Source organism: Rhodomicrobium sp. (assembly GCF_047605405.1).
Classification (GTDB): domain Bacteria; phylum Pseudomonadota; class Alphaproteobacteria; order Rhizobiales; family Rhodomicrobiaceae; genus Rhodomicrobium; species Rhodomicrobium lacus.
Genome location: NZ_JASGFR010000009.1, coordinates 1 through 96983, shown reverse-complemented (window position 1 = coordinate 96983; position 96983 = coordinate 1). Strand labels below are relative to the sequence as shown.

Here is a 96983-nt window from a genome sequence, read left to right as displayed (position 1 = left end):
TGGTCGGGTTCGAACTGGCGGGCGGAGCCGAGGCGGGCCGCCGCTTCATCGACGCGCTGCAACTGTTCCTGCACCTCGCCAACATCGGCGACGCGCACAGCCTCGCGATCCATCCGGCCTCTACCACGCACGCGCAACTCGCGCCCGAATCGCAACTCGCATCCGGCGTCACGCCGGGCTATGTGCGCCTTTCGGTCGGCATCGAGAATATCGAAGACATCCTCGCCGATCTCTCGCAGGCACTCGACAAGGCATAGGCAAGCCCAAAGGCATGGCTCTCAATCTCAAAGTACCGCAGGCGGAAACGCGCGAGCAGCGGCTCGGCACCATCATTCAATGGGATGGCGCGGCCTCGCAACTGGCGCGCGATTCCGCCTTCACCCATGGCTGCCAGAAGGGCTGCGATAACGGCGGCAGACGTCTTTGCGAGGCGTCCACGCCCTTCTCGCAAGCCTCGATGTGCGCCGAACAGATCGCGGTGACGAATGCGACCATCATCCAGGAATCGGTCGTTATCCAGCATTCGCCCATCGGCTGCGCGGCGAGCCAGACCTTCACCTGCCGCTATTACCGCGACCTCGCCGAGCGCCGTGGGTGGAAGCTGGAAGATCCGAAAGCCATCTGCACCAACCTCATCGAACAGGATATGGTCTTCGGCGGCATCCGCAAGCTTGAGGAGACCATTCGCGAGGCGTGGGAGCGGCATCATCCGAAGGTGATCTTCATTGCCGCATCCTGCGCGAGCGGCATCATCGGCGACGACATAGAAAGCGCGGCGCGCAGCCTTGAGGCTGAACTTGGCGTGGTGATCGTGCCGCTCTATTGCGAAGGTTTCCGCTCGAAACATTGGTCGAGCGGATGGGACGTGATCGAACATGGCATCCTGCGCCGCCTTGTCAGCCGCGAGGGAAAAAAGCAGCCCGACCTTATCAATGTGATCCATCTCGGTGGGCCGGATGTGTTCAGCCCATTGCTCGCGCCTCTCGGACTCAAGACCAATCTCGTGATGGGCGGTAGTACCCTCGATACGCTCGCGCAGATGTCCGAGGCGCAGGCAACCGTCACCATGTGCTTCGTGCTGTCTTATCTCGCAACGGGGCTGGAGCAAGACTACGGCGTGCCTGAAGTGAAAGCGCCGCTTCCCTACGGGCTCGCCGACACCGACAGGTGGTTGCGCGAAATCGCGAGCGTCACGGGGCGGCAGGGCAATGTCGAGGCCGTCATCGCGGCGGAGCGCGAACGTATCGCGCCCGAGCTGGAACGCATCCGCAAGGCGCTTGCCGGCAAAAAGGGCTTCGTCGCCGCCGGTGCCGCCTTCGCGCACGGCCTGCTGGTCGTTCTGCGCGAACTCGGCGTCGAGGTCGACAGCGCCTTTTCCTACCATCACGACCCGGCGTCCGACAGCGGCGACCCGACCCAGGACACGCTCAGCAATCTCGTCGACGGTTGGGGCGATATTCCCAACTACACCGTCAGCCCCGACCAGCATTTTCAGGCGCATGCGGCCTTGCAACGCTCCAAGCCCGACTTTGTGGTCTGCCGTCACTCCGGCACGTTCGCCTCACTGGCCGCTCGCATGGGCATTCCGGTGCTGCCGATTTTCTACTCGAACGACGGCATCGGCTATCAGGGGCTTATCACCATCGGTCGCGCGATCCTTCGCGTGTTGCCGCGACGGCGCTTCTACGAGGACGTCAGCGCACATTCGCGCTTCCCTTATCAGAAATGGTGGCTCGAAGAGACTGATCCTTTCGCCCCCATCATCGAGCCCGACTGATCGGATCCACCCCGCATGCCCCCTCTGAAAAACACGTCGCTTACCGGGGACTGTCCCCACTCCGGTCCAATCGAGCAGGTCCGCTACGGCTGCACGCTCGGAGCGCTCGCCAGCGTCATCGCCATCCCGGGCGCGGTTCCCATCACACATTGCGGCCCGGGCTGCGCGACGAAGCAGTTTCATGCGTTGTCCGGCATCAATGCCTACCAGGGCGGCGAGTGCCACGTGCCAAGCACGAACATGGGAAACCGCGAAGTCATCTTCGGCGGCGCGGATCGGCTGGACGAGCTGATTGCGGCGACGCTGCGCGTGATGGAAGCCGATCTTTTCGTGGTGCAGACAGGCTGCATCCCCGGCCTCATCGGCGACGATGTGGAAAGCGTAGTGAACCGCTACCGCAGGCGCGGGGCGCCCATCGTGTTTGCTGATACGGCCGGCTATCGCGGCAACAACTTCACTGGCCACGAGACGATTGCGCGCGCCATCATCGACCAGCACGCGGGCGATTACGACGGCCCGAAACACGAGCGACTGGTGAATGTCTGGTCGCTGCTGCCTTATCAGAACCCGTTCTGGCGCGGCGATCTTGCGGAAATCCGCCGCATCCTCGAAGGCATCGGCCTTGAGGTTAACATCCTGTTCGGCCCCGCGTCAGATGGGGTTTCGGAATGGGAAGCCATACCGCGCGCGAAGTTCAATCTCGTGCTGTCGCCGTGGCTCGGGCTTGAAACTGCGCGCCACCTCGAAACGAAATATGGGCAACCGTTCCTGCACGTGCCCGCCATCCCCATCGGGGCGCGGTTGACGGGCCGTTTCCTGCGCGATGTGGCGTCCTTCGCCGGGCTGCCGCCGGAGCCGGTCGAAGCCTTCATTGCCCGCGAGGAGCGAGATTATTACCTTTACCTGCGCGATTTTTCAGCGTTCTACGCGGGCTGCACCAGTCAGTACCGGCTCCCGTCGCAGTTCGTCATCATCGGGGAGAGCGCTTACACGCTGGCTGTCGCTCGCTTTCTCGCCGATCAGCTCGGGCTCTTCCCCGGCGTTCAGATCGCGACCGAAAATCCGCCCGACACGGAGCGCGATTCGATCCGTGCGCAATTCGCTAACCTTGCCGAGGGCGTGACCGCCGAAGTCGCGTTCGTCGAGGATGGACACCTTGCGCACAGGCTGGTGCTCGAAACTGATTTCACGGGCCACTACCCGGTTGTTTTCGGCTCGACGTGGGAAGGTGAACTCGCCAGACGCATTGGCGCACCGCTCATCGAGGTCGCGCATCCGGCGACCGACGAGGTTGTCCTTTCGCGGAGCTATGTCGGTTATCGAGGAGCGCTCCAGCTTCTCGAACGCACCTATACGGCCGTCGTACGCGAAAGCACCTTGGGCTGACAAATATTGATGAGCGGCTGAAACGAGCTGCATGCCGTGCGGATATTGCCGAAAAGCGGATGGCTCTCGGATGGCTGGAACCAAAGAAACAAAAAAGAAACGGCATTTTGTGGGGCACTGCATGCGTAGCAGAGCCGGTTCGAGCGACCTCACATGGCAATTTGAGCCCGTTCGTTTGGCGCGCTGAGTGCTGTTCATCTGGCGCGGACGGGCGGAACGCCTCGCAGCCCAGCGTCAGAGCCCTTCGCTCAAAAGCGCCAATTGCACCGTCCCCGGCTTCATCTTGTAGAAGATATGGCCGCCGATCTGCGTGATCTTGATCAGTTCATGCCGCCAGGACGGGTGCACATAGGTCGCGTGGTAATGCGTGGCGTAGCCCACATCGTCAAGCCACACCTCGCCCGCGATGACCTGCTTCGCGAGCTTCACGGCCGTCGCCCACTCCTCGCGTTCCTTCACCGCGTTGCGCTTGCCGGTGCAGGTGAACGAGAACTGGCAGCCGGTGCGCAGCCGCTCGCCCTGATAGACGACGCCGCAGATGGTTTTCGGATAGAACGGGCTCCTGATACGGTTCATGACCACCTGCGCGACCGCGATCTGTCCCTTCACCGGCTCGTCGCGCGCCTCGAAATAGATCGCGGTGGCCATGCAACGCAGTTCACGCGCGCGGAATTCGTCTTCGGTCAGACCGCCGAACAGCGTTTTCGGCTGCTCGGGCGAGAGGCTCGCATTCTTGAGAAGCCCCGCCCACTGCGTGTCGCGCGATTCGACCGGCGGGGGAGGCGTATCCATCGCGGCTGGCGCTTCGTCGCGAGGGGCGAATGCCGTCATGAACAGCGAGGCGCTTGCGAGGGCGGCGTTTTCTTCGGGATCGGGGCCCGCCTTCGCAAGATCGAGACGCAGCGGATCGGCCTTCATGCGGCGCGCGATCGTGTCGCTGCCGGCGGCCTTCAGTGCATAGGCGAACTTGTCGGCCCGCGGGCCTTTCTGGCTGTCGTAAAAGAGATGCGCGGCCTGCGGCGGAAGCGGTTCGGTCACTTCAGCGGTTTCGACGAGGGTAGGCGCGACCTGCGAAACGCCGGTCGTCGTCAGCATCGTTACGCGGTAATCGATGGCGCGGCGGATGTCCGGATCGCGCCAGGCGTATCCGCCGACGGCGAAAATACCCGCGAGTATCGTATACCCCGCAAGTTTCGCGACAGATCTGCGTGCTTTCAGAGTAAGCGGAACGGCGCGCGGCGCTTCCACAGCGTACACGGGTTTCCGGATGACCTCGAATTTCTGCTGGGGCCGCGAAACGAGCGCCCTGCTTTGCCCCTGATATCCGGTCATCGGACGGCTACTTCTCATCGACACTCCTACGCAACGCAGAACATAACGGCCGAACGGTTAACAGCCCGTTAGGGGACGCCGTACAAATCGAGCGTTCCAGCTATAGCTTCTTTGGTGTCAAAATTACGGAAGTGCTGCGCGGTGGGCTTTTGCGCGCTTCAAGAGGCCGCGCGCGAAACGCGAAACTCGGCGGCGGCGCGCCGGATCGTGGTAAACGGCCGGTTATTCCAGTCGTTAAAAAATTCGCTTTCGGCGAGCGCCAGACCTTTGCGGCCGAATTCGGATGCGATTTCGGTCTCGACCCAGTTGCGCGCTTTAACCGCGCGAAGGCGAGCGAGACGGTCTTCCTGGTGAAGCCATGTCTCGTGCCGTGCGAAAGCGTCGAACAGCGGCGAAAGGCCCGCTCCGCTCGTGACCGATACGGAAAGGCATTCCGGCTCCCATACATCCGCGTCGCGATGGGAGAGCGACAACGCGCCCTTGAGGTCCGAAAGCGCGCGGGTGGCAGCGGCGCCGATGTCGGCCTTCGTCACGACGGCTATATCCGGAATTTCGGCGATGCCCGCCTTCATGAACTGAAGCGAATCGCCGGAAGCGGGCTGAATGCACAGCACCACGGTATCGGAAACGGACGTGATGTCCGTCTCGGACTGGCCCACGCCAACGCTTTCGATGATAACGCGGTCGTAGACGGCGCGGAGCAGGATCGCGGCGGGGTAGGCGATATCGGCGAGGCCGCCGAGGCGATTGCGCGCGGCGACGGACCGGATGAACACACCGTTGTCCTCGGGATCGCTTCGCATGCGCACACGGTCGCCGAGAAGCGCGCCACCGCTCGCGCGCGAGGACGGATCGACAGCAAGCACCGCGACCGTTTGCCCGGCTTTGCGCCAGCCCGCGATCAGCGCGTTGATCATGGTCGATTTGCCAGCGCCGGGCGGACCGGTGATGCCGATGGCGGTGCCCTTCGGCTCCTCATACGCCCTGTCGAGCAGGTCTGCCGCCGGTCCGGGACTGGCTTCGATCGCCGACAGCGCGGCGGCTACCTTTCCCTTGCCGCCTTCGCGGATGGCGTCGAGCGTCGGAAAGAGTATAGGCGCGGTCGCTGTCATGCGCTCATCCGGCAGAAGTGAATTGCGATAAGGGCGCGGCTTCATGCCCCCCGCACGCTGTTAACGCCCGCGCCGCCCCTTCGTCCATTGGCCGAAAGGGCAAGCGCGGGATTTTTTCACTCAGCGGTCTTCGAGCTTCTTGTTCGCGGCTTTCTTGCTTGCGATGGCGGCCTGCGCCGCAGCAAGACGGGCCACCGGCACGCGGAACGGCGAGCACGACACATAGTCGAGGCCGACGGTCTCGCAGAACGCAATGGAGGCCGGATCGCCGCCATGCTCGCCGCAGATGCCGAGCTTGAGCTTCTCGCGTGTGGCGCGGCCTCTCTCCGATGCGAGCTTCACCAGTTCGCCTACGCCCACCGTATCGATGGAGACGAACGGATCGGCCGTATAGATGCCCGCCTTCAGGTAGTCGCCGAGGAAGGCGCCCGAATCGTCGCGGCTGATGCCGTAGGTCGTCTGCGTGAGGTCGTTCGTGCCGAAGGAGAAGAACTCCGCCGATTCCGCGATCTCGCCCGCGCGGAGCGCCGCGCGCGGCAGTTCGATCATGGTGCCGACCTGATAGTCGATCTTCGTGCCCGTCGCGAGTTGCACGTCGTTCGCAACGCGGACGATGATGTCTTTGATGATGTCGAGTTCTTTCTTCGTGGCGATCAGCGGCACCATGATTTCGGGCACCACAGGCTTGCCGGTGCGCTTTGCGGCTTCCACGGCGGCCTCGAAGATGGCGGCCGCCTGCATCTCGGCGATTTCGGGATAGGTGATCGCGAGGCGGCAGCCGCGATGGCCCAGCATCGGGTTCTGCTCGGTCAGCTGGTTGACGCGCGCGCGGAGCGCCGTTGGATCTATGCCGAGCGATTGCGCAAGCTCCACGATTTCCGTGTGGCCGTGCGGCAGGAACTCGTGCAGCGGCGGGTCGAGAAGCCGGATCGTCACGGGCAGGCCCTGCATGATCTCGAACAGGTCGATGAAGTCCTGGCGCTGCATCGGCAGGATCTTGGCGAGCGCGGTGCGACGGCCTTCGGTATCGTTCGCCACGATCATCTCGCGCATCGCCATGATGCGGTCGGTGTCGAAGAACATGTGCTCGGTGCGGCAGAGCCCGATGCCTTCCGCCCCGAACTTGCGCGCCTGCTCGGCGTCGCGCGGGGTGTCGGCGTTGGTGCGGACCTTCATGCGGCGCACGCCGTCCGCCCATTCCATGAGCTTCGCGAAATCGCCCGTGAGTTCCGGCTGACGCATCGCAACCTCGCCCTGGATCACCTGACCCGTCGAGCCGTCGATGGTGATGATGTCGCCTTCCTTCAGCGTGACGCCCGAGGCCGTCACCGTCTTCAGTTCGGCGTTGATGCGAAGCGCCGAAGCGCCCGACACGCAAGGCCGGCCCATGCCGCGAGCAACGACCGCCGCGTGGCTCGTCATGCCGCCGCGCGCGGTGAGAATGCCCGCCGCCGCGTGCATGCCGTGGATGTCTTCGGGGCTCGTCTCGTTGCGGACGAGGATGACGCTCTTGCCGAGCGCCTTCAGCTTTTCGGCGTCGTCCGGCGAGAACACGATTTCGCCCGAGGCTGCGCCCGGCGAGGCGGGCAGGCCGATGGTCAGGATGTTGCGCTTCGCCTTGGGGTCGATGGTCGGGTGCAGGAGCTGATCGAGCTGCGCCGCCTCGATGCGGCCGATGGCATCCTCGCGGCTGATGAGGCCTTCATTCGCCATGTCGACGGCGATCCTGAGCGCGGCGGGTGTCGTGCGCTTGCCGTTACGACATTGCAGCATCCAGAGCTTGCCTTCCTGGATGGTGAATTCGATGTCCTGCATGTCGCGATAGTGATTTTCGAGCGTATGGCAGATCGCCACGAACTCCTTGAACGCTTCGGGCATCACGGTTTCGAGCGAGGGCTTGTCGCTTCCCGCCTCGATACGCGCGACTTCGGTGATGTTCTGCGGCGTGCGGATGCCCGCCACCACGTCCTCGCCCTGTGCGTTGACGAGGAATTCGCCGTAGAGCCGCCCGTCGCCCGTGGACGGGTTGCGCGTGAAGGCGACGCCGGTCGCGCTCGTGTCGCCACGATTGCCGAACACCATCGCCTGCACGTTCACCGCCGTGCCCCAGCTTTCCGGAATATGGTTCAGCTCGCGGTATTTGATGGCGCGCGCGTTGTTCCAGCTGTCGAACACGGCCGAGATGGCGCCCCAGAGCTGTTCCTTGATATCTTGCGGGAACGGCTTGCCGAGCTTTTTCTGTACCACGGCCTTGTATTGCTCGATCAGCGTGCGCCAGTCGTCGGCGGTGATATCGGTGTCGAGGTCATAGCCGTTCTGATGCTTGTAGTGTTCGAGGATCTCCTCGAAGTTCTCGTGCTTCACGTCGAGAACGACGTTCGAATACATCTGTATGAAGCGGCGATAGCTGTCATAGGCGAAGCGGCGGTCGCCGGAGCGGGCGGCGAGCCCTTCCACCGTCTCGTCGTTGAGGCCCAGATTGAGGATCGTATCCATCATGCCGGGCATCGACGCGCGGCTGCCGGAGCGCACCGAAACGAGGAGCGGGTTGGCGGCATCGCCGAGCGTTGCACCGACTGTCTCGCCAATATAGCGCACCGACTCGTCGACCTGGGCCGCGAGACCTTCCGGCATCTTCTTGCCGTTGGCGTAATAGGCGTTGCAGACCTCGGTCGTGATCGTGAAGCCGGGCGGCACCGGCAAGCCGAGATTCGACATCTCGGCGAGATTGGCACCCTTGCCGCCCAGAAGCTCGCGCATCTCGGCCGAACCATCGGCCTTGCCAGCCCCGAAGCGGTAAACGAATTTTTGCGCGCCCGACATTTCATTGCTCCGATTTTCGCAGGCGGCTGCCCCCGAGCCGTCGCCAGATTTTCTTTCGCATGATCCCGCCGCAGCCGCTTCTCCCGGGTGCAGTCGCCCATCCATGATCGTGGCGAAACTTTCTGCGAGGCGCAGGTTGGTTTCAAGGATTTTCACGGTCATGTCTAAGGCGAGCTGGAGGGGGTGAAGGCTGGCCATGGATCAGCTCACGTCGTCTTCATAAACATATGGTGCGGCTCCCGTTCCCGAAAGCCATCTTGCTCGCGCGACCGATGGCCCTGACGGACGCAGCGAGGGCGAGGCAAGGTTGTGTAGCTGGGACAGGACGCATGCTCAAGCGTGGTAACATCCGAAAGCCGCTACCGCAAATGGTTAACCGTGATTTTTCGCGTGACGCAGAAAACGTGAACGCGCCCGACCGCGTCCGTATCGGGCGGGCAATAGATCCTGCTGCTGACGGCCCGAAATTCGCCGCGCTTTTGCCGCCGCATCTTCCTGCAAAAATCGGCGCGGCATGGATTGCGTCTGCCCGACTCCGATGATAGAAACGGCGAACTCGGGGCCCGGCGGTTCCACCGTCCGGGCTTTCGACGTGCGTGGAGACGTGGCCGAGAGGCTGAAGGCACTCGTTTGCTAAATGAGCAGACCCCTAAAAGGGTCTCGAGGGTTCGAATCCCTCCGTCTCCGCCAACTATCCCAAAAAGATACGTGTTATCAAAGACTTGCTTCTCCATTTTTGAAACCATCGCGCCTTGGTTTTCAACTCGCGCGCAATCGCTGTCGGCATCTTCCCCTCCGCGAAAAGGTCTTTACGCGCTCGACATCGAGCGATGGCTTCCGGCCCGTGTACACGCCGGCGGCCTTCGCCTTGGCGATCCCCTCAAGCTGACGCTCGCGGGTTCGTTTCGAAATCCGCGAACACCCCAGCATGTCGAGGAAGGCTTTCCCGTCGACGTGTCGATCGGGGGGCTGTCGCTCGAAGCGACACACCCTTCTCGCGAAGCTCAAGGACAAGATCTTGAAGGTCTTTCACCGAGCGCGCGAGCCGGTCGATCCGGGTGACAACAACAACGTCGCCCTCGCGAACGCATTCGAGTAGAATCTGAAGGCCCTGCGGCCATCGCGCCGCGTCCCGCTCTTCTTCTCAGCGAAGATTTTCAGGCAGCCCGCTCCTTCGAGGGCGGCTTGCTGAATCGTGACATCCTGGTCGGCTGTGCTGACGCGAGACACAAGGGGCTATGAAAAGCATAGCTATGTTTCTTATCGAGCGCGATTCGATGCTGCATTGCAAAATAAGACCCCACAACCTAAGAGCTTCGTTCCGCCGGCTTGTATAGAGTATTTACGGGAGATTTGTCTGGTGACGATCGAGGAAGACCTTGGAGACATCGTCGGAAATGCGTGCACACTCCGAACGCTGCAATCGGGCGAAACTCTTTTCTATCGAGGTAGCCCCACCGAAGGGCTGTTCGAGGTTGTTTCAGGCAGCGTTCGTCTGACACGGGTCGATCCAAACGGGAAAGAAGCCGTTCTTCATGTGGCAAGGGCCGGAGATCCATTGGCCGAAGCGTCGATTTTCATGCCGGTCTATCATTGCGATGCTACCGCGATGACAAAGTCGGTGGTCCGCCTTTATCCCAAGGCGCTGCTGCTGTCCCATTTCGAGGGAAATCCGACTTTCGCAAAAGCGTACACTTTGATGTTAGCGCGACAGCTCATGGATGCGCGAACTCGGGTGCAGTGTCTTTCCATGCATTCCGCACGGGATCGCATCCGACACTTTCTCGTCCTGAACACATGCAAAGACGGGCTTACGGTAGAGTTGCCCGGCACGTTAAAAGACCTGTCCGCCGAACTCGGATTAACGCACGAAGTGCTTTATCGGACGCTCGTGCGAATGGTGGAAGACGGCGAGATCGCTCGTTCGGGACGGACCATAGTGCTTCTATCTCCGGTCATCACGTAAGCCGCAACCGGACCGGATTTTATCGACGATCATGCCATCAATAATGCACTGATATTAAATAATTAATTTAACCCAAGACGCATCGAAACCCCACGCCATCCAACTCGATCCTGTATCGCGAAAGCAACAGCTTTGCGTGAATGACCGCGAAACTCTCCGGCGCGGCGAGCTGTATGATTACGATCATAGGATGTGCGAGAAGGAGCGCTCTATCTTGTCCAGAACGCGAGAGGGGCCACTCGCGTAGAACCGGGTTTGGGGCATTTGGGCAATGACAACACGATCAACCTGCCGACCGCAGGCCGCGAGGCTTATGCGGCGAGAACTACCGACTTTCGTCACCACACTTTTCTGTCGAGGCGCCCATGCGTAGAGATTTGGCGCTTGTTTCGGCATTCCTCATTGTAGCGGGAGACTTCCCCGAGGCCGCGATCGCACAGTCCGCGATGCCAGAGGCCAGAAATACCTCGGAGCTTCCGCCTGTCCGGGTGACGACTCCCGAGAAAAAGAAGAAAAACACGTCGCAGCCGGCAAAAAAATCCGTCACCGAGCGCGACAACAACGGTCCGGCGCCGAGCGCGCTCGCAGACAAAACGCCGAAAGATCCGGCCTCTGAAGGCGTTGCGGATTATGTCGTCACCCAGAGCGTAACGGGCGCGAAAGTTCCGACGAGCATCCTGGATATTCCGCAAAGCGTGGCGGTTGTGCCAAAGAAGATCATCGAGGAGCAGGATCCGCGCAGCGTGACAGCAGCCGCTCAAAATGTGGCGGGTGTGTCCAGCGCCTATCCTTCATATTATCCGCTCGATTACATGAACAGCCTCTATGTTCGCGGCTTTCAGGTCAGCGCCACGCTGCGCGACGGGATGTGGGATCCGACACCGCAAGGCAACTCCTGGCTCGGGAATGTCCAGCGCATCGAAGTGGTCAAGGGCCCTGCGGGACTCTTGAACGGCGTCTATACGGGCGACATTGGCGGCATCATCAATATCGTGACAAAGAAGCCGACGGAAGAACGCGCCTATACATTCGAGGAAACCGTCGATTCCTTCGGGACGCGAACTGTCAAGGTCGACATCAATCAGCCCATTTCACAAAACTGGGCAATGAGGGTCAATCTTGAGGAAGGCGTTTACGAGAATTTCCCGAACCGCTCCGAGTATGAAAAACGGGCCGGAAGCGTTGCCCTCCAGGGCAAGATAACACCTGACGATACGGTGCTTTTGTCCTACGAAAAACGATGGCAGGAGGCTGAACCCTACAGCGGCACGCTCGGTTACGTTTCGGTAGGCAGCGGAGCCAGCGCGACGTTACTCCGGCTTCCGCAGCAGGGATTGAGCTTCAATTTCTACGATCCCCGCTCCTACTGGACGTTTGAAAGCGATACGGTCCGGGCCGAATACACCCACTCATTCAACTCGAACTGGACGTTTCGCTCAGCAGCGCAATACACGACGACCGCTCGGAGCATGGTTTCGATCACAGCCACGCCGATCTATTCAGCTGGAACCGTCAAATATCGAGAAAGCTACAGCGAAATTCATATGGGGCCGGTTGAGGATATTGACACGGATAACCTCATCAACGGCAAATTCGCGTTATTCGGATTTAACAACGACCTGACCGTCGGTGTGCGATACACCAAGGACTGGTTCGATATGAACATGAGCGCGCCGACCACCAGCTTTTCCACCTACACGTTCACCGATATAAACAATCCGGCGTGGTACAAGCCGATTGTCGGGCTTCATCGTTCGATCTGGGGATATTCCGAAATGTCCCAGATCAACGGTTATGTAAATGAACTCCTTTCAATAACATCGAAGCTGAAGCTTTCGGCTGGATTTAATTACACTGATTACAGCTCATGGTCGCAGTCTGGAATGAGCGCAAGTTCTCAATCCGGTAGCGGGGTCGACGGAGACGGAACGGCGAAGCGCATCGGTCTGATTTACGAAATGATCCCCGGTACAGCGCTGTTTGCCGATTACGCGACGACGTTCAAGCCGCAAGGCAACAACGTCACAACGGACGGGACCATCCAGCAGTTTTCGCCGCTTCAGGGCGATCAGTACGAAATCGGCGTCAAGACCGATATCGGAAGGCGCGCCGTTGTGACGGCGGCACTCTACCAGTTGACGCTTGAAAACCAATTGCAGTCGGATCCAGACCCGACAAAAGCAACTCTCGGATATGAGGTGGAAAGCGGCAAGACCAGAAGCCGCGGCGTTGAACTCGATGGCACCTATAATGTGCTTCCGGGCTGGAACCTGCTCACGTCCTACGCCTACACGAACGCCAAGATCATCGACAGCGAAAGCTACCTTGTCGGATCGGTCGTTCCCCATGTGCCGGAGCATTCCTTCAAGCTGTGGACGACTTACGAATTTGACAGCGGCAAGCTCGAAGGTCTGACGGTCGGCGGCGGTATGCGCGCGGTCTCCTCGTCGACAACGAACCTTGTCTCGCAATCGTCGCCCAATCTGGTCGCCACACTTCCGGGCTATGCGGAATTCGATCTCATGGCTTCCTACAAGATCGATCCCAAGTGGAAGATCAGCCTGAACCTGAACAACATCTTCGACCGCCGCTACTATGAAAGCGCGACCAGTTACACGTGGCTGTATCCCGGCGCGCCCTTCAATGCGGTTTTGCGGCTCAAGACGACGTTCTGATAACAAAGGGCGGCCGGCTAAATTCCGGTCGCCCTCTCTCCGACCAATTCAAAGGCGTTCAAGAATGAATCGGCGTTCGGCATGGCCGCTGCGCATTCTGGCTCTGATGGCGTTTGCGTGTTTCGCGACAGCCGCAATGCGCGCGCCCGTCACCCTGCATGAACCGACGGGCGCGACGCGTTTGGTTCATTTGCCAAGACGCGATCTTTCCATTGAGATGCCGTTTCGCGGCACGCTCCTGATGCTGCCACCTTTGGCTGCGGAGTATTTCCTCGCGACAGACGCGCCTGAAACCGCGTCGGGGCTAACGCATCTCAGCAGTGCCAGTCTCGATGGGGGCCTGATATCGAAGCTCTATCCGCGCATCGCCGACCTGTCGCGACAAAGCCGGAGTTTTCCGACGCCACACGCAATCAACCTCGAAGCCGTGATGAAGCTAGATCCGGGCACGATCATGGTCATGAGCTTCCTCGCCGAACCTCTGGAACGCATCGGCCTCCCGGCCTTGCCGGTGATGTTGCCGGGGAACGAACAGGGCGTCGTGATGACGGCCTGCGTTTTTGCCGCCGTCGCGGGGCGCTCGGAGCGTTGCAAGACGTTGCAAGCATCTTGGCAAGCCTCGTTCGACGAAACAACTGCGCTCACGTCAAAATTTTCTAACCGACCACGTGTGCTTGCGATCACGCTGTTGGCTGACGGGTCGGTCCGCGCTCAAGGGCCGTCGACGCTGACCGGACGGCTCATCGAACGCGCGGGCGGAACGAACATCGTCGGCGGCAGCTTCGGCGGGATCGTCAAGCAGCCGATGCTTTCGGCCGAACAGGTGCTCTCTCTCGATCCAGACGTCATTCTGATTTCCGCATCGTCTTCGGTGGCAAGCGCCGCCGCTTTCGTGGAAGACCCGCGCTGGCGCATCTTTCGAGCATCGCGGTTGCGTCGTGTCTATCGCGAGCCGGAAGGGTTGGTTCTCGGGCTTTCGGGCATCGTGGAAACGCCGATCCGGCTGCGCTGGATGGCAGAACTTTTCCATCCGCGTGAACTGGCTCCCAAGCTGCGCGTCATGGCCGCAAAGACTTATGCGTCGGCCGTTAACTTCCATCCTTCAGGAGCCGAACTCGACCGCATCCTCTCTGTCGCCGCCAATGTCGGGATGGCCGATTCCGGGCGGTTTTCGGCGGCATCTCTCACTCATTCCGAGACAACGACACCATGACAACGACGTGCGAGCAAACACAACCCCTCGTCTCGCCTCCCGGTCTTGCAATCGAGTTTCTTCTCGTCCTTGCGCTGATCGCGGCGGTTCTTGCCTCGCTCTGCATCGGTGTTTATCCGGTTCCGTTGGACCGCACTGCTCAGATTCTCTGGTCGTTGATCGTTCCCTGGCAGGTCGATGTGAACTGGACCGATGCCGAGCAGGTCGCCGTTCAGGTTATCCGGTTGCCGAGAGTGCTCCTTGTCACGCTCGCGGGCATGGGGCTTGGGATTTCGGGTGCTGCGTTGCAGGGGATGATGCGCAATCCGCTCGTCGGGCCCGATCTCGTCGGCATCTCTGCCGGTGCCGCGACGGGCGCCGTTCTCGCAATTCTGTTCGGCTTCCCGTCCATTGCTATCGTAGCAACGGCATTCGCGGGAGGCATGCTCGCCCTCTTGTGCGCCTCCACGCTCGCACGCGCGGCAAAGGGAGGCGGCGTGCTGGCTTTTGTTCTCGCGGGCGTGATCGTCAGCGCCTTCTTTCATGCGATACAGGGTATCGTTCAATACACCGCTGACCCGGAAACCAAGCTTCCAAGCATGGTCTACTGGCTGATGGGAAGCTTCGCCTCCGCCGATCAGACGCGGCTTGCGATTCTTGCTGTGCCTGTTCTTGTCGGTGGTGGCTTACTCATGGCGTTGCGATGGCGCATCAATCTGTTGTCGCTCGGGGAAATCGATGCGGCAGCTCTCGGCGTGAATGTCACGCGCCTGCGCTGGGCGATCATCGCTCTCGTCTCTTTCATCGTCGCCGCGCAGGTTTCAGTGAGCGGCATCGTCGGATGGGTCGGCATGGTGGTGCCGCATTTCGCCCGAATGCTGACCGGGCCCAACCACACGAGACTCTTGCCTACCGCCGCTCTTATCGGCGGTCTTTTCCTTTTGCTGATGGACGATCTTGCCCGCTCCGTCACCATGCAGGAACTACCAATCGGCCTGATCACGGCGGCGGTCGGCACCCCTGTTTTCGCCGTGCTGTTCTGGCGGGCGCAAGCGAAGGGATGGAATCATGACTGAACGTGCGATCTGCGCCGCGCCAGCGGCAGGGGCGCGGAATGATCCGGCCTTACGTCTTTCAGAAGTAGGACACGCCTATCAGGGTGAAAGATGGCTTTTCCGAAAGTATAGTTACGATATTCCGCGCGGCAGCGTCTTTTCATTGCTGGGGCCGAACGGCTGCGGAAAAACAACGCTCCTAAAGATTATCTTGGGAGTTCTTCGGCCTACTGAAGGCAATACGCAGACTTTCGATGAGATGGCGTTTGTTCCCCAACTCTTTCAGACAGCTTTCGACTACACAACGCTCGATATGGTTTTGATGGGACGTGCAAAGAAGGTTGGGCTTTTCTCGCAGCCTTCGCGTAAAGACGAGGAAGCAGCACTCGCGGCGCTCGCACGCTTTTCTCTTGAGCATCTTGCGAACCGTCCGTTTCACGAATTGTCGGGCGGACAGCGACAACTCGTCATCTTCGCGCGGGCCCTCGTCGCGGAGGCGCGCATTCTTATTCTGGATGAACCTGCCTCTGCTCTCGACCTGAAAAATCAGGGCATCGTGCTGCAATGGATTCGCCGACTTGCCGCGCAGGAAGGGATTACGGTTATCTTTACAACGCACCATCCCCATCACGCGCTTGCCGTGGCCGATCTCGCCGCCTTGATGCTCGGAGGCGAAGACTATGTTCTGGGACCGGCGGCGACCGTCCTTGCTGAGCCGGAGTTGGAGCGCCTTTATGGTGTGCCGATTAGGCGGCTACCGTTCGTGCATGACGGCAAGCAAGCTGAGACTTTGGTGCCCGTTTTGACACTCTGACGATGAGGCGTTCTGGCGCTTTGATGATGGTGCCCGCAAGCACTTCAGGCGGCAGGCTCAAAAGGTCTTGAGGGTCCGGCAGTATCTGAAAAACGGTTGTCATCGCTTTAAAATCCGAAGCTCTGATTCGACGCTCGGGTGAAGGTGACAACGCCGCCGACTTGCGTAAACCCTCATTATCGCAAGTTCGGAAAGCCGCTTTTCAAGCCGATTTTCGTTCCAAAGAGCCGCCTGGCGCTCGGCCGCAAGTGCGGCGACGAGCGCAAGCGCGGTGACACGCCGCGCCGCTCGCTGCGGATACAGCGGCACCTTGGAAGACCATCTGCGCTATCGATAATGACTACCGGCCAGTTTCATCTCGACTGCGATTCGTCCAAGGCTGCGGATCGCGGCTTCAACATCTGGCGTTAGGCGCCGCCCAACGCTGAGACGAAAGGCATTGTCGAACCCGCCTGACGCCGAAAAGATAGGGCCGGGTGCGATTGAAATGCCTTCGGCAAGCGCGAGTTCGCTGAAGCGCATCACGTCGAATGGTGCGGGAATTTCCACCCAGAAGACAAATCCACCTCCCGGCTCACTTATGAGGGTTCCGATAGGGAAGCTCTCCAGCACGAGCTTACGGATTGCAGATGCCTGCGACCCGAATAATCGGCGCAGTTCGTCGAGGTGCCGACGATAAGCGCGCCCGTCAAGATAAACGGCAAGGGCTTTCTGCGTGAGGGTGGTGACACCTGCGTTGCAGGGGGCACGCACACGTTCGAGATTTTCGCCAAAGCGGCCCGGCACACACCATCCAATGCGGAAACCGGGCGCGAGCGTCTTAGAGAATGAAGAGCAATAAAAAACCCACCCCTCCCGGTCGAAGCTTTTCAGCGGCGACCTGACACGCCCGGAATGATGGAGCTCGCCATAGACGTCGTCTTCAATAACCGGCAGTCGGTGGCGCTCAACAACTGACATGAGACGGCGCATCGCTTCTGGCGGCATGGCAAAGCCGAAAGGGTTATGAAATGTCGGGTTAAGTGCAAGCGCCGCCAATGGCGTGGCTTCTGCGATCCGCTCCAACTCGTCGATGTCTATGCCGCGATGCGGATCGGTTGCGATCTCAACAGCGCGGAGGCCCAGCGTCTCGATCCATTGCAGGATGCCAAAAAAGCATGGGGACTCGACCGCGACCGCAGCGCCGGGAGAGGTCAGCGCCATCAACGCCAGTCCGAGAGCCTCGCTCTCTCCCGTGGTCACAACGATGTCGTCCGGGACGAGCGACACCCCACGCAATCCAAGAATATGGACGATGCGGCGGCGCAGATCAGGATCGCCGTTTCGATGGCCGTAGGCGAGAAGGGATGCACCGCCTTCTCTAACCGCTCTTGCAACGGCGACGGCGAGTTCCTTGTGAGGCAGCAGGGCTTCGTCCAACTCAGCCGCGCCGAGAGGCATGACGGGGCGAGCCGCGCCTGTGCTGATCGTGGCCCTGAAAATCCGCCCGATCAGCTCATTGACCTTGGCCGAAGCGGGTATTGGCGCGGTTCGCGTCGCGGAAGGTGTATTTCCGGCCCGCGTCCTGCTTGTGACATAAAACCCCGAACGGGCGCGCGCTTCAACGAAGCCGTTCTGTTCAAGTTCGATGAGCACACGCGCCGCCGTCGTGGCGCTCACCCCGTGCGTTTTCGCCAGCGCCCTTACAGAGGGAAGCCGCTCGCCTTCGCGATAAAGACCGGCCTCAATCTGGTTTGCGAACTGCTCGGCAATTGCGCGATAGAGGAGTTGGAAGTCACTGCTCATGAAAGCGGCCATCACAAACTGTGCCGCTCACTTTTCACGAAACTGCCCCTGCCGCAAGCCCCGGTCGAACGCTAAACCGGCCTCATCATAAGCGGAGCAAAGTCGCAATGTGGAAGGATTTCTCGTTTTCGGCGACCGTTGCCGGGTTCATAGCGGTTGTCGTCTCGTACGCGGGGCCGTCGCTCATCATCTTTCAGGCGGCGAGCGCGGCCCATCTCAGCCACGCGGAACTATCTTCATGGATATGGGCGATTTCCATGGGCGCGGGCATTTCGGCTATCGCGCTGTCGCTCTTTTTTCGCGCACCGGTCATCACGGCTTGGTCGACGCCGGGCGCAGCGCTGCTTGTCACCTCATTGCCGGCCTATTCCTATCCGGAAGCCATCGGCGCCTTCGTCTTCGCCGCCGCGCTCATCATGGTGATCGGGATTTCGGGACTGTTCGATGCCGTGATGGCGCGCATTCCGAAATCCATCGCGTCCGCCATGCTCGCTGGCATCCTGTTCCGGTTCGGCGCGGAGGTCTTCACGAATTTCCCTGCTTCGCCCGTCCTGGTCGGCACGCTCTTCGCCGCTTACGTCGTGCTGAAACGTCTTCTGCCCCGCTATGCCATCGCGCTGGTGCTGGTTCTGGGCGTCGGGCTATCCGCGATCGGTGGCGAACTTCGTTTCGACGCCTTCCATATTGAACTGGCGCGCCCCGTCTGGACCACACCGGAATTCTCGCTGGCGGCCATCATCGGGCTCGGCGTGCCGCTGGCCCTGGTGACGCTGACAGGGCAGTTCCTGACAGGCGTCGCCGTGTTGCGCGCCTTCGGATACGGCACACCGTCGGGGCCGCTCGTCTGGAGCACATCCGCGCTCTCGGTCGTGATGGCGCCGTTCGGTTCGCATGGCATCAATCTCGCGGCGATCACGGCAGCGATCTGTTCCGGCACGGAGGCCAATCACGATGCCGGCAAGCGTTACATCGCTGGCGTCGCCCTCGGTGTCATTTATATCATCGTCGGCCTGTTCGGAGCGACGCTCGCCTCTCTTTTCGCGTCGTTACCGAAAGAACTGGTGGCGGCCGTGGCAGGCCTCGCTCTGCTTGGCGCGATCATGAACGGCCTTGCCGGAGCGATGAATGTCGAACGGGAGCGCGAACCGGCTCTTCTTACCTTTTTAGTGACGGCCTCCGGCATGTCCTTCCTGGGGATCGGTTCTGCTTTCTGGGGGCTCGCGGTCGGCGTTACGGCAGCGCTTGTTCTCCTGCCGCGTGCGGCTAGCCAAGCCGAACTTTCAGGAAAGGTCGTCGTGACATCGGCCACGCGATGATCCGCAACTTCGATGTTAGCATTTGTCATGAAGAGGCTGCCCCATCGTCGCGCAGGAGCGATGCCGCTATCCGATCGAGCTTGGCCGCGAGTTCCGCGGGAAACCTATTCGCATCGGCGGTCGGATCATACACAGCAACGCGTCCACTGTGATTCACCTGCGTGGGCAACCCGCCCAAATATCAGGCGGCGATTGTTGCGGGCGGACTCGTTTTGTTCGGTTTGCCTGAAGCAGCGGCGCGGCGCACATCGGCGGCAAGCTTGGCAAGAAAGGTCGCCTTGAAAATACCGGGATAAGCCCGGCCTTGAACGACCCTGATGATGAGTGGAATTTGCTTGACCAAATTCGGTATTAAGGTACCATAATGCGTAAATAATGAAACGCGATGGGGGGCAAATGCCGATAGCAGTAGCATACCGATGGGTGATGACGAGTGTCGGGAAACCGTTGATCCGGCAGTCGTTCGAACTTGGCGCACCTGCTGCGGGCGAGGTTACGGTTGAAGTCGCCGGCTGCGGCGTCTGTCATACCGATCTCGGGTACTATTACGATGGCGTCCGCACGAACCAGCCCCTGCCGTTGACGCTTGGCCATGAAATAAGTGGACGCGTCAGCGCAGCCGGAGCCGGCGCCGAACATTGGGTGGGACGGGCCGTCATCATCCCCGCCGTCATTCCTTGTGGCAGCTGCGATGCATGCACGCGCGGCAAGGGCACGATCTGCGCGAAACAGGTCATGCCGGGCAACGATATCGAGGGTGGCTTCGCTTCCCACATCACCGTGCCCGCATTCGGGCTCTGCGCTGTCGACGAGAACCGCCTTGAAGCCGCTGGGCTCAAACTCGCCGATGTTTCCGTTGTCGCGGACGCGGTCACGACACCCTATCAGGCTGTCGTTCAGGCGGGCGTCGGTCCCGGCACGCTCTGCATCGTGATCGGGGTTGGCGGGGTGGGCGGTCACTGCGCGCAGGTTGCGGCAGCGTTCGGGGGCACGGTCGTCGCCATCGACGTCGACGATGCAAAGCTCGCAGCCGTCGCTGCTCACGGCGTCGCCAAGACCTTCAATGCGCGCAGCGTGGATCCGAAGACGCTCAAGAAGGAGATAGCCGGGTTTGCAAAAGGCCACGGCCTTCCGACGCGTGAATGGGTGATCTTCGAGTGCTCGGGGACGGCGGCCGGTCAGTCGACCGCGTGGAGCCTCCTCGTCCATGGCGCAACGCTCGCCGTCGTCGGCTTCACCATGGACAAGGTCGAGGTCCGCCTCTCGAACTTGATGGCGTTTCATGCGCGCGCGCTCGGCAATTGGGGCTGCGCCACGGAGCTTTATCCGGGCGCGCTGGACCTCGTTCTCGACCGCAAGATCGAACTCGCCGCCTTTATCGAAAAGCATCCGCTCGACAGCATCAACGAGATCTTCGCCCTGGCGCATGAGCACAAGCTTACGCGTCGCGCCATTCTCGTTCCCTGAGCATCAAGAAACGAAGAAAGAAGAGACAGAGGAAATGACCCTGAATACAGCGTCGATTGCGAGAGCCACGGCACCCGAAGCCCTGCACGACCACAACCTCGCGGAAATCGTGGTTCCCGGCGTTCGCTATGAGAAGCGGCCAGCACGCACACCGGACGGCGAAATCGTGCCCGGTCTTTTCAATGCGTGGATCACGCTCGATAACCCCGCGCAGTACAATTCCTACACGACCGAGATGGTCAAGGGCGTGATCCTTGCCTTCCGCGCGGCATCGAATGCACGCGACGTGGTGGCGACCGTGTTCACGGGGGCGGGCGACAAGGCCTTCTGCACCGGCGGCAATACCAAGGAATACGCCGAATATTACGCGGGAAATCCGCAGGAATACCGGCAATACATGCGCCTTTTCAATGACATGGTGTCGGCGATCCTCGGATGCGACAAGCCTGTCGTCTGTCGCGTCAACGGCATGCGCATCGGCGGCGGACAGGAAATCGGCATGGCCTGCGACTTCACCATCGCGCAGGATCTCGCGCGCTTCGGTCAGGCGGGGCCAAAGCATGGATCGGCCCCGATTGGCGGCGCGACGGATTTCCTGCCCGTCATGGTCGGCGCGGAAATGGCCATGGTGTCCGGCTCGCTTTGCGAACCGTGGACGGCGCACAAGGCTTATCGGCTCGGGATGATCACGGACATCGTGCCCGCGCTCAAGGTCGACGGGCGTTTCGTCGCGAACCCGCTCGTCATTACCGACCGCTATGTCGATGAATACGGCCGCATCGTCCACGGCGAACCCAAGACCGGCGACGAACTGGCGGCGGGCAAGGACGTGCTGAAGAGGGGCACGGTGGACCTCTCGTTGCTCGACGCCAAGGTCGAGGAGCTTTGCGGCAAGATCCTGCTGACGTTCCCGGATTGCTTCACGAAGACCATCGAGGAACTGCGGAAGCCCAAGATCGACGCCTGGAACGCGAACAAGGAGAACAGCCGCTCCTGGCTCGCCCTCAACATGATGACCGAGGCGCGAGCGGGCTTCCGCGCCTTCAACGAAGGCACCAAGGACGACCGCGAGATCGATTTCATCGCGCTGCGGCAGGCACTCGCGGCGGGCGCCCCGTGGACGCCGGAACTGACAGAATCGCTTCTCCCGGCCGCGCGGGGGACTAAATGACCATCGAGCCCTTGAAAGTATGGCATGACCGCGATGGCAAGCTTCTGCGATTGCGGCTCGCGCGGCCCAAGGCGAATATTGTCGACGCGCAGATGATCGCCGCGCTGACGGCAGCGCTCGACGCACATATGAACGATCCGGCGATCCTTGCCGTGCTTATCGATCACGAGGGGCCGCACTTCAGCTTCGGCGCCAGTGTGCAGGAGCATCTGCCGGACCAATGCGATTCGATGCTGAAATCGTTCAACGCACTCGTCATGCGGCTAGTCGCGGCTCCGGTTCCCGTCCTGGTGGCGGTGCGCGGCCAATGCCTCGGCGGCGGCATGGAAGTCGCCATCGCGGGCAGCCGGATCTTTGCCGCTCCCGATGCGAAATTCGGTCAGCCGGAAATCATCCTCGGCGTGTTCGCGCCACCGGCGTCGTGCATCCTGCCGGAGAAGATCGCGCGTGCGGCGGCAGAGGACATTCTCCTGTCGGGGCGCTCGATTTCCGGCGAGCAGGCATTCGCGCTCGGCCTTGTTTCCGAGATTACGCCTGAACCGGAGGCGGCAGCGCTCTCCTACTTCGACCACGCGCTTGCAGGGCTTAGCCCGTCGTCGCTGCGTATCGCCGTAAAGGCAGCCCGCCTCGACATGGTCGAGCGCGTTCGGACGAAGCTCTGCAACCTCGAACATCTCTATCTGGAAAAGCTGATGTCCACAAAGGACGCATTGGAAGGCTTGACGGCGTTCATCGAGAAGCGCCCGGCCCAATGGGAGGCGCGCTGACCATGACAAGCACGGCCGAAATCGTTTCGCGCTGCGAAGCCATCTTCGAAGATCTGGACTTTACCGCCGCTCGCGCCTGGAAAGACGCGGTCCCCGGTCGTAAAGTGGTCGGCTTCCTGCCGCTCTACGCGCCGCTGGAACTGATCCACGCAGCGGGTTGCCTGCCGCTCGGTCTGTTCGGCGGCGGCGACAAGCTGGAAGTCATCCACGGCGATGCCTTCTACCAGAGCTACATCTGCCGCATCCCGCGCTCGACCGTCGAACTCGGCATGACGAGGCGTCTCGACTTCGTCGACGGCATGATCTTCCCGTTTGTGTGCGACGTGATCCGCAATCTGTCGGGCATGTGGAAGATCATGTTTCCGAACGTCTGGACCAAGTTCTTCGATACGCCGCAGAACTTCGATCCTGAAATCGGCGGTAGCTATTACGTGGCCGAACTTCAGGAGATGCGCGAGGGGCTCGAAGCGCTCACGGGCCGGAAAATCAGCGACGACGATCTCAGGCGTTCCATTGCGCTCTACAACGAGAACCGCCGTCTCGTGCGCCAGCTCTATGCGTTCCGTGCGCGCCAACCGTGGAAAGCGCCGACGTCGGAGGTCTATCTGCTGATGCGGGCCGGGCTGATGATGGACGTCGCTGAGCATAACGCGCTTCTCGTCAGCTACATGGCCGCGGCAGAGAAGGAAGAGCGCCCGAAGCGCGACAATGTCCGTGTCGCGATCTACGGCTCTTTCTGTGAACAGCCGCCGCTAAACCTCATCAAGTCGATCGAGATGGCGGGCTGCTACGTAGTCGAGGACGACTATATCCTCGTCAATCGGTTCCTCACTGAAGACGTAGCGCTCGACATCGATCCGCTTCAGGCGCTCGCCGCCGCCTACATCGGCCATTCGGTCGAGACCTCCTGCAAATACGTCCCGCGCGAAGGCGAAAAGGGCAAGTTCCACGTCGATCAGATCCGCAAAGCGGACGCGGAAGGCGTGATCTACGCGACGCCGAGCTTCTGCGACCCCGCTCTGCTCGACCGCCCGATGATCTGCAAGAAGCTCACCGAGGAGGGCATCCCGCATATCTCGTTCAAATACGCCGAGAACTCCGGCCAGATGCAGCCGGTTCGCGAGCAAGCCGGCACGTTCGCCGATTCCATCAAGCTTTGGAGCTGAGACATGAGCGAAATCGTCAAGGAACCGTCGATGCTCCTCCAGAAGGAGATGATCGCGCGCAACTACGAGGCCATTACCTCGAAGCATGAGACGGGCCGTAAGGTGTCATCCACCTTCGTACCCGGCAACCTCAACGAGTTGCTGCTCTGCTTCGACATCGTGAACAATCTACCCGAGATCAATGCGATCCAGAACGGCATGAGGAAGCTGTCGGGCAACTACATCATGGATGCCGAGAAGGCGGGCCATTCCGAAGACGTCTGCACATACGTGAAGGCGGACATCGGGATGATGGGTGCGGGCAACATCGCACCGAACGGCAAGCCCTTTCCGAAACCGGACGTGCTGCTGCTCTCCTATACGGGCTGCTACACCTTCATGAAGTGGTTCGAGCTTCTGCGTGAGGAATACAAATGCCCCACGCTGATGCTGCATGTGCCGTATGAGGGCGACGGGCATTCGACGAAGAACATGCGCGACTACATCGTCAAGCAGTTGAAGGAAGTCATCATTCCGGGGCTTGAAGAGGTGTCGGGCATCAAGTTCGACATCGACCGCCTGCGCGAAGCGCTGCGCAACTCGGCGAAGGCCGAAGACAATCTCGTCTGGGTGCTCGAATCCGGCAAGCACAAGCCGTCGCCAATAGACGCCTATTTCGGCGGCGTCTACTATATCGGCCCGATCTTCACCGCCTTTCGCGGCACGCGCGACGCCATCGCCTATTACGACGCGCTACGCAAGGAAGTGCAGGCCCGCATCGAGACGCGTCAGGGGCCGATCACACCCGACGGGTCGAACTTCAACGATCAGCGCTATCGGCTCATTGTCGAAGGGCCGCCGAACTGGACCAACTTCCGCGAATTCTGGAAGATGTTTTCGGACGAAGGCGCGGTCGTCGTCGCGTCGAGCTATACCAAGGTCGGCGGCATGTACGACCTGGGCTTCCGCCACGACGCCGATAACCCGCTCGAAACACTCGCGGATTACTGCCTCGGCTGCTACACGAACCGCAATCTCCCGACGCGCGTCGACATCCTCGCGAAGTATATCGAAGAATACGAGGCGGATGGACTGCTCATCAACTCGATCAAGAGCTGCAACAGCTTCTCCGCCGGCCAGCTCATGATCATGAACGAGGTCGAGCGGCGAACCGGCAAACCCGGAGCGTTCATCGAAACCGATCTTGTCGATCCTCGCTATTTCTCGGCGGCGAACGTGAAGAACCGTCTGGAAAGCTACTTCCAGATGATCGAGCAGAAGCGTCTCGGCACGGCCAAGGCAGCGTAAGGAAGGACACCATCATGCGTTGCTTCATCGGCATCGACCTCGGTTCCACGACCACGAAAGCCGTGGTGATGGACGAAAACCAGACTGTGCTCGGTCGCGGCATCACCAACTCGCGCTCCAATTACGACACCGCCGCAGCGGTCTCGAAGCAGGAAGCGCTCGTCGATACGCGGCTCACGTTATTTCGCCGCGCGCTCGAAGCCGTTCCCGGAACGGCGAACGTCGCAGAAGCGGTTCTGGCCGACCTTGAACGGAATTTCCGACACATCCAGTTCGTCGAACAACTTGAAGATCTGGAGCGCACCTGCATCGGCAACGTGAAAGGCCCGCGCTTCGCGGGGCGCGAAAAGCCGGTCATCGAAGCGCTGGCGGAGACGTTCCGGCGGCTTCGCGAGCACTCGGCGACCCAGTTCGCCCCCGGTTTTCGCCGCAAGTCCGACTTTTTCCGCGACCTCGCTGGCGGAGACTTCATGCACAATGGCGAGGCTGTCTGCCGCGAGGCCGGGCTCGCCTTCGACCTCATTCTCAACATCTACGACAAGTCGATCATCGAGGTTGAGAACCGTCCGCCTGCGGGGGACATCGAAGGCAAGTTCATTCGCGCGCTGGAAATGGGATCGCTCGATCAGTCGCTGATCGCCGCGCCGGTGAAAAGCGCTCTCTCTATCCCGCTCGAAGAAACCTACGTCGTCGGCACGGGCTACGGCCGCGTGCGACTTCCCTTCCCGAAGGAGCACATCCGCTCGGAAATCCTTTGCCACGGGCTCGGCGCGCACATCATGTATCCGCGAACCCGCACCGTGCTCGACATCGGCGGACAGGACACCAAGGGTATTCAGGTCGATCCGGCGGGCATCGTCGAGAACTTCCAGATGAACGACCGCTGCGCGGCGGGTTGCGGGCGCTATCTCGGCTACATCGCGGACGAGATGAACATGGGCCTTCAGGAGCTTGGGCCACTCGCCATGCAGTCGACGAAGCAGGTGCGCATCAACTCCACCTGCACCGTGTTCGCGGGCGCCGAACTTCGCGACCGCCTCGCGCTCGGCGAGAAGCGCGAGGACATCCTGGCGGGGCTGCATCGGGCGATCATCCTGCGCGCCATGTCGATCCTGTCGCGCGCCGGTGGCGTGAAGGATCAGTTCACCTTTACCGGCGGCGTTGCGAAGAATGAAGCTGCGGCACGCGAACTGCGGAAGCTCATCAAGGAAAACTACGGCGACGTGCAGATCAACATCAATCCGGACTCCATCTACACTGGAGCGCTTGGCGGCGCGGCCTTTGCCGTGCGCGCGGTCCTGAACTGAGCCTGCGAAAAGGACGAAATCATGAGTGCTATCATTACAGCGGGCGTGGACATCGGTTCTGGCTGCGTCAAGACGGTTCTGTTTGAGATCGATGGTGACAAGACGCGCTGGCTCGGAAAAGAGCTGTCGCGGATCCGCAGTCGCGATCCGTTTCTGCTCGCCGATGAAATCTACGACGCGATGCTCTCCAAGGCTGGCGTTTCCCGAGGCGACGTCGCGTATGTCGCCTCCACAGGCGATGCGGAAAACCTGCGCTTTGCGACGGGTCATTTCTATTCGATGACGACGCATGGGCGCGGCGCCGTGTACCTCAACTCGGAAGCCCGCGCGGTGCTCGACATCGGCGCTCTCAACGGCCGCGCGATCCGCATCGACGGCGGCGGCAAGGTGCTGACCTACAAGATGACGAGCCAGTGCGCGTCGGGGTCGGGCCAGTTTCTGGAAAACATCGCGCGCTATCTCGGCATCGCCCACGACGAGATCGGCATGCTTTCCCAGAAGGCCGACAACCCCGAGCGCGTATCCTCGATTTGCGCGGTGCTTGCGGAAACGGACGTCATCAACATGGTGTCGCGGGGAATTTCAGCGGCGAATATTCTCAAGGGTATCCACCTGTCGATGGCGGTGAGGCTCGCCAAGCTCCTGAAATCCATCGGCGCGACCGACGGCGTGGTGCAGATGACGGGCGGTCTAGCGCTCGACACGGGGCTCGTCGCGGCGCTGAATGAGGCGCTCGTCAAGGAAAAGGTCGCACTCGTTGCGGAGAGCCACCCGGACTCGATCTATGCCGGGGCTGTCGGCGGTGCGCTCTGGGGAGCATTCCGGCATCAGAAGCTGTCGCGCCTCGAAGCGGTCGCGGCCTGATTGCTCATGACGCAGAGAGAAAACGACGCCTTCGCGGAGCGCACAGCCATCGTGACGGGCGGATCGCGCGGCATCGGACGCGCCATTGCCGAAGGGTTGAAGGCGGGCGGCGCGCGTGTCGTCATCTTCGACCGCACCGAAGGCGACGCGACGGGAATGGAGTTCCGCGCGGTCGACATCGCAAACAGCGCTGCGGTTGCGGCGGCGGTCGGCGCGCTCGATCGCCCGCCTGACCTCCTCGTCAACAATGCCGGCATCACCCGCGACCGCTCGCTGATGAAGATGAGCGACGAGGAATGGCAAGGGGTGCTGGACGTGAACCTCACGGGCGCGTTCATGATGCTCCGCGCGGTTGCTCCGGCGATGTGCGCGCAAGGGTTCGGGCGCATCGTGAACGTCGTATCGATCAATGGCCTGCGCGGAAAGTTCGGGCAGGCGAACTATGCTGCATCCAAGGCCGGGCTCGTCGGGCTGACGAAAACCGCCGCCCGCGAGCTTGGGCCAAAGGGCGTGACCGTGAACGCCGTCGCGCCCGGCATGGTGCTGACCGAAATGACGCTTGCTCTCGCCGAAGACGTCCGTCGCAAGGCGCTCGATGAGAGCGCGTTGAAAAAGCTGCCGGGCGTCGGCGACATCGCGGATGCAGTGCTGTTCCTCCTGTCCGATCGTGCCAGCTTCATCACCGGACAGGTGCTGAAGGTCGACGCGGGCCAGTATATCTGAGCGCTATCGGGCGACGCTTCGGCGCTCTGACGGCTTTGGCGCGCTGCTGCGCCGGGCGATCTTGAGCATGGTATCGATGGTGATCGAAGACAGCGTCGCGCGGGCCGTATCCTCGATCTCGTTCATCACAAGGCGCAGGGCTTGCCCCTCGCTCGTGTCGTCGCCCGCCTCGATGCCGCCCGTTGTCGGTCCGATGGGCTCGAAGATAGCGATGATATCGAACAAGGTCAGGCGCTTTGGATTGCCGACAAAGCGATAGCCGCCGCCAACGCCGCGCGCGGCATCGACGATCCCTTCCCGGCCAAGCGTGCGCAAAACCTTGGCCAAATGGTTCGGCGAGATAGAGTATTTCTCCGCGATATCGACTGCCGACATCTGCCGGTCAGGCTGAGAGGCCAGTTCCAGAACCGAAAAAATGGCGTGCCGTGTTGCGACCTGAAGCCTCATTCGTCGAGATCCTTCTCAAGTTCTACAAACGGTCCGGCCATCATTCCCTGGGCGCGGAAGAAAGACATGACGAGTTGCGCATCGCGAGCGACCATGGTGCGAACCTTTGTTATACCGGCGCGGCGAAAGGCGTCGCAGATTGCCTGGAAAAGGTCGGCGCCCATGCCCGACAGCCGGGTATTCGGATCGACCGCGATTGCGAAGACCCAGCCACATGGCGGCGAGCCGAATTCCCACGCACGGATTTCTCCAGCGATGAACCCGACAAGGACATCGCCTTTGACGGCGACGAGCAGGAAATGCTGGTTCCGCCGCGACTGGCAATCCTTGAAGAGCGCCTCCCAGTAGGTCGACTTCGGCATCGACGTAACGGCGGCATCGAGGCGAACGATATGCTCGATATCGGCGGCGCTGGCAGGGCGGATAATGAAGGCCTGTTCTTTCGTCATCGATAGTTCGGTCTCCTCTGGCCACCTTCACCGAATCGCTCAATCCATCATTCTCGTACCGATTTGCGCCTTAAACGAAGCCTTGACAAGAAGTTGATAATGGCGTTACCTAAAACGGTAAAACAGTACCGGTTTACCGCAAACAAAGAAACCGGCAAGAAAAGACCAAGGGACGAAACGCGCAGAGCGCGCCTTAGCAAGAGGTGGGTGGATGGGACTGCTGGTCGAGGCTGGGGCGGAAATTCGTTTCCCGCAGGTTTTTAATGTCGCCTCGGAGTTCATCGACCGCCACCTTCGCGAGGGTAGGGCGGCGAAGGTCGCCGTGCGAACCCGAAAAGGAGACACCACCTACGGCGAGCTTTACGAAGGCGTGAACCGCACGGCCAACTTCCTTGACGCCGCGCCAGTTGGCCGTGGCGAGCGCGTCCTGATGATCGTGAAGGACAGCGTCGAGTTCTTCTTCGTGTTCTGGGGGGCGATCAAGGCGGGCGTCGTTCCCGTGCCGGTCAATACGCTTCTGCGCGCGAAGGATTATGCCTTCATCATCGAAAATTCGGCGTGTGCCGGGCTCATCTATTCGCCGGAGTATGCGGGCGAAGTCGAGGCGGCGCTCGCAAGTATTCGGTACCTGCCGGGGCTCGTCCTGAAGATTGCTGACGATGGCGACACGCTTGCGAGCCGGATCGCGCCGTATTCCGCCGAGTTCACCGCCGTCGAGGCGTCGCCCACCGATGAATGCTTCTGGCTCTACTCGTCAGGCTCGACGGGCAATCCGAAGGGCGCGGTTCATCTTCAGCGCGACATGGTCGTTTCGAGCGAATTCTACGGCGTCCGAACGCTCGGCGCGGTCGAAGACGATGTGTTCTTTTCAGCTGCAAAGCTGTTCTTCGCCTACGGCCTTGGCAACGGGATGACATTTCCGCTCTGGGTCGGCGGCACTGCGGTGCTGCTCGATGAGAAGCCGACGCCGTCGAACACGTTTGCCATGATCGAGACCTACCGCCCGACCCTGTTTTTCGGCGTTCCCACGCTTTATGCAGCTCAGCTGCAGGCGCTTGAAAATGTGACGCCTGATTTGTCGTCGCTACGCATGTGCGTCTCTGCGGGCGAGGCGCTTCCCGCCGATATCTTCCGCCGGTGGCGCGAGCACACGGGCACTCTCATCCTCGACGGGGTCGGCTCGACGGAAGCGCTTCACATCTTCATCTCGAACCGCGTCGGCCAGTTCAAACCCGGATCGAGCGGCCTCGTCGTGGAAGGCTATGACGCCAAGGTCGTCGACGAGGCGGGCCGCACCGTGCCGACCGGCGAAACGGGGCGCCTCTTCATCAAGGGGCTTTCGATGGCCAAATACTATTGGCGAAACCCGGAAAAGACCGCCGAGACGATGCTCGGCGAATGGATCAATACCGGCGACACCTATTATCGCGACGAAGACGGCTATTTCTTCTACTGCGGCCGCTCGGACGACATGCTGAAGGTCGGTGGCATCTGGTGTTCGCCCTTCGAGATCGAATCGACGCTCATCGAACATCCGACCGTTTTCGAGGTGGCCGTGGTCGGTCGCGCGGACACGGAAGGGCTCGTGAAGCCCGAAGCCTGGATCGTGCTGCACGACGAGGCACGACCGACCGAAGCGCTCGAAGACGAATTGCGCACCTTCTGCAAGACGAAACTCGCGCCCTACAAATTTCCCCGCCGTTTCCATTTCGTGGACAGCCTTCCCAAGACCGCGACCGGGAAGATCCAGCGCTACCGTTTGCGTGCGGAGGAATAGCGAATGCGCGAAGCTTGCATCTATGGCGGGTTGCGCACGCCTATAGGCCGACACGCGGGGGCGCTTGCCGCCGTCCGGCCCGACGATATGGCGGCGCACGTCATCCGCGCCGCGCTCGCAGCCTCTCCTTTTGACTCGGCGGATGTGGAAGACGTCATCCTTGGCTGCGCCTGCCAGGCCGGCGAAGATGCCCGCAACGTCGGTCGACATGCGGCGCTTCTCGCGGGGCTACCGCAAGAGGTTGGCGGCGCGACGGTGAACCGGCTCTGCGGCAGCGGCATGAACGCGGTAATCGACGCTGCGCGTGCGGTTACGCTCGCAGATGCGGACCTGATTGTGGCGGGAGGCGTCGAGTCGATGACGCGCGCGCCTTTCGTCATCGCAAAGCCGCAGGCCGCATACGGGCGCGATACCGCGATTTACGACACGACCATCGGTGCGCGGTTCGTCAATCCCCGGCTGGTCGGGGCTTACGGCAATGACACGATGCCCGAGACAGCGGACAACATCGCGCACGACCTCGGCATCTCCCGCACTGAGGCGGACGGCTTCGCGCTCGCCTCCCAGGAGAAGACCGCACGCGCCGTGAAGGAAGGCTTCTACGAAGGCGAGATCGTCGCTGTGGAGATCCCGGGCAGGCGAGGCGAGGCGATCAGGGTCTCAGCTGACGAGCATCCGCGCCCGGAAACCACCCGCGAAACTCTCGCCCGGCTGAAGCCGCTTGCTAAAGGCGGCCTCGTCACGGCGGGAAATTCTTCGGGCATCAATGACGGCGCGGCGGCGGTTATAATCGGAAGCCGCGGCGCGGGCGAAAAGGCGGGCGCGGCACCTCTCGCGGTCCTGCGCGCGGCGGCGGTCGCTGGCGTTGCACCCCGCATCATGGGTGTCGGCCCGGTGCCCGCTTCCGCCAAAGCCCTCGAACGCTCGGGGCTCAAGCTTGGCGATATGGACCTGATCGAAATCAACGAGGCCTTCGCCACACAGGTCATCGGCTGCTGCCGCCTGATGGGGATCGATCCGTCCGACAGTCGCCTCAACCCGAACGGCGGAGCAATCGCGCTTGGCCACCCGCTCGGCGCATCCGGCGCTCGGCTCGTGCTGACGGCGGCCCGGCAGTTGCAGCGTTCCGGCGGTCGCTATGCGCTCGTTACGATGTGCATTGGAGTCGGACAAGGCATCGCCGCCGTCCTTGAACGGGCCTGATGCTCGGCGCTGCGACAGCGAAGCGCGTGACGCGCGCCCGCGTACGCCTCCTTCAGTCGATGAGGCGCAGCGTGCATTCCACGAGTTCCGGATCGTCTCCGGTCACGGCAGCGAAGCCGAATTTGGCGGCAAGCCTCAGCATCGGCTCGTTGCCGGAAATCACCTGCGCTCCGATCTCGTCAGTCTTCCTCGTGCGATGATAGCGAATGATCCTGTCCATCAGGATGCTGCCGAGGCCGGTCCCCTTGAGATCCGACCGTACGAGGATGGCAAGTTCCGCCCGCTTGTTGTCGGGATCGGTAACCGTGCGCACCACGCCAAGCGTGGACGCGTGACCATCCGTTCCCGTGGCGGTGGCGATGAACGCCATTTCCCGGTCGTAGTCGATCTGCGTCATGCGGGCGAGTTGGTGATGCTGCAATTTCTGCGTGGAGCCAAAAAAGCGATAGCGCAGATCTTGCGGGCTCGTTCGGCCGATGAGATCGGCGTGAGCGGGCTCGTCCTCCGGCCGGATTGGTCGCAGAACGATAGGGGAGCCGTCATGAAGCGTTGCTGCTTCTTCCATCCCGGAGGGATATGGCAGGATCGAGAAACGGCGTGAGTCCGTGTCGTCAGAAGCCGCGAGCTGAATGCGAGCGTCGACCGCGACGACACCCTGATGGTTCGCGAACAACGGGTTGATATCGCAGGCCGCTATCTCCGGGTTGTCGACGAGCAAGGCAGAAAGACGCACGAGGGCTTGAGCGATGGCGTCCCGATTCGCTTTCGGTCGCAGGCCGTGCGCTTCAAGCCGCTTTGAAATGCGCGTGCGGTCGATCATCTGGCGTGCAAGCGGAAGGTTCAGCGGCGGCAGCGCAACCGTGTGATCCCGCACGAGCTCTACGGCGCGCCCCCCCTCCCCGAAGACGAGAACCGGTCCGAACAGCGGATCGCAGGAAATGCCCATCATCAACTGGCGCGAATGCGGCCACACCACCATGCGCTGGAGCGCAAAGCCCTCGATCCGGACTTCGGGGGCGATATTCCGGACGCGCCGCATGATGCCGTCGGCGGCGGAGCGCACGGCCTCGGCGTTTTCGAGGTTCAGCGCGACCGCGCCTGCATCCCATTTGCGAGGCAGATCGGGAGAGGAGAGCGTCACGGCCACGGGATAGCCGATGCGCTCGGCGACCACCGCTGCTTCGTCGGCGGTCTCGACGAGAATGCTTTCGAGCGTCGGAATGCCGTAGGAAGCAAGCAGGCGGCGGCTATCTGGCTCGCTCAGCACGCCATCGGGACGCGAAAGCCCGCTCTCCACGATGGATCGCGCCGTCGCACGGTCGGGCGCGAAGTTCGCGAGATCCGCCGGAGGCGTTTCCATCAGCATCGCAAGATTGCGGCGGTGCTGTACGATATGGCCGAAACCGCCAACCGCCGCGCCGATGGAATTATAGCTGCAAAGGCCCGCTTCAGCGAAAAGGGCGAGCGCAGCGCTCGCCGTTTCGCCGCCGAGCCAGCACGCCAGCACGCCGCTTCGGTAGCGTTTCTGCGCCTCGATGACAGCGCGCGCGATTTCGGAACTGTCCGTCATCGCGTTCGGTGCGTGAATGATGAGGATGCCGTCGACCTCAAGCGCCTCGGACAGCACCTTCAGCGCGGCCGCGTAGTCGTCCGCTGACGCGCCTGCGCCAAGATCGACCGGATTTGCGAGGAGACGGCCACGCGGGAGCACCTTCGCCAACTGCGAAAGCGTCTTCTCCGAAAGGTCGGCAATAGAGCCGCGCTCCGCCGTGTTGATCTCGTCGATTGCCATGAGGGCCGCGCCGCCGGCGTTCGACAGGATCGCGAGACGCTCGCCGCGCACCTGCTTCGTCCGCGACAAGGTTTCCACCGCCGCAAACAACTCATCGATGGAGTACACTCTCAGTGCTCCAGCGCGCCTGACGGTCGCATCGAAAGCGCCATCCGGCGAAGCGAGCGTCTCGGACAGAAATTGACCGATGGAATGGCTGGAGGCGCGATTGCCGCCCCTGAGGATAAGAACCGGCTTGTTTCGCGCGGCGGCTCTCGCGGCGGAAACAAACCCACGCCGTTCGCGAATTGTCTCGATATGGAGCAGGATCGCTTTCGTCTCTTCGTCCTTGGACAGATAGTCCATCAAGTCGGCGAAATCGATCTCGACCGCGTCGCCGAGCGACACGACGCAGGAAAAGCCGATACCGCGGGGCTTCGCCCAATCGAGAGCGGCCGCGCACAAAGCGCCAGACTGGGAGACAAAAGCCACACGACCCGGGTGCGCCTGCATGTGGGCGAAGTTCGCGTAGAGGTTAGCTTTCGGCACGCAAACGCCGAGGCTCGCGCCGCCGAGAAGACGCAGGTCGTACCGACGGGCGGCGGCGAGCAGAGCATCGGGGTCGCTCATGTCGGCCGCAACGATGGCGGCGCGAGTTCCCCTTTTGCCGAGATCGTCGATGACGCCGGGGACTGCCGGGCCGGGCGTACAAATCACCGCCAATTCCGGGCAAAGCGGCAGATCGGCAACGCTTTTGTAGGTGAGAACGCCGGCCACCGCCTCTCTTCGCGGATTGACTGGAAGTATCGGCCCAGCGAAACGCCCATCCAGAAGGTTCCGCATGACAATATTGCCGACCGAACGCGGACGCTCGCTCGCACCGATCACCGCTATCGATTTCGGAGCGAAGAAATACTGCAAATTCTGAATGGACATGCAGTCGCCTTTCGGACTCTGCAACCGGGCATCAAATGTCGAATATCTCTGCGGGTTCAGATATAGGATTTCAGGACGATCCGGGAAAGGAAGAACGATCCAAGACGCGGCGATCCCGCGCCCCGCTTGAGAAAGTCTTGCTCAAAGGCCCAACTGGCTCCGCACGAAGCCGTCGTTTGCCGCCAAGGCATGCGTATCGCCTTCGAAAACGACCTGGCCCTTCACGAGAATGACATGGCGGCGGCAAAGCTTCATGATGTCGTCGAGGTTCTTGTCGACCACGACTATGGCAACGCCCCGGTCCGCAATAAGTCTCAACGTGCGCCAGATATCGTCGCGCACGAGCGGCGCAAGCCCTTCCGTCGCTTCATCGACCAGCAGCAGCGAAGGATTGCTCATCAGCGCGCGGCCGATTGTAAGCATCTGCTGTTCGCCGCCGGACAATTGATTGCCCCAGTTTGTTCGACGCTCCGCGAGCCTCGGAAACAACTCGTAGATCGCCTCGCGTGTCCAGTCGCGCTGCCCGTCCGCGCCTGCGCGCTCGGCGAAAAGGAGGTTTTCCTCGACCGTCAGGTTCGGGAAGATGCCGCGCCCCTCCGGCACGAAACCAACTCCGGCGCGTGCGATTGCGCTCGGGCGCCAGCCCCTCACCTCGGTACCGGCGAAACGGATCTCGCCGCTCTTCGGTACGACGAGGCCCATGAGCGACCGCATCAGCGTCGTTTTCCCCATACCGTTGCGGCCGAGCAGACTGACCGTCTCACCGCGCCCGAAACGGAAATCGACGCTGCGAAGCACGTGGCTTGCGCCGTAGTAGGTGTTGAGGCCGCGCGCCTCTAGCAGCGGTGTCTCGCTCATGACTTCGCTCCCTCGGTCTCATGCTCCGGCGCGTGACCGCCGAGATAGGCGGTAATCACTTCTTCGTTGCGTCGAACTTCGTCGGGGGTGCCGTGGGCAATAAGACGTCCCAGCGCCAGAACGGTCAGCGTATCTGCGACAGCGAAGACGGCGTCCATGTCATGCTCGATCAGCACGATGGTGTGGTTCTTCTTGAGGTCGCGCAGCAGGTCGATCACGCGCCGCGTCTCCTCCGGCCCCATTCCGGCGAGCGGTTCGTCGAGAATGAGGATACTCCCGCCGCTTGCGATCAGCATGGCGATTTCGAGCTGGCGCTGCTCGCCGTTGGACATGGCACCGGCAATGGTGTCCGCCTTATCGGCAAGTCCCGCGACGGCGAGCGCATGATCGACTTTAGCCTGTTCGGCCTCGCTCAGGCGCTCGGTCAGACGCAACACCGATGGATGGCGCGCCTGTGCCGCGAGGCGGCAATTTTCCTCGACCGTGAAGGTTGCGAAGATATTCGTCCGCTGGAACGAGCGGCCGACGCCGCGTCGCGCGATCTTGTGTGCCGGCGCCCCAGCCACATTGACGCCGTCGACGGTCACTTCACCCGCCGAAGGCTTCAGCGCGCCGGACAGGAGATTCGTAAAGGTCGTTTTCCCGGCTCCGTTGGGCCCGATTATCGCGTGTACGAGATCGGGCTCGAAGGAGATGGTGACACCGTCGACCGCGCGCAGGCCTCCAAAGGTTCTTGCGAGATCCCTTGTCGCCAGGACCGACGCCCTGCGCGGCTCGGCGGGCGCGTCGCCCGAGGGCCTCAACGCTGCTTTCTTCACGGGGCGAGCGGCGCTCTGCAAGAACCCGGCGAGCCCATCGGGCGACAACAGAACGGCGACGACGAGCACAGCGCCGGTGCCGAGGAGCCAGTGGGACGAAACGACATCGCCTACAAGACTCGCGGTCTTCAATGCCTCTTCGAGCGAGACATAGAAGAGGGCGCCGAGGATCGGCCCGAACAAAGTCCCCGCGCCGCCCAGGACGACCATCATGATCGCAAGACCGGACTGATGCCACGAGAAGAGATCGGGCGTTACGAAGCCGTCGATGCAGGCGAACAGCGCACCCGCGAGACCGGCAAACGCTCCGGAGACGACAAAGGCCGCGAGCTTGAAGCGGTAGACGTCGAAGCCGAGCGCCGACAGCCGCGTTTCGTTCGATTTCAATCCCTGAACGACGCGCCCGAACGGTGTTCTGGCGAGCATGTACAGGGCAACGACCGTGACCGCGAGCAGCCCCAGGCACACATAGAAGAACGCGCGGCGGTCGTCGAAATCGATCAGCGTATGACCCAATATCGTCAGGTCCGGCTTGATGTTGATGTATGCACCATCGGCGCCCTTGGCGATCCCCGTGTCGTGAAACAGCGAGAACATCATCTGGCCCGCCGCCAGTGTGACCATGATGAAATAGAAGCCGCGCGTCAGACAGGCAAAGGTGCCGATGACCAGGGCGCAGACCGCCGCCACCGCGACGCCAGCGCCGAGCGCGACGAAAACATTGGCCGCGCCCTCATCCGATGACACGAAATAGACGGCATAGGCGCCCACGCCGAAAAAAGCCGCGTGTCCGAAGGAGATGAGCCCGGCGAGGCCGAGCGCGAAATCGAGGCTGACGACGAAAATCGACAGGATGACAAGCCGCGTCGCGAACTTGATGCCATACGGCCCGACGAAAAACGGCAGCGCGACGAACAGCAGCGCGAGACAGGCGAGCAGAACCAACGCACGCGCAGACGGTGTTTTCAACATTTTACGCCCTCCCGAACAGGCCAGACGGCCGCACGACCAGGATCAGCGCCATCACCGCATAGATCAGCACGCTGGAAAATTCCGGTACGAACACCTTGCCGAACGCGTCGGCGAGCCCGATCAGCAGCGAGCCGAGAAACGCGCCTCGGATGGAGCCGATGCCGCCGACGACAACGATGACGAAGGAGATGATCAAAACGCGATCGCCTATCCCCGGATAGGCGCTCTCGATTGGCGCGGCGAGGATGCCCGCAGCCGCCGCCAGCGCCACGCCCGCCGCAAAGACCATCCGGTACAGGATGCGCGAATCGTAGCCGAGGGCCTCGACCATTTCAGGATTGGATTCGGCTGCACGGATCAGGCGGCCGACGCGGGTTCGCTGGATGACGAACATCATCGCGAGCGCCAGAGCGACGCAGATCGCCATCAGCGCAAAGCGATAAACCGGATAGCCGAGATCGGGTGTGAGGGAGATGCTCGACGAGAGGTAGGACGGCGTCGGAATGGACAGCGGGTGATTGCCCCACAGGGTCTGCTGCACCTCCCTGAACACGAGAATGAGCGCGAAAGTCAGCAGAACCTGCTGGAGATGATCGCGCTTGTAAAGGTGGCGGATGAAGAGCCATTCGATCGCCGCGCCGAACAGGAAGGCCAGCGGGATGCCGACCGCAAGCGCGACGAAAATGTCACCGAACTGCGCCGTCAGCGTCACCGCCAGATAGGCTCCGAGCATGTAGAACGAGCCGTGAGCGAGATTGATGACGCCGAGAATGCCGAAGACCAACGTCAGGCCGCTGGCCGCGAGGAATAGCAACAGGCCGTATTGCAGCCCGTTCAATATCTGGACGAGGACGAGGCTCATGAACACAATCCGGGGGCTTCGGGAGCGGTCGATATCGACACGCCCCCGCGATGAATGAGAAATTCGAGACCGTCGTTCAGGTCATCTTGCAGCCGGTCGTGTCGCCGGCGAGCTTCTCCGCCGCGATCCCGATCAGCTTGTTTTCGCCGCCGCGCAATTCGCGCAGGTAGAAATTCTGAATGGGGTTGTGCGACGGACCGAGTTTGAAAGGTCCACGCGGGCTGTCGAACGAGGCGTTGCGCATCGCGACCAACATCTCAGGCCGCTTCTTCGTATCGCCGCCGACCGCTTCCAGGCCGATGCGAAGCAACTGCATGGCGTCCCAGCCCTGTACGGCATAGACGTCCGGCGCCACCTTGTACGCCGCCATGAATTCCTCGGAAAACTTCTTGTTTTCCGGATTGTCGAGGCTCTCGACGTAGTGAAGCGCGGTCTTGACGCCGTCGCCCGCAGGTCCGGCCGCCTTCTCGATGCCGTCCGTCAGGAACCCCGGACCCCAGAGCGGGATCTTCTCGTTGAGCCTCGCGCCGGCATAGTCCTTGATGAACTTCAGGGCGCCGCCGCCAGCGAAGAACGAATAGACCGCGTCCGGCTTCAGCGAGCCGACCTCAGCGAGGATCGACTGGAACTCCACGTCCGGGAAGGGCAGGGTGATGTCCTTGATGATTTCCCCGCCGCCAGCGATGAAGGCTTTCTTGAATCCACCCACCATTTCCTCACCTGCCGCATATTTCCAGGTGACGGTGACGGCCCTCTTTATGCCAGCTTTCAGCATAGCTTGCCCGGTCGCATCGCCGATCTGACCGTTACCGAACGAAGTCCGGAAAATGTTTGGAGCGCAGGCGCCTCGCGTCAGCGCATCCACTCCGGCATTCGGAACGAGCGTCGGCAGCCCGTCTTCGCGCGCAATCTTGGCCATTGCCATGGCAACGCCCGAGTGGACGGTGCCCACGAGCACGTCGACTTTCTCGCCGGAAATCAGCTTGGTCGTATTCTCGGTCGCCTTGGCCGGTTCTGACGCGTCGTCAACCTTGACGAAAACGATGTCGCGGCCAGCAAGCTTGCCCCCTTGTTGCTTGGCGTAAAGTTCGACCGCGCGGGTGATCGCTTCGCCAAGCGGAGCATAGGTGCCCGAGGACGGGAGAAGCAGCCCGATCTTCAGCGTATTCGACTGCGCCCAGGATGGCCGAACGAACGGCGCTGCGATGGTGGATGCGCCAGCGGCCCCTGCGAGTATGAGTAGGCGGCGTCTGTTGATCATGTTTCTCTCCCTTTTTGAGCTTTCGCTTCGTTTTTTCGTTCGTCAGGCAGACCTCTGCGGGTCTTTGCGCTAATGCTGCGGCGCTCACCTCTTGTGGTTGGAACCGAAGAAGCCACCGAACAATTTGCCCATAGGGCGCGCCTCTTCGGCGCGATCGTCCCTGCGACAAGGCGCAGGCCAGCTCTTCTCGGTGATCGCTGGATCGCCGAACGGCTTTCGAACTTCATGGCTGAACGGATCAGTTCACCGTATGTGAGCCAGTGATCCGATAAGGATCGCCAACCGAACGAGCCGGTTTGGCTCGTTCGGTACCGCCGTCAGAACTTCAGGCGCATGCCCGTCACGACATAGGTGTCGCTATCCGCGAGGTAGCCGGACACGAGGCCGTCGCTTCCGGCTGTGTAGCCAATGCCCGAATAGACATCGAGATGCTTGTTGATGGCGTAGTCCACCATGAACGACACCTGATCGTAATCGCCGCTACAGTTCGCCCGAACGCTGGTCGAACATTTGGCGCTGTCAACATTCGTGAGCGACCGCGCCACCCACGAGTCCTGGCTGAAGTGATACCAACCGGCGGCGAAACTCCAGCCGGAAGGCATCTCGTATTTCGCGCCGGCGAAGACGAGATTGAGAATGCGGTCGGTCTGGTAAGCCTGATTGTTGATCGTCGCCAGCCGGTAGCCGCCGATGGTCTTGTGATAACCGGTCAACGGATCGTCGGGATTTGAAAGCACCGTGTACTGATATCCGCCATATACCGTCAGCTTGTCGCCGGGAGCATCCTTCAAACCGCCACCGAGATTGAAGGTATACTTGCCCATGATGGAGGCCGACGTATTGTCGGTGATGGTCGCGGCCAGCGCATTCTTCTCGAAGTTTGGAAGTCTGCCTGCATTGACGACGCTGTTCTCCTGCGCAAACACGGCGTCGACGGAAAGCCCCTGCCATTTGCCGCCGATATTGAGGCCGTAGGCATCGGCGTGGATGGCGCTGTCTTCAGCACCGAAGGCGTACATCGCGCCTGCGTGGAAGGGGCCAAAATTGTAGGTATAGCGGATGGAGTTGTCCCAGCGCGCGGCTTCGGTAGACCCCATGCCCGCCGTGATGCCAACCATGCCGATGAAGGAGAACGCGTACGAGGCTCCCATCGGATCGTACGCGATGACGGAGTCGAGATTGAACGCGTTCTGCCGGCCGAAAGTCAGCGTGCCGTAATTCGCGTTGCTGATACCGGCGAAGGCAGAGCCGTTGAGGGCTTGCCCGCAGCGTGAGCCGTCCACGTTCGCGCTTTGCTGGCGCAGCGATTTGCCGGAATTGTTCGAGACGCTCGCGCAGGCATCGGAAAGCTCAAGCGAAAGCGGATTGAAACCGGTGTCGAATTTTCCGACGACAGACCACCCCTCGCCCAGCGGCTCTTCGATCTTGACGCCGACGGAGGATTGGGAAAGCCCGCTTTGGGCAAAACCCCAATAGGCCTTGTGAGCGCCGGGTGCTCCAAGCAGGCCGTAAATGGTGCCGGGATAGAGATCGTCGTCGAATGGCTGGCCCTTGGACTGCCACGTGTAGTTGACGTCGATGACGCCGTACACGGTGATACCTTTCCAACTGAGTTTCTCGGGCAGCGGATCCTTGATCGTATCGATCCAGTAATCCGCGGCACTGGCCGGCGACAGCATCACCAACGCCGTCGCTGCGCACGCAAACAGCCCGCTCGCGCCGCGAAGGCGCGCATTTCTCTTCGTCATTTCCCCACCCCTAAGTGCCCTTTATTTACCGGTTCGACAGCCGATTCGAGCCGGTTTGCATCGTCCCTGATATCATTCAGGGTAATAAATGCAATTATTTCGTTTTATATTTGATATTTTGTTTCCCAATGCTACATTCTATGCATCCCTCTGCGACAAGATAGTTGAGATGCGACAGCGTCTCCGCGACGGCAAAAAGGAGATCGTGGCCGCTAAGCATGCGCGGGAAAAGCTCCTCCATGACATCTGCGCCCGATGACGGATTGCTGCAGCTGTCCAGTGTATGCTTCAGCCGTTCGTCGTGATGCGCCTTCAACGCCTTGCAACGCTGCCGCAACCCGGTGAACGGAAGCCCGTGCGACGGCAAGACCAGCGCGCTGTCCGATAGCGTCATCAGGTGGTCCAGCGAGGCGAAGAATCCCGCGAGCGGATTGGCCTCGGGTTCGTTGCTCCAGACCCCGATCGTCGGGCTGATCTTCGGAAGAACCTGATCGCCGGAAATCAGCACGTCGGCTTCCGGACACCACAGGCAGGCGTGCTCCGGAGAGTGTCCGCTGAAGGTCATTACGTGCCATTCGCGGCCCCCGACCGAAAGGCGGTCGCCGCCCTCGATCCTCAAGAAATCGAGCGGGATCGGATCCACATATCTGCGGTAATTGTTGCCTTCGGCTATCGCCAGACGAAGCGGCTCGTCACGAAGTCCGAAACGGATGTAGTGATCGCTTGCCTGTGAAAGGAAGTCTTCGCCGCTTTCAAGCCAGCCTAGGCGCCCATAGGTCCATTCCCCGACGGTGGCAGTCATCCTCACGCCGAAGCGCGCATGAAGCCAGGTCGAAAGGCCCATGTGGTCGGGGTGGTGATGGGTGCAGATCAGCCGGGTGATGGGCATCCCGCCAAGCTGATCTTTGAAGATCCGCTCCCAAAGGCCTCGCGTTCTCGCATCGGCCATCCCGGTATCGATCAGGGTGAAGCCCTCGCCGTCGCGCAGCAGCCAGACATTCACGTGATCGAGCGTAAAGGGCAGAGGCATCCGTGCCCAGAAAATTCCGTCCGCTACCTCGACGAGCGAACCCTCGGGGGGCTTCTGAAGCTGAGCGCTCGCTGGTGCGCGCGGCGGCTCCTCACCAGTCGTAGCGACGCGCAGACGCGCTTCGAGCGGGGATGTCGAGCATGTCTCCATGGATCAACCGCCGAACGCGTTGAGGCCGGTGATCGCACGCCCGAGGATCAGCGCGTGAACGTCGTGCGTTCCTTCATAGGTATTAACGGCCTCAAGGTTCATCGCATGGCGAATGACGTGAAACTCGTCGGAAATGCCGTTGCCGCCGTGCATATCCCGCGCGACGCGCGCGATGTCGAGCGCCTTGCCGCAATTGTTGCGCTTCAGCATGGAGATCATCTCAGGCGCCATCTTCTGTTCATCGAAGAGGCGTCCGAGCCTGAGACACGCATGAAGCCCGAGCGCAATCTCGGTTTCCATGTTGGCGAGTTTCAGTTGAACGAGCTGGGTGTTGGCCAGCGGCCGCCCGAACTGCTTGCGGTCGAGCGTGTATTGCCGCGACGCGTGGAAGCAGAACTCGGCCGCGCCCAGCACGCCCCAGGCGATGCCGTAGCGCGCACGGTTAAGGCAGCCGAACGGGCCTTTCAGTCCTTCCACATTCGGAAGTCTGTTCTCGTCGGGAACGAAAACGCTCTCCATGACAATTTCGCCGGTGACGGAGGCACGCAGCGAGAACTTGCCTTCGATCTTGGGCGCGGAAAGCCCCTTCATCCCTTTTTCGAGAATGAAGCCTCTGATGATACCGCCGTCATCCTTTGCCCACACGATGAACACATCGGCAACGGGCGAATTGGTGATCCAGATCTTGGAGCCTGAGAGGATCCACCCGCCATCCGTCTTGCGAGCGCGGGTTTTCATGCTGCCGGGGTCCGAGCCAGCATCCGGCTCTGTCAGGCCGAAACACCCGATCCACTCACCACGAGCGAGTTTCGGCAGGTATTTGCGGCGCTGGTCCTCGGAGCCATAGGCGTAGATGGGGTACATCACGAGCGACGACTGCACGCTCATAGCCGAGCGGTAGCCGGAATCCACGCGCTCGACCTCTCGTGCAATGAGACCGTAGCAGACGTAGTTCACGGCTGCGCCGCCGTACGTCTCCGGCAGCGTCGAACCGAGAAAGCCGAGACTGCCCATCTCCGCCATGACCGCGCAATCGAAGACTTCATGCCGGTTCGCCTCGCGGATGCGCGGGAGCAACTGTTCCTGACAGTAGGATCGCGCGGAATCGCGAACCATCGTTTCCTCTTCCGTCAGGGCGTCTTCGAGCAAGAGCGGATCATCCCAGTGGAAAGCGTTCTTGCCGACGGACATGGGCGGATCTCCTATAAATGGTATTATGGTACAAGAATACGATTATATACCCCTTGTCAAGCTTGAGGATGGGCTGCTCCTCTACGCGCCGCTTGCGCTGCGGCTCAGACCTTCTGCCATCGGCCCCGGGGAGTCGGCTGATGGCGGTCTTCGCCATGGCACTTCTGTGCACGGCCGGCTTTGGTGCTGGGATCGCGCGTCTCAACGGGACTGGTGGGCTTCGTCGCCGCCTCGCCGAAAACTGGGCGTGCTGGCCGCCGCACCCGGCTTCACTCGCTCAACTTCGGTCCTGGCGGCAGATTCAGCGCCGACATTGTTCGCTTCGCGCCTTTCGGCGCAGGCAGGGGCACCAGACCAGATTGAGCTGGTCGTCGACCTCGGGCGCTGAAATCAGGGCAAGCAACTCGCCCGCCTTCACCCTTGAGCCGATATCCACGAAACGCTTCTCGATATAGCCGTTCTGTCGCGCGAAAAGCGTCGCGGATTCGAAAGCTTGCGTTGTCGCTGGGAGGCGCACCTCCTTCGGTGTGTCAACCGCCTTCACTTTTTCGATGCGAAGCGAGGGTACTCGACTTCTAAGCGGTTTCCTGCCGAGGCGCCGGGCTCAAGCAATGTTTGCGAGGCTCCGCTTTTCTTGATGCGACCGCATTTGCTGCTTAACAAAGCCTGAACGGCGACAGGAAAAAGGGGGCGGCGATGGTTCAATCGGCGGCGCGGATCGGTATTGGCGCGGACAGAAATATGAACGCAGAGGGGGCGTTGCCGGAGCCTGGCTCGGCTGCCGCAGTGGCGCGTCGCTCGCTCGAATGCGGCCTCGACGGTCTTCTCGCGCTTCGGGCCTCGCTTGCCAACGGCCTGGCCGCCGATTTCGAAAGTGCCGTCGCGCTGATCCACGCCTGCCGGGGACGCGTGATCGTCACTGGGATGGGCAAGAGCGGCCATGTCGGCCAGAAGATTGCAGCGACGCTCGCCTCAACCGGCACGCCCGCCCAGTTCGTTCATCCCGCAGAGGCGAGCCACGGCGATCTCGGCATGATCACGGCGGCCGATATCATCCTCGCGCTGTCGTGGTCGGGCGAAACGGTGGAACTCGCGAGCATCCTCACTTACTCGCGCCGCTTCGGCGTGCCGCTCATCGCGCTGACTTCGCGGCGCGAAAGCGCGCTCGGCAAGGCTGCCGATATCGTGCTACAACTTCCGCCCGTGAAGGAGGCTTGTCCGCACGGTCTCGCGCCGACGACCTCGACGCTGACGCAACTCGCGCTCGGCGACTGCCTCGCCATCGCGCTGCTGGAAGGGCGCGGCTTCACGGCATCCGATTTCAAGGTGTTTCACCCCGGCGGGCAGCTCGGCGCGAACCTCAAGCACGTGGCCGACATCATGCACAAGGGCGAGCGCATGCCGCTTGCCGGTGCCGACGCACCGATGAGCGCCGCGCTCGTCACCATGACCGAGAAGGCGTTCGGCTGCCTCGGCGTGGTGGACGCGGAGGGGAAGCTCGCGGGCATCGTCACCGATGGCGATTTGCGCCGCCACATGGCGGGCGATCTCCTGGGCCGCCGCGCCGCCGACATCATGACGCGCAACCCGAAAACGATCACACCGACGATGCTTGCCAGCGCCGCGCTTCAGATCGTGAACGAGAAGAAGATCACCGCGCTTTTCGTGGTGGAGGACGGCGTGCCGGTCGGCATCGTTCACATCCACGACCTGTTGCGCGTCGGCGTGGCTTGATGGGGCATTTTTCGACGCAGGCAAGGCGGGATAAGCCGCCGAAGCTGTTGCAAAGCGCGCCGCCGATGCTAATCTGTGGGCTGGCCGGATATCGGCCACCGGAGGGCCGAACGCTGCGGTTCCCCGTCGCGGGTATGGTGAAATGGTATCACAGGAGCTTCCCAAGCTTCTAGCGCGGGTTCGATTCCCGCTACCCGCTCCAGCTTTTCCCATTTTCGTCGGTTAAACGGCTGGCAGGCGAGATAAAAGCTCCGCTGCTAAGACCTGCCCTTTCCGCCCTTCTGATGCAGGGCCGCGATTTCGAGAACGTACTGTTTCTTGCGCAGTCGGCTCGCGTCGAGAAGCATCTGTCCGGCCCAGCGATAAACGTTCCGACTGCGGATGAGATCCCGCATAAGCCGCATGCGCTCGCGCTGCTCAGCGCGGGGCATCGTGAGCGCGCGTTCGATGGCCACCGCCATGGAGTGCGGATCGTAGGGATTGACCATGAGCGCTTCTGACAGTTCGCGCGAGGCCCCCGCAAAGGTCGAAAGCGCAAGCACGCCCTGCTCGTCGTCACGCGACGCGACGAATTCCTTGGCGACGAGATTCATGCCGTCATGGAGGCTTGAAACGATGCAGACATCGGCCGCACGGAAAAGCTCGAACACCTCAGTGGGATCGTGGTGGCGAATGACGAGGCGCACCGGGGCGACACCATTGACGCCGTGGCGGTCGTTGATCTCTGCGGCGAGCCGCTGCGCCTCAGCCTGAAGCGCGGCATATGCGGGCAGCTTGCTCCGCGTAGGAGCGGCGGCCTGCACGAAGACGAACCGCCCTTTCCATTCAGGATGGGCCGTCAGAAGGGCGTCGATGGCCAGCATCCGGTCGAGAATGCCTTTCGTGTAATCGAAACGCTCGATGCCAACGGCGAGATGAGTCTCGGCCGGGATGCCGAGCCGTTCCCTGACCGCCGACCGGCATTCCGCCACCGGCTTCTGCCCATCGAGCGCAGCCGGCGGCCACTCGATCGAAATGGGGTACGGTCTGATGAAGGTTTCCCGCCCGGACAACGTAATAGACGCGTGCTCGCGGTCGATGCGGCTTTCGATGAACCGGTCCGCAGTTTCGATGAAATTGTTGCAGTGAAACTGCGTATGGAACCCGACGATGGAACTTCCAAGGAGCCCCTGAACGATTTCTTCCTTCCACGGAAAGATGCTGAAGGTCTCCGAGTTCGGCCACGGGATATGCCAGAAGGTGATGATCGTGGCTTTCGGCAGCCGCTCCCTGACCATCCGGGGAAGGAGCGCAAAATGATAGTCCTGCACGAGCACGATGGGTGAGTCCGTCGTCGCTTCGTCGACAACGGCCTTCGCGAAGCGCTCGTTGATGGCGCGGTAGGTGTCCCAATCGGCCGCGCGGAATGTCGGGCGAACAAAGGCGATATGGCAGAGCGGCCAAAGCCCTTCATTCGCGAGGCTGTAATAATAGCCTTCCTGCTCTTGCTCGCTGATCCAGACGCGCCGAAGCGTGTAACCCGGATTGTCCGGCGGCACGCGGATGCGGCCCTGAGAGTCGGCGGTTTCGTGATCGGCGCTGCCGCTGCCGTGTGCGATCCACGTCCCGCCGCAAGCGCGCGTTACCGGTTCAAGCGCCGAGACGAGGCCCGAAGCGGGGATTTGCAGCTTGATGCCGTCTGCTTCGCGATTATGGATGTAGGGCTCACGGTTCGAAACGACGATGACCTGCGCGTTGGCGAGTTCGCCGTTCATCACCTCGCGGATCGTTTCGGCCGTCCAGTCGGTGCGCTCGGTATCGACCGGTGCGACGCGATTGAGATCCATCTTGCGAAGCGCGAGGCGCAGTTCCTCACCGATCGGCCCCAGCCTGCTTGTCATTTCTTCGAGGTTATGGCCCAGCGCCGCGCTGGAAAGCGACTCTCGCAGGCCGATCATCCAGCGCTTCACAACCGCAAGCGCGGCGAGTGTCGCAAGCAGCGTGGCCACGAGGACGATGCCGACAAGCGCGGCTGTCAGGAAAGTGCGTGCTTCGGCACTGCGCTTCGTTGCGAAGCTCAGGTCGTGCAGGATGACGAGATGGCCTTTTGTGTTTCTCACCGCGATGGGGAAGGTCGCCGCGATCAGATGGGCTCCTTCGTCCGTGAGCGACGAGAAGCTCGCTGTTTCCGATCTTGCAGCCTTTTTGCAGGAGAAGGTCGACGGCAGGAGTTTGGTCTGAAAGCGCAGCACGCCCGGATCCACGCAGAAGCCGAGGCCCAGCACGCGGTCGTCGTTCTCGACGCGAGCGAACAGATCTTCGATACCCGCCTTGTCGTTCGCTGCGAGCAGCTCCGTGAGGCTATGACGGACCGAGTTGAAGATAAGGCGCGAGCGGAGTTCCACATCGTGGCGCGACCATTGCTCGACGAGCGAGCTGGCATAGGGAGCGAGCGCCAGCACGATGAGAACGGTAGCAACCAGCGCCGACCCGGCATACCGCGCGAACATCCGTACCGTCGGATTGCGCCCTTGGGGAAGGCGGGAGAGGGAATTATCCCCGCCGATGAGCGGAAGGTTCCTGGTGAGGAAGGAGGTCGGCCATCGCATGGAGCGGTTTTAGGGGGTCCGAGCAGCCGCTGGCAACCACATTTGTTTTTTATTCAGATTTTAGGCCAGCCTCGACGGCGGCGCACATCCCGCCGCGACCTTTCGCGCGGCGGCATAGATCGGAAGGCGCTCTGGACGACAGAGGCACGCTCGCTGTAACGGTGGAGACCGGACCAGCCGGGAGTCGACGGGCGGCAAGGCCGCTCCAGCGCCCCAATCTCACAGGAGCCCGCCTTTGCGCTCTGCCGTCATCGCCGCGACCGGCCTTTACACGCCCCCCGAGAGCATTACGAACGACGAACTGGTCGAGGCGTTCAATGCCTATGTCGCGTTGTTCAACGCGGACAATGCGGCGGCAATCGCGAGCGGACACATCGCGGCGCTTCAGCCGTCGTCGGCCGAATTCATTGAAAAGGCGTCCGGCATCAAGTCGCGCCATGTGGTGCAGAAGTCGGGCATTCTCGATCCCGCCGTGATGCGTCCCGTCATCCCGGAGCGGTCGAACGAGGAGCTATCGCTGCTGGCCGAGATGGCCGTGAAGGCCGCCGAAGACGCGCTTGCGCGATGGGGCAAGCCGCGCGAACGCATTGGCGCGGTGCTTTGCGCGGCCTCGAACATGCAGCGGTCCTATCCCGCGATGGCGATCGAGGTGCAGGCCGCGCTTGGTCTTCACGGCTTCGCCTTCGACATGAACGTGGCATGCTCGTCGGCAACCTTCGGCATCAAGACGGCGGCGGATTATGTGGCGACCGGCTCCGCCGACGCGGTCTTGATGGTGAACCCCGAGATTTGTTCGGGCCACCTGAATTTCCGCGACCGCGACAGCCACTTCATCTTCGGCGATGTCGCCACCGCCGTCATCGTGGAGCGGGGCGACGAGGCGGCGGGCGGCTGGGACATTCTCGGCGCGCGGCTCAAGACGCAATTCTCAAACAATATCCGCAACAATTCGGGTTTCCTCAACCGCGCCTGGCCCGATGGGCGCGACCTGGCGGACAAGCTTTTCGTGCAGCAGGGCCGCAAGGTGTTCAAGGAGGTGGTGCCGATGGTGTCGGCGCTGATCGCCGAACACGCCGCCGACATCGGCATCGACACGCATCGGCTCAAGCGGCTGTGGCTGCATCAGGCGAACATCAACATGAATCACCTGATCGGCCAGCGCGTGCTCGGTCGCGAGCCGGAGGCGGGCGAGAACGTGATCATCCTCGACGAATACGCGAACACGTCGTCGGCGGGCTCCATCATCGCTTTTCACAAGCATTCCGACGATCTCGCGGCCGACGATACGGGGCTGATTTGCAGCTTCGGCGCGGGCTATTCGGCGGGCACGGTATTCGTGCGCAAGCGGTGAGACGGGCGCGATCGACCGGCGCTTTCGGTCTGCTCGCCGAGAGCGTGGACGTCCCGCGCCGTGCCGCCTCGCGAATATTTTACGGCGCCGCAAGGCTGCGCTAAGGTCGCGCAAGGCTCCCGCCTTTGTGCGAGACGCCTTTCGTTCGAGGCTACGCAACCGGTGCCGCTGCCAGCCGGTTGCCGACACGGGATTTCTGCATGCGCGCGCTCCCCGTTCTCGTTTCGCTCGCTTTCGTGCCGCTCGCCGCGCTGGCGTTGCTTTACGGCGGGCCGTGGTTGCCGGCTTTCGTCCTATACGGCCTCCTCCTCGTTCCGGCAGCGGATCACGTCCTCGGGCTATGCGCGCGCGCCGCGCCCGCGAGCCCGATACAGCGTGTCTTCGCCTTCGTGTGGATGCCGATCCAGGTCGCGCTGGTGCTCGGTCTCCCGGCGTCCGCGGACACGCTCGGCGGCTCGGCGCTTTTCGTCGCCGCCATCGGGATCGGCCTTGCAACCGGCGGCGTCGGCGGCGCATCGGCTCATGCGCTCCTCGGACGCGGCGACCGCTTCAACCGCGCGTGTGCCGAACTCCTTACATGGCCGATCCTCTACGGCTCCTTCGCGCTCCGCCACGGCGGCGAAGACGATGCGCGCGCCGCGACGCCCAAGGACCCCGCCACGCCCCGCATCGGCGAAGGTTTCTACGGCTATTTTCTCCGCTCGACCTTCATCGGCCTGTTCGTGGCCTGGGACGCGGAAGAGGAGCGGCTCCACGCGGAGGGCCGCTCCACGCTGAGCCTCTCGAACGCGTTCCTGCGCGCCTTCATCGCCTATGCCGTGCTGATCGAGGCCGCGTTTCTCCTCGGCGGCGCGCGGGGCGTGATGGCGCTGTTCGTGCAGGCTTTCGCGGCCTGGGTGGTGATCGATGCGGGCGCCTATGTGGCGCGGTTCGGGCTTCTGCGCCGTCCGCTGGGGCAGGGGCATTTCGAGCCGCTCGGGAGCCAGCACGCATGGAGTGCGACAGGCGCGGCCCCGCGCTTGCCCGGCGGCTTCTGCGCGATGGCGCTTCTCGCCACGCTCTGGCCCGAGCGCTTCGTCCGCCTCATGAACCCGCGCGTGCTGGCGTGGCACGCGCGCTTTTGGGAGGCGGCCACGCCGTCCGCCGCTCCGCAAGCGGAAGCCGAAGCCACGCTCAGCGAGGCGCGCGCCTGAATTCGGCGGGCGCTCTACTTCACCTTAAGCATGTTGCGCAGCGCGAGGCCGAAGAGGAAGATCATCAGCGCCGAGAACAGCTTCTGCACGGCGCTTGCGGTCGACACCGCGCTCGGCACCACCGCGACCGGGTTCGACCCGCCGTAAAGCTCCACGCCGTAGAGGCAGCCATAGGTGCGGTGCGCCGCCCGACCCGGCGTGCGTGCGACTTCGATTTCCATGGTTCAAGCTTTCGCTATTCACATATCGATCGAGTCAACTCGACAAGAGTAACGCCTTCTTATCGTCATTATATTCTATCCATTGAATCTGCTTTTCGATTGGCGAACAATCAGAAGATTAGAAAAAATGGCTCAGTTTGTGGTTGGTGCTTTACGAGTACTTAGTTTTCATTTCGGCTGGACGGCGATGGGTGCACGCTAACAAAAATGAGAAAGGTGCTACTATGTCTGCGTCTCATAAAACTCAGTCGGCACTCGTTGGAAGTACAGTTGTTCTTCTAACCGTTATCGGAATTAGCAACGGTCATGCCCAGCAGCTTTCAGGTAGAGCCGTTCTTGCCGGTGAGTGGCGCAGCGATGACAACGACAATTCATATAAATTTTCGAGAGATATGAATGGTAATATTGTATTAGCCTGGGGCGAGACGCAAGCAAAATTGATTCCCTTAAGAAGAGGGGGATGGCGCAACGTATCAGATGTAAATTGGCGTCTGATTTCGGAGGGGATGAATTGCGTTTATAAAATCAAGAAAAATTCAGATGGAATGAAATGGAAGCTTGTTACAAGCGACAGAGACGAAGAATCGGATTGTATTGATCCCGGTAATCTACGCTTCGTTAGCCTAGAATTAGAAGGGCTGGCGGATATAGCGGAACAAAATTTAGATTCGGATAAAAAATCACCTGTCGATGACGAGGATGGTGCGCCGACCGAGGGAATAGATTCTCCTGACGATGCAGTTGAAGGACGCGCATCTATCGTTGAAACAAGATCATATGATACGACGTTCTGGAAAGTAAACGGTTCTGTTGTATCCATCGTGCGTGATGGCAAAAAAATCAAAGCATTCTATGAAGATCCTAGCGAAAATGTGGCGGCTACAAGGGTGCCATTAGGAACAGTTAAATTCAATGGTATGGGTAATGGTAATGGGAAGATATATGGTACTGCGTATGTTTACAACAGTGGATGTTCAGGAAAAGCGTTCGACTATAGAGTGAATGGGGCGGAAAACGCGAGCGGCACATCAATATTACTCAAAGGAAGTGCGCCAATATTAGATCCCTTTAATAAGTGTGAAGTTGCTGGCTATTCTCGTGGTGCGGCAGGAAGCGACCTTCCTTTCAGACGCATCGGACGTTCAGTTTCAGCCCGTAATATCCCGCGCTGATGAGTTAGAACAGAAACGGCGGCGGCGCGCCGTCCGCGAACACCACGCGGTCGCCTTCGAGCCGCGCCGCGCCGGACGCCACGAGCCGCAGCGCCAGCGGATAGACGCGGTGCTCCATCGCGAGGATGCGGGCGGAAAGCGCGTCTTCGTCGTCGGCGGGTAGCACCGGCACCGCGCCCTGCGCGATGATCGGGCCAGCGTCCATCTCCTCGCTCACGAAATGCACGGTCGCCCCCGCGATGCGCGCGCCCGCGTCGATGGCGCGCTGTTGCGGGTGGAGGCCCCGAAAAGACGGCAGGAGCGAGGGGTGAATGTTGAGCTGGCGGCCATGCCAGGCGCGCACGAACACGGACGAGTGCAGCCGCATGAAGCCCGCGTTGCAGACGATCTCGACGCCTGCTTCGCAAAGCGTCGCCACCATCGCCTCGTCGAACGCCTCGCGCGCAAGGCCCTTGTGCGAGATGACGCGCGTCGAAATCCCGGCGTCGGCGGCGCGCTCAAGGCCGCCCGCGTCCGCCTTGTTCGAGAGCACGAGCACGATTTCGGCCGGGAAGTCGGGCGCGCGGGCCGCCTCGATCAGCGAGACGAGGTTCGAGCCGCGCCCGGAGATGAGCACGCCAACGCGTTTTTTAGCGGTCATCGTGCGCCACCGAGCGAGCCGGAGAACAGCACCTGCGGGCCGAGCGAGGAACCTTCGGCCTCCTCATTACGAATGAGGTGCTCGCGCGCCTCGATCTCGCCGAGCGCGAACGCGCTTTCGCCCGCCGCCGTGAACGCATCGATCACCGCGCCCGCGTCCTCGCGCGCGGCCACAGCCACGAAGCCCACGCCGCAGTTGAACGTGCGCAGCATTTCGCTTTGCGCCACGCCGCCCGCCGCCGAAAGCCAGCGGAACACCGGCAGATACGGCACCGCATCGAGGTCGATGCGCGCTGCGAGGGTTTCCGGCAGCACGCGGTTGACGTTGCCGGGCAGCCCGCCGCCGGTGATATGCGCGAAGGCTTTCACGCAGCCGGTCCGATGCGCGGCGAGCGCGGGCTTCACATAGATGCGCGTCGGGTCGAGCAGGGCGCGGCCGAGCGGGCGCGCCGGGTCGAAGGGGGCCGGGTCTGCGAAGGACAGGCCGTGATCGCGGATGATCTTGCGCACGAGCGAGAAGCCGTTCGAGTGCACGCCCGAGGAGGCGAGGCCGATCACCACGTCCCCGGCCGCGATATCGGCGCGTGGCAGCAGCGAGCCGCGCTCCGCCGCGCCGACAGCGAAGCCCGCGAGGTCGTAGTCGCCATCGGCATACATGCCCGGCATTTCCGCCGTCTCGCCGCCGATGAGCGCCGCGCCCGCGCGCTTGCAGCCTTCGGCGATGCCGCCCACGATGGCCGCCGCCGTGTCGACATCGAGGCGACCGCATGCGAAATAGTCGAGGAAGAAGAGCGGCTCCGCGCCCTGCACGACGACGTCGTTCACGCACATGGCGACGAGATCGATGCCGACCGTGTCGTGAAGGCCCGTCTCGATGGCGATCTTCAGTTTGGTACCGACGCCGTCATTGCCCGCCACGAGCACGGGATCGGTGAAGCCCGCCGCCTTCAGGTCGAAAAGGCCGCCGAAGCCGCCGAGCGCCGCGCCCGCTCCCGCTCGCGCCGTAGCCTTCGCCAGCGGCTTGATGCGCTCGACGAGCGCCTCGCCCGCGTCGATGTCGACGCCAGCGCTTTTATAAGAACCGTCCGAATCCGTTGTCATGTTTTCCGCCGCAGGGCCGCCTCGCTGCCCAGGCAAAAGCTTGCCAGGGGCGTGGTCCACCATTTATGAGAGGGCTTGTGGATCGAATTTGACATTTGAGTACCGTCCGCCGCAAGCACTTCGTCAAATGTCAAATCCAGAAGCTCCACTGAATCACACGTGTTCGTGGTCGACATTTGCTCGCGAGGGTGCTGCAAACGGAGGCAAATGCCGAAATCGGACCACTAGCATTTTAGCCGCATGATACACAAGCGCCACAAATGCCTTTCGAGCGGGGAGTTCCTTTCATGGCGATGAAGAGGGCGTTGACGAAGGCGGGTGCGTTGTTCGCGCTCGCGTGCTTTGGACTGGGAATGGCCGCCGCCGGGGCATGCGCACAGACGCGGCCGGCGAGCGTCTTCGCAGTGTCGAACGTGAAGGCCTCGGCCGAGGCGCAGAACGCGGTCGAAGCGAAGAAGATCGCGCAAGGGCAAGCGCAGAGCCGCGCTTTCCGCAAGCTTGTATCGCGCATCGTTGATTACCGCTCGCAGTCGCGTATTCCCGATCTCGCGCTGAACGAGATCGAAGGGCTTGTGTCCGATATGGATGTGCGAGGCGAGGGCGTGAGCGGCACCGGCTATGTCGCAACCTTCGGCGTGAGCTTCTCGGAGCGCGCCGTGCAGGCGCTGCTCGCCCGCTACGGTGTTTCGGCCATCACCGACCGCGGTCCCGAAATCCTGATCGTGCCGGTTTATGTCGAAGGCGGTGCCGCGCGCACCGCCGACCGCAACGCATGGCGCACGGCCCTGACCTCGCTCGATCTCACTCATGCGCTCGTTCCGGCGAAAGTCGCGCCCGCGCGCTCCGACATCACGGCGGCGATCGCGAATGCCTATATCGCAAGTCCCGCCGCGACCCTCGAAACGCTGAAGACGCAATATCAGACGCAGCAGATCATGTTCGCGCTCGCGGAAACCGATGGCGACGGCGAAACCATCTCGCTGAAGCTGATCGGTCTCGATTCAGGCGGCCAGTTCTCGGTGCAGCGAAAGGTCAGGGCGAAGGACGGCGGCGACGGGACCGCGCTCGACGCGGCGGCCGACCTCGCCTTCGACACGGTTCAGGAGCGTTGGAAACTCGCCCGCGATGCATCCGCGCCGGCGGCTCCGGTGGCCGCGTCTGACGGCGATGGCGGCACCATCCCCGGCCCCGGTAACGGGACCTCCGCCGCGGCATATGACGGCAGCATGGAAACGCTGCAGGTGACCGCGCTTTATTCCGGGCTGAAGGAGTGGCAGACGATCCGCCGCCAGCTTCAGGGCCTTCCGGGCGTACAGAACTGGGATTTGCGCTCGGTGAACCCGAGGAGCGCCGCAATCGCGTTCGATTTTCCAGGCGGCGCGGCGCGGCTGACTTCGATGGCTGCGGGGCAGGGACTCGACGTCGAGAACGGCCCTGACGGCCTTGTCGTGAAGGTGCGCTAAGGATCGCACGCCCCGTGTTCCGCACGGGGCGAGCGATTTCCACGAACAACCTGCTACTTCACCTACTTCTGCACGCCCGGGATCGTCGGACCGACGCCGATATTGCGGAAGATTTCCTTCAGCATGCCCTGGTCGCGCGTGTAGACCGGCGTTTCGCGGCGGATGAAGTCGAACACCTTGCCGTCCTTCAGCCCGTAATTCGCGATCTGCTCGACCTTGTCCTTCTTGTCGAAGTAGACGGCGACAACGCGCCGGTCGACCACCTCCGGCTTCATGAAGGCCATCGGCTGCTCGGCGGTCTGCGATATGTAGTAATAGGTGCCGCCCGCGATGGCCGACTGGGTATCCGGTGTGCCAAGCGCCAGCACGACCTCGTCCTTCGACATGCCGACGCGAACCTGATTCAGGTCTTCCTCCTGAAACTGATGGCCTTGCTTGATGACATTGCCCGCGCAGCCGGGAAGCGTCATGCTTGCGACGGCAAGTGCCGACGACACCACGACAGCCCTCGCGACCGCCTTCGCCCAAAGGCGATTTCGTTCGAAATCCTTCGAGGATTGATTTGACATTTCGCCCCCAAATTTGCTGTTTGGCGTCAGCGCCTCGCGTTCTGACCAAACATACCCCGACGTGATTGCACCCTTTTTGGATGCGATTAAGGCTTTATAAGGTACGGTTACCCCAAGAGCGCAAAACTGGAGTCAGGCCGAACGATGTTCCGCTGGTTTGCAGAACGCTCAGCCCGCCGTGAGGCCGCTGAGAAAATATACGATTCGATAGTCGCGCAGTCGCGCAATCCGGTTTTCTATGTGCGATGCGGAGTGCCTGACACGCTGTCGGGTCGCTTCGACATGCTCGTCATTCACATGTTCATCGTCATGCAGAACCTGAAGCTCGGGGCGAACGAGGGCAAGCTGCTTGGCAAGGAAATCATCGAGGCTTTCGTTCGCGAGATGGACAGCATGGTGCGCGATCTCGGGATTGCCGACGCTTACGTGGCGCAGGAAGTCCGCAAGATCGCCGACCTCTTCTATCGCCAGCTTGTGGTCTACACGAACGCCGTCGAGCAGAAGAACAAGGCCGCGCTCGCCGAGGCGATCTGGAAGAGCTTCCAGTCGGGTGACGAGAACGCCGATGTCGCCGCCGACGAACTCGCCGACTATATCTTTCACTCCATAAAGAATGTCGGGGAAATGCCGCTCAACATGCTCCTTCAGGGGCATCTGAACTTCCCGGAAGTCTACGGCTTGAAGCAGGCGGTCTGACGATGCTGAAAACACCGCCGCTTGTCTGGGCTGTCGATACGCATACGCTGACGCGTGCCGTCGAGACGCTCTCGTTTGAAGCCGACGCCGCGGAGCGCGAAGCTTTGGGCGCCTACGCCGACGTGCGCGAGGTCAAGAGCTTTAAGGCGACCGTTCAGGTCATTCCCCTGAATGGCGGTCGCTTTCGGGTCAGCGGACGGCTTGAGGCCGACGTCGTGCAGGCGAGCGTAGTCGACCTTGCCGACGTGCCCGCGCAGCTCGACGAGCGCTTCCAGGTGGAGTTCTGGCCGCCGGAGCTGATCGAGGGTGACAGCGAGGGAGAGCCTTCCTTCGAGGACGAGCCGCCGGAGGCGCTATCGGGCAACAAGATTCCCATCGGCGCTTTTCTCAGCGAACTGTTTTCGGTTTCGCTCGAACCCTATCCGCGCAACGAGGGCGACAGCCTCGACTGGCAGGCGCCGGACGAAAGCCTTGCGCATCCCTTCGCGGAGCTTATCCGCCTTCGGCCCAAGACCGGCAACGGCGTGGATGGATAAGAGGACGCAGACCGGGATCGCGACCATCTTTTTCGTTGTCACAAAACCGTTATACAGTATGGTGCCGCGTCTATTGCAGAGGGTTAAGGCCTGACAGGCCAGTGCGGGGCTTCTGGTTTCAAGCATGGGAACGCCAATCACGATTGCGCTCGACGCGATGGGCGGAGATTTCGGCCCGTCCGTGGTGATACCGGCCGCGGCGCTTTCGCTCATCCGGCATCCCGAGACGCGGTTCATCATTTTCGGTCGCGAAGACGAGATCCGCGCGCATCTGTCGAAGGATTCGCCGCTGGCCGCCGTCTCGAAAATCGTTCACTCGGATGTCGCCATCGCGATGGACGACAAGCCGAGTCAGGCGCTGCGCTACGGCCGCTGGAAGAGCAGCATGTGGATGGCGCTCGAAGCGGTGAAGCAGGGCGAGGCGCAGGCCGCCGTGTCCGCCGGTAACACCGGCGCGCTGATGGCGATGTCGAAATTCTGCCTTCGCATGCTGCCCGGCATCGAGCGGCCCGCGATCGCCGCGCTCTGGCCGACCCTGAAGAGCGAAAGCATCGTGCTCGACGTCGGCGCGAATGTCGGCGCGACCGCCAAGGGGCTCGTCGATAACGCCAATATGGGTGCTGCGCTGGCGCGCGCGCTGTTTCAGGTGGAGAAGCCGACGATCGGGCTTCTCAATATCGGTTCCGAGGAAGTGAAGGGGCTTGAAGAGATCAAGCGCGCGGCGGCGGCGTTGAAGACGCCGGGGCTGCCCATCACATATTATGGCTTCGTTGAAGGCACCGACCTCGGCAAGGGCGTTGTCGACGTGGTCGTTACCGAGGGCTTCGCCGGTAATATCGCTCTCAAGACGGCAGAGGGCACCGCGAAGCAGATCGGCGCCTATCTCAAGGCCGCAATGACGCGCTCTTTGATGTCGAAGCTCGGTGCGGTGTTCGCGCAAGGGGCCTTCAAGGCGCTGCGCGCGAAAATGGACACGCGCACGATGAACGGCGGCATGTTTGTCGGATTGAATGGTGTTGTAATAAAAAGTCATGGCGGTGCGGACGCGGTGGGCTTTGCAAGCGCCATCGACCTGGGCTACGACATGGCAGCCAGTGGCCTGGTGGCTGATATTCAGCGCGGCGTCGAGAGCTTCCACGATTCTCTTCAGGCCAAACCGGAACAAGCCCTGAAAGCGGTTGCCCAGTGAAACAAACGAGATCGGTCGTCCTAGGCTGCGGGTCGTATCTCCCGGAGCGCGTTCTTACCAATCAGGATCTGGCTCGCATCGTCGATACGTCGGACGAGTGGATCAGCGAGCGGACCGGCATCAAGACGCGCCACATCGCCGCCGATGGCGAAAATACCTCAGACCTGGGCATCGCGGCGGCGCGCTCTGCTCTCGATCACGCGGGCATCGACCCGCAGTCTATCGATTTCATCATTCTGGCGACGTCCACGCCTGACAACACCTTCCCATCGACCGCGACGACGATCCAGGCGGCGCTCGGCCTCACCCACGGCTTCGCCTTCGACGTGCAGGCGGTGTGTTCCGGTTTCGCCTACGCACTGGCGACGGCGGACAATTTCATCAGGGCGGGGCAGGGCAAGCGCGGTCTCGTGATCGGCGCGGAAACGTTTTCCCGCATCCTCGACTGGGAAGATCGCGGAACCTGCGTGCTCTTCGGAGACGGCGCAGGCGCGGTCGTTCTTGAAGCGACGCAGGTCGAGGATCCGATGCGCGAGCGCTGCGTCATCGGCTCGATGCTGTTCTCGGACGGGCGCCACAAGGACAAGCTTTATGTGGACGGCGGGCCGTCCTCCACCCGGTCGGTCGGACATCTCCGCATGCAGGGCAAGGAGGTTTTCCGCTTTGCGGTCAACGCGATCTCGGACGTCGTCGAGCGCACGCTCGCTGCTCACAATCTCCGTCCCAGCGATATCGACTGGTTCGTGCCGCATCAGGCCAACAAGCGCATTCTCGACGGGACGGCGAAGAAGGTCGGCATAGCCGAGGAGAAGATCGTCATCACGCTCGACAGGCACGGCAACACGTCGGCGGCCTCGATTCCGCTTGCGCTTTCGACGGCGGTTCACGACGGCCGCATCAAGCGCGGCGACCTCGTTCTGTTCGAGGCAATGGGCGGCGGGTTCACCTGGGGCGCAAATCTCGTTCGGTGGTGATCCCGAACTTTCACAACATAAGGTTAATAATCTGTGTCCCTGCGGCATTTTTGCCCAAAAATATCTGTTTCCAAAGGGATTTTTACAAGATTACTGTTTGCTATGGTCCGGGCCGAGCGTTAACATTGTCTGCGCTTCGTTCTTTGGGGAGGACACGGCGCATATGGCGCTCAACGGGAAAACACTGACCCGAGCCGACTTGGCTGAGGCAGTCTTCGAAAAAGTCGGTCTACCTCGCAACGAGGCAGCTGAACTTGTAGAGTTAGTTCTCAAGCAAATCGTTTACGCGCTTGAGCGTGGCGAGCCAATCAAGCTTTCTTCTTTCGGATCATTTGGCCTTCGCCAGAAATCCGAGCGTGTGGGTCGCAATCCCAAAACCGGCGAGATCGTTCCGATCACGCCGCGCCGGGTCATCGTCTTCAAGGCCAGCAACATCATGAAGGACCGGATCAATGCCGGTCTCGCAAAGGTCGTGTCGCCACCACCCGCTGTGAAGGCTGCAGCGACGAAGAAGGCGCCTGCGAAGGCCGGAGCGAAAGCAGCGGCCGCTTCCAAGGCTGACGACGGCGCGAAGTCTAAGCCTGCGAAGGCGTCGGCGAAGGCCGCTCCTGTCGAGGAAAAGGTCGCGCCGGAACATGCGACGCCGAAGGTCGAAGCGAAGCCAAAAGCCGCGAAGGCGGACCTCGCCAAGCCTGCGACCAAGGCCGTGAAGGAGCCGTCCCCGAAAGCGGCTGCGTCGAGCGAATCTCCCAAGACGAAAGCCGACGATGCCGCGCCGAAACGCGCGCCCAAAACATCGTCTGCGAAAAAGCGCGTCGTCTCGTCCTGATCGGCGCGTCATAATGAAATCGGCCCGTTACAATGCTTGACGGGCGGGCCGATTGCCCGCAAAGTGCGCGGCAACGGAGCGTAGCGCAGCCCGGTTAGCGCACCGGTCTGGGGGACCGGGGGTCGGAGGTTCAAATCCTCTCGCTCCGACCATTCAACACCCCAAAAAATCAGCTTATACTGGAAATGCCAGCTGGCGGCGCGGTTTCCAGCGATCGCGTGAGGGCTCACAGCCCGTTTCGCGTCGTTCTGAGCCTTGACCGCCTGTGGCGGCCGTTGTGCTCACGGCCATTTCACCACGGGCGGCATCGACGACAGGATCGAATCGACATTGCCGCCGGTCTTCAGCCCGAAAACCGTGCCGCGGTCGTAAAGCAAGTTGAACTCGACATACCGGCCCCGCCGGACGAGCTGCTCGTCGCGGTCCGCCTCGCTCCAGGGCGCATTCATGTTGCGCCGGATGAGCTTCGGCACCACAGCGAGGAAGGCGCGCCCCACATCCTGCGTGAAGGCGAAGTCGGCGTCCCAATTGCCGGAGTTATGATAGTCGTAGAAAATCCCGCCCATGCCGCGCGGCTCCCGCCGATGGGGAAGATAGAAATATTCGTCGCACCATTCCTTGTAACGGCCGTAATCGGCGACAGGATGCTTGAGGCAGGCGGACCGGAACGCGGCGTGGAAATCCAGCACATCGGGGTCTTCCGCGCGCCGCCGCTTCGCGAGCATCGGCGTCAGGTCGGAGCCGCCGCCGAACCACCATTTCGATGTCACGATGAAGCGCGTGTTGAGGTGCACGGTCGGCACATTCGGATTGCGCATATGCGCAATCAGGGAAATTCCCGACGCGCGAAACCGGGGATCTGCCTCGGAGCCGGGAATCGCCGCGCGAAATTCGGGTGCGAACTCGCCGTGAACGGTGGAAACATGCACGCCGACCTTCTCGAAAACGCGGCCATGCATCATCGCCATGGTTCCGCCGCCGCCATCCTCGCCGGTGTGGTCGGTGCGCCGCCAGGGCGTCTTCTCGAAGCGCCCCGGCGCCAGGCCGGCATGCGGCCCGCTTTTCAGCTCATCCTCGATCCGCTCGAACTCCGTGCAGATGTCATTGCGCAGCGAGGCGAACCAGACACGCGCCTTCGACATCTCGGAGTGGAACGGATTGGAATTTTCCGGCGGCGAGGATTGCGTTTTTGGCATGTCAGATATGCGAGTTTGGCTGTGTCTCGGCATGGCGCTCCGCCGCTTGGCGTTCCTGGAAGGGATAGAATCGCGACCTTTCTACAGGAAACGCGAAAAACCGCCAGTCTGGCCAAGGGCTTCACCGAGAACCATGGCCATCGACACCGCGACATTCAACGACCGAAGGCTTTCCCGCATGGGGATACGGACCCGCAAATGCGCGCATTCGTGAACTTTCTCCGGCACGCCCGCGCTTTCGCGGCCCGCCAGAATGACGTCGTCTTCGCGAAACAACACATCGTGATAGGGCGTGGCGCCCTTCGTCGTCATAAGGACCAGCCTTCTGCCGCTCATGTTGATATCGTTTAAGAAATCTTCAAAAGAAGCATGGCGTTGCAGCCTCACCTTGTCGTAATAGTCGAGGGCTGCGCGCCGAAGCGCCCGGTCGGACAAATCGAATCCGCAAGGCTCGATGATGTCGACTGCGACGTTTAGACATGCCGCCATCCGTAAGATCGTGCCTGTATTTTGCGGAATGTCTGGTTGATATAAAGCTACACGCATCAGGAGCGGTCCCCGTGGATGGTCGAGCTAAATTGTGCCATGGACACGGAAATCGATTGCATGCATAAGAGCACGATTTTTTCGCTCCCGCAAAACGTCCTACAAGGTTGAACTTCCGATGGCCACAACATACGACGGTGATCAAGGCGACGTGTCGCGCCGTGATTTCATCTATCTCGCAACCACGGCATTCGCGGCTGTCGGAGCGGCCGCCGCGCTCTGGCCGCTGATCGATCAGATGAACCCCGACGCGTCGGCGCTCTCGCTCGCGTCGATCGACGTCGATCTGACGCCGGTCCCGGAGGGCGGTGCGATCACCGTGCTCTGGCGCGGCAAGCCGGTGTTCATCCGTCACCGCACGGCTGAAGAAATCAAGAAGGCCCAGGCCGTCCAGGTTTCGGACCTCAAAGACCCCTACGCGGAGGTGCTCGGAGCGCCGTCCGATTTGCCCGCGACCGATGCAAACCGCACGAAAGCCGGCAAGGAACAGTGGCTCGTGCTGATCGGCATCTGCACCCATCTCGGCTGCGTTCCGAAGGGCCAGGCCCCGGGCGACGACAGGGGCCTGTATGGCGGCTGGTTCTGCCCCTGCCACGGTTCGATGTACGACACCGCCGGGCGAATTCGCCAGGGACCGGCGCCGCGCAATCTCGACGTCCCGCCGTACCAGTTTACGACGGACACAAAGATTCTGATCGGCTAGTTCCCGCCATTCCGAGAAGGTTTTTCTGAAATGTCCCACGCTTCCACATACGAACCGAAGACCTCGGTAACCCGCTGGCTAGACGAGCGGTTGCCGATCATCCGCTTCATAGCGGACTTCATGGCTTTCCCGACGCCTCGCAACCTCAACTACCTCTGGACCTTCGGCGCGATCCTCGCGTTCATGCTCGTCGCCCAGATCGTTACGGGCGTCATCCTCGCGATGCACTTCGCGCCCAACACCGCGCTCGCGTTCGACTCGGTCGAAAAGATCATGCGCGACGTGAACTACGGCTGGCTGCTTCGCTATGCGCACGCGGTCGGCGCGTCGATGTTCTTCCTCGCCGTGTATATCCACATCTTCCGCGGCCTCTATTACGGCTCCTACAAGGCGCCGCGTGAAGTGCTGTGGATGATCGGCGTGGCGATCTTCCTCGTCATGATGGCGACGGCGTTCATGGGTTACTCGCTGATCTGGGGGCAGATGAGCTTCTGGGCCGTGACCGTGATCACCAACCTGTTTTCGTCGCTCGACTCGCTCTATTCGGGCCTCGGCACCACGCTGGTGCAGTGGATCTGGGGCGGTTTCTCCGTCGATAACGCGACGCTTAACCGCCTGTTCAGCTTGCACTACCTGCTTCCCTTCGTGCTCGTCGGTCTTGTCGCGCTGCACGTCTGGGCGTTGCACGTCGTCGGCTCCAACAACCCGACCGGTGTCGAGGTGAAGAACGTCGAGAAGGAAACGCTGCCCTTCTACGCGTACTTCACGACCAAGGATCTCTTCGCCCTCGCGGTGTTCGGCGTCCTCTTCGCGTATTTCATCTTCTTCACGCCGAACTATCTTGGCGACGCTGTGAACTACGTGCCCGCCAATCCGCTGCTGACGCCTCCGCACATCGTGCCGGAATGGTACTTCCTGCCTTTCTACGCGATCCTGCGCGCGGTGCCGTCCAAGCTCGGCGGCGTGATTGCGATGTTCGGCGCGATTGCCGTCCTGTTCTTCATCCCGTGGCTCGACACGTCGCGCGTGCGCTCGCTGAATTACCGGCCGATCTTCCGCTGGTTCTTCTGGGCGTTCCTGTTCTCGTGCCTTGCGCTCGGCTATCTGGGTGCTGTTCCGGTCACCGAGACGTCGACGCTGGCCTCGCAGTTCTTCACGCTTTACTACTTCGCCTTCTTCCTGATCGTCATGCCGGTGGTCGGTATCTATGAGACACCGAAACCGCAGCCGGACTCGATCGCAGACACCTTCACGCATAAATCGGACGACGGGTCTGGCCGTGGCACGCGCCCCGTGGCGGCCGAGTAGGAGACCAGACAATGACGACGATGACATCGAGCCTTGTGCGCCGCTCGCTCGGAGCGTTCGTGATCGGCTCAGTTCTCTCCGTGACGGCGCTCAGCGCGCCGGCGTCGGCCTCCGAGACGGCGGAACATTTCCAGGTTCCGCGTCTGGAATGGACCTTTGGCGGCCTCTCCGGCTATTTCGACAAGCAGCAGCTTCGCCGCGGCTTCAAGGTGTACCAGACGGTTTGCCAGAACTGTCATAATCTGGCCCACCTGTCGTACCGCAACCTGACGCAGCCGGGTGGTCCCGAACTGCCCAAGGAAGAGGTCGAGGCTTACGCCGCCCAGAAGCAGGTTGCCGATGGCTTCAACGATGCTGGCGAAGTGAACATGCGTCCGGCGAAGCTGTCCGATCTGTTCGTAGGCCCGTTCAAGAACGACAAGGAAGCTGCGGCAGCTTTGAACGGCGCGGTTCCGCCGGATCTGTCGCTGATCACGAAGGCCCGCACGGTCGAACGGGAAGTCGAGTGGTACGCTTTTCCGTTCATTATGCTTAAGGACGTCCTGACGCAGTATCAGGAGCAGGGCGCGGACTATGTGCACGCTCTCCTGAACGGATATACGGAGCCGCCGGCAACCTTCAACCTGCTGCCGGGCCTGAGCTACAACCGCGTGTTCCCCGGCCATCAGATCGGCATGCCGCAGCCGCTCACCGACGGTGCGGTGGATTACGACGACGGAACGCCTAACACCCTCGATCAGCAGGCGAAGGACGTGACCGCGTTCCTGGCGTGGGCAGCTGAGCCGACCCTGGCCGATCGCAAGAAGCTCGGCGCATGGGTGCTGGTTTATCTGATCATTCTCGCCGGTCTGCTCTACACTTCGAAGAAGCTGATCTGGCGCAACGTCAAACACTGACGCACGGCGGACAAATCGCCACGAAATCCCGGAGCGGGGGCCTGTCGGTCCCCGCTTTTTTTTTTGCGCTTTTTCCTACCAAGGATGCGCTGCTGGAAGAGAGTTTTGGAGTTGGAAAATAAGTGGATGCCGCCAGCGGCCTGGCATCGCGTTCGCTGAGGTTCAGGACTCAGGATTTTGCCGGAAAGCGTGCCTTGGGGACGCGGCGCCTTTTCAACCTCTCGGCATTCTATGGCGAAAGATGTCGGAGAATGCGGCCAGCAGGCATGAAAGGCCAGTCGAATAGACGTTCGAACGGCGCCACGCCCCACGTTTTTTCTAGGCGCTGCATCATAAGTACAAGGTGTTTTGCTCGCGTCACTTTGAGTATGGGTTGAGTTAGTTCAGTGTCGTGCAAGTTTTATGTGTTTTTATTGCATCGGTACACGATTGTTTGTCTGTCTGCTTGCAAGACGGGCAGTAGTCAACCACTGGCGTTTTCTCTAGTTTGTAATTTGTTGAAAAAATGAGGATTAACCAATGCTCATGCATCAAACCTCGCAGATCGAGATCGACCTTTTCGAGACGCTGCTTCGCACCGGCACCGATCGTGTGGTGGGAGAAGAAGAAGCGGTCGATGCCCTTCGCTCTTCCGTCATCGAGGGGTTCGAGAAGGCCATCGACCACGGCGTGCCGCCTATGCTGGCGCTGGCTCACATTCTCGATTGGGTTTCGGATGAAATGGCACGGGTCAAGACAGCGCCGGTGTCTGTCTCGACCTGAGTTCGCGCCGTCGCATTACTGCCGCGAGGGACGCCGGCCCAGCATGCCGCTCGCTTCGGCATAGGTAATTTGCGCGAAGATATCGAGCAGGTTCCGCTTCTGTGCGACCGTCATCGTCTCGCGATCCGCAACGACGGGGCAAAACGCGGCTGTCAGACCATTCACGATGTCCGCTTCGGACGCATGATGAACTGCGGCCCTGACCTTCGGAAGAATCTCCCGAATTCGCAGCACGAGGTTTCCTCCCTGCGTCGTCCGAAGGAGATCGCCGGCCTCTGCCTTGGCCTTATCCATCACCACGCGCTCCTTCTCGTTCAAGGGCGGCGGGCATTGGGTGCTGCCTTCGCCCCCAGCCAGCATGATGGGAGTCGACTGCCTGATCTCGCGCACGAGGAAGCCGTCGGCGTCGGTCGGAGCGTTGTTGCCCCAGCGCGACCGGACGTAATTCGCCACCGCCGCGATGTCTCCGTCGCTCAGATAGGCCGCGAAGGAGGGCATCGGACCATATTGTTGCGTAGCCGGGAGACCGGCAAGGACCGCCTTGATGATGTCCTGCGGCTGTTCGGCATTCACGGTGCCGTTCTTCGACAACGGCGGAATCCGGTCTCTGAAGCCTTCGCCGTCAAGCCCATGGCACGACGCGCAATTGCTGACATAGACGCCCGCTGCGCCCGCCGGAACAGGCACAACCGAGCCTCCCGCGACGTCCGCGCGCGGGGGCGTCTGCTTCAGATAGGCCGCGATTGCGCGAAGATCCTCGATCTTGAGCTTCGAAAGGCTGTCGTGAACCACGGTCGCCATCGGCCCCTCGGCGATGCTGCGCATCGGTGCCACGCCCGACGCCAGATAGGAGACGAGTTGCTGTTCGCTCCACGAGCCGATACCACGCGTCATGTCGGCGGTGATGTTCGGCGCGAACCAACCCTGCACGGCCGCGCCCTGAAGCGCGTCACCCGGTATGGTCGCGCCCATCAGATTGCGTTGCGTGTGACACTGGCCGCAATGGCCGAGCCCTTCGACCAGATAGGCACCCCAATTGACCTGCTCGCTCTTGGTCGGGTCGGGCTCGAACACGCCGGGTACGAAGAAGAGTCCGCGCCACACCGACAGCGTTTCACGAATATCGAAGGGAAAGGCCAGGCTGTTGGCTTCGCGCGGCGCATGCACCGGCTTCAACGACATCAGATAGGCCCGGATGGCGTTCACGTCATCGCGCCTGACCTTGGTGAACGACGTGAAGGGGAAGACCGGATAGAGATACTGTCCGTGCTTGCCGATCCCCTCGTGCAATGCCCGGTAAAACTCGTCTTCGGTCCATTCGCCGATGCCCGTGCGCTTGTCGGGCGTGATGTTCGGGGTGGTGACGCTTCCGAACGGCGTCTGGATCTGGAGACCGCCCGCGAACGGTTCGCCGCCCTGCCTGGTATGACAGGCGGCGCAGTCGCCGATGGTGGCCAGATACTTGCCTCGTTCGATGAGGCCGTCATCGGGTGCGGCTTGGCTTGCGCCGACGGCCGATAAGAAAAAGAGCGCGGCCGGCAGAGCCGTCTTGAGCGGGGCAAGGGCAATCATGAACGGCTCTCTTTTCAGAAAAAGGCTAGAAAGGCGAAGGTGTAACAGGTCATCTATAACCGTTACGTCTCGAAAGACGGTTTCAGTGCGAACCCAAATTTGCGAAAAACTATGTCTTGCGTGGACTTTGCGTTTGTGGCTCCCTCCTCCCGTTTTCCGCTCGTGCCTCAAGAAATGCCCAGACCATGACAATCACCGTGCATCTGAACGATCTGCCTCCGGATATCGACTTTGGCGCCTCCGTCGCCATCGATACGGAAACGCTGGGCCTCAAGCCGCACCGCGACCGGCTTTGCGTCGTTCAACTCTCGGCTGGCGACGGAAACGCGCATCTCGTGCAGTTCGAGAAGGGTCGCTACGACGCGCCCAATCTGAAGGCGCTGCTCACCAACCCCGCGGTTCTCAAGATCTTCCATTTCGGACGCTTCGACGTCGCGGTGATGCAGCATTATCTCGGCGTGCAGACGAGTCCCGTCTATTGCACCAAGATCGCGGCGAAGCTCGTGCGTACCTTCACCGAGCGTCATGGGCTGAAGGATCTCTGCCGGGAACTTCTCGGCGTGGAGCTGTCGAAGCAGCAGCAGACTTCCGACTGGGGGCAGGCGAAACTCACGCCGGAGCAACTCAGCTATGCGGCATCCGACGTGCTTCACCTGCACGCCCTGAAGGAAAAGCTCGATGCGCTGCTTGTCCGGGAAGGGCGATCCGAGCTGGCGGCGGCCTGTTTCGGCTTCCTGCCTTACCGCGCCGAACTCGACCTGAAAGGCTGGCATGACGACGCGGATGTCTTCAATCACTAGAGCAATTGCGGGAAAAGCGGGAGCCGGTTTTCCGTTCGGAAACGCGACACGGCCTGACATCTGGCTGCAGCGCTTTCTTGCTCGACGCAGCGGGGGGTGAACGATGGCGGTTGCAACCACGTCTCCCCTCGGCCGCAGTCCCGGCATGGCGCGGGGAGCGGGACGCGGTGTCGACCGCGACCGCGAATTCCGGCTCGCGCGGCGACATTCGCAACGCGTGCGGGTCCTGAGGATCGCGCTGCCGCTGATGGCGATGGGCATTCTCAGCCTTTATGCGCTGCCGTCTTTCCTGCGCGTTTCGGTCGACAAGGGACGCGGCACGGCCAGCGTTCGCGCCATCGAGCTTGAAAAGGGCGCTCTCAAGATGATCGAGCCCCACGTGCGCGGCGTGAACGAGAAGAACGAATCCTACGATTTCACAGCCGACACGGCGACGCAGGCGTCGGTGAAGGCGGATGAAATGTATCTCGTGAATGTGCGCGGCCGCATGACGGGGCAGGACGGCAAGGTGACGACGCTCACCGCACCTGACGGCACCCACAACAGCAAGGCCGATCTGATCACGTTCAACAATGGTGTCACGATCCGGCGCGAGCCGGGCCTTGTGGCCGAGTTCCAGACCGCGACTGCCTTCATGAAGGAGCAGAAGGCGATCTCGAATACGCCCGTTGTCGTTCGCCTTCATGAGAGCACGATTCATGCAGATGGTGTGACGCTGTACTGGGGCGAAAGCCGCGCAATCTTCGAAGGCAACGTCCGCACGCATGTCGAGCGGCAGGAACCGGCGGCGGGCGAGGCTCAGCCGAAAACGTCGCCTCAGCCGCAACCCGATGGCGGCGCATGGTCGGCGGCTCCCGCAATCGGTTCGCCAGATGACGCGACGAACGGAATGGCAAGCGAAGGAGAGCTCAATCGATGATCGCGAAGAAGGCGCTCCTTGCGTTCGCAATCCTGATGGCGGCGGCGGTCCTTTCCCCGCCGTCTCACGCCCAGACTCCCGGCTCGGGTTTCCGCGGGATCGGTTCGGGTGACAATGCGAAAAAGCCGATCGACATAGAATCGGACCGCCTTGAGGTGGACGACAAGCGTCACGTTGCGATCTTCATCGGCAATGTTTCGGCGAACCAGGGCGATTACAATCTGAAAGCGCCTCGCCTCGAAGTCACCTATGAACGCCAGGCCGCAGACGCCGCGAGCGGCAAGGCACAGAAAGTGTCCGCCGCGCCGGGCGACTCGCCCGGAAAAGCTCCCAAAACGACGGACGGGGCCGCCGCCGACCCGATTTCCAGCGGCCAGATCCGCTACATTCGCGCGCTCGGCGGCCATGTCGTCGTCACGAACAAGAAGGACGAGCAGGAGGTCACGGGCGACGAGGCGCTCTACGACGTCAAGGGCCAGAAGATCACCATGACCGGCAAGGAAGTGATCCTCACCCAGAAAGCCAACGTCGTGAAGGGCAAGCAACTCAGCATCGACCTTGAAACCGGCCGTGCGACGGTCATTCCGGAAAAGGGCCGCGTTCAGGCCGTTTTCGATCAGGGGGCGGCGAAAAGCGTCCTTCCGGCCGATTCACCGCTCGGCGGCAAGAAGAAAAAGGATGCAGCCCCCGTGGAACCGCAGCCACAGCCGAGATCCGGCTGGCAGCCGCAAAGCCAGTAACGTGACCGCAACCGAAGCCAAGGCGTGAGATTTTCATGGTCGTTCTCGACAAGGATCAGCCATTTCCGAGAATGGGACAGCGTCCGCAGGCGGAGTCCGGCTGGAATGAGGGCCCTCTGGTGCTCCGCGAGCGCCGTCCCATACCGCAGGTTCGCGAGCAACTCGTCGTGAACGGCGTAAAGAAAAGCTTCAAGAAGCGCATGGTGGTGAAGGGCGTCAGCGTCAACCTGAAGCGCGGCGAATCCGTCGGCCTTCTCGGCCCGAATGGCGCGGGCAAGACCACCGTGTTCTACATGATCACGGGGCTGATCAAGCCGGACGAAGGAAACGTGCATATTGACGGTTACGACGTGACCGCGCTTTCCATGTATCGCCGCGCAAGGCTCGGCATCGCCTACCTGCCGCAGGAGGCATCCATCTTCCGTGGGCTGTCGGTCGAAGACAACATCATGGCGGTGCTGGAAGTTTCCGAGCCGAACCGGAAAGAGCGCAAGAGGCGGCTCGACGAACTCCTCGACGAGTTCAAGATCGGCCGTCTGAGAAAGTCGCCGTCCATCGCGCTGTCGGGCGGCGAGCGGCGTCGGTGCGAGATCGCGCGTGCGCTTGCGAGCAATCCGTCCTACGTTCTTCTAGACGAGCCGTTCGCGGGTATCGACCCCATCGCGATCGGCGATATCCGCCAACTCGTGACGCACCTGACCGATCGCGGCATCGGCGTCCTCATCACCGATCACAATGTGCGCGAAACTCTGGACTTAATTGACCGTGCATATATCATCTATGACGGTCGTGTTCTCACGGAGGGCACGCCCGCCGAGGTGGTCGCCAACGAGGATGTCCGACGCGTTTATCTGGGCGACATGTTTTCGCGGTAGCGGCTGAAAGGGTCTCGCTTACGCATTGGTGGTGATGTGCTCCAACTAAGGCTTGAGCAACGGCAAACCCAGAAAATTGTTATAACGCCTCAGCTTCGGCAGGCGATCAAGCTTCTGCAATTCTCAGCCATCGAACTACAATCCTATATCGAAAACGAGATCCGCGATAATCCTCTGCTCGCCGCCGAGGAGCGCGCGGATGGAGAAGCGCCGCCGCCGAACGGTGATGCCGCGTCCGGCTCGGATGCGGATGTTCCGGCCTTCGATGCGCGCGATGCCGCCCCCGCCGTCGAAGCCGTGGCCGAAACCGACTGGGAGCCGGAAACCCCCGGCGATCGCGCCTATGAGGGTGCCCCGTCCGCCGCTTCACCGGAGGCGGAATGGCTTTCGACCAGCGGGAAGACCGGTTCTCCGAGCGAGGATTACGATCCCTTCGCCACGCTCTCCCAGGCGGAGTCGCTCACCGATCATCTGAATGAACAGGCCCAACTCGCATTTCCTGACCCGCAGGATCGGTTCATCGCCCGCTACCTCATCGACCTTGTCGATGCAGACGGCTATATCCGCTCTCCGCTCGAAGACGCGGCCGAGCTTCTGTCGCTGCCGCTCGATGATATCGAGCGGGTGCTGGGTGTGCTGCAAACCTTCGATCCGGTTGGCGTGTGCGCGCGCGATCTCGCGGAGTGCCTCGCCATCCAGCTCCGCGAGAAGGATCGCTGCGATCCCTACATGGAGCGGCTTCTCGCTAATCTCGATCTCATCGCCGCCTGCGACATGCAGAAGCTCAGGCGCGTCTGCGGCGTCGACGCGGACGACCTGCGTGAGATGCTGCAGGAGCTGCGCGCGCTGAATCCCAAGCCCGGCGCGGCTTTCGAGCATGCCGAGATCGAGACCCTGGTGCCGGACGTCATCGTGCGGCGCGGCCCCGATGGCGAATGGCGGGCCGAACTGAACCCGTCGGCGGCGCCGTCGCTCGCCGTCGACCGTGCCTATTATGCAAGCCTCAAGAACCGATGTCGGTCCGATAGCGAGCGCAACTACCTCTCAGACCGTCTCTCTTCCGCGAACTGGCTCGTAAAGAGCCTCGAACAAAGGCTTTCGACCATCCTCAAGGTCGCCACGGCGATGGTCGAGGAGCAGTCTGCATTCTTCGATCACGGCGTGCGGCATCTGAAGCCGCTCAACCTGCGCCAGATCGCGGCGAAGATCGGCATGCACGAATCGACCGTGAGCCGCGTCACATCCAACAAGGCGATCCAGACGCCGCGCGGCATCTTCGAGATGAAGTATTTCTTCACGTCGGCCATCGCCTCGGCGAGCGCGTCGAGCGAGGCTCATTCCTCGGAAGCGGTTCGCGACCGCATCAAGGAACTCATCCTGAACGAGTCGCCCGAGGAGATCCTCTCCGATGACCGGATCGTGACCATGCTCAAGGCCGACGGCATCGACATCGCGCGCCGTACGGTGGCAAAATACCGCGATGCGTTGCGCATTCCTTCGTCCGCTGCGCGCCGGAGGCTGAAGCGCGCGAACGCCGCGTAAGTATCACTGGCTGGCACGCAGAAAAGACAGGCGGGAGCCGTAATTTGACCGCTGAACCCGGCGCCTGGAGCGTCAGCGTCTATGACCGCATTCGCGATATCCCGGCAGCGGCGTGGGACGCATGTGCCAACCCGCAGGGCCTTCCATTCAATCCGTTTATCGCGCACGCCTTTCTGTCGGCGCTCGAAGAAAGCGGCTCGGCCACCGCGGAGAAGGGTTGGGCTCCCCGCCATCTCGCGCTGACGGACGAGAGGGGTGAGTTGGCGGCGGTGATGCCGTGCTACGCAAAATCGCATTCCTATGGTGAATTCGTCTTCGATTACCCCTTTGCGGAGGCTTACGAGCGCGCGGGCGGCCGCTATTATCCGAAGCTTCAGACGGCTGTGCCGTTCACGCCGGTCACGGGACGGCGGCTTCTGGTGCGGCCTGGCGTCGATGCGGAGCAGGCTCGCGCGCTCCTCTCGTCCGCCGCCGTCGAGCTGGTGAAGGCGAGCGATGCGTCGTCCTGGCACGTCACCTTTGCATCGAGGGACGAGTGGGCGTCGCTCGGCGGGCTCGGTCTGTTGCAGCGCACCGACACGCAATATCACTGGCACAATCGCGACTATACGAGCTTCGACGACTTCCTCGCGTCGCTCGCCTCTCGAAAGCGAAAGGCCGTGCGCAAGGAGCGCGAGCAGGCCCGCGCGAGCGGGATCGCGTTTGAATGGCTCACCGGAAGCGCCATCGAGGAGGCGCATTGGGATGCGTTCTTCGCTTTCTACATGGATACCGGCAATCGCAAATGGGGGCGCCCCTATCTGACGCGCGCCTTCTTCAGCCTCATCGGCGAGGCAATGGCCGACCGCATCCTCCTTGTCATGGCGATGCGCCACGGTGAGCCGATCGCGGGCGCGCTGAATTTCATCGGCGGCGACACGCTCTATGGCCGCTATTGGGGATGCCTCGAAAGCCATGCATTTTTGCATTTCGAGGCCTGTTATTATCAAGCCATCGACTTCGCCATCGCTCGCAAGCTTGCGCATGTGGAAGCGGGCGCGCAAGGCGAGCACAAGCTCGCGCGGGGCTATGCGCCGGAAACGACCTACAGTCTGCATTACTTCGCGAACCCCGGTCTGGCCCGGGCCGCCAAGCGTTTTCTCGAACAGGAACGCGAAGCCGTGGCGCACGAGCAAGAGGCGCTGAGCGAGGCGCTTCCCTACAGGCGGTGCGAGTAGACGCCTGAGATGCCTGAGCGGTGACGGCAGGCTTCCGGCGCAGCTGCGGCGGGCCTTCCGCCCGCCGCCGAATGATGCCTTGTCGCCCGTCAGAACTGCTCGTCGGCCATATCCATCATGGGCTTGCAGCCACCGGTCAGGATGCGGAAGCGGCCTTCCACCTCGGGCAGCACCTTCGCCGCGAAGAAACGCGCGGTCTTGAGCTTGCCGTCATAGATTTCGGGCGCGGCCTCGCCGCCTTCTTTCAACTTCGCCTGCGCCACGCGTGCCGTCTTCAGCCAGATCCAGCCGATGGTGACGAGCGCGAAGATGCGCAGATAGTCGGTCGCGGCTCCGCCCGCCTCGTCGGGGTTGGCGAAGGCGTGCTGCGCGAGCCAGGCGGTCGCCTGCTGGAGCTTCGCGAAGGCCTCTTCGAGCGCGGCCGCGATATCGGCGATGTCGTGATCGGTGAGCGTTTCCTCGATCTCGGCCTGAATCATGGCGAAGAAAGCGCGCACCGCCGCGCCGCCGTTCTGCGGCAGCTTGCGCCCGACGAGATCGAGCGCCTGCACGCCATTTGCGCCCTCGTAAAGCATGGTGATGCGCGCATCGCGGACGAACTGCTCCATGCCATGCTCGCGGATGTAGCCGTGGCCGCCGAACATCTGCTGCATCTTGATCGCTGTTTCCACCGACATGTCGGTGAAATAGGCCTTGATGACGGGCGTCAGCAGCGCGACGAGATCGTTCGACTGCTGGCGCACGGCGGCGTCAGCGTGATGCGCCGCCCGGTCGATGCCGAGGCCGATCAGCACCGCGAGGGCGCGCGCGCCCTCGGTGAATGCCTTCGCTTCGAGGAGATTCTTGCGTACGTCCGGGTGCACGATCAGAGGATCGGCGGGCCTCTCCGGTGCCTTGGCGCCGGTGAGCGAACGGCCCTGAAGGCGCTCCTTCGTGTAGATCACCGCGTTCTGGCGGGCGATTTCGGCGATGCCGAGGCCCTGAATGCCGACGCCGAGGCGGGCCGCGTTCATCATCGTGAACATAGCGCGCATGCCCTGATTGGGCTGTGCCACGAGCCAACCCACTGCGCCGTCGAAATTCATCACGCAGGTCGCGGAGGCCTTGATGCCCATCTTGTGCTCGACCGCACCACAGGAAACGGCATTGCGTTCCCCTGGTTCGCCTGCTTCGTTCGGCAGGAATTTCGGTACGACGAACAGCGAGATGCCCTTGGACCCCCCGGGCGCATCGGGCAGCTTCGCGAGGACAAGGTGGATGATGTTGTTCGTGAGATCGTGCTCGCCCGAGGTAATGAAGATCTTCGTGCCTGTGATGCGGAATGAGCCATCTTCGCAAGGGATGGCGCGTGTCCTGATGAGGCCGAGATCGGTTCCGCAATGCGGCTCGGTGAGGCACATCGTCCCGGACCATTCGCCCGACACCATCTTCGGCAGATAGCGCGCCTTGAGGTCTTCGGACGCATGAGCCGCGAGGGCCGAATAGGCGCCGGCGGTCAACCCGGGATAGGGACCGAAGGCGAGGTTCGCGGAGCAGATGAATTCCTCGATGGCGAAGCCGACCGTGTGCGGCAGCCCCTGGCCGCCGTGTTCGGGCGACGCGGTCATCGACGGCCAGCCGCCTTCGACATATTTTTCATAGGCTTCCTTGAAGCCCTTCGGCGTGCGCACGGTGCCGTTCTCGAAGGCGCAGCCTTCCGCGTCACCGCTCTGGTTCAGCGGATGAAGGATTTCCTCGCAGAATTTCGCCGCTTCATCGAGCACGCTGGCGATGACGTCCGGCGTCGCATCCTCGAATCCGGGCATCGCCGATAGTTCGCGCGCGTCCCAAAGCTCGGTGAGGATGAACCGGTAATCGTCGAGCGGCGCCTTGTAGCTGGTCATCGTATTCCCTCCCTCGGTCGTTTTCAGCGCTGGTCCGCCGCTAGACGCCGGCCGTCGCGCTCCTGTACGCGTTAAGTAGTTTACGTATACGTCAATGGCAAGCAAAACGCGATCCCCCCGAAAGGCGCATAGCATTGGCTTTTGTCACAGACCTTTGTCTTCAGCGGTGCTTGTGTGGAAACCCTCGCAGACGCAACAGCTTGCGAATGCGTTCGGGATTTGGGGAGAAAAACGCCTCGCTCCTACTTTGGGAGGGGCGTGCTTCTTACCACATCACCTGGTTATAAATGATTGTGAAGCCTTGAAGTCTGACGGCAGAATCGCCGAGTTCTAAAAAAGAAGACGAGTTGCTTGCCTTATTCAAACCGGCGAATAGCGCGATCAAACTCATAAAGGGTAGGGGTGGACGTAATGCGTACAGAGAGAAGCCTGATAGCCAATATCAATAATAGGCTCGCGCCGCCGATGGAAAAGAAGATTGAACTAGTGCCCTCTCCCCCAAGGCCTAAATTCACGACGTCGATGGAGAAGAAGATCGAACATCTCTGGCTCGATTCCGAGCGGCGAGGCTGGCAATTCAATGAATTCGCCGTCGTCGTGCTGGAGGTTCTCACGGTCCTTCACCATCGCAAGGGGCTTGAAGACAGAAGCGACCAGACGCAGGACGATCTCGAGACGCAAGTCGGGTGATCGCCTTATTCTCTGCCGGGCGGCCGGGGCGCTGACTAGGCTGCTCTTGACGTAGGCCGTCCGGCGTCCTTTATTGGTGGATCGTGGTGATTTGGCCGGCCGGCTTGCAGCCACGTTAAAAAACTCGCTAAAAGGCCGTGGCTCGCCCCGGTCCCCGCGCGTTAACACGGTCGGCCGTCCGTCGAGAGGGTTGGGGCCGTTTCGCCAATGAGCAGGTTGCTTGTTACCGGCAGCGAGTACCGGACGATACCGTTAGCGTGCCAGCTATTCCAGAGCAGCGAGCCTTTGCCGCTCGATTGCGGGCGCTCGCTCGAAACCTTTCAGATTGCGTACCAGACCTATGGCGAACTTAACGCGGACAAGACGAACGCGGTTCTCGTCTGCCACGCGCTGACGGGCGACCAGCATGTCGCCGACCGGCACCCGATCACGGGAAAGCCCGGCTGGTGGGAGACGCTCGTCGGTCCCGGCAAGCCTGTGGACACGAAGCGCTATTTCGTCATCTGCTCGAACGTCATCGGCGGATGCATGGGATCGACGGGGCCGGCATCGATCAACCCGGCGACCGGCAAAACGTGGGGACTGGATTTTCCCGTCATCACCATCGACGACATGGTTCGCGCGCAATCGCGGCTTATCGACCATCTGGAAATCCCGGACCTTTTCTGCGTGATCGGCGGCTCGATGGGCGGCATGCAGGCGCTCGAATGGTGCGCGAGCTACGGCGACCGGGTCTTTTCCGCAATGCCGATCGCGACCGCCGCGCGCCAATCCTCGCAGAACATCGCGTTCAACGAGGTCGGCCGCCAGGCCGTCATGGCCGATCCGGAATGGCGCGCCGGGCGCTATCTTGAGGAAGGCACAACTCCTGCGAAGGGGCTTGCGGTGGCACGGATGGCCGCGCATATCACCTACCTCTCCGATGAAGCGCTGCACCGGAAGTTCGGCCGCAACCTTCAGAACCGGCAGAAGATCACCTTCGGTTTCGACGCCGATTTTCAGGTGGAAAGCTATCTCCGCCATCAGGGCATCAGCTTCGTGGATCGCTTCGACGCCAACAGCTACCTCTACATCACGCGCGCGATGGATTATTTCGACCTCGCCGCGGATTTCGGGGGAGTCCTCGCGAACAGCTTCACCGGGACGAAGGCGCGCTTCTGCCTCGTGTCGTTCACGAGCGATTGGCTCTATCCGACTCGCGAAAGCCGCGCCATCGTGCAGGCGCTGAATGCGGTCGCGGCCAATGTCAGCTTCGTGGAGATCGACACCGACAAGGGCCATGACGCGTTCCTCCTGCACGAGCCCGAGCTGTTCGACACTGTCCGCGGCTTCCTCGAGTCGGCTGGCGCGAAGCGCGGGCTGACGGCGGCGGAGGAGGGGATCTCCGGGGAGGGAATCTGATGACGGCCTATCAGGACCGCGCGACTTTTGCGTCGGCGCAGACGGCGCAGCACCGCATAGACCTTCTGCTGATCGCGGGAATGGTCGAGGATGGCGCGCGCGTGCTCGATGTCGGCTGCGGCACGGGCGAGCTTTTGAAGCTTCTCGAAGAAAAGAAGAAGGTCGACGGGCGCGGCATCGAGCTTTCGCAGTCCGGTGTGAATTTCTGCGTCGCAAAAGGTTTGTCCGTGATTCAGGGCGACGCAGACCACGACCTCGTGAACTATCCCGATTGGGCGTTCGATTACGCGATCCTGTCGCAGACGCTTCAGGCCACGACGCGCCCGAAGGAGGTTCTACAGGAATTGCTGCGCATCGCACGCCATGTCATCGTCTCGTTCCCGAATTTCGGACACTGGCGCATTCGCTCACAGATCCTGTTCAAGGGGCGCATGCCCATGACGTGGAACCTGCCGGAGCCATGGTATCAGACGCAGAACATTCATTTCTGCACCATCGCCGATTTCCGCGAGCTTTGCGTTGTCGTGGGCGCGAAGATCGAGCGCTCCTTCGCGCTCTCGCCGCACGGGCGCCCGCTCGGCAGCCGCGTGCCGCCCTTTCTTCACAACATCGTCGCGCAGCAGGCCGTGTTTCTGCTGACGGCGGACGAGAAAGCCGCGGACTGATAAAAAGCGCTGAAACCGATGTGAGGACGGACTATCGGCGGACAAAGAAAAAGCCGCGGGTGTCGCTTCCCGCGGCTTCGTGAGACAGGCTGTCACACAGCCCGTTGCGCCATCCAATGGCGCAACGCTACGGCGCATCAGGCATTCGCAGGAGGCTGCTCCAACGACGCCGGGACACGCACAAGCTGCTGCTCCAGCGCTGAAATCCCACTCGACATCGGATCACCTCCTTTCGTTGCATTGCTCATACGTTCAGGGTGTCATCGAACTTTTCCGATGTAAAGGGAAAGAAGAGCGGCCTGCATCAGAAAATTGTGTTCCATCTCGCGCGGCGCGGCCGGTGCTGTCCGCCTAAGTAACGAGCCGTGCTTGGCAAAGGAAACCGCTCTTGCGCGTCTTGCCCGACAGGCATAGTTTGCGTGCGCATTCCCGCATCTCTGGAGAAAGACAATGGCCTTCCTGTCCGACGCGCTCGCTCGCGTTAAGCCCTCGCCCACCATCGCCGTCTCGTCCAAGGCGCGCGAGCTGAAAGCGGCGGGCAAGGACGTGATAAGCCTCGGCGCGGGCGAGCCCGATTTCGACACGCCGGACAACATCAAGGAAGCCGCCATCAAGGCCATCCGCGAAGGCAAGACGAAGTACACGAACGTCGACGGCATCCCCGAACTGAAGCAGGCGATCGCGGCGAAGTTCAAGCGCGAGAACAACCTCGACTACAAGCCAAGCCAGATCATGGTGGCGCCCGGCGGCAAGAAGGTCATCTTCAACGCCATGATGGCGACGCTGAACCCCGGCGACGAGGTGGTGATCCCGGCGCCATACTGGGTGTCGTATCCCGATATCGTGCTGCTTGCGGGCGGCACCTGCGTATTCGCGGAAGCGGGTATCGGCACGAAGTTCAAGCTGTCGCCAGAGACGCTCGAAGCCGCCATCACGCCGAAGACGAAGTGGCTTATCTTCAACCACCCGTCGAACCCGACGGGCGCGGCCTACACGCGCGACGAGCTCAAGGCGCTGACCGACGTGCTGCTGCGCCATCCGCATGTTTGGGTGCTGTCGGACGACATGTACGAACACCTCGTTTATGACGGCTTCAAGTTCACGACGCCCGCCGAGATCGAGCCTGCGCTCTACGATCGCACGCTCACCGTGAACGGCGTTTCGAAGGCGTATGCGATGACAGGCTGGCGTATCGGCTACTGCGGCGGACCGGAAGCGCTCATCAAGGCGATGACGACGCTCCAGTCGCAGACGACGTCGAACCCGACGAGCATTTCGCAATGGGCGAGCGTCGAGGCGCTGAACGGCACGCAGGATTTCCTGCCCGCGCGCGCGGAGAGCTTCAAGCAGCGGCGCGACCTCATCGTGTCGATGCTGAACGACGCGGAAGGCATCGATTGCCCGACGCCCGAAGGCGCGTTCTATGTCTATCCATCCTGCGCGGGCCTCATCGGCAAGAAGACGCCCGGCGGCAAGGTGCTGGAGAACGACGAGGACGTGGTGACAGCGCTGCTCGAAGACGAAGGCGTGGCGGTCGTCCACGGCGCGGCGTTCGGGCTGTCGCCGTATTTCCGCATCTCCTATGCGACGTCCGCGAAGGAGCTTGAGGAAGCGGGCCGCCGCATTCAGCGTTTCTGTGCAAGCCTGAAATAGCGCCAGAGATGCCAAAGGCCGGGTTTTGCCCGGCCTTTTCATGCACGGGCTTTTTATGCCCGGGCTTCGTGGGCGGCGCGCTCGGGTTCGCGCCTGCCTGCGTGCAGGTTGCGTCACCGCTCCGCCCCATCGCCATGTCATCATCGCTTCGCAGGCGCAGCCTAGCCTTGTGCGCCAAAAGCAAGAGGTGAAAAAATGGTGGCTGTTCGTGGAGCCGGTTTCTCGAGCGCGGTTCGAGAGGATTATCATTTCGAAAACTTGCGGCGCAATCTGAGTCAGGCCGAGGAACTCGGCGTCGACTTCGTCGAAATCCCGATCTTCGCGATGGACCTGATCGCCGGCGGACGCATCATCCCTAGCCAGCTGCGCCGCCTGAAGGAGGCGCTGCGCCCGCGCGCGCTTGGCTACACCGCGCATGGCCCCATTGCGGTCAACTTCATGCAGCGCGAGCTTTCGGAGCGTCACTTCGAGGTGGCGCGGGCGAGTGTCGAGGCCGCTGCCGAAATCGGCGCGGTGCATGTCGTCTTCCATACCGGCGTCATGAGGGAGAGCGATACGCGAACCATAGAAGCGGCCTACAGCAACCAGCGGGACTATATCGCGAGGCTTGGCGACATCGCCGCCGCGCACGGCATCATCATCGCCATCGAAAACATCTTCCCGAAGAGCGAAGCCGAGGTGACCGCGCTTCCCTCGCGCCTTGCCCACGAAATCGAGGCCATCGGGCATTCAAACGTCTTCGCGTGCCTCGATTTCTCGCACGGTGCCATTACCTGCGCGTCGCAGCGAGCGGACTTTCTGGCGGAGGCCGAGGCGCTCGCGCGCATGGCCATCCACCTTCATGTACATGATTCGTTCGGCGATCCGACGCAGCTCGCCACCTACGCGGATGCGGAACGGCTCGCCTACGGCCTCGGCGACCTGCATGCGCCCATCGGCTGGGGCAAGCTTCCGTGGGCGGAGATGATGCAGCGCTTCACCTTCCGCCCCGACGTCATCTTCAACCTCGAACTGCCGCCGCGTTACTGGTATGCGCTCGACGACAGCGTGCGCGAGATGCAAGACATGATTGAAGTATACAAGGCTGGCCGCGCGAACGCCTGAACATGCTCCGCCGCTGTGCTATCGTTTCCCGGATTCGGAAAACGGGAGGGCGCGCGGTGGCAATCTCAGGCGGGATAGGGTTTGCGAGCGCGGCATGCGAAGACCCCGATTTCGAGGCGCTCCGGCGCAATCTCGATCTCGCCGAAGAGCTGGGCGTGGACGTCGTGGAACTGCCGCTGTTCGCGCTCGATATCATCGCGGGCGGCCGGGTGCTGCCCGACCAGATGAAGCGACTGGCGCTGGCGATCGGGACGAGGCCGTTTGCATTCACGGCGCACGGTCCCGTCGGCGTCAACATGATGGACGCTTCCGATCTCCTCGCGCGTCACCGCATCGTGGCGGAAGCGGCCATAGCAGCCGCTTCCGAGCTTGGCGTCTTCCGCATCGTCCTGCACACCGGGCACATCGCGCGCGCCGACGAAGGCCGGATCGAGGCGGCCTACGCCCGCCAGCGCGACGCGTTCCGGGCACTTGCCGATGTTGCCGAGCGGGGCGGCATGAGCCTTGCCATTGAAAACATCTATGTGCCCGACAGAGGGCGGATCGCGCCGCTGCCGTCGCAAATAGCGCGTGAGATCGCTGCCATCGCCCATCCGAATGTTACCGGCTGCCTCGATTTCGCTCACGCAGCGCTTGCCTGCGCGGCGGAGGGGGCGGACTTCCGGGCCGAAGCGAAGGCTCTGGCCGCCATTTCGGCGCATCTCCATCTGCACGATTGCTTTGCCGATCCCGCCGACATGGCCATTTTCGTGCCGTCGGAGCGCGTCGCCTATGGCCTCGGCGACCTGCATTTGCCGCTCGGCTGGGGAAGGCTTCCCTGGCACGATCTCATGGACGAATTGAACTTTCCGCCGGACGCTCTTTTCCTGCTCGAATTATCGGCACAATATCGCTTCGCGCTGCCGGACGGCGTAGTCCGCGCGCGCGCTCTGGCTGCCGCTTACGAGCGCGCACAGAAAAGGCGCGCCGAAGCATGACAGCGAGGCGAGCGCGCGCTCTCGGCTCACCCGGCGTTACGCGTGCGACGAGCGCATCCTTACGCCCGCGTGCTTTGCCTTGTTCTCGGGCTCAACGTGGATCGTGACGCGAGCGCCTGGAACTTCGCTCATCAGCGCATTCTCGATGCGGTCGCAAATATCGTGCGCGGCGCTCACGGTCATGCCGGCGGGCACCACGAGATGAAACTCGATGAAGGTGACGGGGCCGGCGGCGCGCGTGCGCAGGTCGTGCGCTTCAAGCGCGCCGTTCGCTTCCGCGCCAATGATGGCCTTGATGGCGGCGAGCGTGTCGGGATCGGCGGCCGCATCCATCAACCCGCCGACGCTCTCCTTTACAAGCCGCCACCCGGAAATGAGGATCCAGCCGCCGACGCAGGCCGCGATGACCGCGTCAAGCCATAGCCAGCCGGTGAGAACGGCCGCAATGAGCCCGAGGATGACGCCGATCGATGAAACGACGTCGGCTAGAACGTGCTGGCCATCGGCATAAAGCGCGGGCGAGCGTTCGCGCTGCCCGATACGAGACAGATGCCAACCCCAGCCCGCGTTGATGACGGTGGCAGCGCCGTTGATCGCAAGACCGAGAATCGGCGCGTCGAGCGGCTTCGGATCAAGGAAGCTCGCGGTCGCTTCGCGGAAGATCGCGAACGCGGCCACAACGATGAGCGCGCCTTCAAATACGGCGGAGAAATATTCCACCTTGTAATGACCGAATTGATGATTGGCGTCCGGTCCCTTGGCGCTGAGCCGCAGCGCGAAATAGGCGACGGCGGCCACAACGACGTTGATGATGCTTTCAAGCGCATCCGACCAGAGAGCGACCGACCCCGTTACCGCAGCCGCAAGCCCCTTCAGCGCAAGAACAAGCGCAGCGATACCGACGCTTTGAAGCGCGTAGCGGCTGAGGGCATTCATGGGAGCGGACCTCGTGACCAATCGCGCGTCTCGGGCCGCGCGTTCGAGGTTCACACAGAGCAGGTTCGGCGCGGGTGTTACAAGCTAAAAATGCCTCTCGCCAAGGCCCTTGGTACGCCCAAGGAACCTTTGGCGTTCTGGCGGAGAGGTCAGTTTACGCAGCATAGATCTATCAGATGTTTGAATGGCGCTTCGGGGAGTGCCCTGAATATAGATCATTGTGCGGGTCAGACACCGTTTGTATTTTTTTTGATATTTTTCTGGCTGCGCAGCCTGTCTCGCGCCCTTTCTATTGCTTCATTTTCTTCTTTTATTTCGTGTAGGCGAGCATTTATCCCAGATAGTTTTTCGATTACTGACTGGATTTCGACAATAAGGCTATCAATCTTTTTCATTGCATCACCATTCACAATGCGATTGACTGAATATAATAGTTGTTAGCCTCGTGCGGGAACGAAAAATCTATTCAGACTTAACAACTAAAAACGTAGACAATTTCATTTGCTGCCTGCGCCTTAAGGCGTCCCTCGATGGCAAGGGGAAGCCACGCAAAGGCAAAAAACCGGCCTTGGCGCGCTCTATTCTTGCCGTTTCTTAACGGAAAACGACGGTCCGATTGCCGTTGACCAGAATACGGTGTTCCACATGCCACTTTACTGCGCGCGAGAGAACAAGACTTTCAACGTCGCGGCCCATATTGACGAGATCCTCGATCGACATCGAATGATCCACGCGCGCCACTTCCTGCTCGATGATCGGCCCCTCGTCGAGGGCGGGCGTGACATAATGCGCTGTGGCGCCGATCAGTTTCACGCCGCGCATGTGCGCCTGATGATAAGGCTTCGCACCCTTGAAGCTCGGCAGGAAGGAGTGATGGATGTTGATCGCGCGCCCTTCGAGCTTGCGGCACAGGTCTTCTGACAACACCTGCATGTAGCGGGCGAGCACGACGAGATCGATCTTCTCCTCGTCGATGATTTCGGCGAGCTTGTGCTCCTGCTTTTCCTTCGTGTCGGGCGTCATGGGCAGATGGTGAAACGGAATGTCGTGGCTGGCGGCGAGCCGGTAGAAATCGCGATGGTTCGATATGATGGCGGGAATTTCGACGGGGAGCGCGCCGACGCGGTGCCGGTAAAGGAGATCGTTCAGGCAATGCCCGAATTTCGAAACGAGGATCAGAACCCGCATGCGTTCGGCCACGGGATGAAGCCGCGTGGTCATCTTGAAGCGGTCGACCACGGGCTTCAGCATGCGTTCCGCCGCCGGCTCGTCCATCGTGTCCGGCGCGGAGAACGAAACGCGCATGAAAAATCGGTTCGACTTCACATCGCCAAACTGCGCGCTATCCGTGATGTTGCATCCGTGCTCGGCCAATATCCCGGCGATGGATGCGACGATCCCGGATTGATCGGCGCAGGAAAGGGTCAGGACGAACGCTGGCTTCTGAAAGGACATGGATAGCTCTTGGAGGTGTGGCCGGTTAACACCTCCTTCATACTCCGCCCGCAACGAAAGCGAAAGAAGCTACCGTTCGCGCAGCTTAACGCCGCAGGACGTGGCGTTTTGCGCAACATTACATTTGGTCCGCGTTAAACCGTCTCGATTTGAAACCAAGCGAGACTTACCGTTTCGGCGTCTGGCTCTGTGCGATGGCCGCGAGCACCTTCAGATCTTCCTCGCTCCGGTCCGAGGTGATGAAGAACCGCACGCGATCGAAAACCCAGCTCACGCCCTTGAGCGACCCGACGGTCTGCACCGCGACTTCGCTGTCGCCGCTCTCTGCGCCGGGGAGGGCGTAGAAGGTGATCGGCGGCTCTGTTTTCGAGGAATAGGTGAGCTGCATCATCCGGTCCTGACGGTAATTGAACGTCTGGCCGCGATACAACGTATAGCCCTGCTTGGAGAAATCGGGCGGCGTCAGCGCCCTTCCCGTTATCTTGGAGAGCTGAAAGCGGATGAGTTCCGGATTTGCGATGGCGTCCGGATAGGGTGTCAGCGTCTCGCGCGGGAAGTAGCTGTGAAAGCGTGCGATGTCTGTCGGCCATGCCGTCGGCGCGATCACCGCGGAAAGAGGCCGGTCGGTGTCCTTTGCGGGAAGGGGAGCGGGGTCGCCTGCAAGCAGCGTTGCTCCGTAACCGCCCAGAAGTCCGCCCAGGAAAACGGCCGCGACAAAAACCATCTGCCGCGCCGCCGCCGGCGAGTGGGTCACCTTGGATGTATTCCCCGAAAGCCTGGCCCCGGCTTGCTGGACCGCGCGCTGCGGGCGCGCCTGCGCGTCGGTTTCCCCCGTCTGGAGAGCGGCCTTTGGCACGGAGACGTCCTCGCGCGCAAAGGCGCCGAACGTTTCGATGAGCTGGGCCTGCGTCCGCTTCAGCCTGGCGATGCGCCGCGAAACCTCGGCATTGACCGAGGAAAGCTGTGTAACTTCGGCAGCCTGGGTCTTTTCAAGCTGCCCGTCGAGATAGGCCAGCAGAAATTCGTCCGAGAGTTGCGTCATGCGGCACGCTCCCTGATGATCGACGGATCGATTTCAAGGCCGCGCTCGCGGGGGCCATCCGAGAGGCCACGCGTGTCGAGCCAATGCGAGAGCGCGACATGGCCGCGCGCGAGGCATTTCATCAGAGCGAGTACTTCAAGGCCGACGGCGTCCGCCGCTTCGTCATAGGACGCGGCCTCACCGTAAACGAGGTAAAGAGCCGCGCGTTGCTGCGACGGAAGACTTGAGATGAATTTTGCAAAATGGGCGTTGCCGGCAAGCGATCCTTTCAGCAGGCTCGCGCTGAAGAGGCGGGCGTCGGGTACGTATTTCTTCTGAAGGTTCGGATCTTCGGCAAGCTTCGCGTTCCAGAGCGCGTAGATGCGGCGGAAGGCTTCCGTCAGATGATCGCGATCGTCCTCGCGCCAATCCCTTCGATTTTGCAGGCTCTTGAGTGCGCCGCGAAGAAGAGCCTGAGCGAGGTCGGCATTGGCCGTGACCGCCAGGGCGAACTTGTAAAGACGCGGTGCCGCCGCGAGAAGACCGTCGCGCGCGCGGCTCTGACTCTGCCCGAAGTTCGCCATGATACGCGGCCTCCTCTACAAATTGAAAGAACCGTTACTCTCGCCGATAATGACATGGAAAGGTTGACGCGCGGTAAAATGACAACAGCCGGGACTGCAACGCAGAGCCGCTTCGGGTTTCGGTCGATTTCGTCGCTTAGGGCAATTGCCTTTATCGCTGAAGTCGTGAAAAAACTGTCATTCATGCGTTTATGGCGGCGGCGGAAAGCCGTTCGCGGACAATCTCGCGGCAGGGCGGCATGACAGACGACGACTCCGAAAAGCAGCGTCTGAGCAAGTTTTCGAGGGCTGACCGTGGCGCCTACAGCTTCAACGGTCCTGCCGCCGCGAAGCCGGACCCGCTCGCGGAGGCGCTCGAACAGGTGATCCGGAGCGGAGCGCTGCCCACGGATCGCGCGGCGACCCATGTCCCGGACGCGCCGTTGCCCGCGCCCGATGTCATCCATGCGCGGCTGATCGAGGAATTGCACAGCGCGCGCGAGCAGATCAGACAGGCACCGGTCGTCGAAAGTGAGCCGCCTCGGACGCATCCGCCCATTATCGACGTCGAGATTCTGCCGCCGGAAGGCGCCCTTTCCCTCACCGTGCCCAACACCGTCGACGTGACGCTGGAGCCGCGGAGCTCTTTTCTCGGTCGCGCGAGGGAAAGTTTGCGCGGCTTTCAGATCGCGGCAGCCGAGCGAATGCAAGGCGCAAGGCAGCAGGCCTCGCATTTTGGTCGGACGGGTCGGCGCATCGCCGCCGATCTCGGTGCGGCACTGTCCCGGCGCATGCGTCTCAAGGATTGGAGTCGCAGACGTCTCGCGCTTGTCGCCCTGGTGCACCGGCATGTCTTCGACCGCCAGACCGAGCGTCTTCTGTTCAGCAAGACGCCGCCGCTCGAAGTCTACGCCATCAGCGAAGGCGAAAAGGGCATCGAAAAGGAATTCGTCTATCGCGGCCCGATGCCGAAGAAGGTGCTCGATTGGGCGCTTTCCGTCCTGCCCCGTGATCTGAAGCGCCACGCCTTCGTCGATTTCCGCGCAGGCAATGGCCGCACGCTGCTTCTCGCCGCGCGGCGCAATTTCGAATATGCGGCGGGCTACGCCTTCGACACGGAAGGCTGCGAGATCCTCGAAATGAACCTCGCCCAATACCCGCGCTCCTGGCTCGACTGCCGCGACGTGCGCGCGCTGCGTGGCGACCGCGACGGCCTTCTGATCCCTTCGCAGCCCTCCGTGCTGTTCTTCCCCGACGCTCTTCCGGCGGGGCATATCGACATCATCCTGAGCTATCTCGCCGCGTCGCTTCGGATCGAGCCGCGCGAGATCTGGCTGATTTTCGAGAACGCGGGCCGTGAGAAGGGGCGCGAGCAGATGGAGCTTTTCAAACATGTGCCGCTGCCCTTCGCAAGCGAGGTGAAGACATGGCTGTTCTCGCCGGTCCCGGTTGCCGTTTACCGCACGAAGACCGATGAGTCTCCCGAGAGCGATCAGCAATGAGCGGTTCGAATGATGAGACCTTGCAATCATATGGCGGCCGCGTGCGCGACTATATCGAGGGCACGGCGCAGACGGTAAGCGGCGAGGCGAAAGACTGGATCGACGCAGCCCTCTCGGGGCTCCCGGCCACAGCGCGCATTCTTGAATTGGGGAGCGCCTTCGGACGCGACGCCGCCTATATCGCGTCGAGGGGCTTCGAGGTCGATTGCACCGACGCCGTCGCCGGTTTTGTGACGGAATTGCAGGCCAGGGGGCTCAACGCCCGGCGCTTCAATGTGCTGACCGACGAGTTAGGCGAGCGTTACGACCTCATTTTCGCGAATGCCGTCCTGCTGCATTTCGAGAGAGACGAGTTCGGGTTCATCCTGAAAAAACTGATCCGCTCCATAAAAGCTGGCGGGCGTTTAGCCTTCAGTCTGAAAAAGGGCCAAGGGGAAGCCTGGTCCAGCGAGAAAATCGGCGCGCCGCGGTTCTTCTGCTATTGGGAGCGGCAAACCCTGGAGCCGTTTCTCGCCGATGCCGGTTTTGCGGCCTGGACAATCGATGAGGCGCGAACCTCGCGCGCACACGCCGAGTGGCTGTTTGTCCGCGCCCTTGCGCCGTAGTCTGGCCTTGGGCACGATTGAAAATGGAGCCGACATGCTGGATCTGGAACAGGGAGTCGCCTGCGTGGTAGAGGGCAGGGCGGGCCTTGCCCGCCTCAATCGCCCCAAGGCGTTGAACGCTTTGACCCCGGCAATGATCGAACGGCTCGACACCTTTCTTAACGCCTGCGCAGCCAATCCGCATATCTACGGCATGGTGCTCGAAGCCGAAGGCAAGGCGTTCTGCGCCGGGGGCGATATCCGTGCCATCCGCGACATGGCGGCGAGCGCCCCCGAAGAGGCGAACCGTTTCTATGCGGCGGAGTATCGGTACAACTGGTCGCTGGCATGCTTTCCGAAGCCGCATGTCGCGCTGATCGACGGCCCGGTGATGGGCGGCGGCGTTGGCGTGAGCCTCTACGGCAGCCATCGCGTAGCGGGCGAAAACATCCGCTTCGCGATGCCCGAAACCGGCATTGGCTTTGTGCCCGATATCGGCGGATCGTGGTTCATGCCGCGTCTGCCCGGCAAGACCGGCCTTTATCTCGCGCTGACGGGCGCTGTGCTGAACCGCGCCGACGCTTACGCGCTCGGCCTCGTGACGCATTGCATTCCTCGCGGGGGGTTCCCCGCGATCCGGGCGGCCATGATCGAAGGGGAAACCATCGCCACCGTGCTCGGCGCCTTGCACGAACCAGCGGGCGAAAGCGCGCTCGACGCCTTGCGCGAGCCGATCGACCGCCTGTTCGCCGCGCCTTCGCTTGAAGAGCTGTTCCGGGGGCTTGAGCGCGAGGACGGACGATGGCGGGACTTCGCCCGCGCGACGCTCGCCACGCTGTCGGCGCGCTCGCCGCTTGCGTTGCATCTGACCTTCGAGTTGCACCGCCGCGCCGTCACCTTTTCGAGCCTCAAGGACGCCTTGTTGCTGGAATACCGGGTTGCGACGCGGCTCATCCGGCATGCCGATTTCGCGGAGGGCGTTCGCGCCGCGGTCATCGACAAGGACCGCTCGTCGAAGTGGGCCCATGCGTCCATCGGCGAGGTTGCCGCGCCCCTCGTGGAGAGCTTCTTCGCGCCCCTTTCGACAGGCGATGTTTCGCTCGACCGGTCTGCGTAAAATTGCACGCGATCCGACGCAAAGACATGATCGAGCTGAAGGCGACCGCCGGCGGTTGCGCACAGGGGCGTGATCAACCCGCAATGGTTGCATGCGGGCAACGGTGGCGGCGAAATCCGAGGAAACGGCGCCTGCCTTGTTGACGCTTCGGGACAGCGCGTGGAAAAACTTGCTCGAATGTGCGATGTGCAAGAGGGAAGCGGAATGGGCTTTAATCGGGATGCGCACCGCCGAGGTCGCCTTGCGGTCGCGGCGCGGCAGTCATTCGCGCTCATCGTGGCCGCGTTTCTCCTTGCCGCCTGTGCTTATCTCCCGCGCGAGCCTTTCACGGCGCAGGAACAGGCCATCGCCGAAATTCCCGGCATTCCGCACGCGCGCTTCTGGGTGGACGGCAGCGACGCGGAACTTCGCGAGTTCGTGCGCGGCACCGCCCTGTCGGGAGCCATTTCAGCGGCGGGAAGCTTCGACGTGCTCGCCCTCTCCGGCGGCGCCTATGACGGCGCTTACGGCGCGGGCGTCATCAATGGCTGGACGGCGACGGGGACGCGACCGAAATTCGCAATCGTGACGGGCGTCAGCGCGGGCGCGCTCATCGCCCCGCTGGCGTTTCTGGGCCCTGCCTACGACGCGCCGCTTCAGGAAGCTTTCGCTGGCAGCGCCGCGCAGTTTCTGGGCGATCTCGGCGGCGTGTTCTCGCTGCTGGGTACGGCCGAAGTTCGCCGCCAGTCCCTCGTCGACCTCGTGGATGCCTTCGTCGACTATAATCTTCTCCGAGCCGTCGCCGCCGAACACGCGAAAGGGCGTCGTCTGTTCGTCGTGACGACCAATCTCGATGCGCAGCGCGGTGTCGTCTGGGATATGGGCGCCATCGCCGCCGCCGGCCCGCAATACCGCGATCTGTTCCGCGATGTGCTCGTCGCCTCCGCGAGCATACCGGGCATTTTCGGCCCCACTTATATCGAGGTTCAGGCAAACGGCCGCCGCTTCCGCGAAATGCATATCGACGGCGGCGCGACAACGCAGGTTTTCATCCTGCCGGATGTGGTCTTCGCGACAGGCAGGGGGATTTCAACCCCGAAGGGCACGCCCGCCCAATTGTGGGTGATCATCAACAACCGCCTGTCGCCCGAGTTCGAGGTGGTGGAATCCGGGATACTGTCCGAGGTGCCCCGCGCGTTTTCCACCCTCATCAAGGCAAGCGCCAAGGGTACGCTGTACGCCGCAAGTACCTATGTGGGGCCGGGTCGCTTTCACCTGACATTCATCGACCAGGGGTTCGACGATCTACTCAAGGCCAATCCCGGCCTTCAGCCCGGCTTCAACGCGCCCTACATGCAGACACTGTTCCGTTACGGCTACGACAAGGCTCGGTCGGCAAGCCCGTGGCTGGCGTCGGTGCCGTTGCCCGGGAATGCGCCGAAGCCACGCCCGGCGATTGCGTCGATCCGATAGCGCGTGTTTGACAGGCGGGTCGAGGAAGAGGCGAGTCCATCTGGGCGCGGCTCTGAATTGACTGCGCTCATTTTCCAGTATTTTTCCGAGGCTATCGTCGCACCCGGTTTCTTTGCGAGCGGGGCGTGCGCTTCGCCGACACACCCGCACGGGGCGGGGAAGCGGCGCTCGGCGGAGCACCAAGCCGGTTTGGTGTGCGCTCGACTTGCAGCGGTGGAGCCGGATTGCTGGGAAGCGGCCCGCGGACGTCTGGCGGTGGCTCGACCGCGATCGGCGCGCCTCCGCCAATGCGGCTGTCTGGGCTCTGGGCGACAGCATGTTGCGCCGGTCCGCAGACCGCGAAACCGAACATCACGGCCAGGGAAATCGCCGCCACATGGGAGTTACGCCGCTTCAGGCTGTTTTCCATCTCGATTTCCAGCGCTATTCGTTGCGATCGCCAGCCCTGCTGCGGGGCGGCGTCGGGATAGGGGCTGCGTCGACACTCACCGGTAGGGAAAACCGGCAGCTAACCGAAAGCCCCTTTCAGTGGGCCATCCCCGGGGGGCTCATATCGGGGGTTATGGCGTTCGGCTCATGCCGTTCAGCTTTGGCGTTCGCCCTGTGAGTAACTTGTCCTAGCTTGCCTTTCGCGGCTTTCAGGATGACTTCGATTTCCGAACCAATTTTAGGGAGCGGCAACCGGTGTCCTGTTCTTGTTCGGCACTACGAGAACCATGGCCCGGATAAACTCAGGGGCATCCCCTTCGCGCGGCGAAGCCGTTCTGTGCTTCGCCCGAAAAGGCCGGAACAGCGAATTGGACCCGATTCGATTCAGAGACTCAGATGTGTCGCTGTCAGTACCGCCGCTGGGAGCGCCCTGTAAGGGCGCGGCGAGTGTTGGCGCCAATAGCTGCGCGAACATACGGCGTCGGGGGCAACATCCGATTTGCTGCACGATGCTGGAGGGGCGCCTTCGGTTCCCGGCTGCGACCCCGCTGCCGCTCGTCTTCGCCATGATTTGCGCCTAATCGTCGAGGCAGCATTCGCGACGCGTCGCATCCATGCGGCGTGCTCTTTCGAGGGAAAGTGACATGACAACGGTTCTCATCATTCTGGTCCGCCTTGGCGGCCTCATCGCGCTCGGCCTTGGTGCGGCATTCTTCGGCAAATACCTGCCCGTGGAGGGCGTTCCGCTTCTCGCTCACAAAGCCGCTGGCGGCCTTGCGGCGCTGGCGCTGGTTCTGCTCGCAATTCAGGGCTTCTCGCGCGCCACTTTCGTTGCGATCCTCGCAGCGATCGTCGCGGCTGCGACGCCGGCAATCGGGATCTACCAGCAGGGCATCGCCGACATCGAGACGGCGAAGCTCGTTCACATCGCGCATATCGTGTCGGGCCTCGCGGTGCTTGGTTTTGCCGAGATCTTGGCAAAGCGCATCAAGGCTTCCAGGGTGTTCGCCCCCGCGCGCTGACGCTGCGATCGGACACAAATCATTCCGATCGGTCAGACTGCCGGCCATTTTCGAATCGGGCCGGTATTCAGAGGGTGCGTTAGGGGCGAGCTATTCTTGCGAAAGCTTTCATCCTAACGTCCCTCGGGTCCCTTTTCCTTGTGCCGGGAATGCTGGTTGGCGGATCTTTTTTCCTGTTCCGCATCTTCCTTCGCTCTTCTCTGGGGCTCGACTCCGAGAAGTTCGTCGACATCGATCACGCCGCCTTTTTCCGGGTTGGGTTCGACAAGCCCGTTAGGCTCGCGTTCGATCTGCAGCGGTTGACCATCGTTGATGCGGCCTCGTTCCTGCGCGGCCACGCCGCCAGCGAGCGCCGCCATCGCCAAACCCGCGGCTACCCCAAGTCCAAAAGCTTTCACGTCTTTCCGGTCCATGTCGTCCTCCATCGCAGATCCAAAACCGATGCTCGGCGACGCCTCAACGCGTTTCCCATTCTTTTCAGCTCGATGAGCGTCGAGCCACGCAGGTTTCGCCTCGTGCTGGGAGCGATGCTAGGCGTGCGACGTTGAGGAAGGTCTGTCGGGACGCGCTCCATTTTAACGATTATCGGCGCGTGAAATACCGAAACGGGCAGCGAAGGGCGCGCTTACAAGCCGCTTTATTGCCGCTGGGACGGCGTGCTCGCACGCCGATCACTGCTTCCATGGACCCCGCCCGTCGAGCGGCCTCGGGATGCCCGGCCGCCCCAGCGGACATTCGAGCGCCTCGCGATCCCATCCGGCGGTCGTCGCGGCTGCGTCGTATGTGCTCTGAAGAAACGCGATGAGCCGCGAGTCAGGATCGGCGGCAGTCCTCACCGCGTCGTAGGGCAGCAAAAACTCGCCAAGCGCATCACTGAAAAACGCGGCATCCGGCTCCACCGGGCGACGCTTGAAGTCGTCCGGCGTGGGGAAAGCGTAGGAGTAGAAGGCGGGATAGTCGATACCGTTGCCGCCCGGCCAGAAACCCGCGCTCGACACTTCATGCGAATAGGCTTCGCGCGTCACATCATCGGAGACTCCCGGCACACCGCCCGGATGCAGCGGCGCGCGCCTTCCTGAAAAGCGCGTCACCGCGAGGTCGAAGCTGCCCCAGAAGAAGTGCACGGGGCTGCACTTGCCGATGAATCCCGTTCGAAACAGCTTCAGGACGCGGTCGACCTGCACGAGCGCGCGCCAGAAGCGGTGGGCGGCGTCCCGGTCGTAGTCGCGATGGATAGTGTCCTCGCGAAAGGGGATCGCGTCCGGAATTTCGGACGGTATCTCGTAGATGTTCACCGCGATATCGAGGCTGCCCAGCGTTTCCATGAGCCGCCCCTGAAAGTCGGCGACAGTCTGCGGTTCGAGCTTCAGTTCGCGGCGACTGCCCTCGCTCGTCGTGATGGTCAGGACGTGGTCCTGAAAGTCGAAGGCGATCTCGAAGGTTCGCGCGCCGTAAGGAATCGGCGAGGTGTCGAGGCCACGCGAGGTCACGTAAAGCGGGACGTGCCATGAATGGTTGAGCCATGGCGTGAGCGCAAGTCGAACCTTGCCCACGATCTGTATCCATAGCTGAAGCGTAGCGGCGGTGTCTTTCCATGCGGCATAGGGAATGTCGGGCCAATCGCGCGATGTCGACGCCGGGAGCGAATCCATGTGCTTCTCCTCGGCGCGCTCGAACCGCACGGCGGACAGCGCTCGCAAGACCTGGTTCGAGCGCGGATGCAATGGGGTTTGTTCGCGCTGGCCGCAGACGGTGATACCCGCGAGACGCGATCTTGTGCCCTGCCGGCGCAAAAATGGCGGCCCGATATATCGACGTGAAGCGGGAGCTTGATCGGCTCGTCTGATCGGCGGCGGGAAAGCAGTTTGCAAGCGGACACAAAAAGAAAAAACGCCAGGCGGGTGCCCGGCGTTTGATCGGATAAGCCTGCGATTGCGAACGGGGGCTAGTAGGCCGAGGCGATGGCCTCCACGCCGTCCTTGCGGTAAATGTCGCGGCGGAACTGCACGGTTCCATCGGGCGTGGACCAAGCCGTGATATAGGTCCAATACAGCGGCACCCGCTTCTTGAGCCGCACAAAAAGCCGCTCGCCCGACTGCTTCATGCGCAGCACCTGCTGCACCGACCAGCCGTTGTCTTCAAGCAGCCACGCCACCAGCTGGTGAATGTTCTGCACGCGAATGCAGCCGGAGCTGTCGGCCCGGAAGCTCTTCTGGAACACGCTCTGGCCGGGCGTGTCGTGCATATAGACGCCTTGAGGGCTGGCGAAATTGATCTTCGCGAAGCCGAGCGGGTTCTCGTCGCCGGGCGCCTGGACATAGAAGTAGCGGAGCGGTGCGTCGGACGACCAATCGATCTGCGCCGGATCCAGCTTCCTGCCCTTCGCGTAGTCTTCATGCGTGGCGTAGGCGTCGATCTTGTACTTCGCGAGCACATCCTGCCCGCCGCGGCCCTTCGGCACGAGGTCGTATTTCAACACCGTGGGCGGCACGACCCACTCCTTGTTGAAGTTTATCTCCTCGATCGCCGATGTCAGAAGCGGCGACGGCCTGTCCGGCTTGCCCACGACGCCTGCGTGGCGGGAAACCACCTGATTGTTGTTCACAGCCTCGATCTGGGCAGCCGGAATGTTCACCACCACATATTTGCCAGCCGGGGTGGCCGGCACAAGGCCTTGCAGGCGCACAAGATTGGTCTGGAGCTGGCGGAGTCGCGCGCTGGCAGGAACGTTGAGCGCGTCGATCGTCGTCTGGTCGAGGAAGCCCGTGGGCGGAATGCCGTGGCGCTGCTGCGCCCGCTTCACCGCCTGTTCGACGTAAGAGTCGAAGACCTCCGGATAGCCGCCATAAGCCGCGAGATCGCCCGTCACCTGCAGGCGCGTGCGGAGTTGCACCACAGCCGGATGGCTCATGCCGGTGCGAAGTTCGATCGGCGGAAGCTGCGGCCAGCCGCCACGCGCGACGATCTCAGCATATTGCTTGATCGCGGTCTTGGTGGTGGCGATATTTTCCTTGGCAAGAGTCGGGAAGCCGCGGTCGGGTTGCGTTTCCCATTCGCGCTGAAAGGCGCGGTCTCGCATCGGCTGTTCCCAGGAGTCGTCCGACTGGTCAAAGCCAAGCCAATCGTCGATCGAGCTTCCCCGGCGCTGAGCGTCAGCTCCGAAAGACCCTGCGACGACCATGAAGGCGGCCGCCATGAAAGCAGCCAAGACCCTCGGTTTCATCATCCCCATCCCGTCTCCAGCACTCAATTTGAAGCAACCGCAACGCGATTTGCCGGTAACCATAATGCGCTACGTGACACCGAATTATGTCTATAACGGGGTTATTTTCCCGTTACGCCGAGGTCAACGGTGCCATGATCTCGTGCAGTCCCAATTACTCCCAAAAGCCAATAAATCCAACGAGATTCTCCAAACTTTTAAAGTGACTTGTCTCGTCGTATCCCGCGTTGTACCGTCCAAGCGCACCCGAAGTCGAGGTATTATTGAAGGTATCGATTATGGCTCTCAGCGATTTTAAAATCCGCACCACGAAGCCAACAGAGCGTGATTTCAAGCTTTCCGACTCAGACGGTCTCTATCTCCTCGTTCGGCCTAACGGCTCGAAGCTATGGCGCATGAACTATCGTCATCTCGGTAAGAACAAAACCCTCGCCATCGGGAAGTACCCCGACATCGCTCTATCGGCGGCGCGCGACAAGCGTGCAGAAGCAAGGAGGCTTCTAGCTGAGGGTGTGGACCCGTCCTATCGAAAACAGGTCGAGATCGCCAAGGCCAAGGTGGCGGCGGCGAACACTTTTGAGGCGGTAGCCGAGGAATATCTCGTCTCCCTCGCACGAGATCGTTCGGAGGGGACCGTTCGTGTAAACTCACATATTCTGCGGAAGAAGGTGTATCCGCTTCTCGGCAGGCGTCCCATAGCAGAACTCCGTCCGCACGAAATCCTCGAAGCGTTGCAATCTATCGAGGATGGAGGGCAGGTTGACATGGCCCACCGCGCCCGCGCCCTCATGGGTAAGGTTTTCCAACTCGCGGCGTTGAGCGACCGTGCTCCGACCGATCCAACCGTCGTACTTCGCGGTCGGCTTAAGAGTAGGCGAGTTCAGAACCGGGCCTCGGTGACAAGCGAACAGACATTCGCACCGCTGTTGCGGCGGATTGATACCTACGAAGGTTCCCCGAGCGTGAGGGCGGCGATGCTATTCCTCGCTCACACCTTCGTTCGAACCGTCGAGCTTCGTTTCGCCACATGGTCGGAGATTGACCTAGAAGATGGCGTCTGGCGCATCCCCGAAGAGCGAATGAAGATGGGGCGACCTCATGATGTCCCCCTGACGGCATCGACCCGCGCAATCCTCCGCGACATGGCGAAATTCCGTAGGGGAGATTACATCTTTGTCTCAGCTCACGTGGGTAAGAGTGTGCTCGGAGATGGAACTCTCAGGAAGGCAATGAAGTCCATTGGGTATCGGGGGAAGATGACACCTCACGGTTTTCGTTCGAGCGCATCATCGATCTTGAACGAGCGCGGCTATCGGAGCGACGTGATCGAAATGCAGCTTGCCCACGTCGAGAAAAATGCCGTCCGAAGGGCCTACAATCGCACTCTTTATTGGAACGAGAGGGTCTCGATGATGCAGGACTGGTCCAACCTCGTGGACGGATGGAGAAAAAGGTGAAGCGGGGGCTTATCGGCATGGGCGCCCAGATCCGCCGAGCCGGGGCGAGGCCCCTCTTTGATGCCGTCTTGTTTCCGCTCTCAATCCGATCGAACTGGTGTTCGTCGGGATCAAAAGTCATGCGCCATGGAAAGACTCGTTGTTTGGGAGTTTTAAAACACAGCGGCTGCCGAGGTTATCCATGATGACCACGTCGCCGGGTGCGAGTGTCGGCACGAGGAACTGGGTGACGTAGGCGGTGAAGCTCTCGCCGTTGATCGGTCCGTCGAGCACCAAGGGCGCATCAATCCGGTTGTAGCGGCGTCGGTGGCGTCGGGGCGGAGTTGCCGGGAGGTGGCGGCCCTGTTCGACGTGAGCGTGGCAAGTGTAGTGAAGTGGTCGCAGCGTCAGCGGGCAACGGGGAGTGCGGCGGCGCGACCGATGGGCGGGCACCGGAAGCGGTTGCTTGAGCCGCATCGGGCGCTGGTGATCGAGCGGCTGAGGGCAGTGCCTGACCTGACGCTGAAAGCGCTGGTCGCCGAACTGGCCGAGCATGGCATTGCGACCTGCCCGGTGTCGGTGTGGCGACTGGTCCGCTCGGAAGGCATGAGCTTCGAAAAAAGCCCGTTCGCCGAGGAGCAGGCGCGACCGGCGGTCGCAAGGCGGCGCGCGCAGTGGAAGAAGTATCAGGGACGGCTTGATCCAAGACGGCTCGTCTTCATCGACGAAACCTGGGCGAAGACCAACATGACACCGATCCGGGGCTGGGCACCGCGCGGCAAGCCGCTGATCGCCCATGCCCCGTTCGGCAAATAGCGCACGCTCACCTTCCTCGCCGCACTCCGCTACCCGCTCACGCAAATCTTTCGAATATGGTCTCGCCATCCATGCCGACCTCCAAACCAGCCAGCTGCTTGAAACAGATAATGACCAGCGCGTGAATCCCCAATCGATTCAATCAATCAGAAAACGACTCTAGGAACACCAGTCGCTCCCCGCGCGGGAGCGTGGATCGAATCGGGCGCACTGTGATTCCAACTCCCAAACGAGGGAGTTTTCTCATGGCGCGCTTCGATCTGAC

At 61.7% G+C, this 96983-nt stretch carries 82 protein-coding genes, 3 tRNA genes, 4 pseudogenes and 1 riboswitch; of the genes and pseudogenes, 56 read left to right on the top strand and 33 right to left on the bottom strand.

All coding sequences use genetic code 11. From position 1 onward, the window contains the following. The 3 genes from QM659_RS05780 to QM659_RS05770 all read left to right on the top strand — a co-directional run. The coding region (locus tag QM659_RS05780) for a PLP-dependent transferase (RefSeq protein WP_415187702.1) at positions 1-257 on the top strand (257 nt) is incomplete at its 5' end. A 14-nt stretch (positions 258-271) separates the two neighbouring features. Next, positions 272-1777, top strand: a complete 1506-nt coding sequence (locus tag QM659_RS05775; RefSeq protein WP_415187701.1) for a nitrogenase component 1 — start codon at positions 272-274, stop codon at positions 1775-1777. Positions 1778-1792: 15 nt separating this feature from the next. Further along, positions 1793-3163, top strand: coding sequence for a nitrogenase component 1 (locus QM659_RS05770; protein WP_415187700.1), 1371 nt, complete (start codon positions 1793-1795; stop codon positions 3161-3163). Positions 3164-3397: 234 nt separating this feature from the next. Here the strand turns inward: QM659_RS05770 and QM659_RS05765 are convergent, their stop codons facing one another. The 3 genes from QM659_RS05765 to ppdK form a co-directional block, all read right to left on the bottom strand. Continuing rightward, positions 3398-4513, bottom strand: a complete 1116-nt coding sequence (locus tag QM659_RS05765) for a cell wall hydrolase (protein WP_415187699.1) — start codon at positions 4511-4513, stop codon at positions 3398-3400. A 140-nt stretch (positions 4514-4653) separates the two neighbouring features. Further along, positions 4654-5607: an ArgK/MeaB family GTPase gene (locus QM659_RS05760; RefSeq protein WP_415187698.1), complete on the bottom strand. Its 954-nt coding sequence runs from the start codon at positions 5605-5607 to the stop codon at positions 4654-4656. Positions 5608-5727: 120 nt separating this feature from the next. Then, positions 5728-8430: a pyruvate, phosphate dikinase gene (ppdK, locus tag QM659_RS05755; protein ID WP_303485749.1), complete on the bottom strand. Its 2703-nt coding sequence runs from the start codon at positions 8428-8430 to the stop codon at positions 5728-5730. Between the two features lie 598 nt (positions 8431-9028). Between ppdK and QM659_RS05750 the strand changes: the two genes are divergently transcribed. Further along, a tRNA-Ser gene (locus QM659_RS05750) sits at positions 9029-9120 on the top strand. A 190-nt stretch (positions 9121-9310) separates the two neighbouring features. Here QM659_RS05750 and QM659_RS05745 read toward each other — a convergent pair. Then, positions 9311-9660, bottom strand: a pseudogene (locus tag QM659_RS05745) (recombinase family protein). Positions 9661-9790: 130 nt separating this feature from the next. Here QM659_RS05745 and QM659_RS05740 point away from each other — a divergent pair. From QM659_RS05740 to QM659_RS05720, 5 genes are all read left to right on the top strand, one after another. Beyond that, positions 9791-10396 carry a Crp/Fnr family transcriptional regulator gene (locus QM659_RS05740; RefSeq protein WP_415187697.1) on the top strand — a complete coding sequence of 202 codons (606 nt, stop codon included), beginning with the start codon at positions 9791-9793 and terminating at the stop codon, positions 10394-10396. A gap of 365 nt (positions 10397-10761) precedes the next feature. Continuing rightward, positions 10762-13071, top strand: coding sequence for a TonB-dependent siderophore receptor (locus QM659_RS05735; protein WP_415187696.1), 2310 nt, complete (start codon positions 10762-10764; stop codon positions 13069-13071). A gap of 64 nt (positions 13072-13135) precedes the next feature. Next, positions 13136-14284, top strand: coding sequence for an ABC transporter substrate-binding protein (locus tag QM659_RS05730; RefSeq protein WP_415187695.1), 1149 nt, complete (start codon positions 13136-13138; stop codon positions 14282-14284). Then, positions 14281-15339, top strand: coding sequence for a FecCD family ABC transporter permease (locus tag QM659_RS05725; RefSeq protein ID WP_303485761.1), 1059 nt, complete (start codon positions 14281-14283; stop codon positions 15337-15339). The genes QM659_RS05730 and QM659_RS05725 overlap by 4 nt, the downstream gene beginning before the upstream one ends. Next, the gene (locus tag QM659_RS05720) at positions 15332-16132 is read left to right on the top strand and encodes an ABC transporter ATP-binding protein (protein ID WP_415187694.1); all 801 of its coding nucleotides are present in this window, start codon (positions 15332-15334) and stop codon (positions 16130-16132) included. The genes QM659_RS05725 and QM659_RS05720 overlap by 8 nt, the downstream gene beginning before the upstream one ends. A 327-nt stretch (positions 16133-16459) precedes the next feature. On the opposite strand, the gene QM659_RS05715 is transcribed toward QM659_RS05720, so the two are convergent. After that, positions 16460-17917 carry a PLP-dependent aminotransferase family protein gene (locus QM659_RS05715; RefSeq protein ID WP_415187693.1) on the bottom strand — a complete coding sequence of 486 codons (1458 nt, stop codon included), beginning with the start codon at positions 17915-17917 and terminating at the stop codon, positions 16460-16462. 107 nt (positions 17918-18024) lie between these two features. Between QM659_RS05715 and QM659_RS05710 the strand changes: the two genes are divergently transcribed. The 9 genes from QM659_RS05710 to fabG all read left to right on the top strand — a co-directional run bounded on the left by QM659_RS05710 (position 18025) and on the right by fabG (position 27985). Beyond that, on the top strand, positions 18025-19233 hold the full coding sequence (locus QM659_RS05710) for a benzoate/H(+) symporter BenE family transporter (RefSeq protein WP_415187692.1): 1209 nt from the start codon (positions 18025-18027) through the stop codon (positions 19231-19233). A gap of 396 nt (positions 19234-19629) precedes the next feature. Continuing rightward, complete coding sequence (gene had, locus QM659_RS05705; RefSeq protein WP_415187691.1) at positions 19630-20700, top strand: 6-hydroxycyclohex-1-ene-1-carbonyl-CoA dehydrogenase; 1071 nt, start codon at positions 19630-19632, stop codon at positions 20698-20700. A gap of 34 nt (positions 20701-20734) precedes the next feature. Beyond that, positions 20735-21871, top strand: coding sequence for a 6-oxocyclohex-1-ene-1-carbonyl-CoA hydratase (gene oah / locus QM659_RS05700; RefSeq protein ID WP_415187690.1), 1137 nt, complete (start codon positions 20735-20737; stop codon positions 21869-21871). Next, complete coding sequence (locus QM659_RS05695; protein WP_415187689.1) at positions 21868-22638, top strand: cyclohexa-1,5-dienecarbonyl-CoA hydratase; 771 nt, start codon at positions 21868-21870, stop codon at positions 22636-22638. The genes oah and QM659_RS05695 overlap by 4 nt, the downstream gene beginning before the upstream one ends. Before the next feature lie 2 nt (positions 22639-22640). Beyond that, positions 22641-23804, top strand: a complete 1164-nt coding sequence (bcrC, locus tag QM659_RS05690; RefSeq protein ID WP_415187688.1) for a benzoyl-CoA reductase subunit C — start codon at positions 22641-22643, stop codon at positions 23802-23804. 3 nt (positions 23805-23807) lie between these two features. Further along, positions 23808-25091: a benzoyl-CoA reductase subunit B gene (gene bcrB, locus QM659_RS05685; protein WP_127077331.1), complete on the top strand. Its 1284-nt coding sequence runs from the start codon at positions 23808-23810 to the stop codon at positions 25089-25091. Between the two features lie 14 nt (positions 25092-25105). Continuing rightward, positions 25106-26398, top strand: a complete 1293-nt coding sequence (gene bcrA, locus QM659_RS05680; RefSeq protein ID WP_415187687.1) for a benzoyl-CoA reductase subunit A — start codon at positions 25106-25108, stop codon at positions 26396-26398. Between the two features lie 21 nt (positions 26399-26419). Next, complete coding sequence (gene bcrD / locus QM659_RS05675; RefSeq protein WP_303485788.1) at positions 26420-27262, top strand: benzoyl-CoA reductase subunit D; 843 nt, start codon at positions 26420-26422, stop codon at positions 27260-27262. Positions 27263-27268: 6 nt separating this feature from the next. Beyond that, positions 27269-27985, top strand: coding sequence for a 3-oxoacyl-ACP reductase FabG (fabG, locus tag QM659_RS05670; RefSeq protein ID WP_415187686.1), 717 nt, complete (start codon positions 27269-27271; stop codon positions 27983-27985). A 3-nt stretch (positions 27986-27988) separates the two neighbouring features. Here fabG and QM659_RS05665 read toward each other — a convergent pair whose 3' ends face one another. Then, positions 27989-28432: an Rrf2 family transcriptional regulator gene (locus QM659_RS05665; RefSeq protein ID WP_303485794.1), complete on the bottom strand. Its 444-nt coding sequence runs from the start codon at positions 28430-28432 to the stop codon at positions 27989-27991. After that, the gene (locus tag QM659_RS05660) at positions 28429-28881 is read right to left on the bottom strand and encodes a GNAT family N-acetyltransferase (RefSeq protein ID WP_127077326.1); all 453 of its coding nucleotides are present in this window, start codon (positions 28879-28881) and stop codon (positions 28429-28431) included. The genes QM659_RS05665 and QM659_RS05660 overlap by 4 nt, the downstream gene beginning before the upstream one ends. A gap of 211 nt (positions 28882-29092) precedes the next feature. Between QM659_RS05660 and QM659_RS05655 the strand changes: the two genes are divergently transcribed. Together QM659_RS05655 and QM659_RS05650 are read left to right on the top strand one after the other, a co-directional pair. Next, entirely contained in the window at positions 29093-30658 is a 1566-nt protein-coding gene (locus tag QM659_RS05655; protein ID WP_415187685.1) for a benzoate-CoA ligase family protein, read from the top strand. 3 nt (positions 30659-30661) lie between these two features. Continuing rightward, a complete protein-coding gene (locus QM659_RS05650; protein ID WP_415187684.1) occupies positions 30662-31861 on the top strand; it encodes an acetyl-CoA C-acyltransferase in 1200 nt (399 codons plus the stop codon). Positions 31862-31913: 52 nt separating this feature from the next. On the opposite strand, the gene QM659_RS05645 is transcribed toward QM659_RS05650, so the two are convergent. From QM659_RS05645 to QM659_RS05605, 9 genes are all read right to left on the bottom strand, one after another. Continuing rightward, positions 31914-34568, bottom strand: a complete 2655-nt coding sequence (locus QM659_RS05645) for a bifunctional acetate--CoA ligase family protein/GNAT family N-acetyltransferase (protein ID WP_415187683.1) — start codon at positions 34566-34568, stop codon at positions 31914-31916. 141 nt (positions 34569-34709) lie between these two features. Next, positions 34710-35426 carry an ABC transporter ATP-binding protein gene (locus QM659_RS05640; RefSeq protein ID WP_415187682.1) on the bottom strand — a complete coding sequence of 239 codons (717 nt, stop codon included), beginning with the start codon at positions 35424-35426 and terminating at the stop codon, positions 34710-34712. Continuing rightward, positions 35423-37216 (bottom strand): ABC transporter permease subunit, encoded by a 1794-nt coding sequence (locus tag QM659_RS05635; RefSeq protein ID WP_415187681.1) that lies wholly within the window; start codon positions 37214-37216, stop codon positions 35423-35425. The genes QM659_RS05640 and QM659_RS05635 overlap by 4 nt, the downstream gene beginning before the upstream one ends. Position 37217: 1 nt before the next feature. Next, a complete protein-coding gene (locus QM659_RS05630; protein WP_303485813.1) occupies positions 37218-38078 on the bottom strand; it encodes a branched-chain amino acid ABC transporter permease in 861 nt (286 codons plus the stop codon). Between the two features lie 76 nt (positions 38079-38154). Then, positions 38155-39339: an ABC transporter substrate-binding protein gene (locus QM659_RS05625; RefSeq protein WP_415187680.1), complete on the bottom strand. Its 1185-nt coding sequence runs from the start codon at positions 39337-39339 to the stop codon at positions 38155-38157. A gap of 317 nt (positions 39340-39656) precedes the next feature. Continuing rightward, positions 39657-41087, bottom strand: coding sequence for a porin (locus QM659_RS05620; RefSeq protein ID WP_415187679.1), 1431 nt, complete (start codon positions 41085-41087; stop codon positions 39657-39659). A gap of 94 nt (positions 41088-41181) precedes the next feature. After that, the gene (locus tag QM659_RS05615; RefSeq protein WP_415187678.1) at positions 41182-42090 is read right to left on the bottom strand and encodes an MBL fold metallo-hydrolase; all 909 of its coding nucleotides are present in this window, start codon (positions 42088-42090) and stop codon (positions 41182-41184) included. A gap of 180 nt (positions 42091-42270) precedes the next feature. Further along, complete coding sequence (locus QM659_RS05610) at positions 42271-43458, bottom strand: acyl-CoA dehydrogenase (RefSeq protein ID WP_415187677.1); 1188 nt, start codon at positions 43456-43458, stop codon at positions 42271-42273. Between the two features lie 301 nt (positions 43459-43759). Next, entirely contained in the window at positions 43760-44002 is a 243-nt protein-coding gene (locus QM659_RS05605) for a hypothetical protein (protein ID WP_415187676.1), read from the bottom strand. A 197-nt stretch (positions 44003-44199) separates the two neighbouring features. Here QM659_RS05605 and QM659_RS05600 point away from each other — a divergent pair, with 197 nt between their 5' ends. After that, positions 44200-45192 (top strand): KpsF/GutQ family sugar-phosphate isomerase, encoded by a 993-nt coding sequence (locus QM659_RS05600; protein WP_415187675.1) that lies wholly within the window; start codon positions 44200-44202, stop codon positions 45190-45192. Positions 45193-45320: 128 nt separating this feature from the next. Next, positions 45321-45394: transfer RNA gene (locus tag QM659_RS05595), tRNA-Gly, on the top strand. Positions 45395-45449: 55 nt separating this feature from the next. Here QM659_RS05595 and QM659_RS05590 read toward each other — a convergent pair. Beyond that, complete coding sequence (locus tag QM659_RS05590; RefSeq protein ID WP_415187674.1) at positions 45450-47780, bottom strand: alpha,alpha-trehalose-phosphate synthase (UDP-forming); 2331 nt, start codon at positions 47778-47780, stop codon at positions 45450-45452. Positions 47781-48015: 235 nt separating this feature from the next. On the opposite strand from QM659_RS05590, the gene QM659_RS05585 reads away from it, so the two are divergent. Together QM659_RS05585 and QM659_RS05580 are read left to right on the top strand one after the other, a co-directional pair. Further along, positions 48016-49131: a beta-ketoacyl-ACP synthase III gene (locus tag QM659_RS05585; protein ID WP_415187673.1), complete on the top strand. Its 1116-nt coding sequence runs from the start codon at positions 48016-48018 to the stop codon at positions 49129-49131. Between the two features lie 200 nt (positions 49132-49331). Beyond that, complete coding sequence (locus QM659_RS05580; protein WP_415187672.1) at positions 49332-50324, top strand: hypothetical protein; 993 nt, start codon at positions 49332-49334, stop codon at positions 50322-50324. 14 nt (positions 50325-50338) lie between these two features. On the opposite strand, the gene QM659_RS05575 is transcribed toward QM659_RS05580, so the two are convergent. Next, entirely contained in the window at positions 50339-50545 is a 207-nt protein-coding gene (locus QM659_RS05575; RefSeq protein WP_415187671.1) for a hypothetical protein, read from the bottom strand. A 224-nt stretch (positions 50546-50769) separates the two neighbouring features. Between QM659_RS05575 and QM659_RS05570 the strand changes: the two genes are divergently transcribed. Then, positions 50770-51717: a hypothetical protein gene (locus tag QM659_RS05570; protein ID WP_415187670.1), complete on the top strand. Its 948-nt coding sequence runs from the start codon at positions 50770-50772 to the stop codon at positions 51715-51717. A 4-nt stretch (positions 51718-51721) separates the two neighbouring features. On the opposite strand, the gene purN is transcribed toward QM659_RS05570, so the two are convergent. Both purN and purM read right to left on the bottom strand, forming a co-directional pair. Further along, positions 51722-52357, bottom strand: a complete 636-nt coding sequence (gene purN, locus QM659_RS05565) for a phosphoribosylglycinamide formyltransferase (protein ID WP_415187669.1) — start codon at positions 52355-52357, stop codon at positions 51722-51724. Beyond that, the gene (purM, locus tag QM659_RS05560; RefSeq protein ID WP_415187668.1) at positions 52354-53457 is read right to left on the bottom strand and encodes a phosphoribosylformylglycinamidine cyclo-ligase; all 1104 of its coding nucleotides are present in this window, start codon (positions 53455-53457) and stop codon (positions 52354-52356) included. Before purM ends, purN begins: the two co-directional genes overlap by 4 nt. A gap of 287 nt (positions 53458-53744) precedes the next feature. Here purM and QM659_RS05555 point away from each other — a divergent pair, with 287 nt between their 5' ends. Then, positions 53745-54920, top strand: coding sequence for a DUF2066 domain-containing protein (locus QM659_RS05555; protein WP_415187667.1), 1176 nt, complete (start codon positions 53745-53747; stop codon positions 54918-54920). A gap of 62 nt (positions 54921-54982) precedes the next feature. Here the strand turns inward: QM659_RS05555 and QM659_RS05550 are convergent, their stop codons facing one another. Continuing rightward, complete coding sequence (locus QM659_RS05550) at positions 54983-55489, bottom strand: outer membrane protein assembly factor BamE (RefSeq protein ID WP_415187666.1); 507 nt, start codon at positions 55487-55489, stop codon at positions 54983-54985. Positions 55490-55741: 252 nt separating this feature from the next. Between QM659_RS05550 and QM659_RS05545 the strand changes: the two genes are divergently transcribed. From QM659_RS05545 to QM659_RS05520, 6 genes and pseudogenes are all read left to right on the top strand, one after another. Next, positions 55742-56185 (top strand): ubiquinol-cytochrome C chaperone family protein, encoded by a 444-nt coding sequence (locus tag QM659_RS05545; protein WP_215028432.1) that lies wholly within the window; start codon positions 55742-55744, stop codon positions 56183-56185. Positions 56186-56187: 2 nt separating this feature from the next. Further along, a complete protein-coding gene (locus QM659_RS05540; protein WP_415187665.1) occupies positions 56188-56721 on the top strand; it encodes a hypothetical protein in 534 nt (177 codons plus the stop codon). 124 nt (positions 56722-56845) lie between these two features. Further along, a complete protein-coding gene (plsX, locus tag QM659_RS05535; RefSeq protein ID WP_303485882.1) occupies positions 56846-57910 on the top strand; it encodes a phosphate acyltransferase PlsX in 1065 nt (354 codons plus the stop codon). Next, positions 57907-58884: a beta-ketoacyl-ACP synthase III gene (locus tag QM659_RS05530; protein ID WP_303485885.1), complete on the top strand. Its 978-nt coding sequence runs from the start codon at positions 57907-57909 to the stop codon at positions 58882-58884. Before plsX ends, QM659_RS05530 begins: the two co-directional genes overlap by 4 nt. Before the next feature lie 163 nt (positions 58885-59047). Continuing rightward, positions 59048-59386, top strand: a pseudogene (locus QM659_RS05525) (integration host factor subunit alpha); the annotation flags it as partial. A 401-nt stretch (positions 59387-59787) separates the two neighbouring features. Beyond that, positions 59788-59865: transfer RNA gene (locus QM659_RS05520), tRNA-Pro, on the top strand. A gap of 129 nt (positions 59866-59994) precedes the next feature. Here QM659_RS05520 and hemF read toward each other — a convergent pair. Then, positions 59995-60909, bottom strand: coding sequence for an oxygen-dependent coproporphyrinogen oxidase (gene hemF / locus QM659_RS05515; RefSeq protein ID WP_415187664.1), 915 nt, complete (start codon positions 60907-60909; stop codon positions 59995-59997). A gap of 81 nt (positions 60910-60990) precedes the next feature. After that, positions 60991-61398, bottom strand: a complete 408-nt coding sequence (locus tag QM659_RS05510; RefSeq protein ID WP_415187663.1) for a tRNA (cytidine(34)-2'-O)-methyltransferase — start codon at positions 61396-61398, stop codon at positions 60991-60993. A 175-nt stretch (positions 61399-61573) separates the two neighbouring features. Between QM659_RS05510 and petA the strand changes: the two genes are divergently transcribed. From petA to QM659_RS05490, 4 genes are all read left to right on the top strand, one after another. Then, complete coding sequence (gene petA, locus QM659_RS05505) at positions 61574-62158, top strand: ubiquinol-cytochrome c reductase iron-sulfur subunit (protein WP_303485893.1); 585 nt, start codon at positions 61574-61576, stop codon at positions 62156-62158. A 30-nt stretch (positions 62159-62188) separates the two neighbouring features. Then, positions 62189-63466: a cytochrome b gene (locus QM659_RS05500; protein WP_415187662.1), complete on the top strand. Its 1278-nt coding sequence runs from the start codon at positions 62189-62191 to the stop codon at positions 63464-63466. A gap of 11 nt (positions 63467-63477) precedes the next feature. After that, complete coding sequence (locus QM659_RS05495; protein WP_303485898.1) at positions 63478-64362, top strand: cytochrome c1; 885 nt, start codon at positions 63478-63480, stop codon at positions 64360-64362. Between the two features lie 519 nt (positions 64363-64881). Then, positions 64882-65124: a hypothetical protein gene (locus QM659_RS05490; RefSeq protein WP_127077296.1), complete on the top strand. Its 243-nt coding sequence runs from the start codon at positions 64882-64884 to the stop codon at positions 65122-65124. 15 nt (positions 65125-65139) lie between these two features. Here QM659_RS05490 and QM659_RS05485 read toward each other — a convergent pair whose 3' ends face one another. Further along, positions 65140-66696 (bottom strand): c-type cytochrome, encoded by a 1557-nt coding sequence (locus tag QM659_RS05485; protein ID WP_415187661.1) that lies wholly within the window; start codon positions 66694-66696, stop codon positions 65140-65142. 185 nt (positions 66697-66881) lie between these two features. Between QM659_RS05485 and QM659_RS05480 the strand changes: the two genes are divergently transcribed. The 6 genes from QM659_RS05480 (at position 66882) to QM659_RS05455 (ending at position 72789) form a co-directional block, all read left to right on the top strand. After that, positions 66882-67496 (top strand): ribonuclease D, encoded by a 615-nt coding sequence (locus QM659_RS05480; protein ID WP_303485902.1) that lies wholly within the window; start codon positions 66882-66884, stop codon positions 67494-67496. Between the two features lie 103 nt (positions 67497-67599). Next, on the top strand, positions 67600-68415 hold the full coding sequence (lptC, locus tag QM659_RS05475; protein WP_415187660.1) for an LPS export ABC transporter periplasmic protein LptC: 816 nt from the start codon (positions 67600-67602) through the stop codon (positions 68413-68415). Further along, positions 68412-69155, top strand: coding sequence for an LptA/OstA family protein (locus QM659_RS05470; RefSeq protein WP_415187659.1), 744 nt, complete (start codon positions 68412-68414; stop codon positions 69153-69155). Before lptC ends, QM659_RS05470 begins: the two co-directional genes overlap by 4 nt. A 35-nt stretch (positions 69156-69190) precedes the next feature. Then, the gene (gene lptB / locus QM659_RS05465) at positions 69191-70030 is read left to right on the top strand and encodes an LPS export ABC transporter ATP-binding protein (protein WP_303485910.1); all 840 of its coding nucleotides are present in this window, start codon (positions 69191-69193) and stop codon (positions 70028-70030) included. Positions 70031-70066: 36 nt separating this feature from the next. Then, positions 70067-71572, top strand: coding sequence for an RNA polymerase factor sigma-54 (rpoN, locus tag QM659_RS05460; RefSeq protein ID WP_415187658.1), 1506 nt, complete (start codon positions 70067-70069; stop codon positions 71570-71572). Between the two features lie 44 nt (positions 71573-71616). Continuing rightward, on the top strand, positions 71617-72789 hold the full coding sequence (locus tag QM659_RS05455; protein WP_415187657.1) for a GNAT family N-acetyltransferase: 1173 nt from the start codon (positions 71617-71619) through the stop codon (positions 72787-72789). Between the two features lie 89 nt (positions 72790-72878). Here the strand turns inward: QM659_RS05455 and QM659_RS05450 are convergent, their stop codons facing one another. Further along, a complete protein-coding gene (locus QM659_RS05450) occupies positions 72879-74672 on the bottom strand; it encodes an acyl-CoA dehydrogenase C-terminal domain-containing protein (RefSeq protein WP_415187656.1) in 1794 nt (597 codons plus the stop codon). A 411-nt stretch (positions 74673-75083) separates the two neighbouring features. On the opposite strand from QM659_RS05450, the gene QM659_RS05445 reads away from it, so the two are divergent. The 6 genes from QM659_RS05445 (at position 75084) to QM659_RS05420 (ending at position 81162) form a co-directional block, all read left to right on the top strand. After that, positions 75084-75362: a hypothetical protein gene (locus QM659_RS05445; RefSeq protein WP_415187655.1), complete on the top strand. Its 279-nt coding sequence runs from the start codon at positions 75084-75086 to the stop codon at positions 75360-75362. 73 nt (positions 75363-75435) lie between these two features. After that, a riboswitch (SAM riboswitch) is annotated at positions 75436-75513 on the top strand. Between the two features lie 56 nt (positions 75514-75569). Further along, a complete protein-coding gene (metX, locus tag QM659_RS05440) occupies positions 75570-76763 on the top strand; it encodes a homoserine O-acetyltransferase MetX (RefSeq protein ID WP_415187654.1) in 1194 nt (397 codons plus the stop codon). Beyond that, positions 76763-77428, top strand: coding sequence for a methionine biosynthesis protein MetW (metW, locus tag QM659_RS05435; protein ID WP_303485925.1), 666 nt, complete (start codon positions 76763-76765; stop codon positions 77426-77428). The genes metX and metW overlap by 1 nt, the downstream gene beginning before the upstream one ends. 450 nt (positions 77429-77878) lie before the next feature. Continuing rightward, the gene (locus tag QM659_RS05430) at positions 77879-79081 is read left to right on the top strand and encodes a pyridoxal phosphate-dependent aminotransferase (RefSeq protein WP_303485931.1); all 1203 of its coding nucleotides are present in this window, start codon (positions 77879-77881) and stop codon (positions 79079-79081) included. Between the two features lie 195 nt (positions 79082-79276). Further along, complete coding sequence (locus tag QM659_RS05425; RefSeq protein WP_415187653.1) at positions 79277-80185, top strand: sugar phosphate isomerase/epimerase family protein; 909 nt, start codon at positions 79277-79279, stop codon at positions 80183-80185. Between the two features lie 56 nt (positions 80186-80241). Beyond that, positions 80242-81162, top strand: a complete 921-nt coding sequence (locus tag QM659_RS05420; protein ID WP_415187652.1) for a sugar phosphate isomerase/epimerase family protein — start codon at positions 80242-80244, stop codon at positions 81160-81162. 36 nt (positions 81163-81198) lie between these two features. Here QM659_RS05420 and QM659_RS05415 read toward each other — a convergent pair whose 3' ends face one another. The 5 genes from QM659_RS05415 to QM659_RS05395 all read right to left on the bottom strand — a co-directional run bounded on the left by QM659_RS05415 (position 81199) and on the right by QM659_RS05395 (position 85158). Next, positions 81199-82098, bottom strand: a complete 900-nt coding sequence (locus QM659_RS05415; RefSeq protein ID WP_127077281.1) for a cation diffusion facilitator family transporter — start codon at positions 82096-82098, stop codon at positions 81199-81201. Positions 82099-82325: 227 nt separating this feature from the next. Then, on the bottom strand, positions 82326-82493 hold the full coding sequence (locus QM659_RS05410) for a hypothetical protein (RefSeq protein WP_303485941.1): 168 nt from the start codon (positions 82491-82493) through the stop codon (positions 82326-82328). A gap of 199 nt (positions 82494-82692) precedes the next feature. Continuing rightward, positions 82693-83553, bottom strand: a complete 861-nt coding sequence (gene purU / locus QM659_RS05405; RefSeq protein WP_127077280.1) for a formyltetrahydrofolate deformylase — start codon at positions 83551-83553, stop codon at positions 82693-82695. Positions 83554-83719: 166 nt separating this feature from the next. After that, positions 83720-84595, bottom strand: a complete 876-nt coding sequence (locus QM659_RS05400) for an anti-sigma factor family protein (RefSeq protein WP_415187651.1) — start codon at positions 84593-84595, stop codon at positions 83720-83722. Further along, positions 84592-85158, bottom strand: a complete 567-nt coding sequence (locus tag QM659_RS05395; protein WP_127077278.1) for a hypothetical protein — start codon at positions 85156-85158, stop codon at positions 84592-84594. The genes QM659_RS05400 and QM659_RS05395 overlap by 4 nt, the downstream gene beginning before the upstream one ends. A 239-nt stretch (positions 85159-85397) precedes the next feature. On the opposite strand from QM659_RS05395, the gene QM659_RS05390 reads away from it, so the two are divergent. The 6 genes from QM659_RS05390 (at position 85398) to QM659_RS05365 (ending at position 91791) form a co-directional block, all read left to right on the top strand. Beyond that, a complete protein-coding gene (locus QM659_RS05390) occupies positions 85398-86639 on the top strand; it encodes a hypothetical protein (protein ID WP_415187650.1) in 1242 nt (413 codons plus the stop codon). Further along, positions 86636-87244: a class I SAM-dependent methyltransferase gene (locus QM659_RS05385; RefSeq protein WP_415187649.1), complete on the top strand. Its 609-nt coding sequence runs from the start codon at positions 86636-86638 to the stop codon at positions 87242-87244. Before QM659_RS05390 ends, QM659_RS05385 begins: the two co-directional genes overlap by 4 nt. A 34-nt stretch (positions 87245-87278) precedes the next feature. Beyond that, a complete protein-coding gene (locus tag QM659_RS05380; protein WP_415187648.1) occupies positions 87279-88340 on the top strand; it encodes an enoyl-CoA hydratase/isomerase family protein in 1062 nt (353 codons plus the stop codon). Positions 88341-88544: 204 nt separating this feature from the next. Further along, positions 88545-89792 (top strand): patatin-like phospholipase family protein, encoded by a 1248-nt coding sequence (locus tag QM659_RS05375; protein ID WP_415187647.1) that lies wholly within the window; start codon positions 88545-88547, stop codon positions 89790-89792. A 1073-nt stretch (positions 89793-90865) separates the two neighbouring features. Beyond that, a complete protein-coding gene (locus tag QM659_RS05370) occupies positions 90866-91243 on the top strand; it encodes a hypothetical protein (RefSeq protein WP_415187646.1) in 378 nt (125 codons plus the stop codon). A 149-nt stretch (positions 91244-91392) separates the two neighbouring features. Then, positions 91393-91791 (top strand): hypothetical protein, encoded by a 399-nt coding sequence (locus tag QM659_RS05365; RefSeq protein ID WP_415187645.1) that lies wholly within the window; start codon positions 91393-91395, stop codon positions 91789-91791. A gap of 123 nt (positions 91792-91914) precedes the next feature. On the opposite strand, the gene QM659_RS05360 is transcribed toward QM659_RS05365, so the two are convergent. After that, on the bottom strand, positions 91915-92895 hold the full coding sequence (locus tag QM659_RS05360) for a DUF5996 family protein (protein ID WP_415187644.1): 981 nt from the start codon (positions 92893-92895) through the stop codon (positions 91915-91917). A gap of 293 nt (positions 92896-93188) precedes the next feature. Further along, entirely contained in the window at positions 93189-94469 is a 1281-nt protein-coding gene (locus QM659_RS05355; RefSeq protein ID WP_303485969.1) for a L,D-transpeptidase family protein, read from the bottom strand. Positions 94470-94744: 275 nt separating this feature from the next. Between QM659_RS05355 and QM659_RS05350 the strand changes: the two genes are divergently transcribed. Then, on the top strand, positions 94745-95923 hold the full coding sequence (locus QM659_RS05350) for a tyrosine-type recombinase/integrase (protein WP_415187643.1): 1179 nt from the start codon (positions 94745-94747) through the stop codon (positions 95921-95923). Positions 95924-96088: 165 nt separating this feature from the next. Here QM659_RS05350 and QM659_RS05345 read toward each other — a convergent pair. Further along, a pseudogene (locus QM659_RS05345) lies at positions 96089-96208 on the bottom strand (IS630 family transposase); the annotation flags it as partial. On the opposite strand from QM659_RS05345, the pseudogene QM659_RS05340 reads away from it, so the two are divergent. Further along, positions 96206-96715 (top strand): annotated as a pseudogene (locus QM659_RS05340) (IS630 family transposase); the annotation flags it as partial. The pseudogenes QM659_RS05345 and QM659_RS05340 sit on opposite strands and share 3 nt — an antisense overlap. Between the last annotated feature and the right edge of the window lie 268 nt (positions 96716-96983).

What these genes read in the sequence shown, in the direction of transcription:
- QM659_RS05490 (WP_127077296.1), top strand. Translation starts at nt 64,882, where the DNA reads ATGCTCATGCATCAAACCTCGCAGATCGAGATCGACCTTTTCGAGACG.
- QM659_RS05580 (WP_415187672.1), top strand. Translation starts at nt 49,332, where the DNA reads ATGCGCGCGCTCCCCGTTCTCGTTTCGCTCGCTTTCGTGCCGCTCGCC.
- QM659_RS05430 (WP_303485931.1), top strand. Translation starts at nt 77,879, where the DNA reads ATGGCCTTCCTGTCCGACGCGCTCGCTCGCGTTAAGCCCTCGCCCACC.
- QM659_RS05625 (WP_415187680.1), bottom strand. Translation starts at nt 39,339, where the DNA reads ATGATCAACAGACGCCGCCTACTCATACTCGCAGGGGCCGCTGGCGCA.
- oah (WP_415187690.1), top strand. Translation starts at nt 20,735, where the DNA reads ATGACCCTGAATACAGCGTCGATTGCGAGAGCCACGGCACCCGAAGCC.
- QM659_RS05635 (WP_415187681.1), bottom strand. Translation starts at nt 37,216, where the DNA reads ATGTTGAAAACACCGTCTGCGCGTGCGTTGGTTCTGCTCGCCTGTCTC.
- QM659_RS05380 (WP_415187648.1), top strand. Translation starts at nt 87,279, where the DNA reads ATGCTGGATCTGGAACAGGGAGTCGCCTGCGTGGTAGAGGGCAGGGCG.
- QM659_RS05650 (WP_415187684.1), top strand. Translation starts at nt 30,662, where the DNA reads ATGCGCGAAGCTTGCATCTATGGCGGGTTGCGCACGCCTATAGGCCGA.
- QM659_RS05660 (WP_127077326.1), bottom strand. Translation starts at nt 28,881, where the DNA reads ATGACGAAAGAACAGGCCTTCATTATCCGCCCTGCCAGCGCCGCCGAT.
- QM659_RS05480 (WP_303485902.1), top strand. Translation starts at nt 66,882, where the DNA reads ATGACAATCACCGTGCATCTGAACGATCTGCCTCCGGATATCGACTTT.
- QM659_RS05610 (WP_415187677.1), bottom strand. Translation starts at nt 43,458, where the DNA reads ATGTCCGTCGGCAAGAACGCTTTCCACTGGGATGATCCGCTCTTGCTC.
- QM659_RS05385 (WP_415187649.1), top strand. Translation starts at nt 86,636, where the DNA reads ATGAGCGGTTCGAATGATGAGACCTTGCAATCATATGGCGGCCGCGTG.
- QM659_RS05720 (WP_415187694.1), top strand. Translation starts at nt 15,332, where the DNA reads ATGACTGAACGTGCGATCTGCGCCGCGCCAGCGGCAGGGGCGCGGAAT.
- QM659_RS05600 (WP_415187675.1), top strand. Translation starts at nt 44,200, where the DNA reads ATGAACGCAGAGGGGGCGTTGCCGGAGCCTGGCTCGGCTGCCGCAGTG.
- bcrD (WP_303485788.1), top strand. Translation starts at nt 26,420, where the DNA reads ATGAGTGCTATCATTACAGCGGGCGTGGACATCGGTTCTGGCTGCGTC.
- QM659_RS05620 (WP_415187679.1), bottom strand. Translation starts at nt 41,087, where the DNA reads ATGACGAAGAGAAATGCGCGCCTTCGCGGCGCGAGCGGGCTGTTTGCG.
- plsX (WP_303485882.1), top strand. Translation starts at nt 56,846, where the DNA reads ATGGGAACGCCAATCACGATTGCGCTCGACGCGATGGGCGGAGATTTC.
- QM659_RS05655 (WP_415187685.1), top strand. Translation starts at nt 29,093, where the DNA reads ATGGGACTGCTGGTCGAGGCTGGGGCGGAAATTCGTTTCCCGCAGGTT.
- QM659_RS05725 (WP_303485761.1), top strand. Translation starts at nt 14,281, where the DNA reads ATGACAACGACGTGCGAGCAAACACAACCCCTCGTCTCGCCTCCCGGT.
- QM659_RS05550 (WP_415187666.1), bottom strand. Translation starts at nt 55,489, where the DNA reads ATGTCAAATCAATCCTCGAAGGATTTCGAACGAAATCGCCTTTGGGCG.
- purN (WP_415187669.1), bottom strand. Translation starts at nt 52,357, where the DNA reads ATGACCGCTAAAAAACGCGTTGGCGTGCTCATCTCCGGGCGCGGCTCG.
- QM659_RS05370 (WP_415187646.1), top strand. Translation starts at nt 90,866, where the DNA reads ATGACAACGGTTCTCATCATTCTGGTCCGCCTTGGCGGCCTCATCGCG.
- QM659_RS05395 (WP_127077278.1), bottom strand. Translation starts at nt 85,158, where the DNA reads ATGGCGAACTTCGGGCAGAGTCAGAGCCGCGCGCGCGACGGTCTTCTC.
- QM659_RS05355 (WP_303485969.1), bottom strand. Translation starts at nt 94,469, where the DNA reads ATGATGAAACCGAGGGTCTTGGCTGCTTTCATGGCGGCCGCCTTCATG.
- ppdK (WP_303485749.1), bottom strand. Translation starts at nt 8,430, where the DNA reads ATGTCGGGCGCGCAAAAATTCGTTTACCGCTTCGGGGCTGGCAAGGCC.
- metW (WP_303485925.1), top strand. Translation starts at nt 76,763, where the DNA reads ATGACGGCCTATCAGGACCGCGCGACTTTTGCGTCGGCGCAGACGGCG.
- QM659_RS05640 (WP_415187682.1), bottom strand. Translation starts at nt 35,426, where the DNA reads ATGAGCGAGACACCGCTGCTAGAGGCGCGCGGCCTCAACACCTACTAC.
- bcrB (WP_127077331.1), top strand. Translation starts at nt 23,808, where the DNA reads ATGAGCGAAATCGTCAAGGAACCGTCGATGCTCCTCCAGAAGGAGATG.
- metX (WP_415187654.1), top strand. Translation starts at nt 75,570, where the DNA reads ATGAGCAGGTTGCTTGTTACCGGCAGCGAGTACCGGACGATACCGTTA.
- QM659_RS05770 (WP_415187700.1), top strand. Translation starts at nt 1,793, where the DNA reads ATGCCCCCTCTGAAAAACACGTCGCTTACCGGGGACTGTCCCCACTCC.
- QM659_RS05575 (WP_415187671.1), bottom strand. Translation starts at nt 50,545, where the DNA reads ATGGAAATCGAAGTCGCACGCACGCCGGGTCGGGCGGCGCACCGCACC.
- QM659_RS05500 (WP_415187662.1), top strand. Translation starts at nt 62,189, where the DNA reads ATGTCCCACGCTTCCACATACGAACCGAAGACCTCGGTAACCCGCTGG.
- QM659_RS05445 (WP_415187655.1), top strand. Translation starts at nt 75,084, where the DNA reads ATGCGTACAGAGAGAAGCCTGATAGCCAATATCAATAATAGGCTCGCG.
- QM659_RS05630 (WP_303485813.1), bottom strand. Translation starts at nt 38,078, where the DNA reads ATGAGCCTCGTCCTCGTCCAGATATTGAACGGGCTGCAATACGGCCTG.
- lptB (WP_303485910.1), top strand. Translation starts at nt 69,191, where the DNA reads ATGGTCGTTCTCGACAAGGATCAGCCATTTCCGAGAATGGGACAGCGT.
- QM659_RS05760 (WP_415187698.1), bottom strand. Translation starts at nt 5,607, where the DNA reads ATGACAGCGACCGCGCCTATACTCTTTCCGACGCTCGACGCCATCCGC.
- QM659_RS05470 (WP_415187659.1), top strand. Translation starts at nt 68,412, where the DNA reads ATGATCGCGAAGAAGGCGCTCCTTGCGTTCGCAATCCTGATGGCGGCG.
- QM659_RS05645 (WP_415187683.1), bottom strand. Translation starts at nt 34,568, where the DNA reads ATGTCCATTCAGAATTTGCAGTATTTCTTCGCTCCGAAATCGATAGCG.
- QM659_RS05730 (WP_415187695.1), top strand. Translation starts at nt 13,136, where the DNA reads ATGAATCGGCGTTCGGCATGGCCGCTGCGCATTCTGGCTCTGATGGCG.
- QM659_RS05735 (WP_415187696.1), top strand. Translation starts at nt 10,762, where the DNA reads ATGCGTAGAGATTTGGCGCTTGTTTCGGCATTCCTCATTGTAGCGGGA.
- petA (WP_303485893.1), top strand. Translation starts at nt 61,574, where the DNA reads ATGGCCACAACATACGACGGTGATCAAGGCGACGTGTCGCGCCGTGAT.
- purU (WP_127077280.1), bottom strand. Translation starts at nt 83,553, where the DNA reads ATGTCCTTTCAGAAGCCAGCGTTCGTCCTGACCCTTTCCTGCGCCGAT.
- QM659_RS05510 (WP_415187663.1), bottom strand. Translation starts at nt 61,398, where the DNA reads ATGGCGGCATGTCTAAACGTCGCAGTCGACATCATCGAGCCTTGCGGA.
- bcrC (WP_415187688.1), top strand. Translation starts at nt 22,641, where the DNA reads ATGACAAGCACGGCCGAAATCGTTTCGCGCTGCGAAGCCATCTTCGAA.
- QM659_RS05710 (WP_415187692.1), top strand. Translation starts at nt 18,025, where the DNA reads ATGTGGAAGGATTTCTCGTTTTCGGCGACCGTTGCCGGGTTCATAGCG.
- hemF (WP_415187664.1), bottom strand. Translation starts at nt 60,909, where the DNA reads ATGCCAAAAACGCAATCCTCGCCGCCGGAAAATTCCAATCCGTTCCAC.
- QM659_RS05695 (WP_415187689.1), top strand. Translation starts at nt 21,868, where the DNA reads ATGACCATCGAGCCCTTGAAAGTATGGCATGACCGCGATGGCAAGCTT.
- QM659_RS05570 (WP_415187670.1), top strand. Translation starts at nt 50,770, where the DNA reads ATGTCTGCGTCTCATAAAACTCAGTCGGCACTCGTTGGAAGTACAGTT.
- QM659_RS05590 (WP_415187674.1), bottom strand. Translation starts at nt 47,780, where the DNA reads ATGCGATGGCCGACCTCCTTCCTCACCAGGAACCTTCCGCTCATCGGC.
- QM659_RS05350 (WP_415187643.1), top strand. Translation starts at nt 94,745, where the DNA reads ATGGCTCTCAGCGATTTTAAAATCCGCACCACGAAGCCAACAGAGCGT.
- QM659_RS05390 (WP_415187650.1), top strand. Translation starts at nt 85,398, where the DNA reads ATGACAGACGACGACTCCGAAAAGCAGCGTCTGAGCAAGTTTTCGAGG.
- QM659_RS05765 (WP_415187699.1), bottom strand. Translation starts at nt 4,513, where the DNA reads ATGAGAAGTAGCCGTCCGATGACCGGATATCAGGGGCAAAGCAGGGCG.
- had (WP_415187691.1), top strand. Translation starts at nt 19,630, where the DNA reads ATGCCGATAGCAGTAGCATACCGATGGGTGATGACGAGTGTCGGGAAA.
- QM659_RS05715 (WP_415187693.1), bottom strand. Translation starts at nt 17,917, where the DNA reads ATGAGCAGTGACTTCCAACTCCTCTATCGCGCAATTGCCGAGCAGTTC.
- QM659_RS05410 (WP_303485941.1), bottom strand. Translation starts at nt 82,493, where the DNA reads ATGAAAAAGATTGATAGCCTTATTGTCGAAATCCAGTCAGTAATCGAA.
- QM659_RS05665 (WP_303485794.1), bottom strand. Translation starts at nt 28,432, where the DNA reads ATGAGGCTTCAGGTCGCAACACGGCACGCCATTTTTTCGGTTCTGGAA.
- QM659_RS05400 (WP_415187651.1), bottom strand. Translation starts at nt 84,595, where the DNA reads ATGACGCAACTCTCGGACGAATTTCTGCTGGCCTATCTCGACGGGCAG.
- QM659_RS05540 (WP_415187665.1), top strand. Translation starts at nt 56,188, where the DNA reads ATGCTGAAAACACCGCCGCTTGTCTGGGCTGTCGATACGCATACGCTG.
- QM659_RS05415 (WP_127077281.1), bottom strand. Translation starts at nt 82,098, where the DNA reads ATGAATGCCCTCAGCCGCTACGCGCTTCAAAGCGTCGGTATCGCTGCG.
- QM659_RS05365 (WP_415187645.1), top strand. Translation starts at nt 91,393, where the DNA reads ATGCTGGTTGGCGGATCTTTTTTCCTGTTCCGCATCTTCCTTCGCTCT.
- QM659_RS05360 (WP_415187644.1), bottom strand. Translation starts at nt 92,895, where the DNA reads ATGGATTCGCTCCCGGCGTCGACATCGCGCGATTGGCCCGACATTCCC.
- lptC (WP_415187660.1), top strand. Translation starts at nt 67,600, where the DNA reads ATGGCGGTTGCAACCACGTCTCCCCTCGGCCGCAGTCCCGGCATGGCG.
- fabG (WP_415187686.1), top strand. Translation starts at nt 27,269, where the DNA reads ATGACGCAGAGAGAAAACGACGCCTTCGCGGAGCGCACAGCCATCGTG.
- QM659_RS05775 (WP_415187701.1), top strand. Translation starts at nt 272, where the DNA reads ATGGCTCTCAATCTCAAAGTACCGCAGGCGGAAACGCGCGAGCAGCGG.
- bcrA (WP_415187687.1), top strand. Translation starts at nt 25,106, where the DNA reads ATGCGTTGCTTCATCGGCATCGACCTCGGTTCCACGACCACGAAAGCC.
- QM659_RS05375 (WP_415187647.1), top strand. Translation starts at nt 88,545, where the DNA reads ATGGGCTTTAATCGGGATGCGCACCGCCGAGGTCGCCTTGCGGTCGCG.
- QM659_RS05425 (WP_415187653.1), top strand. Translation starts at nt 79,277, where the DNA reads ATGGTGGCTGTTCGTGGAGCCGGTTTCTCGAGCGCGGTTCGAGAGGAT.
- QM659_RS05495 (WP_303485898.1), top strand. Translation starts at nt 63,478, where the DNA reads ATGACGACGATGACATCGAGCCTTGTGCGCCGCTCGCTCGGAGCGTTC.
- QM659_RS05450 (WP_415187656.1), bottom strand. Translation starts at nt 74,672, where the DNA reads ATGACCAGCTACAAGGCGCCGCTCGACGATTACCGGTTCATCCTCACC.
- QM659_RS05555 (WP_415187667.1), top strand. Translation starts at nt 53,745, where the DNA reads ATGGCGATGAAGAGGGCGTTGACGAAGGCGGGTGCGTTGTTCGCGCTC.
- QM659_RS05485 (WP_415187661.1), bottom strand. Translation starts at nt 66,696, where the DNA reads ATGATTGCCCTTGCCCCGCTCAAGACGGCTCTGCCGGCCGCGCTCTTT.
- purM (WP_415187668.1), bottom strand. Translation starts at nt 53,457, where the DNA reads ATGACAACGGATTCGGACGGTTCTTATAAAAGCGCTGGCGTCGACATC.